Annotated in this window: 102 protein-coding genes and 2 pseudogenes (1 of these 104 cut by a window edge); 68 read left to right on the forward strand and 36 right to left on the reverse strand. The window is 69.6% G+C overall.

Going from position 1 to position 113,331, the window contains the following annotated elements; genetic code table 11:
- Positions 1–55: 55 nt before the first annotated feature.
- Complete coding sequence (locus tag FFK22_RS01330) at positions 56–3,445, forward strand: calcium-binding protein (protein ID WP_186002246.1); 3,390 nt, start codon at positions 56–58, stop codon at positions 3,443–3,445.
- Here the strand turns inward: FFK22_RS01330 and FFK22_RS01335 are convergent.
- Together FFK22_RS01335 and FFK22_RS01340 are read right to left on the reverse strand one after the other, a co-directional pair.
- Positions 3,442–4,218, reverse strand: coding sequence for a helix-turn-helix transcriptional regulator (locus FFK22_RS01335; RefSeq protein WP_186002247.1), 777 nt, complete (start codon positions 4,216–4,218; stop codon positions 3,442–3,444). The genes FFK22_RS01330 and FFK22_RS01335 overlap by 4 nt on opposite strands.
- A gap of 59 nt (positions 4,219–4,277) precedes the next feature.
- On the reverse strand, positions 4,278–5,228 hold the full coding sequence (locus FFK22_RS01340; RefSeq protein ID WP_138886494.1) for an MBL fold metallo-hydrolase: 951 nt from the start codon (positions 5,226–5,228) through the stop codon (positions 4,278–4,280).
- A gap of 128 nt (positions 5,229–5,356) precedes the next feature.
- Here FFK22_RS01340 and FFK22_RS01345 point away from each other — a divergent pair, with 128 nt between their 5' ends.
- The 9 genes from FFK22_RS01345 (at position 5,357) to FFK22_RS01385 (ending at position 15,411) form a co-directional block, all read left to right on the forward strand.
- A complete protein-coding gene (locus tag FFK22_RS01345) occupies positions 5,357–6,931 on the forward strand; it encodes an FAD-dependent oxidoreductase (protein WP_138886493.1) in 1,575 nt (524 codons plus the stop codon).
- The gene (locus FFK22_RS01350) at positions 6,928–7,131 is read left to right on the forward strand and encodes a DUF2783 domain-containing protein (protein WP_138886492.1); all 204 of its coding nucleotides are present in this window, start codon (positions 6,928–6,930) and stop codon (positions 7,129–7,131) included. Before FFK22_RS01345 ends, FFK22_RS01350 begins: the two co-directional genes overlap by 4 nt.
- A 26-nt stretch (positions 7,132–7,157) precedes the next feature.
- Positions 7,158–8,456: an MFS transporter gene (locus FFK22_RS01355; RefSeq protein WP_138886491.1), complete on the forward strand. Its 1,299-nt coding sequence runs from the start codon at positions 7,158–7,160 to the stop codon at positions 8,454–8,456.
- A gap of 214 nt (positions 8,457–8,670) precedes the next feature.
- Positions 8,671–10,263 carry an ABC transporter substrate-binding protein gene (locus tag FFK22_RS01360; RefSeq protein ID WP_186002248.1) on the forward strand — a complete coding sequence of 531 codons (1,593 nt, stop codon included), beginning with the start codon at positions 8,671–8,673 and terminating at the stop codon, positions 10,261–10,263.
- A gap of 2 nt (positions 10,264–10,265) precedes the next feature.
- A complete protein-coding gene (locus tag FFK22_RS01365) occupies positions 10,266–11,243 on the forward strand; it encodes an ABC transporter permease (protein WP_138886490.1) in 978 nt (325 codons plus the stop codon).
- On the forward strand, positions 11,243–12,070 hold the full coding sequence (locus FFK22_RS01370) for an ABC transporter permease (RefSeq protein WP_138886489.1): 828 nt from the start codon (positions 11,243–11,245) through the stop codon (positions 12,068–12,070). Before FFK22_RS01365 ends, FFK22_RS01370 begins: the two co-directional genes overlap by 1 nt.
- Positions 12,067–13,680 (forward strand): ABC transporter ATP-binding protein, encoded by a 1,614-nt coding sequence (locus FFK22_RS01375; protein WP_138886488.1) that lies wholly within the window; start codon positions 12,067–12,069, stop codon positions 13,678–13,680. Before FFK22_RS01370 ends, FFK22_RS01375 begins: the two co-directional genes overlap by 4 nt.
- Complete coding sequence (locus FFK22_RS01380; protein ID WP_221938308.1) at positions 13,677–14,609, forward strand: glyoxylate/hydroxypyruvate reductase A; 933 nt, start codon at positions 13,677–13,679, stop codon at positions 14,607–14,609. The genes FFK22_RS01375 and FFK22_RS01380 overlap by 4 nt, the downstream gene beginning before the upstream one ends.
- Positions 14,610–14,622: 13 nt before the next feature.
- The gene (locus FFK22_RS01385; RefSeq protein WP_138886487.1) at positions 14,623–15,411 is read left to right on the forward strand and encodes a class II aldolase/adducin family protein; all 789 of its coding nucleotides are present in this window, start codon (positions 14,623–14,625) and stop codon (positions 15,409–15,411) included.
- Here FFK22_RS01385 and FFK22_RS01390 read toward each other — a convergent pair.
- On the reverse strand, positions 15,399–16,121 hold the full coding sequence (locus tag FFK22_RS01390; protein ID WP_138886486.1) for a GntR family transcriptional regulator: 723 nt from the start codon (positions 16,119–16,121) through the stop codon (positions 15,399–15,401). The two genes, FFK22_RS01385 and FFK22_RS01390, sit on opposite strands and share 13 nt — an antisense overlap.
- A 103-nt stretch (positions 16,122–16,224) precedes the next feature.
- On the opposite strand from FFK22_RS01390, the gene FFK22_RS01395 reads away from it, so the two are divergent.
- Genes FFK22_RS01395 through FFK22_RS01405 form a run of 3 tightly spaced genes read left to right on the forward strand, consistent with a single transcriptional unit; the run spans position 16,225 to position 19,560 of the window.
- Positions 16,225–17,256 carry a histone deacetylase family protein gene (locus FFK22_RS01395; RefSeq protein WP_138886485.1) on the forward strand — a complete coding sequence of 344 codons (1,032 nt, stop codon included), beginning with the start codon at positions 16,225–16,227 and terminating at the stop codon, positions 17,254–17,256.
- Positions 17,256–18,287 (forward strand): phosphotransferase, encoded by a 1,032-nt coding sequence (locus FFK22_RS01400; protein ID WP_138886484.1) that lies wholly within the window; start codon positions 17,256–17,258, stop codon positions 18,285–18,287. The genes FFK22_RS01395 and FFK22_RS01400 overlap by 1 nt, the downstream gene beginning before the upstream one ends.
- Positions 18,280–19,560 (forward strand): aspartate aminotransferase family protein, encoded by a 1,281-nt coding sequence (locus tag FFK22_RS01405; protein WP_138886483.1) that lies wholly within the window; start codon positions 18,280–18,282, stop codon positions 19,558–19,560. Before FFK22_RS01400 ends, FFK22_RS01405 begins: the two co-directional genes overlap by 8 nt.
- Before the next feature lie 3 nt (positions 19,561–19,563).
- Here the strand turns inward: FFK22_RS01405 and FFK22_RS01410 are convergent, their stop codons facing one another.
- Entirely contained in the window at positions 19,564–20,505 is a 942-nt protein-coding gene (locus tag FFK22_RS01410) for a LysR family transcriptional regulator (RefSeq protein WP_138886482.1), read from the reverse strand.
- A 188-nt stretch (positions 20,506–20,693) separates the two neighbouring features.
- On the opposite strand from FFK22_RS01410, the gene FFK22_RS01415 reads away from it, so the two are divergent.
- Genes FFK22_RS01415 through FFK22_RS01445 form a run of 7 tightly spaced genes read left to right on the forward strand, consistent with a single transcriptional unit; the run spans position 20,694 to position 28,358 of the window.
- Entirely contained in the window at positions 20,694–21,779 is a 1,086-nt protein-coding gene (locus tag FFK22_RS01415) for an ABC transporter ATP-binding protein (protein WP_138886481.1), read from the forward strand.
- A 45-nt stretch (positions 21,780–21,824) separates the two neighbouring features.
- A complete protein-coding gene (locus FFK22_RS01420) occupies positions 21,825–22,538 on the forward strand; it encodes an HAD-IA family hydrolase (RefSeq protein ID WP_138886480.1) in 714 nt (237 codons plus the stop codon).
- Between the two features lie 14 nt (positions 22,539–22,552).
- The gene (locus FFK22_RS01425) at positions 22,553–23,860 is read left to right on the forward strand and encodes an FAD-binding oxidoreductase (protein WP_221938309.1); all 1,308 of its coding nucleotides are present in this window, start codon (positions 22,553–22,555) and stop codon (positions 23,858–23,860) included.
- 41 nt (positions 23,861–23,901) lie between these two features.
- Complete coding sequence (locus FFK22_RS01430; protein WP_138886479.1) at positions 23,902–24,942, forward strand: ABC transporter substrate-binding protein; 1,041 nt, start codon at positions 23,902–23,904, stop codon at positions 24,940–24,942.
- Between the two features lie 27 nt (positions 24,943–24,969).
- The gene (locus FFK22_RS01435; protein WP_221938310.1) at positions 24,970–25,860 is read left to right on the forward strand and encodes an ABC transporter permease; all 891 of its coding nucleotides are present in this window, start codon (positions 24,970–24,972) and stop codon (positions 25,858–25,860) included.
- A 3-nt stretch (positions 25,861–25,863) separates the two neighbouring features.
- A complete protein-coding gene (locus FFK22_RS01440) occupies positions 25,864–26,661 on the forward strand; it encodes an ABC transporter permease (protein ID WP_138886477.1) in 798 nt (265 codons plus the stop codon).
- Complete coding sequence (locus FFK22_RS01445) at positions 26,658–28,358, forward strand: GMC family oxidoreductase (protein ID WP_138886476.1); 1,701 nt, start codon at positions 26,658–26,660, stop codon at positions 28,356–28,358. Before FFK22_RS01440 ends, FFK22_RS01445 begins: the two co-directional genes overlap by 4 nt.
- Positions 28,359–28,375: 17 nt before the next feature.
- Here the strand turns inward: FFK22_RS01445 and FFK22_RS01450 are convergent, their stop codons facing one another.
- Entirely contained in the window at positions 28,376–29,404 is a 1,029-nt protein-coding gene (locus tag FFK22_RS01450) for a LacI family DNA-binding transcriptional regulator (RefSeq protein ID WP_221938311.1), read from the reverse strand.
- A gap of 145 nt (positions 29,405–29,549) precedes the next feature.
- Here FFK22_RS01450 and FFK22_RS01455 point away from each other — a divergent pair, with 145 nt between their 5' ends.
- Genes FFK22_RS01455 through FFK22_RS01490 form a run of 8 tightly spaced genes read left to right on the forward strand, consistent with a single transcriptional unit; the run spans position 29,550 to position 39,168 of the window.
- Positions 29,550–31,466, forward strand: a complete 1,917-nt coding sequence (locus FFK22_RS01455; protein ID WP_138886475.1) for an ABC transporter substrate-binding protein — start codon at positions 29,550–29,552, stop codon at positions 31,464–31,466.
- Positions 31,467–31,488: 22 nt separating this feature from the next.
- Positions 31,489–32,475, forward strand: coding sequence for an ABC transporter permease (locus FFK22_RS01460; RefSeq protein ID WP_138886474.1), 987 nt, complete (start codon positions 31,489–31,491; stop codon positions 32,473–32,475).
- 10 nt (positions 32,476–32,485) lie between these two features.
- Complete coding sequence (locus FFK22_RS01465; protein WP_138886473.1) at positions 32,486–33,616, forward strand: ABC transporter permease; 1,131 nt, start codon at positions 32,486–32,488, stop codon at positions 33,614–33,616.
- The gene (locus FFK22_RS01470) at positions 33,594–34,658 is read left to right on the forward strand and encodes an ABC transporter ATP-binding protein (RefSeq protein ID WP_221938312.1); all 1,065 of its coding nucleotides are present in this window, start codon (positions 33,594–33,596) and stop codon (positions 34,656–34,658) included. Before FFK22_RS01465 ends, FFK22_RS01470 begins: the two co-directional genes overlap by 23 nt.
- Positions 34,651–35,706, forward strand: a complete 1,056-nt coding sequence (locus tag FFK22_RS01475) for an ABC transporter ATP-binding protein (RefSeq protein ID WP_138886471.1) — start codon at positions 34,651–34,653, stop codon at positions 35,704–35,706. The genes FFK22_RS01470 and FFK22_RS01475 overlap by 8 nt, the downstream gene beginning before the upstream one ends.
- Positions 35,699–36,547 carry a 5-deoxy-glucuronate isomerase gene (locus FFK22_RS01480; protein WP_138886470.1) on the forward strand — a complete coding sequence of 283 codons (849 nt, stop codon included), beginning with the start codon at positions 35,699–35,701 and terminating at the stop codon, positions 36,545–36,547. The genes FFK22_RS01475 and FFK22_RS01480 overlap by 8 nt, the downstream gene beginning before the upstream one ends.
- The gene (locus FFK22_RS01485; RefSeq protein WP_138886469.1) at positions 36,544–37,305 is read left to right on the forward strand and encodes an SDR family oxidoreductase; all 762 of its coding nucleotides are present in this window, start codon (positions 36,544–36,546) and stop codon (positions 37,303–37,305) included. Before FFK22_RS01480 ends, FFK22_RS01485 begins: the two co-directional genes overlap by 4 nt.
- Positions 37,306–37,320: 15 nt before the next feature.
- Entirely contained in the window at positions 37,321–39,168 is a 1,848-nt protein-coding gene (locus tag FFK22_RS01490) for a glycosyl hydrolase (protein ID WP_138886468.1), read from the forward strand.
- 10 nt (positions 39,169–39,178) lie between these two features.
- Here the strand turns inward: FFK22_RS01490 and FFK22_RS01495 are convergent, their stop codons facing one another.
- The 3 genes from FFK22_RS01495 to FFK22_RS01505 form a co-directional block, all read right to left on the reverse strand.
- Positions 39,179–40,042 (reverse strand): hypothetical protein, encoded by an 864-nt coding sequence (locus FFK22_RS01495; protein WP_138886467.1) that lies wholly within the window; start codon positions 40,040–40,042, stop codon positions 39,179–39,181.
- 175 nt (positions 40,043–40,217) lie between these two features.
- A complete protein-coding gene (locus tag FFK22_RS01500; protein WP_138886466.1) occupies positions 40,218–40,610 on the reverse strand; it encodes a GFA family protein in 393 nt (130 codons plus the stop codon).
- A 92-nt stretch (positions 40,611–40,702) separates the two neighbouring features.
- Positions 40,703–41,083, reverse strand: a complete 381-nt coding sequence (locus FFK22_RS01505; protein ID WP_138886465.1) for a nuclear transport factor 2 family protein — start codon at positions 41,081–41,083, stop codon at positions 40,703–40,705.
- Positions 41,084–41,192: 109 nt separating this feature from the next.
- Here FFK22_RS01505 and FFK22_RS01510 point away from each other — a divergent pair, with 109 nt between their 5' ends.
- The 4 genes from FFK22_RS01510 to FFK22_RS01525 all read left to right on the forward strand — a co-directional run bounded on the left by FFK22_RS01510 (position 41,193) and on the right by FFK22_RS01525 (position 45,335).
- Positions 41,193–42,365 (forward strand): HlyD family secretion protein, encoded by a 1,173-nt coding sequence (locus FFK22_RS01510; protein WP_186002249.1) that lies wholly within the window; start codon positions 41,193–41,195, stop codon positions 42,363–42,365.
- On the forward strand, positions 42,362–43,978 hold the full coding sequence (locus FFK22_RS01515; protein ID WP_138886464.1) for an MFS transporter: 1,617 nt from the start codon (positions 42,362–42,364) through the stop codon (positions 43,976–43,978). Before FFK22_RS01510 ends, FFK22_RS01515 begins: the two co-directional genes overlap by 4 nt.
- A 7-nt stretch (positions 43,979–43,985) precedes the next feature.
- Entirely contained in the window at positions 43,986–44,540 is a 555-nt protein-coding gene (gene mug, locus FFK22_RS01520) for a G/U mismatch-specific DNA glycosylase (RefSeq protein ID WP_138886463.1), read from the forward strand.
- A 102-nt stretch (positions 44,541–44,642) separates the two neighbouring features.
- Entirely contained in the window at positions 44,643–45,335 is a 693-nt protein-coding gene (locus FFK22_RS01525; protein ID WP_138886462.1) for a glutathione S-transferase family protein, read from the forward strand.
- A 346-nt stretch (positions 45,336–45,681) separates the two neighbouring features.
- Here FFK22_RS01525 and FFK22_RS01535 read toward each other — a convergent pair whose 3' ends face one another.
- From FFK22_RS01535 to FFK22_RS01555, 5 genes are all read right to left on the reverse strand, one after another.
- Positions 45,682–45,909 (reverse strand): DUF2171 domain-containing protein, encoded by a 228-nt coding sequence (locus FFK22_RS01535; protein WP_138886461.1) that lies wholly within the window; start codon positions 45,907–45,909, stop codon positions 45,682–45,684.
- A gap of 87 nt (positions 45,910–45,996) precedes the next feature.
- Positions 45,997–46,620 (reverse strand): hypothetical protein, encoded by a 624-nt coding sequence (locus FFK22_RS01540; protein WP_138886460.1) that lies wholly within the window; start codon positions 46,618–46,620, stop codon positions 45,997–45,999.
- Positions 46,621–46,653: 33 nt separating this feature from the next.
- A complete protein-coding gene (locus FFK22_RS01545) occupies positions 46,654–46,941 on the reverse strand; it encodes a hypothetical protein (protein WP_221938313.1) in 288 nt (95 codons plus the stop codon).
- A gap of 196 nt (positions 46,942–47,137) precedes the next feature.
- The gene (locus FFK22_RS01550) at positions 47,138–47,473 is read right to left on the reverse strand and encodes a hypothetical protein (RefSeq protein ID WP_138886458.1); all 336 of its coding nucleotides are present in this window, start codon (positions 47,471–47,473) and stop codon (positions 47,138–47,140) included.
- Between the two features lie 66 nt (positions 47,474–47,539).
- Positions 47,540–47,899 (reverse strand): hypothetical protein, encoded by a 360-nt coding sequence (locus FFK22_RS01555; RefSeq protein WP_138886457.1) that lies wholly within the window; start codon positions 47,897–47,899, stop codon positions 47,540–47,542.
- 171 nt (positions 47,900–48,070) lie between these two features.
- Here FFK22_RS01555 and FFK22_RS01560 point away from each other — a divergent pair, with 171 nt between their 5' ends.
- The 5 genes from FFK22_RS01560 (at position 48,071) to FFK22_RS01580 (ending at position 53,155) form a co-directional block, all read left to right on the forward strand.
- Positions 48,071–48,445, forward strand: coding sequence for a response regulator (locus tag FFK22_RS01560; RefSeq protein ID WP_138886456.1), 375 nt, complete (start codon positions 48,071–48,073; stop codon positions 48,443–48,445).
- Positions 48,446–48,683: 238 nt separating this feature from the next.
- A complete protein-coding gene (locus tag FFK22_RS01565) occupies positions 48,684–49,736 on the forward strand; it encodes an ABC transporter substrate-binding protein (RefSeq protein WP_221938314.1) in 1,053 nt (350 codons plus the stop codon).
- A 28-nt stretch (positions 49,737–49,764) separates the two neighbouring features.
- Positions 49,765–51,267 (forward strand): sugar ABC transporter ATP-binding protein, encoded by a 1,503-nt coding sequence (locus tag FFK22_RS01570; protein WP_138886454.1) that lies wholly within the window; start codon positions 49,765–49,767, stop codon positions 51,265–51,267.
- Positions 51,264–52,205, forward strand: a complete 942-nt coding sequence (locus tag FFK22_RS01575; protein WP_138886453.1) for an ABC transporter permease — start codon at positions 51,264–51,266, stop codon at positions 52,203–52,205. Before FFK22_RS01570 ends, FFK22_RS01575 begins: the two co-directional genes overlap by 4 nt.
- Positions 52,202–53,155 (forward strand): ABC transporter permease, encoded by a 954-nt coding sequence (locus tag FFK22_RS01580; RefSeq protein ID WP_138886452.1) that lies wholly within the window; start codon positions 52,202–52,204, stop codon positions 53,153–53,155. Before FFK22_RS01575 ends, FFK22_RS01580 begins: the two co-directional genes overlap by 4 nt.
- Here FFK22_RS01580 and FFK22_RS01585 read toward each other — a convergent pair.
- Positions 53,152–54,060: an amidohydrolase gene (locus FFK22_RS01585; RefSeq protein WP_138886451.1), complete on the reverse strand. Its 909-nt coding sequence runs from the start codon at positions 54,058–54,060 to the stop codon at positions 53,152–53,154. The genes FFK22_RS01580 and FFK22_RS01585 overlap by 4 nt on opposite strands.
- Positions 54,061–54,175: 115 nt before the next feature.
- On the opposite strand from FFK22_RS01585, the gene FFK22_RS01590 reads away from it, so the two are divergent.
- From FFK22_RS01590 to FFK22_RS01600, 3 genes are read left to right on the forward strand one after another with little or no spacing between them, the layout of a single operon-like run.
- On the forward strand, positions 54,176–55,489 hold the full coding sequence (locus FFK22_RS01590; RefSeq protein ID WP_221938315.1) for an amino acid deaminase: 1,314 nt from the start codon (positions 54,176–54,178) through the stop codon (positions 55,487–55,489).
- A gap of 1 nt (position 55,490) precedes the next feature.
- Positions 55,491–56,504 (forward strand): succinylglutamate desuccinylase/aspartoacylase family protein, encoded by a 1,014-nt coding sequence (locus FFK22_RS01595; protein WP_138886450.1) that lies wholly within the window; start codon positions 55,491–55,493, stop codon positions 56,502–56,504.
- Between the two features lie 25 nt (positions 56,505–56,529).
- Positions 56,530–57,564 (forward strand): LacI family DNA-binding transcriptional regulator, encoded by a 1,035-nt coding sequence (locus FFK22_RS01600; protein WP_138886449.1) that lies wholly within the window; start codon positions 56,530–56,532, stop codon positions 57,562–57,564.
- A gap of 41 nt (positions 57,565–57,605) precedes the next feature.
- Here the strand turns inward: FFK22_RS01600 and FFK22_RS01605 are convergent, their stop codons facing one another.
- Positions 57,606–58,163, reverse strand: coding sequence for a hypothetical protein (locus FFK22_RS01605; RefSeq protein WP_138886448.1), 558 nt, complete (start codon positions 58,161–58,163; stop codon positions 57,606–57,608).
- Between the two features lie 77 nt (positions 58,164–58,240).
- On the opposite strand from FFK22_RS01605, the gene FFK22_RS01610 reads away from it, so the two are divergent.
- Together FFK22_RS01610 and FFK22_RS01615 are read left to right on the forward strand one after the other, a co-directional pair.
- The gene (locus tag FFK22_RS01610; protein WP_186002250.1) at positions 58,241–58,714 is read left to right on the forward strand and encodes an AP2 domain-containing protein; all 474 of its coding nucleotides are present in this window, start codon (positions 58,241–58,243) and stop codon (positions 58,712–58,714) included.
- 316 nt (positions 58,715–59,030) lie between these two features.
- Positions 59,031–60,149, forward strand: coding sequence for an SEL1-like repeat protein (locus FFK22_RS01615; protein ID WP_138886446.1), 1,119 nt, complete (start codon positions 59,031–59,033; stop codon positions 60,147–60,149).
- A gap of 34 nt (positions 60,150–60,183) precedes the next feature.
- Here the strand turns inward: FFK22_RS01615 and FFK22_RS01620 are convergent, their stop codons facing one another.
- Genes FFK22_RS01620 through FFK22_RS01640 form a run of 5 tightly spaced genes read right to left on the reverse strand, consistent with a single transcriptional unit; the run spans position 60,184 to position 65,983 of the window.
- Positions 60,184–61,797, reverse strand: a complete 1,614-nt coding sequence (locus tag FFK22_RS01620) for an ABC transporter ATP-binding protein (protein WP_138886445.1) — start codon at positions 61,795–61,797, stop codon at positions 60,184–60,186.
- Positions 61,794–62,606, reverse strand: coding sequence for a creatininase family protein (locus FFK22_RS01625; RefSeq protein WP_221938316.1), 813 nt, complete (start codon positions 62,604–62,606; stop codon positions 61,794–61,796). Before FFK22_RS01625 ends, FFK22_RS01620 begins: the two co-directional genes overlap by 4 nt.
- A 5-nt stretch (positions 62,607–62,611) precedes the next feature.
- Positions 62,612–64,189 carry an ABC transporter substrate-binding protein gene (locus tag FFK22_RS01630; protein ID WP_138886444.1) on the reverse strand — a complete coding sequence of 526 codons (1,578 nt, stop codon included), beginning with the start codon at positions 64,187–64,189 and terminating at the stop codon, positions 62,612–62,614.
- 26 nt (positions 64,190–64,215) lie between these two features.
- Complete coding sequence (locus FFK22_RS01635; RefSeq protein ID WP_138886443.1) at positions 64,216–65,052, reverse strand: ABC transporter permease; 837 nt, start codon at positions 65,050–65,052, stop codon at positions 64,216–64,218.
- 10 nt (positions 65,053–65,062) lie between these two features.
- Positions 65,063–65,983, reverse strand: a complete 921-nt coding sequence (locus FFK22_RS01640; protein WP_138886442.1) for an ABC transporter permease — start codon at positions 65,981–65,983, stop codon at positions 65,063–65,065.
- Positions 65,984–66,144: 161 nt separating this feature from the next.
- Here FFK22_RS01640 and FFK22_RS01645 point away from each other — a divergent pair, with 161 nt between their 5' ends.
- A complete protein-coding gene (locus tag FFK22_RS01645; protein ID WP_138886441.1) occupies positions 66,145–67,053 on the forward strand; it encodes a LysR substrate-binding domain-containing protein in 909 nt (302 codons plus the stop codon).
- Between the two features lie 77 nt (positions 67,054–67,130).
- Here the strand turns inward: FFK22_RS01645 and FFK22_RS01650 are convergent, their stop codons facing one another.
- Positions 67,131–67,946, reverse strand: a complete 816-nt coding sequence (locus FFK22_RS01650; protein ID WP_138886440.1) for an oxidoreductase — start codon at positions 67,944–67,946, stop codon at positions 67,131–67,133.
- Here FFK22_RS01650 and FFK22_RS01655 point away from each other — a divergent pair.
- From FFK22_RS01655 to FFK22_RS01665, 3 genes are all read left to right on the forward strand, one after another.
- The gene (locus FFK22_RS01655; RefSeq protein ID WP_186002251.1) at positions 67,894–68,520 is read left to right on the forward strand and encodes a MarR family winged helix-turn-helix transcriptional regulator; all 627 of its coding nucleotides are present in this window, start codon (positions 67,894–67,896) and stop codon (positions 68,518–68,520) included. The genes FFK22_RS01650 and FFK22_RS01655 overlap by 53 nt on opposite strands.
- Before the next feature lie 83 nt (positions 68,521–68,603).
- A complete protein-coding gene (locus FFK22_RS01660; RefSeq protein ID WP_138886438.1) occupies positions 68,604–69,719 on the forward strand; it encodes an efflux RND transporter periplasmic adaptor subunit in 1,116 nt (371 codons plus the stop codon).
- Positions 69,716–72,829 carry an efflux RND transporter permease subunit gene (locus tag FFK22_RS01665; protein WP_138886437.1) on the forward strand — a complete coding sequence of 1,038 codons (3,114 nt, stop codon included), beginning with the start codon at positions 69,716–69,718 and terminating at the stop codon, positions 72,827–72,829. The genes FFK22_RS01660 and FFK22_RS01665 overlap by 4 nt, the downstream gene beginning before the upstream one ends.
- Positions 72,830–72,848: 19 nt before the next feature.
- Here FFK22_RS01665 and FFK22_RS01670 read toward each other — a convergent pair whose 3' ends face one another.
- From FFK22_RS01670 to FFK22_RS44305, 5 genes and pseudogenes are all read right to left on the reverse strand, one after another.
- Positions 72,849–74,078, reverse strand: coding sequence for an MFS transporter (locus FFK22_RS01670; protein WP_138886436.1), 1,230 nt, complete (start codon positions 74,076–74,078; stop codon positions 72,849–72,851).
- On the reverse strand, positions 74,075–74,719 hold the full coding sequence (locus tag FFK22_RS01675) for a transcriptional regulator (protein WP_138886435.1): 645 nt from the start codon (positions 74,717–74,719) through the stop codon (positions 74,075–74,077). The genes FFK22_RS01670 and FFK22_RS01675 overlap by 4 nt, the downstream gene beginning before the upstream one ends.
- 330 nt (positions 74,720–75,049) lie before the next feature.
- A complete protein-coding gene (locus FFK22_RS01680; protein WP_138886434.1) occupies positions 75,050–78,235 on the reverse strand; it encodes an MASE1 domain-containing protein in 3,186 nt (1,061 codons plus the stop codon).
- 243 nt (positions 78,236–78,478) lie between these two features.
- Positions 78,479–78,767 (reverse strand): annotated as a pseudogene (locus tag FFK22_RS44300) (transposase); the annotation flags it as partial.
- Between the two features lie 172 nt (positions 78,768–78,939).
- A pseudogene (locus FFK22_RS44305) lies at positions 78,940–79,101 on the reverse strand (IS66 family transposase zinc-finger binding domain-containing protein); the annotation flags it as partial.
- 373 nt (positions 79,102–79,474) lie between these two features.
- Here FFK22_RS44305 and FFK22_RS01690 point away from each other — a divergent pair.
- The 9 genes from FFK22_RS01690 to FFK22_RS01730 all read left to right on the forward strand — a co-directional run bounded on the left by FFK22_RS01690 (position 79,475) and on the right by FFK22_RS01730 (position 88,194).
- Entirely contained in the window at positions 79,475–80,452 is a 978-nt protein-coding gene (locus FFK22_RS01690; protein WP_221938318.1) for a LacI family DNA-binding transcriptional regulator, read from the forward strand.
- Positions 80,449–81,474, forward strand: a complete 1,026-nt coding sequence (locus FFK22_RS01695) for a polyamine ABC transporter substrate-binding protein (protein WP_138886431.1) — start codon at positions 80,449–80,451, stop codon at positions 81,472–81,474. Before FFK22_RS01690 ends, FFK22_RS01695 begins: the two co-directional genes overlap by 4 nt.
- 7 nt (positions 81,475–81,481) lie before the next feature.
- Positions 81,482–82,312 carry an ABC transporter permease gene (locus FFK22_RS01700; protein WP_138886430.1) on the forward strand — a complete coding sequence of 277 codons (831 nt, stop codon included), beginning with the start codon at positions 81,482–81,484 and terminating at the stop codon, positions 82,310–82,312.
- A complete protein-coding gene (locus FFK22_RS01705) occupies positions 82,312–83,085 on the forward strand; it encodes an ABC transporter permease (RefSeq protein WP_138886429.1) in 774 nt (257 codons plus the stop codon). The genes FFK22_RS01700 and FFK22_RS01705 overlap by 1 nt, the downstream gene beginning before the upstream one ends.
- Complete coding sequence (locus FFK22_RS01710; protein ID WP_138886428.1) at positions 83,078–84,100, forward strand: ABC transporter ATP-binding protein; 1,023 nt, start codon at positions 83,078–83,080, stop codon at positions 84,098–84,100. Before FFK22_RS01705 ends, FFK22_RS01710 begins: the two co-directional genes overlap by 8 nt.
- Positions 84,097–85,026, forward strand: coding sequence for a nucleoside hydrolase (locus FFK22_RS01715; RefSeq protein WP_221938319.1), 930 nt, complete (start codon positions 84,097–84,099; stop codon positions 85,024–85,026). The genes FFK22_RS01710 and FFK22_RS01715 overlap by 4 nt, the downstream gene beginning before the upstream one ends.
- Before the next feature lie 382 nt (positions 85,027–85,408).
- On the forward strand, positions 85,409–87,181 hold the full coding sequence (locus FFK22_RS01720) for an adenine deaminase (protein ID WP_138888351.1): 1,773 nt from the start codon (positions 85,409–85,411) through the stop codon (positions 87,179–87,181).
- Positions 87,182–87,245: 64 nt separating this feature from the next.
- Complete coding sequence (locus FFK22_RS01725) at positions 87,246–87,743, forward strand: DUF1801 domain-containing protein (protein ID WP_138888350.1); 498 nt, start codon at positions 87,246–87,248, stop codon at positions 87,741–87,743.
- 31 nt (positions 87,744–87,774) lie between these two features.
- Complete coding sequence (locus FFK22_RS01730; protein WP_138888349.1) at positions 87,775–88,194, forward strand: DUF1801 domain-containing protein; 420 nt, start codon at positions 87,775–87,777, stop codon at positions 88,192–88,194.
- 283 nt (positions 88,195–88,477) lie between these two features.
- Here FFK22_RS01730 and FFK22_RS01735 read toward each other — a convergent pair whose 3' ends face one another.
- From FFK22_RS01735 to FFK22_RS01775, 9 genes are all read right to left on the reverse strand, one after another.
- The gene (locus FFK22_RS01735) at positions 88,478–88,849 is read right to left on the reverse strand and encodes a nuclear transport factor 2 family protein (protein ID WP_138888348.1); all 372 of its coding nucleotides are present in this window, start codon (positions 88,847–88,849) and stop codon (positions 88,478–88,480) included.
- Positions 88,850–88,879: 30 nt separating this feature from the next.
- Positions 88,880–89,938, reverse strand: coding sequence for a trans-aconitate 2-methyltransferase (locus FFK22_RS01740; protein ID WP_138888347.1), 1,059 nt, complete (start codon positions 89,936–89,938; stop codon positions 88,880–88,882).
- A gap of 186 nt (positions 89,939–90,124) precedes the next feature.
- On the reverse strand, positions 90,125–90,874 hold the full coding sequence (locus tag FFK22_RS01745; RefSeq protein ID WP_221938323.1) for a DUF899 domain-containing protein: 750 nt from the start codon (positions 90,872–90,874) through the stop codon (positions 90,125–90,127).
- Positions 90,875–91,131: 257 nt separating this feature from the next.
- Positions 91,132–91,830, reverse strand: coding sequence for a GntR family transcriptional regulator (locus tag FFK22_RS01750; RefSeq protein ID WP_138888345.1), 699 nt, complete (start codon positions 91,828–91,830; stop codon positions 91,132–91,134).
- Between the two features lie 9 nt (positions 91,831–91,839).
- Positions 91,840–92,631 (reverse strand): ABC transporter permease, encoded by a 792-nt coding sequence (locus FFK22_RS01755; RefSeq protein ID WP_138888344.1) that lies wholly within the window; start codon positions 92,629–92,631, stop codon positions 91,840–91,842.
- Positions 92,628–93,485: an ABC transporter permease gene (locus FFK22_RS01760; RefSeq protein ID WP_138888343.1), complete on the reverse strand. Its 858-nt coding sequence runs from the start codon at positions 93,483–93,485 to the stop codon at positions 92,628–92,630. The genes FFK22_RS01755 and FFK22_RS01760 overlap by 4 nt, the downstream gene beginning before the upstream one ends.
- Positions 93,482–94,543, reverse strand: a complete 1,062-nt coding sequence (locus tag FFK22_RS01765; RefSeq protein WP_138888342.1) for an ABC transporter ATP-binding protein — start codon at positions 94,541–94,543, stop codon at positions 93,482–93,484. The genes FFK22_RS01760 and FFK22_RS01765 overlap by 4 nt, the downstream gene beginning before the upstream one ends.
- The gene (locus FFK22_RS44310) at positions 94,540–95,550 is read right to left on the reverse strand and encodes a PotD/PotF family extracellular solute-binding protein (RefSeq protein ID WP_306770060.1); all 1,011 of its coding nucleotides are present in this window, start codon (positions 95,548–95,550) and stop codon (positions 94,540–94,542) included. Before FFK22_RS44310 ends, FFK22_RS01765 begins: the two co-directional genes overlap by 4 nt.
- A 98-nt stretch (positions 95,551–95,648) precedes the next feature.
- Positions 95,649–96,626, reverse strand: a complete 978-nt coding sequence (locus FFK22_RS01775; protein ID WP_138888340.1) for an isopenicillin N synthase family oxygenase — start codon at positions 96,624–96,626, stop codon at positions 95,649–95,651.
- A 104-nt stretch (positions 96,627–96,730) separates the two neighbouring features.
- On the opposite strand from FFK22_RS01775, the gene FFK22_RS01780 reads away from it, so the two are divergent.
- A complete protein-coding gene (locus FFK22_RS01780; protein WP_138888339.1) occupies positions 96,731–97,669 on the forward strand; it encodes a nucleoside hydrolase in 939 nt (312 codons plus the stop codon).
- A gap of 2 nt (positions 97,670–97,671) precedes the next feature.
- Here FFK22_RS01780 and FFK22_RS01785 read toward each other — a convergent pair whose 3' ends face one another.
- The gene (locus FFK22_RS01785) at positions 97,672–98,574 is read right to left on the reverse strand and encodes a LysR family transcriptional regulator (protein WP_186002252.1); all 903 of its coding nucleotides are present in this window, start codon (positions 98,572–98,574) and stop codon (positions 97,672–97,674) included.
- A gap of 208 nt (positions 98,575–98,782) precedes the next feature.
- On the opposite strand from FFK22_RS01785, the gene FFK22_RS01790 reads away from it, so the two are divergent.
- The 12 genes from FFK22_RS01790 to FFK22_RS01845 all read left to right on the forward strand — a co-directional run.
- A complete protein-coding gene (locus FFK22_RS01790) occupies positions 98,783–100,834 on the forward strand; it encodes a hydantoinase/oxoprolinase family protein (protein WP_138888337.1) in 2,052 nt (683 codons plus the stop codon).
- The gene (locus FFK22_RS01795; RefSeq protein WP_138888336.1) at positions 100,831–102,486 is read left to right on the forward strand and encodes a hydantoinase B/oxoprolinase family protein; all 1,656 of its coding nucleotides are present in this window, start codon (positions 100,831–100,833) and stop codon (positions 102,484–102,486) included. The genes FFK22_RS01790 and FFK22_RS01795 overlap by 4 nt, the downstream gene beginning before the upstream one ends.
- Before the next feature lie 28 nt (positions 102,487–102,514).
- Positions 102,515–104,047 carry an ABC transporter substrate-binding protein gene (locus tag FFK22_RS01800; RefSeq protein ID WP_138888335.1) on the forward strand — a complete coding sequence of 511 codons (1,533 nt, stop codon included), beginning with the start codon at positions 102,515–102,517 and terminating at the stop codon, positions 104,045–104,047.
- A 255-nt stretch (positions 104,048–104,302) separates the two neighbouring features.
- The gene (locus FFK22_RS01805; RefSeq protein ID WP_138888334.1) at positions 104,303–105,619 is read left to right on the forward strand and encodes an FAD-binding oxidoreductase; all 1,317 of its coding nucleotides are present in this window, start codon (positions 104,303–104,305) and stop codon (positions 105,617–105,619) included.
- Positions 105,620–105,667: 48 nt separating this feature from the next.
- Entirely contained in the window at positions 105,668–106,198 is a 531-nt protein-coding gene (locus FFK22_RS01810) for a MarR family winged helix-turn-helix transcriptional regulator (RefSeq protein ID WP_138888333.1), read from the forward strand.
- A gap of 24 nt (positions 106,199–106,222) precedes the next feature.
- Positions 106,223–106,915, forward strand: coding sequence for an SDR family NAD(P)-dependent oxidoreductase (locus FFK22_RS01815; RefSeq protein ID WP_138888332.1), 693 nt, complete (start codon positions 106,223–106,225; stop codon positions 106,913–106,915).
- A gap of 37 nt (positions 106,916–106,952) precedes the next feature.
- Entirely contained in the window at positions 106,953–108,281 is a 1,329-nt protein-coding gene (locus FFK22_RS01820) for an FAD-binding oxidoreductase (RefSeq protein ID WP_138888331.1), read from the forward strand.
- Between the two features lie 73 nt (positions 108,282–108,354).
- Positions 108,355–110,034: a peptide ABC transporter substrate-binding protein gene (locus FFK22_RS01825; protein WP_138888330.1), complete on the forward strand. Its 1,680-nt coding sequence runs from the start codon at positions 108,355–108,357 to the stop codon at positions 110,032–110,034.
- Between the two features lie 30 nt (positions 110,035–110,064).
- On the forward strand, positions 110,065–111,015 hold the full coding sequence (locus FFK22_RS01830; protein ID WP_138888329.1) for an ABC transporter permease: 951 nt from the start codon (positions 110,065–110,067) through the stop codon (positions 111,013–111,015).
- 12 nt (positions 111,016–111,027) lie between these two features.
- Positions 111,028–111,909 (forward strand): ABC transporter permease, encoded by an 882-nt coding sequence (locus FFK22_RS01835; RefSeq protein WP_138888328.1) that lies wholly within the window; start codon positions 111,028–111,030, stop codon positions 111,907–111,909.
- Positions 111,909–112,925 carry an ABC transporter ATP-binding protein gene (locus FFK22_RS01840; RefSeq protein ID WP_138888327.1) on the forward strand — a complete coding sequence of 339 codons (1,017 nt, stop codon included), beginning with the start codon at positions 111,909–111,911 and terminating at the stop codon, positions 112,923–112,925. Before FFK22_RS01835 ends, FFK22_RS01840 begins: the two co-directional genes overlap by 1 nt.
- 157 nt (positions 112,926–113,082) lie before the next feature.
- Positions 113,083–113,331, forward strand: the beginning of a protein-coding gene (locus FFK22_RS01845) for an ABC transporter ATP-binding protein (RefSeq protein ID WP_138888326.1). 771 nt of this gene lie beyond the right edge of the window; the window shows 249 of its 1,020 coding nt (coding positions 1–249); the start codon lies at positions 113,083–113,085; its stop codon lies beyond the right edge, outside the window.

The raw sequence follows: 113,331 nt of genomic DNA on the forward strand, positions 1-113,331 counted from the left end.
GCTCATTCGGACGCTCCCCAGGAAGGGCGGCGCCGACGACAGTGGAGGATGTTCCGTGACCCAGACCCTGAACGGCACCGCCGGCCCCGACATCCTCACCGGGACCGATCCGGGCAACCCGGCCAATCCCGACGGCATCGACATCATCAATGGCGGCGACGGCAACGACACGCTCTCGGGCCTGGGCGGCAACGACACGATTTCCGGCGGCCTGGGCGCCGACATCCTGGACGGCGGCGCGGGCTTCGACACGCTCAGCTTCGCCAACGCCACCGCCGGCGTGTGGGTGAACCTCAACGGCGCCGGCATCGGCGGCGAAGCCGTGGGCGACACCACGACCGGCTTCGAGGCCATGATCGGGTCCGCCTTCAACGACATCTTCGGCGGCGATGGCGGGAACAACACCATCGACGGCGGTGCCGGCACCGACATCATCGCGATCAGCGGCGGCACCGACTTCCTGGACGGCGGCGCCAATGGCGACTTCCTCGACTGCCGCGGCGCCGGCTCGGCCGTGATCATCAACGTGGGCACCGGCATCGCCGGCGGCGGGGCCGCGGGCACCACCTTCGCCAACTTCGAAAGCATCATCGCCACCGGTTTCAACGACATCCTGACCGCCGCCGCGACCGGCTCGACCCTGGGCGGGCTGGGCGGCGACGACACGATCACGGGCGGCAACGGCAACGACGTGCTGTTGGGGGACGACTTCCTCAACATCGTCGGCACCACCGGCAACGACTCGCTCAGCGGCGGCGCCGGCAACGACTTTCTCCAGGGCGGCGCGCTGGGCGATGTCATGGACGGCGGCACCGGCAGCGACACCGCCTCCTACGAGAATTCCAATGCCGGGGTCATCGTCAATGTCGACACCGGCGCCGCGTCCGGCGGCCATGCCCAGGGCGACACGCTGACCAGCATCGAGAACGTGCTCGGCTCGGTCTTCGACGATTTCTTCGGCGCCAGCGCCGCGGCCAATTTCTTCGACGGCCGCGCCGGCGTCGACGGGGTGACCTATGTCGGGTCCGCCGCCGCGGTCCTGGTCAACTTGAACGGCGGCATCGGCCAGGGCGGCTGGGCCGAGGGCGACACCTTCGCCAATATGGAGAACGTGGTCGGCTCGAACTTCGCCGACACCCTGTACGGCAACGGCCAGGCCAACAGCCTCGACGGCGGCGCCGGCAACGACGTGCTCGAAGGCCTGGTCGGCGCCGACACCCTGCAGGGCGGCACCGGCAGCGACACTGCGGCCTATGCCTTCTCCGCCGCCGGGGTCACCGTCGACCTGAAGGCCGGCTTCTATGCCGGCGGCGACGCCCAGGGCGACGTGCTGATCAGCATCGAGAACCTGACGGGCTCGGGCTTCGCCGACACGCTGCGCGGCGATGACGGGGCCAATGTCATCGACGGCGGCGGCGGCGACGACGCCATCGCTAGCTATGGCGGTGCCGACGCCATCAATGGCGGCGCCGGCATCGACACTGTCTATTACGACGTCGTGGCGGTGACCGTGAACCTGACCACCGGGCAGGGCTCCGGCGGCGACGCCCAGGGCGACACGTATCAGAATGTCGAGAACGTCGTCGGCACGGCCTTCAACGACACCCTGATCGGCAATGCCGGCAGCAACCGGCTCGATGGCGGTGCCGGCGATGACACCATCGCCGGAGAGGCCGGTGCGGACACCTTGATCGGCGGCGCCGGCATCGACACGGCCTGGTACAACAATTCGGCCGTCGGCGTCCTGGTCGATCTGCGGAGCGGCACCGGCGCCGGCGGATATGCCCAGGGCGATACCTTGAGCGGGATCGAGAATCTCGCCGGCTCGAATTTCAACGACACCTTGATCAGTGATGCCGGCAGCAACCGGCTCGATGGCGGTGCCGGCGACGATACCATCGCCGCGGAAGCCGGTGCGGACACCCTGATCGGCGGCGCCGGCATCGATGCGGCCTGGTACAACAACTCGGCCGTCGGCGTCCTGGTCAACCTGACCACCGGCACCGGCGCGGGCGGCGACGCCCAGGGCGACACGCTGACGGCGATCGAGAACCTGATCGGCTCGTCCTTCAACGACACGCTGATCGGGAATGCCGGGGCCAACGACCTGCGCGGCGATGTCGGCAACGATGTGATCCGCGGCGGCGCCAGGGCCGACCGGATCGGCGGCGGCGACGGGGTGGATACGGCGGATTACAGCACATCCGCGGCCGGGGTGACGATCGACCTCGCCGCCGGCACGGGCACGGGCGGCGATGCCCAGGGCGACACGCTGTTCGCCATCGAGAACGTCACCGGCTCCGCCTTGGTCGACAAGCTGATCGGCGATGGCTTCGCCAATGCGCTGAACGGCGGCGCCGGGGACGACGTGCTGCGCGGCGGGGCCGGGGCCGATGTCCTGACCGGCGGCGCCGGCCTCGACCAGGCCAACTACCAGGGCTCAACGGCGGCGGTGTCGGTCAATCTGCTGACCGGCGCGACCTCGGGCGGCGATGCCGGGGGCGACACGCTGAGCGGGATCGAGAATTTGTACGGGTCGAGCAACGCCGACCAGCTGACCGGCGACAATGCCCGCAACGTCATCGGCGGCGAGCTCGGCAACGACACGCTCGTCGGCAATGGCGGTGACGACTCCCTCTCGGGCGAGGGCGGCAACGACAATCTCAGCGGTGGCGATGGCGCCGACCGGCTGGTCGGCGGGGCAGGGATCGACACGATCCATGGCGGCATTGGCAACGACAGCGTCGACGCCGGCAGCGAGGCCGATCAGGTCTTCGGCGAGGCTGGCCATGACAACCTCTATGGCGGCACCGGGAACGACAGCCTCGACGGCGGCGACGGCAACGACACGCTCGAAGGGGCCGCCGGGGCCGACACGCTGACCGGCGGGGCCGGCATCGATACGGCGAGCTATGCCGGCTCGGCGGCCGCGGTGTCGGTGAATCTCGCCACCGGCGCGATGTCGGGCGGCGACGCGGCGGGTGACACGCTGAGCGGCATCGAGCAAGTGCTGGGCTCGGGCTTCGCCGACACCCTGACCGGCGACGCCAATGCCAACACGCTATGGGGCATGGCCGGAAACGATGTGCTCAGGGGCGGCGGGGGTGGCGATGCGCTGAAGGGCGGCGCCGGCAATGACCGCTTCGTCTACACCGCCCTGTCCGACAGCGCGGTCTCCGGCATCGGCAAGGACGGCATCACCGACTTCTCCACCGGCGACAAGATTGACCTGTCGGCGATCGATGCCGACGGCAATTCCGCCAATGGCGACACCGCCTTCACCTTCGGCACCGGCGACTACACCCGCCATGCCGGTGAGCTGCGGGTGGTGATCTCAGGGGCGATCCAGGTGGCCTATGTCGACGTCAACGGCGACAAGGTCTCGGACTTCGCCATCAACGTCACCTCCGACCATGCCCTGACGGCCAGCGACTTCGTTCTCTAATGGAACAGCCGGGCGGCGAGCTGCAGGGCGGTGCTGATGCCCAGGCGCTCATAGGCCCGGCGACGATAGGTCAACACGCTGGTCGGCCGGATGCCGAGGTCGAGGCCGATGCCCTCGGCGGTCATGCCGATCACCGTGCGGGCGCAGACCGCGCGCTCGCGGTCGGTCAGCGCCGGGCACAGGCTGCGCAGCCGCGCCTCCACCGCCGCGGCCGAACCGGGCGGTGGCCGGTTGGCGCCGAAGACCCGGCCATGGGCCTCGATCAGCGGCAGCAGCAGCCGGCCGAAGGCGCGGAGATCCCGCACCTCGCCGTCGGAGAACGCGCCGCTGCCGCCATGGCGGAACAGGCTCAGCGTGGTCCAGCCGCCGCGGCCGGGGCGCAGGATCGACAGCTTCTCGACGAAGCCCGGCCGGGCATAGCAGTCGCGCCGGTAGTCGCGGTCGCCGATGTCGTCCGGCCGCACCCGCAGGCACAGGCCCAAATCGCCGCCGGCATGGAACACGCGGTTCAGCGGATCGAAGCGGAAATAGTGGCGGCGATAGGCCTCGGCCCGGCCGCCGGCCTCCGACCCGGCGCCGGCGGACAGGATCACCGCAGGCAGGACGCCGTCATCGGTCCGGCGGAAGGCGAAGATCTCCTCCACCCCGGCCATGGCGCCGAGGGCATGCAGCACCGCGGGCCCGAACTCCGGCGTGCCCAGCGCATCGACGAGGCCGGCCTGCACATCGGCATCCATCGCCCATGGCGCGTCCGGCGCTTCGATCCGCTCCATCGCTCCTCCCTCGCGGGGACCTGTCCCCGCGTTTGGCGCGGAGCCTAGCATAGCGCCGGTTAGCCTTGCAGGGCGGCCCACATCTCCCGATCCCGCGCGGCGGTCCAGATCCGCGGCGTGTCGATGCCCAGCGCCTCATCATAGGCGCGGGCGACGTTGAAGGGCAGGCAGTGCTCGTAGATGGCGTAGCTCGCGAATTTCGCATCGCAGGCGGCGCGGCAGGCATCCCAGGCCTCCTTCAGCGAGCCGCCGCGCGCCGCGACCCGGGCGACCGGCCGGTAGGTGCTGGCCAGGAAGTCGCGGGTCAGCTCGATCGCCTCGGCCACCTTGGCGGCGCCGACCAGGGCGTCGCCGCGCCCGGGCGACAGCGCCTCCGGCCGCAGCGCGGCGATGGCGTCCAGCGTCCCCGGCCAGTCGCCGAAATGCGCGTCGCCGCAATAGCAGGCGGAGCGATACTCGACGATGTCGCCGGAGAACATCACCCCGGCATCCGGCACCCAGGCGACGATGTCGCCGGCGGTGTGGGCGCGGCCGAGATGCAGCAGGTCGACCCGGCGGCGGCCGAGATGGAGCGTCATGCGGTCCTTGAAGGTCACCGTCGGCCAGGTCAGCCCGGGGATCGACTCCGCCGCCTGGAACAGCCGGGGGAAGCGGCCGAACTCCGAATCCCAGTCCTCCTGCCCGCGCTCATGGATCATTGCCCGGCAGGTCTCCGACGCGATGATCTCGCTGGCGCCATAGGCCGAGGCGCCAAGCACCCGCACCGCGTGGTAGTGGCTGAGGACGACGTATTTGATCGGCTTGTCGGTGACACCGCGGATCCGCTCGATCACCTTCCGCGCCATCACCGGCGTGGCCTGGGCGTCGATCACCACGACGCTGTCGTCGCCGATGATCACGCCGGTGTTCGGGTCGCCCTCGGCGGTGAAGGCGTAGAGCCCGTCGCCCAGCGGGGTGAAGGAGATCGACTTCTCGGCCAGGTCGCCGGCCGAGGCGAAGGTCTTGGTCATGGGCGGTCCTCCCCCGTTGTTCCGGCCAGCATAGGCCGGCGGCGCCGTCTCCGCTGTCCTCAGATCTGAGGACAGACTCGGGGCCTCCGGCTCATCATCCTGGGCAAACGGCCAAGCAGGGGAGGGCCATGGCCCGATATGTCACGCAGCGCTTCGAGGTGCGCACTCCGCCGGAGCTGGGCGGCGGCGTCAGGCGGCGATATCCCGTCGCCATCGTCGGCGCCGGCCCGGTCGGGCTGGCGGCGACGATCGACCTGGCGCTGCACGGCGTGCCGAGCGTGGTGCTGGACGACAACGACGTGGTCTCGGTCGGCTCCCGCGCCATCTGCTGGTCCAAGCGCACGCTGGAGATCTTCGACCGGCTCGGAATCGGCGACCGCATGCTGGCCAAGGGCGTGACCTGGCAGGTCGGCCGGCTGTTCCACCGCGACCGCGAGGTCTATGCCTTCGACCTGCAGCCCGAGCCCGGCCACAAGATGCCGGCCTTCATCAATCTGCAGCAATATTACGTCGAGCAGCATCTGGTGGAGCGCTGTGCCGACTTTCCGGAGCTGATCGACCTCCGTTGGAAGAACCGCGTGACCGGGCTCGAGTCGGGCAGCGACGGCGTGCGGGTCCAGGTCGAAACTCCGGAAGGCGGCTACGCGATCGAGGCCGACTATCTGCTGGCCTGCGACGGGGTGCGCTCGACCCTCCGCCGCGCCCTGGGGCTCGACTTCATCGGCCAGGCCTTCGAGGAGCGCTTCCTGATCGCCGATGTCGAGATGAAGGCGGGGTTCCCATCCGAGCGCTGGTTCTGGTTCGAGCCACCTTTCCATCCCGGCCAGTCGGCGCTGCTGCACAAGCAGCCAGACGACATCTACCGCATCGACCTGCAGCTCGGCCCCGACGCCGACCCCGAGGTGGAGCGCAGACCCGAGCGGGTGATCCCGCGCATCCGGGCGATGGTTGGCGACCGGCCGTTCGAGCTCGACTGGGTGTCGGTCTACAGCTTCCAGTGCCGGCGGCTGGAGCGCTTCGTGCACGGCCGGGTGATTTTCCTGGGCGACGCCGCCCATGTGGTCTCGCCCTTCGGCGCCCGCGGCGGCAATGGCGGCATCCAGGACGCCGACAACCTGGCCTGGAAGCTGGCACTGGTGCTGCAGGGCGAGGCGCCGCCGGCGCTGCTGGCCAGCTATGACGAGGAGCGGGTGCGGGCGGCGGATGAGAACATCCTGCACTCGGCGCGCGCCACCCGTTTCATGACCCCGAAGAGCGAGATCGAGCGGGTGTTCCGCGCCGCGGTGCTGGACCTCGCCGCCGACCACGCCTTCGCCCGCCGGCTGGTCAATTCAGGGCGGCTGTCGCTGCCCTGCGCCCTGGGCGGTTTGTCGCTGCAGACGCCGGCCGAGGCCGCCGAGGGGCTGCTGGCGCCGGGGGCGCTATGCCCGGATGCCCAACTGGAGGGCGACAGCTTCCTCCTCAACCAACTCGGCGGCGGCTTCAGCCTGCTGGCGGTCGGCGGTGTCGTGGTGCCGGAGGGCACGGGCCTGCCGGTGCTGCGGCTCGGCGCCGATTGCGACCCGCACGGCTTCGCCGCCGCTCGCTACGGCGAGGCCTTGTACCTGATCCGGCCGGACCAGCATGTCGCGGCCCGGCTGACCGGCGCCTCGGCAGCGGAAGTTCAGGCGGCGCTGGCGCGGGCAAAGGGAGAGCGCTCATGACCGACCATGATCTCGGCCGTGACCGGCTGGCGGGCCGCGGCGACGATATCTACGCCGCGCTGCTGCGGGCGCATGACGGGCTGGATTTCGCCGCCAGCGCGGCGCTGAACGCGCGGCTGGTGCTGATCCTGGCCAATCTGGCCGGCGATCCGGATGCGGTGATCGCCGCCATCGACCGCGCCCGCAGGCCGCCGGCCTGAGAACCAACGACAACAGGGAGGGGCAGATGACGGTGCAATCGGGTGTGCAGGGGCGGGCCACGGCACTGCCGCAGGCGGGCACGATCAACTGGCGGGTGGTGGTCCTGGCCAGCCTCGGCGCCGGCCTGGAATTCTACGACTTCATCATCTACGGCATCTTCGCCCAGTACATCGCCGCGACCTTCTTCCCCTCGGATGACCGACTGGTCTCGCTGATCAGCGCCTTCGCCGTCTTCGCCATCGGCTACCTGTCCCGCCCCCTCGGCGGGCTGGTGTTCAGCCATGTCGGCGACCGCGCCGGCCGGCGGCGGTCGTTCATGGCGTCGCTGCTGATCATGACCGGCGTCACCCTCGCCATGGCGGCCGTGCCCGGCTACGCCGCGATCGGCCTCGCGGCGCCGGTGATCTTCACCGCCCTGCGCTTCGTCCAGGGGCTGTGCGTCGGCGGCGAGATGCCCGGCGCGCTGACCTATGTGGTCGAGACCGCGCCGCGCCGGGCCGGGCTGGCCTGCGGCATCGTCATCTTCTGCGCCAACACCGGCGTCTTCCTCGGTACCTCGATCAGCGCGCTGCTGCATGGGGTGCTGGCGCCAGCGGCGATGGAGGATTACGGCTGGCGGATCGCCTTCGCCGTCGGCGGCCTGCTCGGCGCCATCAGCGTGCTGCTGCGCCGGGCGCTGGCGGAAACGCCGGCCTTCCGTGCCATGCAGCAAAGGCCGGCCCGCCTGCCGGCGCTGGAGATCTTCCGCCGCTTCCCCGGACCGCTTCTAGTCGGCATCGGCATGGCCGCCCTGGTCCAGGCCTATAACGGCCTGGTGATGGTGGCGCTGACCCCCTACCTGTCCAGGGTCGCGGGCTATGATCCGGCGACCGCGTCCTTCGCCGTGAACGTCGCGGTCGGCCTGCTCTCCATCGCCATCCTGGCCATCGGCTGGGCCGGCGATGCGGTGCCGCGGCGCTGGCTGCACCGCATCGGCGCGGCCGCCATTGCGCTCGGCGCCTATCCCGCCTATCAGGCGATGATCGGGCACAGCGTCGACATCATGCTGCTGCTGGCCGCGGTCGGGCTGGTCGGCGCCTTCGCCAACGGCACCTTCGGCGCGCTGCTGACGGACCTGTTCCCGACCGAGGTCCGGTTCAGCGGCGTCGCCCTGGCCTACAACATCGCCGCCGCGATCTTCGCCGGGCTTTCGGCGCTGGTCACCACCTGGCTGCTGTCGGCGAGCGGCGACCAGGCCTCGCCCGGGCTGTATCTCGCCGCCGTCGCCGCCTTCGCCTTTCTCGCCGGGCTGTTCCACCGGCGCTACGCCGTGCGGCTGGCGTAACCCGCACCCATCCCCGCCGGGGTCGGCCTGATCAAATCCTGGGCAAACCGCCCAGGATCGATCCAGCCGGCCCCGGTCCCGTCCGCTCTCCACGGCACTTGACCGTCCAATTATGATGCATCAAACATGATGCGCCAAATGGCACGGGATTTGCAGAAGCCGGATCGTGGACGGCGGAGACGGTCCGGCCGGCAGCAAGGGAGGCGATCGAAGAATGGACATGCATGGCCTGACGCGGCGGCATCTGCTCGCCACCGCCGGGGCGGTCACGCTCCTGAGCCTCGCCGAGGCCCGCGCCCAGGGCGTGGCGCCCAAGGCCGGCGGCACGCTGACGACGGTGATCACGCCGGAGCCGCCGCTGCTGGTGCCCGGCGTGAACAACCAGGGGCCGACCCTGATCGTCTCCAGCAAGATCTATCAGGGGCTGATCAGCTACGCCCCGGACCTGACTCCCGTGCCGGCCCTGGCGAAGAGCTGGGAGCTGTCGGACGACAAGCTGACCTACACCTTCCATCTGCAGCCAAACGTGAAATTCCACGACGGCCAGCCGATGACGGCGGACGACGTGATCTTCTCGATCATGAAGTTCCACATGGAGCTGGCGCCCCGTGCCCGCGGCGTGTTCTCGAAGATCAAGGCGGCGGAGGCGCCGGACCCGCAGACCGTCAAGCTGACGCTGGATTCGCCGTTCGAGCCGTTCCTGCTGATGTTCGACGTCACCACCTGCGCCATCGTGCCGAAGCACCTCTATGACGGTACCGATTACCGCAACAACCCGGCGAACCAGCACCCGGTCGGCACCGGCCCCTTCGCCTTCGACGCCTGGCAGCGCGGCAGCTTCATCCGGCTGAAGAAGTTCGCCGATTACTGGAAGCCGCGGCAGCCCTATCTCGACCAGCTGATCTACCGGATCGTGCCGGACAGCCAGAGCCGGGCCCTGGCGCTGGAGACCGGCCAGGTCCAGATGACCCAGTTCAACGACATCGAGCCGTTCGACGTGCCGCGGTTCCAGCAGCTGCCGACCGTGATGGTCGAGACTACAGGCTGGGAATACTTCGCGCCGCTGATGTGGCTCGACCTCAACAACCGGGTGAAGCCGCTCGACGACGTCCGCGTGCGCCAGGCCATCAGCCACGCGCTCGACCGCGACTTCATCGTCAAGCGGCTGTGGTTCGGCGTCGGCAAGCCGGCGACCAGCCCGATCGCCTCGGCCACGCGCTACCACGACCCGGACGCGAAGCTGCAGGCCTATGACCTGGAGGCGGCGGCGAAGCTGCTGGACGACGCCGGGCTGAAGCCCGACGCCAACGGCGTGCGCTTCACCATCAAGCACCTGGCCATCCCCTATGGCGAGATCTGGTCGCGCCTGTCGGAATACATCCGCGCCTCGCTCGGCAAGGTCGGCATCCAGGTGGTGCTGGAGACGACCGACGCCGGCAGCTGGGCCAAGCGCGTCGGCGACTGGGACTACGAGAGCGCGATCAACTTCGTCTACCAGTATGGCGACCCGACCCTGGGGGTGGAGCGCACCTATGTCAGCAGCAACATCAAGAAGGTGACTTTCGCCAACACCGAAGGCTATTCGAACCCGGCGGTCGACACGCTGTTCGAGACGGCGCGCCTGTCCGGCGACCCCGAGGAGCGCAAGCAGGCGTTCTTCGAGGTGCAGAAGCTCCTGACCGACGAGGTGCCGGTGGTCTGGCTGATGGAGATGAGCTTCCCGACCATCCATGACCGCCGGGTGACCAACCTGATCACCACCGGAACCGGCGTGCACGCCTGTTTCGACGACGTCTTCATCGCCTGACCATGGCGCGGCTCCTGCTCCTGCTCGGCCGGCGCCTGGTCAAGATGGTGCTGGTCGTGCTGGCGGTCGCGGTGGTCAGCTTCCTGCTGATCCACGCCGCCCCCGGCGACCCGGCCAGCGTCATCGCCGGCCAGTCCGGCGCGGCCGATCAGCAGCTGGTGGACCAGCTGCGCCAGCAATTCGGCCTCGACAAGCCGCTGATCACCCAGCTCGGCATCTATCTCGGCCATGTGGCGCAGCTCGATCTCGGCTTCTCCTACCCGCAGCAGCGCAGCGTCGCCTCGCTGATCCTGGAGCGGCTGCCGGCGACGCTGCTGCTGACCGGCACCGCCTTCCTGCTGGCGCTGCTGGCCGGGGTGGTCGCGGGCGTGGTGGCGGCGCGCCATGCCGGGCGCTGGCTCGATAGCGTGGTCACGGTCGTCGCCCTGTGCTTCTACGCCACGCCCATTTTCTGGGTCGGGCTGATGCTGGTGCTGGTGTTCAGCGTCTGGCTGAACTGGCTGCCCAGCTTCGGCAGCGAGACCGTCGGCGCCGACCTGACCGGCCTCGCCGCGGTGCTCGACACGCTGTGGTACCTGACCCTGCCGGCGGTGACGCTGGGCCTGTTCTACATGGCGGTCTACGCCCGCATGACCCGTGCCTCGATGCTGGAGGTGGCGGACCAGGACCATATCCGCACCGCTCGGGCCAAAGGCGTGCCGGAGGGGCGGATCCTGCGCCGGCACGTGCTGCGCAACGCGCTGCTGCCGATCGTCACCCTGGCCGGCATCCAGGCCGGGCAGCTGGTCGGCGGCGCCGTGCTGGTCGAGACCGTCTTCGCCTGGCCCGGCATCGGCCGGCTGGCCTTCGACGCGCTGCTGGCGCGCGACTACCAGTTGCTGCTCGGCGTCTTCCTCTGCACCTCGGTGCTGGTGGTGCTGTTCAACCTGGTGACCGATCTCCTGTACCTGGTGATCGACCCGCGGGTGGAGGCGGTGTGATGGCCCGGGCTTTCCTGCGCCACAAGGGCGCCGTCATCGGCCTCCTGTTCCTGGTCGCGCTCGGCCTCATCGCCGCGCTGGCGCCGGTGCTGTTCCCGTTCTCGCCCTGGGACATGCAGGGCGCGCCCTTCACCCCGCCGGGCGAGGACCATTTCGTCCTCGGCACCGACTCGCTGGGGCGCGACGTCGCCGCCGGCATCGCCTATGGCGCCTCGGTCTCGATGCTGATCGGCGTGGTCTCGACCCTCGCGGCCGTCGGCATCGGTGTGCTGCTCGGCGCGCTGGCCGGCTATGCCGGCGGGCGGGTGGACGACCTGATCATGCGCTTCACCGAGATCTTCCAGACCGTGCCCGGCTTCGTCCTGGCCATCGTCGTGGTCGCGATCCTGACGCCCAGCCTGGGGTCGATCGTGGCGGCGATCGCCGTGGTCTCCTGGCCGCCGGTGGCGCGGGTGGTGCGGGCCGAATGCCTGTCGCTGCGCAGCCGCGAATTCGTCCAGGCGGCGGAGGTGCTGGGCCGGTCGCACGCCGCCATCATCTGCCGCGAGATCCTGCCCAACGTCGCCTCCTCGGTGGTGGTGCTGGCCAGCCTGATGGTGGCGACCGCGATCCTGCTGGAATCCTCGCTGTCCTTTCTCGGCCTCGGCGACCCCAACCTGATGTCCTGGGGTTTCATGATCGGCAGCGGCCGCAGCGTCATCCGCCTGGCCTGGTGGATGAGCGTCTTCCCCGGCGTCGCCATCTTCCTGACCGTGCTGTCGCTCAACCTGGTGGGGGAGGGGCTCAGCGACGCCCTGAACCCGCGCCTGGCGAGGAGGCGGGGATGAGCCTGCTCGAGATCACCAACTTGACTGTCGCCTTGCCGCCGGGCGGCGATCGGCCGGACGCCGTGTCCGACATCTCGCTGACCCTGGCGGCCGGCGAGATCCTGTGCATCGTCGGCGAGAGCGGGTCGGGCAAGTCGGTCTCGACCGCCGCGGTCACCGGCCTGCTGCCGAAGCCGCTGCCGGTCCGGTCCGGCCGCATCCTGTTCGAGGGCCGCGACCTGCTGGCGCTGAAGCCGGAGCAACTGCGCGCCCTGCGCGGCGCCCGCATCGGCATGATCTTCCAGGAGCCGATGACGGCGTTGAACCCGCTGATGCGGGTCGCCGACCAGATCGCCGAGGTGCTGCAGGTCCACGGGCAGCGCCCCGGCAACCGGGTGGCCGAGCTGATCGCGGCGGTCGGCCTGCCCGACCCGGCGCGGATCGCCCGGTCCTACCCGCACCAGCTGTCCGGCGGGCAGCGCCAGCGGGTGATGATCGCCATCGCCCTGGCGCTGGAGCCGGCGATGCTGGTCGCGGACGAACCCACGACCGCGCTGGACGTCACCACCCAGATGCAGATCCTGCGGCTGATCAAGTCGATCCAGCGCCGGCGCGGCATGGGGGTGATCTTCATCACCCACGACTTCGGCGTGGTGGCCGAGATCGCCGACCGGGTCGCGGTGATGCAGCATGGCCGCATCGTCGAGACCGGGACGGCGCAGGAGGTGCTGAACGCGCCCGCCCACCCCTACACCCGTGCCCTGATCCGCGCCGTGCCCCGCTTCGAGGGGCAGGCGCCGGGCGGCACGGCCGTCGGATCGGACGTCCTGGTCGCGGCGCGCGGCATCCGCAAGACCTACCGCTCGCACGGCCTGTTCCGGCGGCCGGCGACCACGGCGATCGACGGCGCCACCATCGAGATCCGGCGCGGCGAGACGCTCGGCCTGGTCGGCGAGAGCGGCTCGGGCAAGTCGACCCTGGCCCGGACGCTGGTGCGGCTGGTGCGTCCCGATGACGGCAGCATCGTGTTCGACGGCGCCGACCTGCGGCCCTTGTCGCGATCCGGCTGGCAGTCCTATCGCAAGCGCATCCAGATGGTGTTCCAGGACCCCTTCGCCTCGCTCAACCCGCGGCGGCGGGTGGGGGAGATCATCAGCGAAGGGCCGATCGCCCATGGCGTGCCGCGGGCCCAGGCCGAGGCGGAGGCACTGGCGCTGCTCGACCTGGTGCGGCTGGACCGCGCCGCCGCCGGCCGCTACCCGCACGAATTCTCCGGTGGCCAGCGCCAGCGCATCGGCATCGCCCGGGCCCTGGCGATGAAGCCGGAACTGCTGGTCGCGGACGAGCCGGTTTCGGCGCTCGACGTCTCGGTCCAGGCCCAGGTGCTGGACCTGCTGCGCGACCTGCGCCGGCGCCTCGACCTGTCGATGCTGTTCATCACCCATGACCTGCGCGTCGCGGCCCAGATCTGCGACCGGATCGCGGTGATGCGCCGCGGCGAGATCGTCGAGCAGGGCGAGACCGCCGCGGTCTTCGCCACCCCGGCGCATGACTACACGCGGGAGCTGCTGGACAGCATCCCGGGCCGGCACTGGACCCCGCCGGCCCTGGCGATGGAGCCGGCGGCATGAGCGCCCCCACGGTCCTGCTGCTCTCCACCACCCTCGACCTCGGCTATCTGGTCGAGCCGATGCAGGCCGCCCTGCCGGGCGCCGATGTCCGGCTGTGGCCGGATGTCGATCCAGATTCGGTGGAGATGGCGATCTGCTGGCGGCCGCCGGCGGGCGTGCTGGCCGCGATGCCGCGCCTCAGGCTGATCCATTCGATCGGCGCCGGAATCGACCACATCACTGCCGACCCCGACCTGCCCGACCGGCCGCTGTGCCGGATGATCGACGGCGCCATGGCGGCGGGGATCCGGGAATATGTCCTGTGGTCGGTGCTGTATTTCCACCGCGACTTCGACGTCGCCGCCCGCGAGCGCGAGCAGCGGCTGTGGCAGGCGCGGGCGCCGGTCCCGGCCGCCGACTGGACGGTCGGGGTGCTGGGGCTCGGTGCGATCGGCCTCGGCGTCGCCGCCGCCCTGCGCGGCCTCGGCTATAGGGTGCGGGGCTGGTCGCGCAGCCTGAAGCGGGTCGAGGGCGTGGAGTGCTTCGCCGGGCCGGAGGGGCTGCGGCCCTGCATTGAAGCCTGCGACGTGGTGGTGTCGATCCTGCCGCTGACGGCGGACACGCGGCGCCTGTTCGACCGGGCGGTGCTGTCGTGGCTGAAGCCCGGCGCCGCCTTCGTCAATGTCGGCCGCGGCGAGCAGCTGGTGCTGGACGACCTGCTGGCTCTGCTGGACGAAGGGCATCTGCGCGGTGCCGTGCTCGACGTCTTCGAGGTCGAGCCGCTGCCGCCGGACCACCCTGCCTGGCGGCACCCGGCGGTGGTGGTGACGCCGCATATGGCGTCGCGCACCGACCGCCGCGACATCGCCCGCCAGGCGGCGGAGAATTATCGCCGCGCCGTCGACCGGCAACCGCTGATCGGGCTGGTCGAACGCGAACGAGGCTATTGAGGAGGAAGCCCGGATGGACGGACAGATGACAGCAGTGCCGCCCGGCATGAGCGAGGCGGAGTGGCAGACCCGCTGCGACCTGGCGGCGCTGTACCGGCTGGTCGCGCATTTCCGGATGACCGACCTTATCTACACCCATATCAGCGCGCGGGTGCCGGGGCCGGAGGACCATTTCCTGATCAACCGCTACGGCGTGCTGTTCGACCGCATGCGCGCCAGCGACCTGGTCAAGATCGACCTCGACGGCCGGGTGGTGGGCCAAGGGGCGGGGGGCACCGACGCGGCGATGGACCAGGAGGTGAACGCCGCCGGCTTCACCATCCATTCGGCCATCCACGCCACCCGCCACGACCTGGTCTGCGTCATCCACACCCACACTGCCGCCGGCATCGCCGTCTCGGCCCAGAAGCAGGGCTTGCTGCCGATCAGCCAGCACGCGCTCAAGTTCTACGGCCGGCTGGCCTATCACGGCTATGAAGGCATCGCCCTCGACCTCGACGAGCGCGACCGGCTGGTGCGCGACCTCGGCGACCGCCAGGCGATGATCCTGCGCAACCACGGCCTGCTGGTGGGCGGGCGCACGATCCCGGAGGCGTTCAACCAGATCTACTATCTGGAGCGGGCCTGCCAGGCACAGATCCAGGCCCTGGCCGGCGGGGCCGAGCTGGTGCTGCCGCCGGAGGAGGTGCGGCTGCACACCGCCGAGCAGTTCCGCCGCGGCGCCACGCTGGAGCATTGCGAGAAGGGATGGAAGGCCGCGCTGGTCTTGGTCGAGGACGGGAAACCGCCCTACTGGTCATGAGCCGGCTCTTCCGCCTCCAGCAGCTTGTGCCGCAGGATGACTTCGCCGCCCTTCAGGATGTCCTGCGCGATCCCGCGCCGCGCTGCCGGGCCGTCGCCGGCGCGGATCGCCTCCAGCACCGGATAGTGATGCTCGATCATCGACCGGCCGCCGGCCTCGTAGAGCTCGGAGATCAGCGGCCCCATCCGCATCCACAGCGGCTTCAGGATGCCGGCCAGGGTCGGCAGCCCGGCGATCGCCGGCAACGCCAGGTGGAACTGCTCGTTCAGGGCGATGGCGGCGGCGGTGTCGCCACGGCGGATCGCGGTCTCGTTCTGGCGGATCAGCCGTTCCAGCAGCTTCAGCTCCTTCGGCGTCGCCCGCGCCGCGGCGCGCTCCGCCGCCAACCCCTCCAGCTCGATCCGGATGTCGCGGATCTCGAGATACTGCGCCAACGTCAGGGACGGCACGCGGATGTCGCGCAGGCTGCGCAGGATCAGCACCTGCTCCTGCACCAGCCGCAGGATGGCGTCGCGCACCGGCGTGACGCTGGTGCCCATCTGCTGCGCCAGGTCGCGGATCCGCAGCCTTTCTCCCGGCCGAAGCGCGCCTTCCATCAGCGCCGCGCCGAGCTTGGCGTAAACGATGTCGCCCAGATTCTCGTGGTCGATCGCGTCGAGGCCGGGCACCGGGCGGGGTTTATCGATCGTCGGGGGCGTCGTGCTGTCCATGCGGCGGGATGGTGCGAAGGGCTTCGATGATGCATCATACATCACTGACGCGGCGGCGGTCGAGGCCGGCGGCCCGGCGCCTTTCGACGAATGGGATGATCCGATGAAGGTCTTCTGGAACGACATCCAGCGCAGCCACGCGCCGCAGTTCTTCCTGCAGCGCGGCCAACTGCGCCGCAACTTCGAGGTGCCGGCCCGGGCCGAGGCGCTGCTGGCCGCGGTGCATGACATGAAGCTCGAGGTGATCGAGCCGCCGGCGGTCGACCGCGCCGCGCTGCAGTCGGTGCATGCGCCGGACTATCTCGACTTCCTGGAACAGGCCTGGGCGGAGTGGTCGGCGCTGCCCGATCACGGGCCCGAGCTGGTGCCGAACATCCATCCGAGCCCGGAGATGCTGGCCCAGGGCGCCCGGCCGTCCGGCACCATCGTCGGCAAGCTCGGCTGGTACACCGCCGACACCTCCTGTCCGATCGGGCCGCAGACCTGGGCGGCCTCGATCGCCGCCGCGTCCTGCGCCGTCGCCGCGGCCGACGAGGCGGCGGCCGGCTGCGCCGCCTATGCGCTGGCCCGCCCGCCGGGGCATCACACCTATGCCGCAAGGGCCGGCGGCCACTGCTACGTCAACAACGCGGCGCTGGCGGCGCAGCGGCTGCGCGACCGCGGTGCGGGGCGTGTCGCCGTGCTCGACATCGACGCCCATCACGGCAACGGCACCCAGGGCATCTTCTGGGACCGGGCGGATGTCTTCGTCGCCTCGGTGCATGGCGACCCGAACCGCTATTACCCCTGGTATGTCGGCCATGCCGGCGAGACCGGCGGCGGGGCGGGGGAGGGAGCCAACCTCAACCTGCCGCTGGCGCTGGGCACCGGCGACGAGGGCTGGCTCGCCGCGGTCGACCAGGCGGTGGCAGCGACCGAACGGGCCGGGGTCGATGCGGTGGTGGTCAGCCTCGGCTTCGACGCCTCGAAGGACGAGCCGCTGGCGGCGCTGCAGGTGACCGAGGACGGCTTCGCCCGCGCCGGCGAGAAGATCCGGGCGCTGGGCAAGCCGGCCGCGATCATCCAGGAGGGCGGCTATGCCGTCGATGTCCTCGGCCGGCTGCTGACGCGCTTCTTCGACGGCTTCTCCGGCTGATGACCGGGACCGACGACAGGCGGCTCTCGCCGGAGGATGCCGAGCGGCTGGTCCGTGCCCGCTGGGGGATCGCGGGGCGCGCCGAGGCCTTGAGCAGCGAGCGCGACCAGAACTTCCGGATCGAGACCGCTTCCGGGCGGAGGGTGCTGCTCAAGATCGCCGATCCGGCCGAGGCGCGGCAGGTCACCAATTTCCAGACCGAGCTGCTGCTGCATCTGGAGCGGACGGATCCGCAGCTGCCGGCGCCGCGCATCCTGCGCACGCCCGAGGGGGCGGCGGAGATCGAGATCAGCGCCGGCGCTCCGCTGGTGGCCCGGATGCTGTCCTTCCTGGACGGGACGCCGCTGGCGACGGTCGCCGCGCGCTCGCCGCGCCAGCGCCGGCGGATCGGCGAGCGGCTTGGCCGCCTCGGCACGGCCCTCGCCGGCTTCCGCCATCCGGCCGACGAGCATGAGCTGATCTGGGACATGGCCGGCGCGGCCCGGTTGCGCGACCTGCTGGGCGAGATCGAGGATGCGGACCGCCGGGCCCTGGCCGCGGCCGGCCTCGACCGGTTCGACCGGGTGGTGGCGCCGGCCCTGCCGGGGCTGCGCCGGCAGGTGATCCATGCCGACGCCAATCCCAGCAACATCCTGGTCGATCCGGCCGACCCCGACACGATCACCGGCCTGATCGATTTCGGCGACGCGGTGCGGACCGTGCTGGCCACCGATGTCGCCGTCGCAGCCGCCTATCACCTCTCCGACGGGGACGACCCGCTCGGCCCGGCGGGAGAACTGATCGCCGGCTACCACGACGCGCTGCCGCTGCAGCCGCAGGAGATCGATCTGCTCTGCGACCTGATGGCGACCCGGCTGGTGATGATCGTGGTCATCGGCGCCTGGCGCGCCCGGCGCCATCCGGAGAACCGGGACTACATCCTGCGCAACAACCAGACGGCCTGGGCGCGGCTGCGGCGGCTTGCCGATCTCGACCGGCAGGAAGCCGCCGGCCGCCTGCACAGGATCTGCCGGGAGGAAATCCATGGCTGACGACCGCACCGCCGCCCTGCGCGCCCGCCGAGACCGGCTGCTGGGCCCGGCGTATCGCCTGTTCTACGACGAGCCGCTGCATGTCGTGCGCGGCGAGAGCGTCTGGCTGACCGGCGCCGATGGCGAGCGCTATCTCGACGCCTACAACAACGTCGCCTCGGTCGGGCATTGCCACCCGCATGTCGTCGGCGCGCTGGCACGACAGGCGGCGGTGCTGAACACCCACACCCGCTACCTCTCGGAGGGCGTGCTCGACTATGCCGAGCGGCTGCTGGCGACCTTCCCGCTCGAGATCGGCCATGTGATGTTCACCTGCACCGGCAGCGAGGCCAACGACCTGGCCCTGCGGGTGGCGCGCACCGTCACCGGCGGCACCGGCGTGGTCGTCACCGACTGGGCCTATCACGGCGTGACCGTGGCGCTGGCGGAGATGTCGCCCTCGCTCGGCAGCGCGGTCCGGATCGGCGACCATGTCCGGCTGGTCGCGCCGCCGGACGCCTATCGCGAGCCGGGCGATGTCGGCCAGGCCTTCGCTGCGCGGGTGACCGCCGCCATCGAGGATATGCGCCGGCACGGCATCACGCCGGCGGCGCTGCTGGTCGATACCATCTTCTCCAGCGACGGCGTCTTCGCCGATCCCGCCGGCTTTCTGGCCCCGGCCGCGGCGGCGATGCGGGCGGCGGGCGGGCTGGTCATCGCCGACGAGGTGCAGCCCGGCTTCGGCCGCACCGGCGGCATGTGGGGCTTCGCCCGGCACGGCTTCGTCCCCGACATGATCACCATGGGCAAGCCGATGGGCGATGGCCACCCGATCGCCGGCATGGCGGCGCGGCCAGAAGTGCTGGCCGAGTTCGGCCGTCGGACCCGCTATTTCAACACCTTCGGCGGCAACCCGGTCTCGGCCGCGGTCGGCATGGCGGTGCTGGACGTGATCGAAGGCGAGGGCCTGGTCGCGAATGCCCGCGACACCGGCGCGGTCCTGCGCCAGGCGCTGCAGGATCTGGCGGTCCGCCACCCCGCCATCGGCGATGTCCGAGGCGCGGGACTGTTCCTCGGGGTCGAGCTGGTGCGCAACCGGGCGACGCGCGAGCCGGACGGCGTGTTGGCCGCCCACGTGGTCAACGGCCTGCGCCGGCGGCGGGTGCTGGTCAGCAGCTGCGGCCGGCATGGCAACGTGCTGAAGCTGCGCCCGCCGCTGGTCTTCGGGCGCGAGCACGCCGAGATCCTGGTCGACGCGCTCGACCGCACCCTGGCCGACACGGACGGGGCGTAGCTCTCAGAACGCCGCGGCGCCGACCCCGAGCTCGGGATAGAGCCCGTCGAGCACACCGATATCCGACCGGGTCTGGGCGATGATCCAGTCGCGGATCTCGGCGACGGCGGTGCGCATCGGCCGGGCCCGCGAATGCACCAGCTGGCACAGCCGCCCGGTGCGCATCAGGCTGCTTGCGGCGGGCACCAGTGCCCCGGTGCCGAGCCAGTGCGAGGACACCGTCACCCAGCCCAGCGCGATGCCCTGGCCCAGCAGCGCCGCCTGCACCACGATAGCGTAGTCGGAGAAGCTCAGCGTGCTCCGCGGCCCGGCGCGGTCGTCGCGGAGGTCCTCGAACCCGTCTGGCCAGCCGGGGTCGGAGCCGGCGAGGTTGATGATGGTGTTGCCGTCGCTCGCCGCCTTCTGGCGCTCGAGATAGGCCGGGCTGCAGATCGGCAGCATGATCTCGCGCATCACCAGCGAGGTCTCGTGGCCGGCATCGCCGCCGTCGACGAAGCGCATGCCGAGATCGACATCGTCGACCGGCCCCTGCAGCGGCCCGGCGATCAGCTGGAAGCGCAGGTCGACCGACGGGAACTCCTTCTGCAGCCGGTTGATCCGCGGCATCAGCCAATGGGTGGTGAAGGCGGTCGACAGCGACAGCGTCACCGTCTCGGTGCCGGTGCGCTTTGCCTCGATCTCGCGGATCGCGGCCTCGATGCTGCGGAACCCCTCGGCGATGCGGCGGTACAGCGTCCGGCCGTCCTCGGTCAGCACGATGCCGGCGGCGGACCGGTCGAACAGCCGCACGCCGAGATGGCTCTCCAGCCGGCCGAGCATCCGGCTGACCGCCGGCTGGGTGACGTTCAGCTCCGCCGCCGCCCGGGTGAAGCTGCCGCAGCGCGCCGCGGCCTCGAACACGAAGAGGGCATTCGACGAGGGCAGCATCCGGCGCAGCTGGGTCATGATCTGAGTTTATGGGCCGGCCAACCTTTTCGCAATTGCCTCGCCCCGGGTCGTTTGCTGTGATCTATCCACGACACAAGGATCCCGGCACGCGATCGCCCGCCTGGCGGAGAACGATGCGACGGATCCGGTGACGGCCGCTCATGCCGCCATGGCATGCGCGGCGCTCAGGGACAAGGCTCACGACCATGACGCAGCACGGCAGCACGGGCGTCTCGATCCGTTCCGTCAGCAAGCATTACGATGCCTTCCGCGCCCTCGACGATGTCAGCCTGACGATCGCGCCGGGCGAGTTCGTCTCGCTGCTCGGCCCCTCCGGCTCGGGCAAGACCACGCTGCTCAGCATCCTCGGCGGCTTCATCCAGCCAACGGCCGGGTCGGTCCGGTTCGGCGAGCGCGACGTCACCTTCACCCCGCCGCACAAGCGCGACATCGGCATCGTGTTCCAGAGCTACGCCCTGTTCCCGCATCTGACGGTGGGCGAGAACGTCGCCTTCCCGCTGCGGGCGCGGCGCCTGCCGAAATCGGGCTGGGCCGGCAAGGTGGCCGGGGCGCTGGCGATGGTCGATCTGTCCGGCTACGAGAACCGCCGGATCTCCCAGCTGTCCGGCGGCCAGCGCCAGCGTGTCGCCCTGGCCCGCGCCATCGTGTTCGAGCCGCGGCTGATCCTGATGGACGAGCCGCTGTCGGCCCTCGACAAGCAGCTGCGCGACACGATGCAGATCGAGCTGCGGCACCTGCACCGGCGACTGGGCGCGACCATCGTCTACGTCACCCATGACCAGCGCGAAGCGCTGACGATGAGCGACCGGGTCGCCATCCTGCGCGACGGCCGGCTGGTGCAGATCGACACGCCGGAGCGGCTGCACGACCATCCGGCCGACAGCTTCGTCGCCAGCTTCATCGGCGAGGCGGCGCTGCTGCCGGTCACCCGCGCCGGGCCCGACCGGGTGGCTCTGGGCGGCGCCGTGCTGCGCTCCGGCCGGCCGATCCCGCAGGGCGACGAACTGCTGCTGGCGGTGCAAACCGAGAAGCTGCTGATCGACGCCGGCGATGCCGGCGACGGCGCCAACCGGCTGTCCGGCCAGGTGTCGGAGATCATCTACCAGGGCGAGAGCCTGAAGGTGTTCCTGACCCTCGACGACGGCACCGTGCTCAGCCTGCGCCAGCCCAGCCATCACGCCGCGCGCAGCAGCGTCCCGCCGGTCGGCGGCCGGATCGCCGTCACCCTGCATCCCGAAGACACCATCGTCGTCCCGCGCGCGGCCGCCTGAGCCGGCGCCATTCCTCCCGATCCACAATCCGAGAAGCAGATATCCATGCCGTTCAGCGCCTTCAAAGTCCTCACCTTCGACGTCGTCGGCACCCTGATCGACTTCGAGACCGGAATCCTCGACTCCGTCCGGCGGATCGGCGGCCGCGCCGCGCAGGGGCTGAGCGACGACCGGATCTTCGAGGTCTACAAGCGTGGCCGCGACGCCCACCCGTACCGGTCCAGCGAGGCGATGTTCCATGTCTACAAATCGCTGGCGCAGGAGCTGGAGTTGCCGGCCGACGACCTGGCGGCCGGGGCCTTCCAGCTCGACGTGCTGCGCTGGCCGGCCTTCGCCGATTCCGCCGAGGCGCTGCGCCGCTTGCGCCGCCGCTTCCGGCTGGTGGCGATGACCAATGCCGACCGCACCGCCTTCTCCAGCTATGCCAACACGCTGGGCCAGCCCTTCGACGACAGCGTCACCGCCGACGAGACCGGCACGGCCAAGCCCGACCCGAACTTCTTCTCCTTCAACCGCGGCCGGCAATCGGCCTTCGGCTACAAATTCGGCGAGATCCTGCATGTGGCGCAGAGCCAGCACCACGACATCGGCGTCGCGCGCAAGCTCGGCTACAAGACCTGCTGGATCGAGCGCCGACAGGGGCAGCAGGGCTTCGGCGGCACCCCGGCGGTGCCGACGCTGACCACGCCCGACTTCCATTTCGCGACGCTGCAGCAGCTCGCCGACGCCGTCGAGGCGGCCGAGGCACGGGCCGCCTGACCGGACGCATACCGATGATGGCCCTTCCTTCCCCCAGGCTCGGCGTCAACTCGCTCTGGGCCGCGACCGCAGGCCCGGCGCCGTGCCTGCCGGCGCTGGACGGCGATGCCGCGGCGGATGTGGTCATCATCGGCGCCGGCTACACCGGCCTGTCGGCGGCGCACCACATCGCCGCCGGCGGGCTCGACCCTCTGGTGCTCGACGCCAATGCGGTCGGGTGGGGGGCCAGCGGCCGCAACGGCGGCTTCGTCTCCCCCAAGTTCCGCCTGTCGCTGCCGGCCATCGCCGCAACCCATGGCCGGGACATGGCGCGGCGAATGTACGAGCTGGGCCACGAGGCGGTCGACGCCGTCGAGGCACTGGTCGAGGAGTTCGGCATCGACAGCGCCGGCTTCGCCCGGGTCGGGCTGGTCAAGGCGGCGCACACCGAGCGGGCGCTGGTCGCCGTCGCCGCCGAGGCCGAATGGATGAAGGCCGAGATGGGCGACGGCCATATCAGCCTGCTGTCGCGCGACGAGGTCCGGGCGGAGCTCGGCTCCGACGGCTTCGTCGGCGGCGCGCTGACCCGCGGCCCCGGCTGCATCCACCCGCTGAACTATGCGCGCGGGCTGGCCGCCGGCCTGTCGGCGCGCGGCATCCGCATCCATGAGGACAGCCCGGCGCTCGCGATCCGGCGCGAGCGGGGGGCGGTGGTGGTGGAGACGCCGCGGGGCCGGGTGCGCGCCGCCCAGGCGATCATCGCCACCAATGCCTATTCCGACCTGACCGGCGCGACGCGGGAGATGCAGCGGACTCTGGTGCCGTTCCGCAGCGCCGTCCTGGCGACCGCGCCGCTGCCGCCGGACCTCGCCGCCAGCCTGCTGCCGACCCGCCGGATCTGCAGCGAGACCCGGCGGATGATGCGCTGGTTCCGGATCGTCGATGGCCGCTTCGTCTTCGGCGGCCGCGGCGCCTTCGGCAAGGCGGATTCGCCGGCCGCCTTCGCGGCGCTGCGGCGCGCCATGGTGGCGCTGTTCCCGATGCTGGCCGACATCCCGGTCGAATACAGCTGGTCCGGCCTTGTCGCCATGACGCTGGACTCCGTCCCGCATGTCGGGCGGCGCGACGACCGGCTGCTGTTCGCCCTCGGCTACAACGGCGCCGGCGTTGCCATGGCCAGCCTGATGGGCCGCTACCTCGCCGCCTTCGTGCGCGGCGAGACGCCGGATGTCGGGCTGCTCGACGCCAGGCGGCTGGCACCGGTGCCGTTCTATCCGCTGCGCGAGCCGGCGGTCCGCGCCGTCGCCGGCTGGTACCAGATGCTCGACGCCGTCGGGCTGTGAAAATGCCGGAGAGCCGGCCAACGAAACAGGGAGACAGGACCATGAGATCCAGGCTTCACCTCTTCGCCGCCGGCCTTGCCCTCGGCGCGCTGGCCTCGGGCGCCGCCGGCGCCGAGCAGATCACCTTCGTGTCGCAGGGCGGCGCCTATCAGGAGGCGCAGACCAAGGCCATCCTCGACCCGGCCGCCGAGTTGCTCGGCATCACCATCAACCAGGACAGCGCGCCCGACGCCTGGCCGGTGATCAAGACCCAGACCACCACCGGAAAGCCGATCTGGGACGTTGTCGACACCCCGACCAAGGACTGCGTCCGCGGCGGCGAGCAGGGCATGATCGAGAAGCTCGACTTCGCCAGGATCCCGAACGCCGCCGGCCTGCCGGACACCTACAAGACGCCGTATTCGGTGGCCTATGAGTTCTATTCCAGCGTCCTGGCCTACAACACCGAGAAATACGGCGACAACCCGCCCAAGAGCTGGGCCGATTTCTGGGACGTCAAGAAATTCCCCGGCACCCGGGCGCTGCGCAACCACCCGCTGGCGACGCTCGAGGCGGCGCTGCTGGCCGACGGCGTGGCGCCGGACAAGCTCTACCCGCTGGATGTCGATCGCGCCTTCCGCAAGCTGGAGGAGATCAAGCCGAACATCGCGGTGTGGTGGACCTCGGGCGCCCAGTCCGCCCAGCTGCTGGCCGATGGCGAGGCCGACATGATCATGGCCTGGAACGGCCGCGTCTCGGCCGTGGCCAAGGAAGGCGCCCCGGTCGGCTTCACCTACAACCAGGGCATGCTGCAGAACACCTCGCTGTGCATCCTGAAGGGCGCCCCGAACGCCGATACGGCGGTCAAGTTCCTCAACGCGGCGATCGCGCCGGACATCCAGGCCAACTTCCCGGCCTATATCGACTACGGCCCGGCCAATCCGGAGGCCTACAAGACCGGCAAGATCTCGCCCGAGCGCGCGGCGGAGATGCCGAGCTCGCCCGACAACGCCGCGAAGCAGGTGCTGGTCTCCACCGAGTGGTGGAGCTCCCCCGCCGGCGAGGAGGTGCTGAAGCGCTGGGCCTCCTTCATCCAGCAATAGCCCCGAGCGGTTGAAGCAGGCATGTCCGTGACCATCAGTCCTTCGGTGTCGCAGCCGACCATCGGTCCGTCGGTGTCGCAGGAGCGTCGCGAGCAGCGGCTGACGCTCCTGCTGCTGGCGCCCGCTTTGGCGGTGATCGTCTGCCTGCTGATCGTGCCGCTCGGCTGGCTGGCCTGGCAGTCGATCCGCCAGGACGGCGGCTTCACCCTCACCAACTACCAGCGCTTCGTCACCGACGATGCCACCTGGATGTCCTTCCTGACGACCTTCCGCATCGCCTTCACCGTCACCCTGGCGACGCTGCTGCTCGGCTATCCGGTCGCCTATGTCGCGGCGGCCGTGTCGCCGGGCTGGCGGATGGTGATCCTGGCTTTGGTGGTGCTGCCGTTCTGGACCAGCGTGCTGGTGCGATCCTACGCCTGGCTGATCCTGCTGCAGCGCCGCGGCATCATCAATTCGGCGCTGACCGATCTCGGCCTGATCGACAGCCCCCTGCTGCTCGTCAATAACGAGCTCGGCACCGTGATCGCGACGATCCACATCCTGCTGCCCTTCATGGTGCTGCCGCTCTATGCGGCGATGCAGAAGATCCCGCGCGAGCTGACCATGGCGGGGGCCAGCCTGGGCGGGTCGCCCGCCTTCGTCTTCCTGCGCGTGTTCCTGCCCTTGTCTCTGCCGGGCGTGATCGCGGGGGCGGTGCTGGTCTTCGCCCTGACGCTCGGCTTCTACATCACGCCGGAGCTGCTCGGTGGCGGCCGCACCTACATGGTGTCGATGCTCGTCTCCCGGAACATCGAGGTCTACAACGAGTGGGGCGCGGCCTCGTCGATCAGCGTCGTCCTGCTGGCCTGCGTGTTCCTGATCTTCCGGGTCGCCAGCCTTTTCATCCCGTTCGAACGGATCATGGGCGCGAGGTGAGCCATGAAGATCACCCACTTCTTCCTGTACGGCTTCGTCGCGCTGGTCCTGGTCTGGATGATCATCCCGATCGTCATCGTCGTGCCGATGTCCTTCTCCGGCGCCCGGTTCCTGTCCTTCCCGCCGCCGTCCTGGTCGCTGCGCTGGTACGACTCCTATCTCGGCAACCCGGCCTGGATGCAGGCGACGAAGATCAGCCTGATCGTGGCGGCGTCGAGCGCCGTCCTCGCCACCATCATGGGAACCGCGGCGGCCTATGCGCTGAACCTCACCCAATCCAAGCTGCTGCGCGGCCTGCAGGTGGTGCTGCTGCTGCCGCTGGTGGTGCCGATCGTGATCACGGCGGTCGGCATCTTCCTGGTCTATGCCCAGGTCGGGCTCCTGGCGACCATGACCGGGCTGGTCCTGGCCAATGTCATGCTCGGGCTGCCCTATGTGGTGACCTCGGTGCTGGTCAGCCTGCGCAAATTCGACCCGGCGCAGGAAATGGCGGCGCTCAGCCTCGGCATGAACCGGTTCCGCACCTTCTTCGCCGTGACCCTGCCGCAGATCCGCTCCGGCGTGGTCTCCGGCCTGCTGTTCGCGTTCATCTCGGCGCTGGATGAGACGGTCGTCGCCCTGTTCGTCTCCGGCGGCCAGTACCAGACCCTGACCAAGCGCATGTTCACCTCGCTGCGCGACGAGATCGACCCGACCATCGCCGCCATCAGCACGCTGCTGACCGCGGTCTCCCTGGTCATCGTCGTGCTGGCCTCCCTCAGCGCCCGGAACGCGGAGCGACGGCGGGCCGTCGCCGGATGAGGGCCCACTGCCTGATCCTGGGCGGCGGCTCGGCCGGCTGCGTCCTGGCCGCGCGGCTGTCGGAAGATCTCGGCCGCTCGGTCATCCTGGTGGAGGCGGGGCGGGACATCGCCGCCGGCAACGCCCCGCCCGACATCCTCAGCCGCTATCCCGGCCGGGCCTATCTCGATTCCTCGAACATCTGGGGCGGGCTGACGGCCCTGATGGGCCACGGCCGGTCGAATGCGGCGCCGCGCAGCAGCCGCCGCTACGAGCAGGCGAAGCTGCTCGGGGGCGGCTCCGCCATCAACGCACTGATGGCCAATCGCGGCTCGCCCGGGGATTACGCCGAGTGGGAGGCGCTGGGCGCCGCCGGCTGGGGCTGGGACGACTGCCTGCCGGTGTTCCGCCGGATCGAGGCCGACCGCGACTTCACCGGCCCGCTGCATGGGACGGACGGGCCGCTCAGCATCCGGCGCATCGGCGGCGACCGGATCTCGCCCTTCGTGCACCGGGTGATGCAGACGCTGGAGCGGCGCGGCCACCCGATCCGGGCCGACCAGAACGGAGCCTGGGAGGACGGCGCCTATCGCGGCGCCATCGCCGTCAGCGACCACGGCGAACGCCTGCCGACCTCGATCGCCTGGCTGACGCCCGAGGTCCGCCGCCGGCCCAATCTGACGATCCTGACCGGGTGCCGCGCCGACCGGCTGCTGTTCGACGGCCGCCGCGTGATCGGGGCGGGGATCATGGGCGTGGACGGCCGGCCGCAGGCGATCGACGCCGGCGAGGTCATCGTCGCGGCCGGTGCCATCCACAGCCCGGCGCTGCTGCTGCGCTCCGGCATCGGCCCGGCCGCCGAGCTGCAGCCGCTCGGCATCCCGGTGGTCGCGAACCTCCCCGGCGTCGGCCGCAACTTGATGGAGCATCCCTCGATCGCCATCGCCGCCACTTTGCCGCCGGCGATGCGGGTGCGGGATCGCGGCGAGCATCACGAGCAGGCGATCTGGCGCTTCTCCTCGGGGCTGGACGGCCTGCCGCAAGGCGACATGCACGCCGCCATCCTGTCGCGCTCGGGCTGGCATTCGGTCGGCCTGCGCATGGGCAGCCTGTTCTTCTGGGTGAACAAATCGCTCTCACGAGGCATGCTGACCCTGGCTTCGGCCGATCCCGCGGCCGAGCCGCATGTCGATTTCCGCATGCTCAGCGACCGCCGCGACCTCGACCGGCTGAAGCTGGCGCTGCGGCTGGGGGCGGCGGTGCTGCTGGACCCGCATATGGACGGGCATCGCGGCCCGGTCTTCCCGTCCAGCTACTCGCCCCGCGTCGCGCGGATCGCCGGCCCCGGCGCCTGGAACGCGCTGCAGCGGGGCGCGCTGTCCGCGCTGCTCGATCTCGCCGGGCCGCTACGCGCCACGCTGGTCCATGCCGCCGTCACCCTGGGGACGACGCTGGACGGTCTGCTGCGCGACGACGACGCGCTGACCGATTTCGTCCGGCGCCATGTCGGCGGCACCTGGCACCCATCGGGCACCTGCCGGATGGGGGCGGAGCGAGACCCCGCGGCCGTCACCTCGTCGACCGGCAAGGTCCATGGCGTCGACGGCCTGCGCGTCGCCGATGCCTCGCTGATGCCGTCGATCCCCTGCGCCAACACCAACATCCCGACCATCATGATCGCCGAGCGCATCGCCGACTTCATCCGGGCCGGCCGATAGGCGTCAGAGACGGTCTCTCACGTCGTCGCGCGCTCGACCAGCTCCGGCTCGATCACGATCGAATGCTGCAGGTTGCGGCCCTCGATCCGGTCGATCAGCATGCGCATGGCGGCGTCGCCGAGGTCCTGCTTGGCGACGTGCAGGGTCGACAGGGGCGGGTTCACCAGCCGCGCGGGCAGGATGTCGTCGCAGCCCAGCACGGCGATGTCGCCGGGCACCGCCAGCCCGGCCTCGCGGATCACCGACAGGGCGCCGATCGCGATCAGGTCGTTGTAGCAGATCACCGCGTCGATCTCGGTGCCGGGCTCCGCCAGGCGCCGGGCGGCGGCGGTGCCGCCCTCCAGGTCGGGCGTGGACGTCTCCTCCGCCACCAGATCCAGCCCATGCTCCGTCAGCGCGTCGAGGATGCCGGCGCGTCGCATCCGGCCGCTGTAGGAGGTCGCCGGGCCGCCGATATAGGCGATGCGCCGGCGGCCACGGGCGATCAGCAGCCGGGTGGCGGCGGCCAGGCCGGTGCGGAAGTCGATCTCGATCGTACCGGCGACGCGGCGCGGCATCGGCCGGTTGATCAGCACCGCCGCGCGGTGCGGCTCGATCGCCTGCTGCAGCCGCTTGTCCTCCAGCCGGGCGCTGCAGACGATGACGCCGTCGACCCGGCGGTCCAGCAACGTCGCCAGCACCTCGGCCTCGCGCTCCGGGTCCTCGACCACGTTGCAGGTCAACAGGGTGAAGCCGCGGGCCCGCGCCGCCAGCTCGGCGCCCTTGATGATCTCCGGGAAGAATGGGTTGCCGATGTCCGGCACCACGATGCCGACGGTGTAGGAGCGATCGCCCTTCAGCCCCTTGGCGAAGCTGTTCGGCCGGTACGCCAGACTGGCCGCCGCCGCCAGCACCCGGGCCCGCGTCTCCTCGCTGGCCCCGCCGCGGCCGTTCATCACCCGCGACGCCGTCATGGTCGAGACGCCGGCCGCCGCCGCCACATCCGTCAACGTGGCGCCGCGGGGCAGGGGCTTCGGGCCGTTCTGAAAGTTATCGTTAACTGTCACGCTCGCTGGACTCTGGCGAGGTTGGGCACTCAGTCAAAGGAATACGGAGAACTTCATCAGGGCGCAAGCGGTATTGACGCACGTTAACGTTAACGATATTGAGTCGGACATAAGGTCGAAGACCAACCAGAGGGAGGACTCCAGGATGGGCGCCGAAACACGCGCGCTGTGGGGCGCGGCTTTGATCCCGATGCTTCTCTTCGCCACCGCGGCCGCGGCCGCCGACTATAAAGAGGCGCCGGCCCTGGCCGCCGAGGTGACGGCCGGCAAGCTGCCGCCGCTGGCGCAGCGGCTGCCGGAGCATCCGCTGGTGGTGACGCCGCTGGAGAAGGTCGGCAAATACGGCGGCACCTGGCGGCAGGGGCTGGTCGGCGGCGGCGAGAGCCTGATGGACCGCACCATCGGCTACACCCGCCTGGTGCGCTGGAACCCGGCCTGGACCGATGTGATCCCCGACGCCGCCGAATCCGTCGACGTCAACGACGACGCCACCGTCTTCACCTTCCATCTGCGGAAGGGGATGAAATGGTCGGACGGCGCGCCCTTCACCGCCGACGACATCATGTTCTGGTACCAGGACGTGCTGATGGACAAGGAGCTGACGCCGTCGGTGCCGCGCTGGCTCCGCGCCGGCGGCAAGCCGGTGACGGTGGAGAAGGTCGACGCCGAGACCGTCCGCTTCAGCTTCGCCGCGCCGAACGGCCTGTTCCTGCCGGCCATGGCGACGCAGCTCGGCTCAGAGATCCTGGCGGCGTCGCCGCGCCACTACCTCGAGAAGTTCCACAAGAAGTACAACCCGGACGGCATCGACGCGCTGGTCAAGGCGGCCGGCGTGCCGAACTGGACGACGCTGTTCCAGAACCGCACCGTCTATCAGAACGGCAGCCGCTGGCGCGATGTCGGCCGGCCGGTGCTCGACCCCTGGGTGCTGACCGTGGGTTACAGCGGCACCAGCCAGGTGGTGGCCGAGCGCAATCCGTATTTCTACAAGGTCGATCCCGAGGGCAACCAGCTGCCCTATATCGACCGCGTCACCTACGACGTGGTCGGCGACACCCAGGGGCTGGTGCTGAAGGCGATCAACGGCGACCTCGACATGCAGTCCTATGGGCTGGACGGCATCGAAAACCAGGCGGTGCTGGCGCAGCACCGGGAGCAGGGCGGCTACCGCCTGTTCCGCGCCCGGCCGGCCTATTCCAACTCGATGCTGATCTGCCTGAACGAGACGGTGAAGGACGAGAACCTGCAGAAGGTGTTCCAGAACCGCGACTTCCGCATCGCCCTGTCCTATGCCATCAACCGCGACGAGCTGAACGAGCTGATCTATGCCGGGCTGTCGCGGCCTTACCAGGCGGCGCCGCGGCCGGACACCGGGCTGTATGACGAGGTCATGGCCACCCAGTACACCGAATACGACCCGGCCAAGGCCAACCAGCTGCTCGACGCCGCCGGCTTCGACAAGAAGGACGGCGACGGCTTCCGCCTCGGCCCTGACGGCAAGCGCATCTCCTTCGCCATCGATGCCCTGGCCTCGCGCAAGTATCACGTCGACGCGCTGGAGCTGATCCGCAAATACTGGCGCGATGTCGGCATCGACATGCAGGTCAAGGCGATCGAATCCTCCTTCGCCTTCGCCCGGCAACTGGCCAACGACCAGCAGGGCCTGGTCTGGCTCGGTGGCGGCGGCTACGACTTCCTCGGGCTGCTCGACCCGAAATGGTACTTCCCCTACGAGAACCAGTCGGCCTTCGCCTCGGCCTGGGGCATCTGGTACCAGAGCCCGAAGGACCCGAACGCGGTCGAGCCGACCGGCCCGGCGCGCGAGCAGCAGGAGCTGTACGAGCAGCTCAAGGCCCAGCCGACCACGGCCCGCCAGATCGAGGTGATGAAGAAGCTGCTGGCCATCACCCGCGACCAGTTCTGGGTGATCGGCACGATGATGGCGCCGGACAATGTCGGCGTGGTGAAGACCAACATGAAGAACGTGCCGGAGCAGCTGCCGGACACGGTCTTCTACATGACGCCGGGGCCGACCAACCCGGAAACCTACTTCTACGAATAGCCGCCACGACACCGAGGCCGCGATGCTTCGCTTCCTGTTGCGCCGCCTGACCTACATGGCCGTGACCCTGGCCGCGGTCTCGGTGGTCGTGTTCATCGTCATCCAGCTGCCGCCGGGCGACTTCCTGACCAGCTACGTCGCCCGCTATTCCGAGCAGGGCGGGTCGGTCGACACGGCGATGCTGGAGTCGATGCGGGCGCAATACGGCCTCGGCCAGCCCTGGTACGTGCAGTACTGGCGCTGGATCTCGAACATCGTCACCGAGGGCGATTTCGGCCAGTCCTTCGACTGGAACCGGCCGGTCGCCTCGCTGCTGTGGGACCGCATGGGCATGACCCTGCTCTTGTCCTTCATCACTTTGGTCGTCACCTGGACGGTGTCGCTGCCGATCGGCATCTACAGCGCGGTGCGGCGCTATTCGTCGCTCGACTACGTCGTCACCTTCCTCAGCTTCCTCGGCCTCGCCATCCCCAGCTTCCTCTTGGCCCTGGTGCTGATGTTCGTGCTGTCACGCAGCTTCGGCGCCGATGTCGGCGGCTTCTTCTCGGCCGAATACATCAACGCGCCATGGAGCTGGGGCAAGGTCGCCGACCTGGCGGCGCATCTGTACCTGCCGGTCTTCGTCCTGGCCGTTCACGGCACCGCCTCGCTGGTCCGGATCATGCGGGCCAACCTGCTGGACGAGTTGAACAAGCCCTATGTCACCACCGCCCGCGCCGCCGGGTTGCCGGAGCGGATTGTGCTGCTGCGCTATCCGGTGCGGGTGGCGCTGAACCCCTTCGTCTCCACCATCGGCTGGATCCTGCCGGAGCTGGTGTCGGGCACCGTCATCGTCGGCGTCGTGCTCAGCCTGCCGACCGCGGGCCCGCTGCTGCTCGGCGCGCTGCTGACCCAGGACATGTACCTGGCCGGGTCCTTCATCCTGCTGCTCAGCGCGTTGACGATCCTCGGCAGCTTCATCTCCGACCTGCTGCTGGCCTGGCTCGACCCGCGCGTGCGGCACGGCTGAGGGGAGAATCATGACCGTCGCCGATCCAGCCGCGATCCCCGCCCCGCGCCGCGCCACGACGGCGGAGAAGGGGCAGTGGGCGCTGATCTACCGCCGCTTCCGCCGCCATCGCCTGGCGTGGTGGAGCGGTGTGGTGGTGATCGCGATCTATATCGTCGCCGCCTTCGCCGAGTTCGTCGCACCCACCGGGCCGGAGACCTACAGCTCGCGCTACACCTACGCGCCGCCGCAGATGCTGAAATTCGGCGGCCGCGACGCCCAGGGCAATTTCGTCCTGGCCTATGTCAACGGCATCAAGAGCACGGTCGACCCGCTGACGGTGCAGCGCACCTATGTCAGCGACCCGAAGGCGGTGATCCCGGTCGGGCTGTTCGTGAAGGGCGAGCCGTACCATCTGCTCGGCCTGATCCCCTGGGACCGGCATTTGATCGGCCCGGTCGATCCGAAGGCGCCGTTCTACCTGTGGGGCGCCGACCGGCTGGGCCGTGACGTGCTGTCCCTGACCATCCACGGCGCCCGGGTGTCGATGTCGATCGGCCTGGTCGGGGTGGCGATCAGCCTGTTCCTCGGCATCCTGTTCGGCGGCATCTCGGGCTATTACGGCGGCTGGGTCGACGAGGTGGTGCAGCGGAGCATCGACTTCCTGAAGTCGATCCCGACCATCCCGCTGTGGATGGGCTTCGCCGCCGCGATCCCGACCAACATCGACCCGCTGATGGTCTATTTCTGGATCACGGTGATCCTGTCGCTCTTGGGCTGGACCGAGCTGGCGCGCGTCGTCCGTGGCCGCTTCCTGTCGCTGCGCACCGAGGATTTCGTGCTGGCCGCGCGGCTGGACGGCTGTTCCCAGCAGCGGGTGATCTGGCGGCACATGGTGCCGTCCTTCACCAGCCACATCATCGCCTCGGTGACGCTTGCGATCCCGTCGATGATCCTGGCCGAGACCGCGCTCAGCTTCCTCGGCATCGGGCTGAAGCCGCCGGTGATCAGCTGGGGCGTGCTGCTGAAGGACGCCCAGAACCTCCTGGCCGTCACCACCGCGCCCTGGCTGTTCATCCCGGGCATCGCCGTCGTCGTCGCCGTGCTGGCGCTGAACTTCCTGGGGGATGGGATCCGCGATGCCGCCGACCCCTACAACTGAGCCGCGCCGCGCCGGCGAGCCGCTTCTGCAGGTCGAGGACCTGCGGGTGCAGATCGGCACCGATGACGGGCTGATCAGCCCGGTCGACGGCGTCAGCTTCGAGATGGAAGCGGGCAAGGCGCTGTGCATCGTCGGCGAATCCGGCTCGGGCAAGAGCATGACCGGCCGGGCACTGATGAACCTGATGCCGGAGCGGATGAAGATCGCCGGCGGCCGCATCGCCTACCGCACGGCGGCCGGCCCGGTGGTCGACATCGCCGGCCTGCCGCCGCGCGGCCCCGCCATCCGCGCCATCCGCGGGGCGGAGATCGGGCTGGTGTCGCAGGAGCCGATGGCGGCGCTGTCGCCGGTGCACACCATCGGCCAGCAGCTCGGCGCCGTGATCCGCCAGCATATGGGGCTGGGCCGCAAGGCGGCGCGCGAGCGGGCGCTGGAATGCCTGGCCGATGTCGGCATCCCGAAGCCGGCCGAGCGGCTGGACAGCTATCCCTTCGAGTTCTCCGGCGGCATGCGCCAGCGCGTCTGCATCGCGCTCGCCCTGTCCTGCGGCCCGCGGCTGATCATCGCCGACGAGCCGACCACCGCGCTGGACGTGACCACCCAGGCCAACATCCTCGACCTGTTCAAGAAGCTGCAGGCGGAGCATGGCCTGTCGATCCTGTTCATCACCCATGACCTCGGCGTGGTCGCCGACGTCGCCGACCAGGTGGCGGTGATGTATCTCGGCCGGGTGGTCGAGCGCGGGCCGGTCGAGGAGATCTTCTACCAGCCGCAGCACCCCTACACCCGGGCGCTGCTGCGGTCGGTGCCGACCCTGTCGCGGCAGCGCGTGCACCGGCTGGCGGCGATCCGCGGCCTGGTGCCGTCGGCCTTCAACCGCCCCACGGGCTGCCCCTTCCATCCGCGCTGCGACCAGGCGGTGGCCGGTCTGTGCGACCGGCGGGATCCGCCGGAGACGGCGCTAGGCCCCGGCCGCGGCGCCCGTTGCGTGCTGGTGGAGCAGCCGGCGGCCGTGCAGCCGAGGAGCATGCAGCATGCCTGAGCTCGCGCCCGAGAACCTGGTCGAGCTGCGCGACCTGCGCATGGTCTTCGCGCCGCGCAAGCGTCTGTTCCGCTCCGGCCTGGCCAACCCGGTCCGCGCCGTCGACGGCGTGTCCTTCGACATCCGCCGCGGCGAGACGCTGGGGCTGGTCGGCGAATCCGGCTGCGGCAAGTCGACCGTCACTCGCTGCATCCTCGGCGCCCACCAGCCGACCGGCGGCACCATCGCCTATCGCGACCCGCAGGGGCGGGTGGTCGACCTGGCGGCGCTGACCGAGGCGCAGCGCCGGCCCTACTGCACCGATCTGCGCTTCGTGTTCCAGGACCCGCAGGCTTCGCTGGACCCGCGCATGACCGTGGTCGAGCTGGTGGGCGAGGTGCTGCGCGTCAACGGCCTCGCCACCGGCCGCGAGATCCCCGGCATCGTCGCCGGGCTGATGGAGCGGGTCGGCCTTAGGCCGGAATACGCCCATCGCTACCCGCACGCCTTCTCCGGCGGCGAGCGCCAGCGTATCGGCATCGCCCGGGCGCTGGCCACGCGGCCGCGGCTGGTGATCCTGGACGAGGCGGTGTCGGCGCTCGATGTCAGCGTCCGGGCCCAGACCCTGAACCTGCTGAAAGACCTGCAGGAGGAGTTCGGGCTGACCTATCTTTTCGTCAGCCACGACCTCAGCGTCATCCAGTACATCTGCGACCGCGTGGTGGTGATGTATGTCGGCCAGATCGTCGAGAGCGCGCCGATCGACGCGCTCTACGCCCGGCCGCGCCACCCCTACACCGAGGCGCTGCTGTCGGCCCTGCCGGTGCCGGACCCGCGGCGCCAGCGGCAGCGCCGGCGCATCCAGCTGAAGGGCGAGGTGGCGGACCCCGCCAACCGCCCCTCCGGCTGCGCCTTCCATCCGCGCTGCCGCTTCGCCACCGACCTGTGCCGCACCACGGCGCCGCCGCTCAAGGATCTCGGCGGCCATGCAGCCGCCTGCCACTACGCCGAGGAGCTCGACCTCCGCGGCGTCCTCTCCGACCCGAACCCGCAGCGTGCCCATGCCTGACATCATCCGCCGCCACGACAACGGCAACCGGCCGATCCTGCACCACGACGCCCGCATGGCCAGCGTGCATTTCAACCTGGTCAGGCTCGGGCCGGGCGAGAGCTTCGAGACCCGGCTGCCGGAGCATGAGGCGATCCTCGCCGTGCTGTCCGGCACGGTCGACATCACGGTCGACGGCGAGGCCTTCGCCGCGGTCGGCCGGCGCGCCGACATCTGGTCCGGCCCGGCGGATTCGGTCTATGCCCCGGTCGGCAGCGCCATCCGCATCACGGCGGGGCAGGGGCCGGCCGAGGTCGCGATCGGCGGCGCGCTGAGCACCGAGCGCCACGCCGCCTTCCGTATCCCGCCGGAGGAGGTGGTGATGGTCGAGGTCGGGTCGCCGGAGACCCACAGCCGGCGCCGGATCTTCCACATCCTCGGCCAGAACGGGCAGGGGCGGGCGGGGCGCCTGCTGGTCAGCGAGCTCTACGCCGATGACGGCTGCTGGAACGGCTATCCGCCGCACAAGCACGATACCGACGTGCCCGGCCATGGCGGCCCGCGGGAGACCGCGCATGACGAGCTGTACCATTTCCGCTACGACCCGCCCTCCGGCTTCGGCGCCCAGCTGATCTACCAGGACAGCGGCGAGCCGCAGGCCTTCCTGACCCGCGACGGCGACACCTTCACGGTCGACCGCGGCTACCACCCGACCGTGACCTCGCCGGGCCACCGCGCCTACATCTTCACCGTCATGGCGGGGAAGACGCAGCGCGGCCTGGTGCAGTATTTCGATCCCGCGCACGCCCATCTGATGGACCGGATCCCCGGCATCCAGGCGATGCGGGAGAAGTTCCGATGACCCTGTTCGACCTGACCGGCAAGCGCGCCCTTGTCACCGGCTCCTCGCGCGGCCTTGGCTTCTCGGTCGCCGCCGCGCTCGGCCGCCACGGCGCCACGGTGATCCTGAACGGCCGCGACGACGGGCCTTTGAACCAGGCGGTCGTCAAGCTGCGCGATGAGGGCATCGATGCCCATCCGGCCCGCTTCGACCTGACCGACGCCGAGGCCGCGGCCGCCGCCATCGGCCAGGCGGTGCAGACGGTCGGCGCGATCGACATCCTGGTCAACAACGCAGGCGTGCAGCTGCGCAAGCCGTTCCTGGACTTCGCGATCGAGGACTGGCGGATGATCCTCGACGTGCACCTGATCGGCAGCGTCGTCGCCGCCAAGGCGGTGCTGCCCGGCATGGTCGAGCGCCAGGCCGGCAAGATCATCAACATCTGCTCGCTGATGAGCGAGCTGGGCCGGCCGACCATCGCCCCCTACGCCTCGGCCAAGGGGGCTCTCAGGATGCTGACCCGCAACCTCGCGGTCGAGTTCGCGCGGCACAACATCCAGGTCAACGGCATCGGCCCCGGCTATTTCGCCACCGAGCTGAACCGCGCGCTGATGGACGACCCGGAGTTCGACGCCTTCGTCAAGCGCCGCACCCCCGCGGCCCGCTGGGGCCAGCCGGACGAGCTGGGCGGCGCCGCCGTGTTCCTGGCCTCCGCCGCGTCCGACTTCGTCAACGGCCAGATCATCTATGTCGATGGCGGCCTGCTCGCCTCCGTCTAGGGAGAAACACCCGTCGTGACCGCCACCCCGATCCGGGTCGACCTCGCCGGCCCCGCCCGCCCGTGGAAGCGCTTCTGGCGCAGCACCGGCTTCTCGCCGGCGGAGCTGCTGCTGGAGCCGGAGATGCAGCAGGCGCTGGCCCATCTCGGCGCCGTGCCGAACCGCGGCATCGAGTATCTGCGGGTCCACTACATGCTCGACCTGGTGAAGGCGGACCGGCTGGGCGCCTATGACTGGACCCTGCTGGACCAGGCGCTGGACGCGATCGTAAGCCACCGGCTGAAGCCGTTCTTCGAGCTGATGGGCAACCCCGGCAAGCTCTACACCGACCTTAACCAGGACACGCAGGTGCGGCACTGGCGCGACCTGGTCGAGGCCCTGGCCCGGCGCTGCGTCGAGCGCTACGGCGCCGAGGAGGTCCGCAGCTGGTACTTCGAGACCTGGAACGAGCCGGACATCTGGTGGAAGCTGGGTGGCGAGACCGGCTTCAACAACTACTACGACGCCTGCTCGGAAGGGCTGAAGGCGGTCGACCCGGCGCTGCGCCTGGGCGGGCCGGGCGTGGCGCGGCGGGTGCCGCCGATCTTCCGCAGCTTCCTGGCCCATTGCGACGCCGGCACCAACTATTTCACCGGCGAGACCGGGGTGCGGCTCGACTTCATCTCGGTACATGAGAAGGGGGCGGTGAAGCATCCGGAGGACCTGACCCCGAACACGGTCGGCATCTGCCGCCACGAGATGGAGGCAGTGAGCTACATCCGCGAGCACCATCCGCGCTTCGCCGTCCTGCCCTTCATCAACGACGAATGCGACCCGCAGATCGGCTGGGAGCACTATCACAGCTGGCACGCGATGCCGTATTTCGCCGGGCTGATTGCCAAGGTGATCGACCAGCACCAGCGGCTGCTGGTGGAGGCCGAGGGCGTCGACTACGACATCCTCAGCAACGACAACGGCTTCCTCGGCCGCTGGGGCCAACGCACCCACCTGGCGTTCTTCGGCGCCCGCCAGTTCGACGCGGCGCAGCGCGACTGGGTCACCGACCTCGCGGCGCTGGCGGATCGGCGCGCCAATCCGGAGCCCTTCGACTACGTCAAGAAGCCGGGGCTGACGGTGATGGAGCTGCTGGCCCTGCTCGGCGACCGCCGGGTCGATGCGCCGGGCGCGCTGGACCCCGACCGCACCGGGCTCGGCGTCATGGCCACGCCGACGGCCGACGGCGGCACGGTGCTGCTGTACAACAGCGTCGACCGGCTCTGGCGGTCGGGCGTCAGCCCGGTGGCGCTGGAGGTGGCGGGCCTCGCCCCCGGCCGCTATGCGCTGGGGATCTTCGAGATCGCCCAGGACAAGGGCGACCCGTTCTCGGTCTGGGAAGCCCAGGCCGCTGCCACCCAGACGCATGCGGACCAGCTGGCGGCGCTGAGCACGCCGAACGCAGCGCAGCTCGCGGCGATGCGCCAGGCGCAGGAGCCGGCGCTGACCGTGCGCGAGGTCGAGATCGGCGCCGATGGCCGCCTGAGGCTGGACCTCGAGCTGCTGCTGCCCTCGGTGGCGCTGGTGGTGCTGGCGCGGGACGACGCCGGGCGCGAAGCGGCGCCGGCCACCAACATCCGGGTGCAGCGTGACCGCGGCCTGAACGGCCCCAACCAGTTGCTGTTCTGGGATCCGCCGGCCGGAGAGGGCGTGCGCCTGTTCGACGTGCTGTGGAGCGCGGCCGAGACGGGGCCGTTCGAGGCGGTCAACCCCGTCCGGCTGCTGTCCAGCGCCTATCTCCACGCCGCCGACCGCGGCTTCTACCGCATCCGCACCACCGATCTTGCCGGCCGCGAGCTGTCGGTATCGCAGACCGTGGCGGCGGGCTGACCGGCGGGGCTCAACTGCTGTCCGGTGTAACCTCGGGGCCGTTCTCGAAACAGATGTCGGAGTGGAGGTCGATGCCCAGGGAGCGGCAGAGGCGGACCGTGGCCTTCTCGGTGCTCGCGGTGTCGAGCAGCGCGTCGATGTCGCGCTCCTGCAGCCGGACGGCCAGCCCGGCCTTGAGGTCGGCGATCCGGGCGGGATCGCCGACCTCGGCGATGAACTGTTCGGTCATGGCGACGACCGCGGCCCGGCGGCGGGCGCGCTCGGCCCGGATCTCGGCCGGGCTGCCGGCCGGCAGGCCCGGGCGGCCGTTCGCGTAGCGCGGCTGCCGGCGGCGCCAGTGCCGGGCGAGGCCGAGGCCGCAGACGAGGCCGGCCACGACCGACGGGACCGTGCGGTCCTCGACCGGGTCATCCTTGTCGCCATAGAGCTCGACCAACGCCGCGTCGAGCTGCATCCTGATATCGGCAAAGCGGTCGCGGTCGGTGTTACCGTCGGCCCCGATCAGGCGGATGATGACGTCCTCGACCTCCTCCCGGTGCCGGGCGCGGCGGGCTTCGCGGCCGCCGTCGCGGGCGCAGAGATCCTTCACGGCGCGGGCGCGCTGGGCCAGGGTCTGGCGCACCAGATGGGCGTAGCGGGCGAAGGCGAGGCCGGAATCCGCAGCCGGCGCGGCCGCAGGCTGAGGCTCAGCGGGCTGGGCTTCAGCCTGAGCCGAAGCTCGAGTCTCCGGGGCCTGTGCGGCGAGGGCGCGAGCGCCGGCGGCCTCGGCAAGTTGCATGCCGATCTCGGCCAGCCGCGAGAGCATCTCGCATTGCTGCAGGGTGCAGCCGCGGCCATAGGCCTGAACGTCGAAATCGGGTGGTATCTCCTTCATGGAACATATCATGAACGAGTCGCGCGGACTCGCGCAATGAACATTATGTTTACGGGTGAGCGGCATCGGCCCGGCTGTGCTTTTGGGCCGACGGGAGGATGCTCGGCCGACCAGGACGCCGCCGCTATCCATCCACCTTGAGCGGTCCCTTGCGCCCTCGAACCGTTCGCGCGGCCTATTCCTCGAAGCGGCCCGTGGCGTCGCGGTCGCGGTCGTATCGGCGCTTGAGCGGGAACGGCGGCAACCAGGATTCGCGCCGGATGATCCAGCTTTCATAGGTCGGCATCAGCTGGTCGGGGGCGTCCAGGGATCCCAGGTTCACCTCGATCTCGTCGGCCGTGCGTCCGAAGACGGAAGAGCCGCAGCGGGGACAGAAAAACCGCCCGGCGTAGTCGCGGGTTTCGCCGTCGATCGTCACGGCATCCTGAGGGAAGATCGCGGAGGCGTGAAACAGGGCCCCGTGATGCTTGCGGCAGTCGAGACAGTGACAAAGGCCGACCCGATAGGGGAGTCCCGACGCCACGATCCGGACGTTGCCGCACAGGCAACCGCCGGTGAATCGGTCCATGCTGCGTCTCCTCCAGACTCAAGCGGTCGGAATGCTTACAACGAACCCCGTCGAGCGTCGATGAAGGATGCGCCGGCCCCGGGACGGCCACGTCACCCGATTTTCTCAACCCACTGCGCACGCGACGGGCCGGGCTCGAACGGGTCGGCGAAGTACTGGGTCTCGCGGGCCACCTTGCCCTCCACGAACTCCATGACGCTCACCGAAAAGGACGGCCGGCCGTCATAGGCGAGAGTGAATTCCGTGACCCACAGGTCGCCGGCGCCGACGATGCGGCGCACCGTGAAGCGCTTCGCGTTCGGCTGCGCGGCGCGGGAGGCCTGGATGGCGTGCCGGCCCCGGATGCGCTCGCCCGATTGCGGGTATTCGAGCACGGCATCCTCGCGGTAGATGGCGTGCTCGGCATCGAAATCATTGGCATCCGAGGCGACCCAGTGGCGATCGAGCGCCTCCCGAACCTCAATCTCGTCCATCCCTGGTGCTCCCGTTCCTGGTGGTGCCGGCGGGCCGGACCTAACCATAGGCATAGTCGACAACGCGACAAGCCGCCGACTACGCTTCCCTGTGTATCGGAAGATCGTGATGGACCAGCAGCCAGCCTCCACAGCCCTCGACCCGCCAGGACCGCCATCACCCGCTCCCGGACCGCCGCCCGCCGCTGCCGACCGGACCGTCGGCACCAGGCCGGCCGCGCCGCCGCGCCTGCTGGGCGCCTGGCTGCTGCGGCTGGTGATCCTGGTCATCGCGGGCGGCGTCGTCGCCCTGTTCGTCACCCGCTGGGATGCCTGGGTCGGGCAGGCGAGCCGCCAGACCACCGACAACGCCACCGTGCGCGGCGACATCACCCCCCTCAGCGCCCAGGTCGACGGCTATGTCGACCGCGTGGCCGTCACCGACTTCCAGCTGGTCAAGGCCGGGGACCTGCTGGTCGAGATCGACGACCAGGACTATCGGGCGCGGGTGGAACAGGCCGCCGCGGATGTCCTGGGCGCCGATGCCGCGATCCAGAACCTGAAGGCGCGCAAGGACCTGCAGCACGCCGAGATCGACCAGGCCCAGAGCGTCATCGCCGCGACCCAGGCCGATGTCGACCGCACCAAGCTGGAGCTGAGCCGCCAGCAGACCTTGCTGGGCACCACCTTCGGCACGGCGCAGAGGGTGGAGCAGGCCGTCGCCGACGAGAAGCGCTTCGAGGCCACCCTGACGCGCAATCAGGCCGAGCTCGAGGCCGCGCGCCGGCAGATGGGCGTGCTCGACACCCAGGAGCTGCAGCTGCGCGCCGACGCCAAGGCCAAGGACGCGGCGCTCGCGCTGGCCAGGACCAATCTCGGCTACACCCGGATCACGGCGCCGGTGGACGGCATGGTGGGCGAGCGCGGGGTGCGCGCGGGACAGTATCTGCGGCCAGGCACCCAGGTCATCTCCGTGGTCCCGCTGGACAATGTCTGGGTGATCGCGAACTACAAGGAGACCCAGCTGACCCGCGTGGCGATCGGCCAGAAGGCCGAGGTCACCTTCGACACCTTTCCCGGAACCGTGGTGACCGGCCGGGTCGACAGCATCGCGCCGGCCAGCGGATCGCAGTTCAGCCTGCTGCCGCCGGACAACGCGACCGGCAATTTCACCAAGGTGGTGCAGCGCATCCCGGTCAAGATCCGGCTCGATCCCGGCAGCCCGCTGGCCGGCCGGTTGCGTCCCGGCATGTCGGCGGTGGTGACCATCCTGACCGACGACAGCGCGCCGGCGAAGTCGTGACCGCCGCCGTCGAGGCCGCCGGCGCCCCCGTCCCGAGACCCGCGGCTGCGGCGGCGCCCTGCCTTCGCCCCCTGGCCGGCGTCGCGGCGGTGCTGCTGGGGGCCGTCATCTCGACGCTGAACACGCGGGTCACCGGCTTCGGCCTCGCCGACATCCGCGGCGGGCTCGGCCTCGGCTTCGACGAGGGCTCCTGGCTGGCCACGGCCTTCTCCGCCGGCCAGATGGTGGTGGCGCCGAGCGCGGCCTGGTTCAGCATGGTCATCGGCGTCCGGCGCTTCCTGCTCTGGGCCAGCGCGATCTTCATCCTGTCGTCGCTGCTGCTGCCGTTGATGGCCGATTACGATCTCATCATCGCCCTGCAGACCGTCCGCGGCCTCGCGGTCGGCACCTTCATTCCCGCCTCGCTCGGCTTCATCCTGCGCGGCCTGGCGCCACGCTGGTGGATCTGGGGCATCGCCGCCTATGCCTTCCGCTTCACCTTCTCCCAGAACGTCGCCGCCTCGCTCGAGGCCTGGTATTCGGAAACCGGCCACTGGCAATGGATCTTCTGGCAGAACGTCGTGCTGACGGGAGCCATGGCCCTGATCATCCTGTGGGCGGTGCCGCGCGACGGCATCAATCGCGACCTGCTGCGCCGCACCGATTGGGGCGCCATCGTCTTCGCCGGCCTGGGCTTCGGGCTGGTCTATGTCGGGCTGGACCAGGGCAACCGCCTCGACTGGCTGAATTCCGGCATCGTCGTCGGCTGCCTGGCGGGGGGCCTGCTGCTGATCGCCGCCTTCGTGGTCAACGAGGCGACCGTCGAGCATCCGCTGATCCACCTGCCGGTGCTGCGCCAGGTCAATGTCGCGATTCCGGCGCTGCTGATCTGCGCCTACGGCTTCGGCTCACAGGCCACCGCCTATGTGCTGCCGGATTATCTGACGCGCATCCAGGGGCTGCGGGCGCTGCAGATCGGCGATGTGCTGAACTGGATCGCCGTGCCGCAATTCCTGCTCATCCCGCTGGTGGTGCTGGCGCTGCGCCGGATCGATGCGCGCCTCCTCCTCAGCATCGGCTTCGCCCTGATCGCGATCGGCAGCTGGATGGACACCGGCCTGACCCATGACTGGGCCGGCGGCGACTTCCTGCCCTCGCAGATCGTCGAGGCGGCGGGCCTGGCCATCGGCCTGACCTCGCTGGTCACCTTCGCCGTTTCGAACATCACGCCGCCCCAGGCCGCCGCCATCGCCGCGACGATCCAGATCTCGCGGTTGTTCGGCATCGAGTTGGGCACCGCCTTCATCCAGACCTTCGTGCGGGTGCGCGAGCAGGTCTATTCGAACCTGATCGGCCAGCATCTGAGCTCGGGCTCGGACGTCGTCGACCGCGTCGTGACCGCGCTGTCGACCGTCTTCAGCCAGCACGCCAACAATATCGGGCTGGAGACCAGCCAGGGGATCGCCGCGGCCGGACGGTTCGTGCAGCGCGAGGCCTATGTGCTGGCCTATATCGACGGGTTCTGGATCGTCGCCTGGGTGCTGGCGCTGGCGCCGTTCCTGGTGCTGCTGCTGCGCCGCCCGCCGCCCAATCCGATGACGCCGCCGCGCAACGACATCCCGGCGCGCGGGTGATCGCCCGGTGGAGCTGTCCAATTTCGACATCCTTGCGCCGGGCCTCCCGGTGGTCTTCTGCGGCATCAACCCGAGCACACAGGCAGCGGCCTCCGGCCACAATTTCGGGTCGGCGTCCAATCGCTTCTGGCCTGTCCTGCACCTGTCCGGCTTCACGCCTGTGAGGCTCTCGGCGCAGGACGATCGCCGCCTGCTCGCATTCGGCTGCGGCATCACCGCCGCTGTCCCGCGGGCCACGCGCGGCACCGGCGAGCTGCGCGGTCACGAGCTCCGGGCCTCCGGGGCGGGGCTCCGTGCGAAGCTCGAGCATTTCCGGCCCGAGACCATCGCCTTCCTGGGCAAGGCGGCCTATGAAGCGATCGCGGGCGGCAGGGTCCATTGGGGGCCGCAATCCACCCGGTTGTGCGATGCCGAGGTGTGGATCCTGCCGAATCCGAGCGGGCTCAATCGCGGCTTCAGCCTTGCCGAACTTGTCGAGGCCTACTCCGCTCTCAGACTGGCGCGTTCATCCTCTTTGACGCGTTGGATGGCTCAGAGGCCTCGCGAAGGGACGCCCCGATGAAGCGGTGTTCGGCGCCCGTTGCCGACATCGTCGTCTGTGAAGCGGACATCCGGTGACCGGCTGCACGGCATCGGCTACACTCGGCCGGTTCCGGGAGGCGCAATGCTCACCCTGTACTCATATCCCGAGCTCTTTGGTGTCGCCGACAACAACGGCTACGGCTTGAAAGTCTATGCCTTTCTCAGATTGACCGGCCTGCCCTTCGCTCATCAGCACATCTTCGACGCCTCGACAGCACCGCGCGGACAACTTCCCTATGTCGTCGATGATGGAGAGGCGATCGGCGACAGCGACACGATCATTGCACACCTGATCCGCAGATATGGCCTGACCATCGACGACCGGCTGACCCCCGCACAGTGCGACACCAGTCATCTGATCTCGCGAATGCTCGACGATCTCTACTGGGTGATGTCCTATTCACGCTGGAAGGACGAGCGCTATTGGCCCGCTTTCCGTGACGCGCTGCTGCGAGAGCATTCGAGCGTGACCGAGGAGGGGCTGGCCAAGGCGCGGGACTTCAATTTCCAGCGCTACCATTACCAGGGCATCGGCCGCTTCGCTCCGGACGCCGCCTATGCCCGCGGCGTCGCGGACCTGCGGGTGCTGGCGAACCGTCTCGCGGAGAGCGACTACCTGCACGGAGCCGAGCCGACCAGTGCCGATGCGGGCATCTACGGCTTCATCGCGAACATTCTATTCTATCCGATCGACACCCCGCTGAGGGTTTTCGTCACCTCGCAGGCCGATCTTGTCCGCCACTGCACCGCGATCCACGCCGCCATCCGCGGGTGACCGATTTCGGATCCGAACAATCTCTCGATGATCCGGCTGGACGGAGAGGACGATGGACATTGATCGACGCTGACGGAGCTGTGCGAGGCCTTCACGCGCATGATCTCGATCGTATCATGGCGTTCTTTTCCGACGATTGCGTCCTGGAGATGCCGAGGGGAAGCAAGCCCTGGGGGGGCCGTCTCGAGGGCGGACAGAGCGTGCGAGAAGCGTTGGCGACACGCTTGGGGCCTGCTTGATGTGAACTACGGCAACTCGGAAGCATTAGTGAGGGGCTGGTGTCGGCCCAGTCGGCTGGTCGTGAGAGGCCGCCCCGAGGGGCGGCCTTCCGGCATGCCTGAACGGCTCAATGCCATTTCGCTTTGGCGTCCTTGGCCGTCATGCTGAGATGAACCCGGTCGTCGACATGATCGACCCAGCCGACCGGAATGTAGTGATGCTGCGAGCCGGCATCCTGGTCCGATCGGGTGAGCTTGATGCGGTCCTGGCCTTCCATATGGTCGACCGTTCCGACATGCATGCCGTCGGAGCCGACGACGTTCATATGGTCCTTGATCTGAGACATCGGCGTCATGAGACATCCTCCTGATTGCCTTGACTGGTCAATGCAGGCATCTGCGCCGGGGTTCCCCGGGCCGGCGGTGCCGTCGCGAGGATGCGGCTAGACTCGGGTGTCGCCGCGGCCGTAGAGGTCGCGCTCGCGGGCGATCTCGTCCGGCGTGTAGACGGGCGCGCGCGGATCGTATCGGGTCCAGCCCGACGAGCGGTACGCCTCGCCGCGAGCGGCGGCGTCGATCGCCCCGTTTTCCAGGAGGATCTCCTGGACCTGGGCGGCCTGGTCCTGTTCGACCTGGACGGTCAGCAGCGTGCCACCGCGGCGGACGCCTTCGGCATAGACATGGGCGGAATCCTCGTCGACGCCTGAATCCGTCATGGCTCCGATCAGCCCCCCGGTGGCGCCGCCGGCCACGGCTCCGGCCGCCGCACCGGCCAGCGTGGCGGCAAGCCAGCCGGCGGCGACGATCGGGCCGACGCCGGGAATGGCCATCACGCCGAGCCCCGTCAGCAGACCGGCGCCGCCACCCAGGACCGTGCCGATGCCGGCGCCGGTTCCGGCCCCGGATGCGGCGTCGGAGCCGTCGTCGTCGTCCCGGACGACGTGCTCCGAATCGTGGGCGAGCAGACCGATGTCATTCCGTGAAATTCCGAAGGCTTCGATGTCGCGGCGCGCATCCGCGGCATCCGCCGGATTGTCGAACAGTCCGGTGATCGTGACCCGGGTCATGGCTGATCTCCTGATGATGCGATGGAAAGGCCGTCACTGCGTGGCGACGTTGCCCTGATAGTCGAGCCCAACCTTGACGCTCTTGCCGCCCTTGGACGCCGTCGCCCACCAGATGCCTGCATCGTCCTTGGTCAGGCCGGTGACGCCGGTGAAGCCGTGGTCCTCCAGGCGGGATGTGGCCTGCGCCTCGGTGAAGCTGTTTGCGCCCTTCTGCAGCTCCGCGGGCGAGGTCAGGACGACGCCCTGCTTGGTGTCCGCAGTGGCGGCGGGATCGTTCGAGGGGGTGGTGGTCGAGGGGGCGGTGGTCTGAGCCGCTGCCATCGATCCGCCAACACCGACGGCAAGCAAGGCAGCGAGAAGTGCTGTGCGGAGCATTGTCATTCTCCGGAAGTGGGGTCTCTCCCGGGTGGGGGAGACAACGCCCAGGCAACAGGCGCCGCAGCCGCACCGTTCCGTACGGCATTGAAAATAAATGAAAAATATCAAATGCTAAAATGCCGTCGAATGAGGGACGTCTTCAGGTGCCGCCGAGATAGGCGAACTTCTTCCGCAGCTGCAGCAGATCGCGCTCGAACTGCTCGACCGGGTAGTCGATCTCGGGTGCGGCGGTGGCGTCGGGCTGGTTGGGCAGGTCCGGGTCGATCCGCCGGATCGGGTCGATCATGGTGTCCGCCTTGGTCACCACGGTCGGGTCCTGCCTCGCCCCCTCGTCGGCCTGGAGCTGCCGGACCGCGAAGTGGAGGTTCCAGCGCTCGCGCGAGGTCATCCTGTGGCCGGCCTGCCAGCGCTGCAGCCATTGCTCGAGCTGGCCCAGCACATAGCGCAGCTCGGCGTCTCGGTCGGTGCCGGGCATCGCCTCTCTCCCCTTCGGTCGTCGAAAGGACATGGCCGTGGGAATGCACTCCGGCAAGCCGGGGCGTCAGGCATGCCCGACGGGCCGCCCTCCGAGCCAGCTCAGATACTGGTATTTCGGCCGCAGCAGCTCCATGTCGCGCTCGAACTCCGGCAGGGTGTAGTCGACGGCGGCGGCATCGCCCGCCTCGGCCAGGGGCGAATGGTCCGGGTCCGCCGCGGCCAGCAGGTTGGCGATCTCCTGATGCGCCGACGGCCCGGCATCGTCGTGGATTTCGCCCTCGTCGATATGCAGCTCGCCGACCGCCCGCCTGATCGCGGCCAGTTGGATCCCGTTCGGGGCCTGGCCCGCGAGCCATCGCGTCAGCCAGGCTTCCAGCTGATTCATGGCGTAGCGCAGCTCGTCGTCGCGTTCGGTGGCGGGCATCGTCATGTCCTTCGGCCGTGGCAGTTCCTGATGGACGCCTTCAAGGCGGGCGGCAAGGGCTTGATTCCCGGAAGTAGGTCGCACGCCGGTGGAGATAGGCAATAAAATTACCCGCACTCCCGTGCCGCAGCGGCTGTTGTCATAGAAACGCAATATCCGGAGGACCCGCCCATGGTGATCGAGCGACAGCCTTGCGTCCTCGTCGTCGAGGACGAATTCCTGACCGCCCTCCTGGTGGAGGAGGCGCTGGCCGAGGCCGGCATCCGCGTCCTGGGGCCGGCCGCGAAGCTGGACCAGGCGGTCGAGCTGGCCGGAGCCGACGGCGTGGACGCCGCACTGCTCGACGTCGAGCTGGCCGGCGGCGACGAGGTGTTCCCGGCGGCGGAAGTCCTGGCCGAGCGCAACATTCCGTTCGCCTTCGTGTCGTCCTGCCCGCGCGACCGCGTCGAAGACAGATGCGGCGCCCGGCCGATGCTGTCGAAGCCGTTCCGGGACCGCGAGGTGCAGGCTCTCACGGCGAAGCTGCTCCGGCCCAGGCGGCGGTAAGGCCCGCCAGCGCGCGTCCTGAGGCTCGAACATCCCTTGATGACAACGTTGTCTTGACAGATTCCTGCAGGCCCGTCTCTCTATGAGCGGGGATGATGTCGTCCTGCCGGCGGCCCGCAGCAGAAGATTGCGGCCGGCGCGGGCGACGTCGCACCCTCCGGGCTCCGCCCTTGCGGGCTTCGCCGGACGAATCGACAACGCACCGGTCGCCACGGCCGGGTCAGACAGGGAGAGGATGATGACGAAGGATCTGGCGCGCCGCGCCGTCTGCGGAGCCGCTGTGGCGGTCGCCGCCCTGGTCGCCGCCACCGGCGCGGCCGATGCCGCCGCCAATTGCATCAAGGGCGACCGCAAGCCACCCTTCACCGTCGGCTGGGCCAACATCTACTCCGTGCCGACCTGGATGAAGCAGACCGAGGGCACCATCAGCAAGGAGGTCGACGAGCTGAAGGCCAAGGGGCTGGTCGACAAGCTGGTCATCACCGACGCCCAGGGCAACGCCAACACCCAGATCCAGCAGGTCCAGTCGATGATCGACGCCGATGTCGACGCGATCATCCTGATCGCCGGCTCGGCCACGGCGCTGGACCGCGTGGTCGCCGACGCCTGCGCCAAGGGCATCGCGGTGATCAATTTCGACAGCCTGGTGCAGACCGACAAGGTGACGGCCAAGCTCAACACCGACTCGGCGGACTGGGGCAAGCAGGCCGCCGAGTGGCTGGTCAAGCAGATCGGCGGCAAGGGCAAGATCATCGTCCTGAACGGCCCGGCCGGCATCTCGGTCAGCGACGACCGGCGCAAGGGCGCGACGCCGGTGCTGCAGGCCAATCCGGGGGTCGAGGTGCTGGCCGAGACCAACACCGACTACAACGTCGCCCCGGCGCAGGAGGCGGTGACCAGCCTGCTGTTCGCCAATCCGGAGATCGACGGCATCCTGTCGCTGGGCGGCGCGCTGTCGGCCGGCGCGATCCTGGCGATGGACCGGCAGGGCCGCGCCTTCGTGCCGACCACCGGCGAGAACTACCGCCAGTTCCTCGAGCTGTGGAAGCAGCACGATATGAAGGGCTGGGCGACGATGCAGCCGAACTGGCTCGGCGCGCTGGCGGTCTACACCGCGGTGCAGGCGCTGTCGGGCAAGGACGTGCCGGCCTTCGTCAAGGTGCCGCTGCCGGTGATCGACGACGCCAGCATCGACGGCTACCTGGCGCGGGCCGACAAGTTCCCGGCCGACGGCTACATCTTCTCGGAATACGACACGGCGCTGTTCGACAAGCTGCTGGCGGCGAAGTGAGAATGATCTCCAAGGCGGGGGCGGCGCCGTGACGGCGTCGCCCATCCTCGCTGCGGAGGGCGTCTCCAAGGCCTTCTTCGGCAATCCGGTGCTGCGCGACGTCTCGATCGCGCTGCATCCCGGCCGCGTCCACGCCCTCCTGGGCGAGAACGGGGCCGGCAAGTCGACCCTGATCAACATCCTGTCCGGGGCGCTGCGGCCCGATGGCGGGTCGTTGACGGTCGACGGCCGCAGCACCGGCCACCTGACCCCGCGCGAGGCCCAGCGCGCCGGCATCGCCGTGGTGCAGCAGGAGCTGAGCCTGGCGCCGCATCTGTCGATCGCCGAGAATATCGGCCTCGGCGCCTACCCGCGGCGGCTCGGGCTGATCGACTACGGCACCCTGGCGGCGCGGGCCCGGGCGGCCTGCGACCTGGTCGGGCTGGACGAGCCGCTGGACCTGCCGGTCGACGCCCTGTCGCTGGGCCGCCGGCAGATGGTCGAGATCGCCAAGGCCCTCTACCGCAAGCCCCGCGTCCTGATCCTGGACGAGCCGACCTCCTCGCTGTCGGCGCATGAGGCGCAGACCCTGGCCCGGCTGGTGCGGCGGCTGCGCGACGAGGGCACGGCCATCCTCTACATCTCGCACCGGCTGAACGAGGTGCTGGACCTCTGCGATTACGCCACCGTGCTGAAGGACGGCAGCCGCACCGCCGACCGGCCGCTGGAAGGCGTCGATCCGGAAGGGCTGGTGCGGCTGATGGTCGGGCGCGATCCCGGCGACCTGTTCCCCGCCTGGCAGCCTTCCGCCCAGCCGGAGACCGCGATCGAGATTCGCGGCTTCCGGGCAGGGGCCGCGCGCGAGGTCGATCTCACGGTCCGCTACGGCGAGGTGGTCGGGATCGGCGGGCTGGTGGGGCAGGGGCAGGAGGATCTACTGCTCGGGCTCGTCGGCGCCCTGCCGGCGGCAGCCGACGCAGCCCGCATCGCCGGGGCCGACCGGCCCTTCGGCAAGGTGACGGAGGCGACGGCGGCCGGCCTGGCCTATATCCCGGCCGACCGCAAGAAGGAGGGGCTGCTGCTGCCGCACAGCATCGCCTTCAACCTGCTGCTGCCGACCCTGGCGCGGCCGGCGCGCGGCCTGCGTGACCGGGCCGGAGAGGCGGCGACGGTGGCCGAGCTCGCCAGGCGCCTGACCATCAAGGGCGATACGGCGCGGCCGGTGCAGGCGCTGTCTGGCGGCAACCAGCAGAAGGTGGCGCTGGCCAAATGGCTGCCGCTGGCGCCTCGCATCCTGCTGCTGAACGACCCCACGCGGGGCGTCGATGTGGAGACCAAGCGGGAGATCTACGTCATGCTGCGGGCGCTGGCGGCGCAGGGGAAGGCGATCGTGCTGCTCAGCTCCGACACGCCCGAGCTGGTCCATCTCTGCGACCGGGTGGCGGTGATGTTCGCCGGCCGCACGGTGGCGAATCTGGAGCGGCCGGGGATTAGCGAGGAAGCGATCGTCGGCGCCGCCATGGGCGTCGCCGCGCCGGGGCTGGCGGCATGAGCGCGGTGCTGTATCGGGCGATCCAGGGCCGCCGGCACCAGGGGCTGCGCGGGCTGTACCTGATCGTGGCGCTGTTCCTGGCGCTGTATGTTGCGCTGTTCCCGGGGCTGGTCAGCGTCGAGGGCGTCGCCAAATTCACCCAGAACTGGTTCCCGCTGGCGCTGGTGGCCATGGCCCAGGCGATGATCATGCTGACCGGCGGCATCAACCTGGCCGTCGGCGCCATGGTCAGCCTCGGCGCCGTGGTCGCGGCCACCAGCTTCGACGGGATGCTCGGCGTGCCCGGCGGCGTGCTGGCCGTGGCCGCGATCGGGCTTGCGGTCGGGGCCGGGGCGGGGGCGATCGTGGCGCTGTTCCGGCTGCCGGCGATCATCGTCACTTTGGCCGGGTCCTTCATCCTCGGCGGCGCGGCCCTTTTGGTGCTGCCGCGGCCGGGCGGCGACGTGCCGGACTGGCTGTCCGAGCTCCTGGCCGGGCACCAGCCGGTGGCGGCGCTGTTGCTGGTGCTGCTGGCGGTCGCCTGGAAGCTGTATCTGGCGACGCCGATCGGCCTCGGCCTCTATGCTGCCGGCGACAACCCGGTCGGCGCCTACCGCTCCGGCGTGCCGGTCGACCTGGCCAAGGTCGTGGCCTATGCGATCAGCTTCATGCTGGCGGCGCTGGCTGGGCTGTTCGTGGCGGCGCAGACCGGGTCGGGCGACCCGGTGATCGGCACGCCCTTCACCCTGAACTCGATCGCCGCGGCGGTGCTGGGCGGGGTCGGCTTCCTCGGCGGGGCCGGCACCATGCGTGGCGCCATCGCCGGCAGCCTGCTGCTCAGCGTCATGATCAACGTCATGTTCTTCCTGGGCTTTCCGCCCGTGGCGCAATACATCGCCCAGGGGCTGATCATCGTCGGCGCCGTGGCGCTGCCGCAGATCCGCTGGAGGCGGGCATGAGCGCGATCGCGACGAAGGTGCCGGCGATCCTGCGGCACAAGGTGGTGCTGGCCTGGCTGGTGGTGGCCGCGGTCTGGATCGCCGCCAGCCTGCTGACCCGCGGCTTCGGCGCCTATGGCCATCTGCGCTACCTGCTGGAGCTCGCGGCGGTGATCGGACTGGTGGCCGCCGGCCAGACGCTGGTGGTGATCGGCGGCGGCATCGACCTCGCCGTCGGCGCGGTGATCACGGTGACGGCGATCCTGCTGCCGCTGCTGTCGGTGGCCTGGGACCCGACCGGGCTGGTCGGGGTGGCGGCGACGCTGCTGGTGGCCGCGGGCATCGGCTTCCTCAACGGAATCGGCATCGCCGCGCTCAGGGTGCATCCGCTGATCATGACCCTGGCCATGGCGACGCTGCTGCAGGGCCTCTTGGTGATCGTCGCCGGCGGCAGCGCCATCACTGTGCGCAACCCGGTGGTGGAATGGCTCGGCTCGGCCCGCCCCGCCGGGGTGCCGGTCGGCATCCTGCTGTGGCTCGTGGTCTCGGCCGGGGTGCTGGTGCTGCTGCACCGCACCGCGGTCGGCGCCCGGATCTTCGCCTTCGGCACCAGCCCGCTGGCGGCGCGCCTCTCCGGCGTCGATATCGGCCGGACGACGGTGCTGCTGTACACGCTCAGCGGGCTGATGGCGGGCATCGCCGGGGTGCTGGTGCTGGGTATGAACCGGCAGGGCTATGTCGGCATCGGCGACCCGTACCTCTTGACCTCGATCGCCGCGGTGGTGCTGGGCGGCACCTCGATCCTCGGTGGGCGCGGCACCTATGCCGGCACCATCCCGGGGGCGATCCTGCTGGTCACCATCACCGCGCTGATCACCGTGGTGAATGCCTCGCCCGGCTGGCGCAGCATCCTGTTCGGCGGGCTGATCCTGGGGCTGCTGCTGCTGTCGGGGCGGGAGGCACGGCGCTAGTCGACCCGGTAGAGCCGCCGGGCGTTGTCGTGGAACAGCGCCCGCTGCTCGGCCGGGGTCAGGTCGGCGGTGATCGCCTTGAAACCGTCCCAGACCTGGTCGAAGGAGGCGTGCAGCCCCGCCACCGGGAAGTCGCTGGCGAACAGCGACCGGGCAGGGCCGAAGGCGTCGAGGCACGCCAGCACCACGTCGCGCAGGCTGCCCGGCGTCCAGTGGTGGTCATAGGCCACGAGGTCGGAGATCTTGAGATGGACATTCGGCTCGCGGCCCAGCGCTGCCAGGCCGGCGCGCCAGCGGGCCATGCCCTCCGGGTCGCGGTCGGCCGGGCTGCCGCAATGGTTCAGGATGAAGGTCTGGCCGGGAAAGTCGCGGACCAGCCGCAGCGCATCCGCCATCTGTCCCGGATAGAGCATCAGGTCGAAGGACAGGCCGTGCCCGGCCAGCCGGGCCAGGCCGCGGCGCCATGCCGGGTCGTCCATCCGGTCCGGACGGGCGACGAAGCTGCGCGCCGGGTCGGGGTGCCAGCTCAGGATGTCGCGGATGCCGACGACGCGCGGGAAGGCCGCCTGCCGCTCCAGCAGTGCCGCTGCGTCCGGGGAATCGAGCGGCACATGCGCGACCAGGCGTTCGGCGATGCCGTCGTGGTCCTCCAGAGTCTCCAGCCAGGCGGTCTCCGCCACCGGGTCGGCGGGGTCCCAGCCGGCCTCGACATGCACCGTCGCGACCACCGGCTGGTTGCGCGCATCGGCGCGATAATCCGCCGGCAGGTAGTCGCGGCGCAACGGCGCGTTGTCGCCGAACACCATCTCGCCCCGCGCCGGGCGCAGCCAGGGGTGCCGGTCCATCGACAGATCCCAGAGATGATGGTGCGCGTCGACGATCGGGCCGTCATAGGGCTGGGTCACGAGGCCTCTCCTGCAGGATATCCGTCCTGCGCCTGATCGATGACAACGTTGTCTTGACAGATAGCCTGCCGCTGCCGTCTAAGGAAGTCCATAGCAGGGGCGGGGAGCGGCAATCGTGGCCGACGGGATCATCATGCGGGACGCAGACATGCTGCATGACGGCATCCGGGGCGTGCCCCCGGGCGCCGGGCCGATCGCGCTGGACGAAGTGGCGGCGCAGGGCTGGCACCCGGCCGAGGGCGCGATGTCGCTGCCGGTGCTGACCCTGGACGAGGACGCCTTCGCCGGCAACCGCGCGCTGATGCTGCGCTATGCGGCGGAGCAGGGGGCGGCGATCGCCCCGCATGCCAAGACGCCGATGGCGCCGGCGCTGGCGGCCTCGCTGGTCGCGGCCGGGGCCTGGGGCACCACGGTGGCCGATATCCGCCAAGCCGCGGTGATGCTGCGCGCCGGGCTGAACCGGCTGATCCTGGCCAACCAGGTCGGCGGCGGGGGCGGCGCCCGCCGGCTGGCCCGGCTGCACGAGGCCTATCCCCGGGCCGGGATCTACGCCTTTACCGATTCCCCCGAGGCCGCCGCGGCGCTCGACGATGCCTGGCGCGAGGCCCGGCTGGCGCCGCTGCCGGTGCTGGTCGAGGTCGGGGCCGGCCGCGCCGGCGCCCGCGACCTGGCGGCGGCGGAGCGGGTGATCGCCGCGGTCCAGGCCAGCGAGGGCCGGCTGCGGCTGGCGGGCGTCGGCGCCTATGAGGGCGCGGCGGCGACCGCCGATGCGGAGCGGACCCACGCGGCCATCGCCGAGCTCGCGGCGCTGGCGGCGGAGGCGTTCGGCAAGGTCCGTGCCGCCGCCGGGCCGCAGGCGCCGTTGATCCTGACCGCCGGCGGCTCGGCCTATTTCGACCTGATCGTGCAACATCTCGGCCCGGTGGCCGCCGCCGACGGCCGCGCCCGGCTGGTGCTGCGCAGCGGCGCGATCTTCTTCCACGACCACGGCATCTACACGCGCGGCCTGGCGGCACTCGACGCCCGGCAAGGCTTCCGCCTCGGCGGCGAGGTCGCCAGCGCGTCGGAGAGCTTCCGCCCGGCGCTGCGGCTCTGGGCCGAGGTGCTGTCGCGCCCGGCGCCGGGCCTGGCCATCTGCGGCATGGGCATGCGCGACGTCTCCTTCGACCAGGACCTGCCGACGCCGCTGCGCCTGCACCGCGCCGGCCACCCGCTGGCCAGCTTCGCCCGGCCGGAGGAGGCGCGGGTGATGAAGTTGAACGACCAGCATGCCTTCCTGGCGCTGGGCCCCGACACCTCGGTCGCGGTCGGCGACGTGATCGAGTTCGGCATCTCCCACCCCTGCACCTGCCTCGACCGCTGGCGGGTGATCTGGGGCGTCGACGGCCAGGGCCGCGTCCGGGCCGCCTATCCCACCTGCTTCGGCTGAGATGCATACGGGTCTGTTCCACACCATCGATTTCGACGCCGACGGCCGCGTCCTCGACCATCTGGGCGTGCCCTTCTCGGTCGACCGGTCGCCCTATTTCCACGTCAAGGTCCCGATCGCGCGGATCCGGAACGGCGACGGGCCGCGGGTGCTGCTGATGGCCGGCAACCATGGCGACGAATATGAGGGCGAGTTCGCCCTGGCCCGGCTGATCCGCCGGCTGGACCCGGCCCGTATGAAGGGCACCGTCACCATCCTGCCGATGGCCAATGCGCCGGCGGTGCGGGCGTCGAAGCGCTGCTCGCCGCTGGACGGCGGCAACCTCAACCGCGCCTTTCCGGGCGATCCCGACGGCACCCCGACCCAGCGCATCGCCCATTTCCTCGAGCATGAGCTGTTCCCGCGCCACGACGTGGTGTTCGACCTGCATTCCGGCGGCACCTCGATGGCGCATCTGCCCTGCGCCCTGATCGAGCGCCACGCCGACCCCGAGAGGCAGGAGCGGGCGCTGGCGCTGATGCGGGCGCTGGGCCTGCCCTGGGGCTTCGTCGCCGACAACGGCCCGGCGGCGCCGACCTCGATGGGCGCCGCGGCGCGGGCCGGCATCATCGGGCTGTCCGGCGAGTTCGGCGGCGGCGGCACGGTGACGCCGGCGACGATGCGCGGCGCCTCGGCCGCGATCGACGGGCTGCTGCTGGCGCTCGGCGTGATCGACGCGCCGCTGCTGGGCCCGGCGCCGGCGGCGGGGCCGATGCGCCTGCTGTCCCTGGCCCGGCACGCCCAGGCGATCTATGCCACTGCCCCCGGCTGGTTCGAGCCGGCGGTCGAGGTCGGCGCCGAGGTCGCGGCCGGGGACCTGGCCGGCTGGGTGCACGACCTGGACCGGCTGGAGGTGGTGGAGGCGCCGCGGCACTTCGCCGAATCCGGGGTGGTGATCTCGCACCGGTTGCACAGCCGGTGCGAACCGGGCGACTGTCTGATCCAGGTGGCCGAGGTGCTGGGCGCCGGCCGGTGAGCCGCGGGTCGACAAAGGGGATCGGATGACGGATTCGGAGAAGCGGCCGGCCCGCATCGACGAGGTCGCGCGCATTGCCGGGGTGTCGCCGATCACCGTCTCCCGGGCGCTGCGCCAGCCGGAGAAGGTGGCGGAGGACAAGCGCCGCCGCATCCAGGCGGCGATCGAACAGACCGGCTATGCGCCCAACCAGGACGCCATCCGCCTGCGCTCCGGCGGCCGGCCGGCGGCGACGGCTGCGGCCGCGTCGACTCTGGTCGCCGCCTTCGTCTCCAACATCGCCAACCCGCAATTCTCGCGCGCCGTGCGGGCCTGCGCCGAGGTGCTGGAGCCGGCGGGCTACCGGCTGATGACGGGCGAGACCGCCTATTCCTATGCGCGCGAGACGGCGATGATCCAGTCGCTGCGCGACCTCAGGCCCGCCGCGGTGCTGTTCACCGGCGTGATCGAGCTGGAGGAGAACCGTGAGGCGCTGCGCTCGCTCGGCGTGCCGGTGATGGAGACCTGGGCCTATCCGCAGGACCCGATCGACATGCTGGTCGGCTTCTCCAATTTCGACGGCGGGCGGCTGGTCGGCGAGCATTTCGGCGAGCGCGGCCATCGCCGCATCGCCTATGTCGGCCGCGGCGGCGGCCGCGGCGTGCTGCGGCTGCAGGGCTTCAAGGAGGGCCTGGCCAAACACGGGCTGCGCCCGGCGGCGGAGCTGTCGGTCGAGGGCCCGGCCGGCTTGGCCGAGGGTCGCCGGGCGATGATTGCGCTGCTGGAGCAGGGCGGCGAGCCGTTCGATGCGGCGTTCTTCGGCAACGACCTGCTGGCGATCGGCGCGTTGTTCGAGGCGCGGCGCCGCGGGCTCGCCGTGCCGGGCGACCTGGCGGTGGCCGGCTTCGGCGACATCGAGCTGGCGGAGGCGCTGGAGCCGGGCCTGACCACGGTGCGCATCGACAGCGACGACATCGGCCGCCGCGCCGGCCGCATGCTCCTGACCCGCCTCGCCGGGGGGACGCCGGAGCGGGGGATCGAGCTGGTGGAGCTGAGCCTGGTTGTGCGGGCGAGCGGGTAGGGGAAGGAGGAGGCTCCCGAGGGAGCCTCCCGAGATGTCGGCTACGGGGCGAACTGCAGGGCGCGCCCGTCCGTGTCGGTCGTGGGCCGCCCCGGCTTGACGCGCAAGGCGCCGGAGCCGTCCAGCCAGATGTGGACCTCGCGGGTCATGCCGTTGCCGAACACGATGTGCGAGCCGTTCCAGGTCATGTCGCCGGTGGAGCGAAGATGGCCGATATCGACCGGGTTCTTGCCCGCATGCACGCGCAGGCGCCCGATGCGGATGCGGCAGTTGTCGTCATCCTTGTAGTCGAGAGCCGACGGGGAGAACACCAGGTTCATCGCAATCGGCTTGTAGAAGCCTGCCACCGGGGAGAAGGGGATGGTGTGCCGGTCCCAGCTCTCATAGCCCTTGTAGGTGCGCTGCCAGTGGACCTCGCCCCCGGCGCCCTGCAGGGTCACCGTGACGGCGTCGATCTTGTCGGCGTCCGCCTCGCGGATATCGAAGCTGATGAAGGCCGACTGGCCTTGCCGCAGCGCCGGGATGGTCACCGGGTAGTTGACCGAAGAGCCCGAGGTGGCGAAGAAGATCTCGGATGCGGGGCCGGCAGCATGTCTCATCCGGAAGCGGTATTCCGTCGATCCTGCAAATCGGCGGGACAATATGCGAGACTTCGCGGGTCGGTTTGGAGGCTCCGATGCGCGTCAGTCGAATTGACGACAAGGCGAAACGGATGCTCGGTTGGGTCGGCCAGTACTCGGTTGCTGGAAGACACACGCGCAAATTCTTCTCCGACCGGGCGTTCGGCACCTCCGCGCGGGCCAAGGCCGCGGCCGAGGCGTTTGCCACGAAGGATCTCGCAGAGCACCGCGAGGTCAGCTCGCTGCGCCGCATGCTGGTGCCGCGCAAGAACACCCCGCATGGCATCCCGGGGGTCGCGCGCTATGCCCGCCCGGGGGGCTCGTCCGCCTTCTGGGTCGCCTACTGGACCCAGGACGGGGTACGGCACCAGAAGAAGTATTCGATCCTGCGCCATGGCGAGAGCGAAGCGCGGGATCTGGCCTTTGCCACGCGTGCCGACATGACCGCCGGCAACCTGGAGCGGCTGGCCGAGCTGCTCAAGGTCCACGCGCCCGGCCGGTCGGCAGCGACACGGGGCCGGCGGCCGTGAGTACCGCGAAGGGCGTATGACCATGCTGTACCATTAGGTCAGTCGCGATCGCCCGGGCCCTGAGTCATGGTCCAATGGTCCGCCGCGTGAAATTCTCCTGCCGAAGATGGTATCGGGCGGGGCAGAAAGGATGCCATCGGGCGTCCAGACTATGCGCCGATGCACGCAATATTGAAGATGAATTGATCTGAGCCGTCGGGTCGCCGCTCTGGATCAAGACCACGCATTGTCGTCGAGTCAGGCCGGTCGGAACCGGCTGGTCGCAGAAGTGACGAACTCGTCTTGCAGCGCGTCCGGCAACGGGCGAGGAGGTGGGGTGAAACGATCGGTCGAGCATGGGACCAGGTTCGAGCGTGAGCCGAACCATGGGCGCGGGGCGGCCACCCGTCACGCGGTGGCGGTCCTGCTCGCCTGCACTGTGGTCGGCTGCTCCACGCTGAACGACCTGGGGCTCGGCTGGGGCGACGCCGCTTCGGCCGAAGCTCAGCAAGCATCCGCTGCCGCAGCCCCTGCCACAGTTCCTGCGCCGCAGGCCGCGCCCGCAGGTCCGGCGCCCGTTCTCAGGACGACCGCGGCATCACCCCGCGAAACCGCTCCTCCCGGCGCTCCGGACGGTGATCCGGCAGCCGAATTACCGCTGCCGGACAACGCCTCCGCCGAGCTGCGCGATCTGGCGCGCAAGGCCATCGCCGGCGACGCGAACGCCGAGTATCAGATCGGCACCGTCTTCGCACGCGGCATCGACGTGCCGCAGAACTATGAGCACGCCGCCTACTGGTACCGCCGCGCCGCCGACCGAGGCAAAGCCGATGCCGCCTATGCATTCGGCTTTCTGTGGGAGCAAGGTCTCGGCGTGCCACGCGACCCGAGAGAGGCGATGAACTGGTTTCGCAAGGCCAGTGTCACCGGCAACCCGCGCGGCGCGTATGAGGTGGGCCGCCTCTATGAAACCGGTGAGCTCGGGCCGGCCAATCCGCTGATGGCCGCCGGCTGGTACAGGATCGCAGCCAGGGCCGGCGACGAGCAGGGGAAACAGGCGCTGGCTAGGCTGCAAGCGGCCTTGGAAGCCGGGCGTATGGCACCGGCCCAGACCACTGCGGCCACGGCGAGCCCGGAACGAGTTCCGGACAACAACCGAGCGGTCCAGATGCCGGCGCCGGCCGGTCCCAGCCAGACGGCAGCCGTGCCTCCGTCGGCCGCGCCACCGGCAATCGCGCCGGAACGGCCGGCCACCAGCGCCCAGGTCCGGGAAATCCAGCAGCTGCTGGCGAAGCTGAACCTGGATGCGGGGCGGGCGAATGGTCGGCTGGGGCGCAGGACCCGGGCCGCCATCGCCTCCTTCCAGCAGAGCCAGGGCCTGCCGGTCACGGGTCAGCCGTCGGCGGCGCTGCTGGAGGCGCTTCGCACCGCCGCCGAGCCGCCTCGCTTCGAGTGACGAGGGCGGTCGGCGTGGGGCGGCGAAGCGGAGATCAGCCCTGGTTGCCGTCCTGGCCCCAATCCCGGCCGGGGACGGCCGACAGCAGTTCGCGGGTATAGGCCTCCCGCGGGGCGCCGAAGAGGGTCTCGGGCTCGCCCTCCTCGACGATGCGACCCTGGCGCATCACGGCGATGCGGTCGCAGATCCGGCTGGCCACGCGCAGGTCGTGGGTGATGAACAGCATGGCGAAGCCCAGCCGCTGCTGCATCTCGGCCAGCAGGTCCAGGATCTGGGCCTGGACCGAGACGTCGAGGGCCGAGACGGATTCGTCGGCGATCAGCAGGTCCGGCTCGATCGCCAGCGCCCGGGCGATGCAGATGCGCTGGCGCTGGCCGCCGGAGAATTCATGCGGGAACCGGCCGGCCGCCTCGGCGTCGAGGCCGACGGCCTGCAGCAGCTTGAGCGCGCGCTGCCGCGCCTCGCCTCGGTCGACGCCATGGATCACCGGTCCCTCGGCGATGGCGACGCCGACGCTCTGCCGCGGGTCGAGCGCGCTGTAGGGATCCTGGAACACGATCTGCACCCGCCGGCGGGCCGCCCGCAGCGCCTTGCCCTTGAGGGCGGAGAAGGATCCGCCCGGCAGGGTGATGTCGCCGCGCTCGGGCTCGATCAGCCGGATGACGCATTGCGCCAAAGTGGATTTGCCGGAGCCGGATTCACCGACCAGCCCCAGCGTCTCGCCGCGGCGGATCTCGACATCGACCCCGTCCACCGCCCTGACGCTGCGGCCGCCGCCGAACAGCCCGGATTTGCGGAAGGTCTTGGCGATGCCTTTGGCCGAGACGGCGACCGAGCCCAGCCCCGGCCGGGCGCGCCGCGGCTCCAGCTTCGGCACCGCGGCCAGCAGGTCGCGCGTGTAGGCCGCCTCCGGCTGGCGCAGCACGCGGTCGCGCGGTCCTTCCTCGACCAGCCGGCCGTTCTGCATCACCGCGACCCGGTCGGCGATCTCGGCGACCACGCCGAAATCATGGGTGATGAACAGGATGCCGGTGCCGTGCCGCTGCCGCAGGTCCAGCATCAGCCGCAGGATCTGCGCCTGGGTGGTGACGTCGAGCGCGGTGGTCGGCTCGTCGGCGATCAGGATGGCGGGGTCCAGCGCCAGCGCCGTCGCGATCATCACGCGCTGGCACTGCCCGCCGGACAGCTGGTGCGGATAGCTGTGATACAGCTGTTCGGGGTCGGGCAGGCGGACCTCGCGGAACAGCGCCAGCACCCGCTCGCGGATCTCGGCGGCCGACAGCTTCGTGTGCAGCCGGAAGGTCTCGGCCACCTGGTCGCCGACCCGGTAGATCGGGTTCAAGGCGGCGCCCGGCTCCTGGAAGATCATGGCGATGCGGCGGCCGGCCAGGTCGCGCCGCTCGCGCTCGGCCAGGGCCAGCAGGTCGCGGCCCTCGAAGAACACGCGGCCGCTCGGCGCCGGCAGGTTGGCCGGCAGCAGCCCCATCACCGCCAGCGCCGTCATCGACTTGCCGGAGCCGGATTCGCCTACGACGCAGAGGATCTCGCCGCGGCCGAGCGCTAGCGACAGGCCGGAGACGGCATCCGGCCGTTCCGCCGCCGGCGGCAGCTTCACCCGCAGATCCTCGATGGCGAGCAGCGGATTCATGCCGGCGCCGCCTCGACCCGGCGCGGGTCGCAGCGGCGGAAATGGGCGATGAAGCGCGCGGTGAAGCCGGTGATGTGCTCGACCATCCGGGCGCCGATCGCGGCATCCGCCAGGGTCGGGTCGCCGCCCAGCATGCCGTCCGGATTGACCTCGGTGACGTCGAGCGGCATCTGCACCGGCAGCCCCTCGAAGCTGACCGCGGCGACGCCGTCGGTCGGCAGGCCGAAGGCCCGGGAGGGCGTGGCCGGGCGCACCAGATCGGGCCGCATCAGCTCCGGGAACAGATGCAGGTAGACCGAGGTCAGCGGATCGCCGCCATGGCCGCGGGCCCGGGCGGCCTTGTCGCCGTGCAGCTCGCGCCACAGCTCCGGCGGGATCAGGCGCCAGACGTTCAGCGCCGCGACCGCCACGCCGCGCTCGCGCCGCAGGCGGCGCAGCGTCTGCTCGATCAGCGGCGCATTCGAGCTGTGGCCGTTGAACACGACCAGATGCTCGACGCCGTGGTCGAGGAAGGCGGTCACCGTGTCCTCCAGCACGGCCGAGAAGGTCTCGGCGCGCAGCTGGATGCCGCCCGGCACGGTGCGGAAGAAATCGGCATAGCCGAAGGGAACGGTGGGGGCGGCGATCGCATCCGCCGCCTCCGCCGCCAGCACCGACAGCCGCTCGGTCAGCATGAAGTCGCCCATCGGGGCGTGCGGGCCCTGCTCCTCCTGGCTGCCGAAGGGCAGCAGGATCACCGGGCGCTCGGCCAGACGCTCGCGGAACTCCACGAAGGTCATGTCCTTCAGGGCGTGCTTGCGCAGCGGCATCGGTCTCAGCCCAGCTTCAGATAGCCGCCATACATGCGCATGTCGCTGTCGCCGATCGGCGTCCATGCGATGTCGCCGCGATGCGCCCAGTTGTAGACGCTCTTCCACAGATAGAAGCCGGGCGTGACCCGTTGCCATTCCTCCGACAAGGCGAGATAGGCCGCCTTGCGCTTGTCGAACTCGATCTCCTTCTCGAAGGCGCGGCCGAGCTCGACGAATTTCTCGGTCGGCGTCCAGGTCTTCCAGCTCGCGGTGGAGCGGGTCGCGGTCGGGCCCCAGTCCAGCCACAGCGGCTGGTACGGGTCGCCCGGGATGAAGTCCGAGCTCATCGACATGTTCATCAGGTGATAGGGGCGGCGGTAGACCAGCTCGAAATTGTCCAGCACCTGCGCCTCGACATTGACGCCGATCTCGCGCCACTGCTCGACCATCACCTCGGCCGCGGCCTCGTAGTTCGGATAGAACTGGCGGGTGATGTGCCACAGCAGCTTCTGGCCGTCATAGCTGGTCTCCTTGACCAGGGCCTTGGCCCGCTCCGGGTCGTAGGGCAGCTTCGGCTTCGCCTCCGGGTCGTAGAACTTGCCGTATTCCGTGAAGTTGAACGGCACCGCCGGATGGAAGGTGGCATCGCCGAACAGGGCCGTGACGATCTCGTCCATGTTGATGCCCTGGACCATGGCGTAACGCAGCTTCGGGTCGACCAGCGGATTGTCCGGCGGGTCGGGCAGGGTGTTGAAGGCGAAGGCCGGGTAGTTCTCGACCTGGCGCCGGACCAGCTTGACCTCGGGATAGCCCTGCAGCGTCGGCTCCTGGTCGGTCGGGATGTTGACGATGAAGTCGAACTCCTTCGACACCAGCCCGGCCAGGCGCGCCGCGAATTCCGGCACGATCTTCCACACCAGCTGCCGTGCCGGCGGCGGGTCACCCCAATAGCCGTCGAAGGCGTCCAGCACCATCACTTCGCCGGAGCGGAAGGTGGTGACCTTGTAGGGTCCGGTGCCGATCGGCGCCTGGCCGAAGCGGTCGACGCCGACCTCGAGATAGTATTTCTTCGGCACCACCAGGCCGATATTGCCGGTCAGCTTGCCCGGGACGTTCGGGTCGGGCGTGGCGGTCTCGATCTCGATGGTGTGGGGGCCGGTGGCCTCCACCCGCTTGAAGCCGGCGGTGAAGGTCTTGCCGCGCGGCTCGAACGGCTTCGGCCCCCACAGCCGGTCGGCGCCGAGGGTGAAGGCGACGTCCTCGGCCGTCATGTCCGTGCCGTCGTGGAACTTCACGCCCTGGCGCAGCTCGATGGTCCAGACCGTGCCGTTCCGCTCCCACTTCGTCGCCAGCTTCGGCTGCAGCGCCAGGCCGTTCGGGTCGGAGAGGTAGTCGCGCTCGATCAGCGCCTCGTAGAAGTTCGGAAAGATCCGGTTCGAGGTGGTGCTGAGGCCGTTGATCGGCGACATCGTCTGCCACAGATTGTCGACCGCGATGGTCAGCACCGGCCGGTCCGCCGCCCGCCCGTATCGCAGCGGCGTCGCCAGCGAAACGGCACCGGCGCCGAGCGCCAGCTTGCCGAAACCGCGTCTTGTGAACATCGAAGCCTCCTTTGCTTGTTTGGTTGTCAGGCGGTGCGGTGGCGCAGCATCGGGTCCAGCCGGTCGCGCAGCCAGTCGCCGACGATGCTCATCGACAGGGTGATGGCAAAGATAACGAGGCCGGGCCACACCGCGATCCACCAGGCGCTGGACAGGTATTCGCGGCCGTCGCCGAGGATCTGGCCCAGGCTGGTCAGCGGCGGCTGGATGCCGAGGCCGAGGAAGCTCAGCGAGGTCTCGAGCAGGATGATCTGCGGGAAGTTCAGCGTGATCTGGACGATCAGCGCGCTCGCCACATTCGGCAGGATATGCCGCAGGTACAGGCGCATCGGCGCGGCGCCCAGCGCCACCACCGCCTTGGCATAGGGCTGGCTGGCGGCGGACAGGACGACGCCGCGCGCCAGCCGGGCGTAGGATTCCCAGCCATGCAGCCCCATCAGGATGACGAACAGCGTCAGGCTGTTGCCGAAGAAGGCCAGGAGGGTCAGGGCGATCAGGATGAAGGGCAGGGACGCCTGGAAGTCGACCAGCATCATCAGCGACTCCTCGACCCAGCCGCGGAAATGCGCGGCGATGAAGCCGATGGTGCAGCCGACGACGGCCCCGATCACCGTGCCGGCGACGGCGACCGACAGCGACATCTGCAGCCCGCCGACCAGCCGGGCCACCATGTCGCGGCCGAGCCGGTCGGTGCCGAGCAGGTGGCGCGGGTCGCCGCCCAGGAAGGATGGCGGCTTGAGCCGGGCCAGCAGGTTCTGCTGGGTCACGCCGTAGGGCGTCAGCCAGCCGCCGAACAGGGCGGCCAGCAGCGCCGCCGCCAGGATCGCGAAGGCCGCTGCCAGGAGCCAGGGGAAGCGCCGCATCGCCAGGCCCTCAGCGCGCCGTGCGGATGCGCGGGTCGAGCAGCCCGTACAGCAGGTCGACCGCGAGATTGGCCGCGACCATGGTGACGGCGACCAGCAGCACCAGCGCCTGCACCACGGCGAGGTCGCGCGAGGTCACGGCGGTGACTAGCAGCCGGCCGATGCCGGGCCAGGCGAACACCGTCTCCACCACCACCGCGCCGCCGACCAGCGCGCCGAGATTGAGGCCGATGACGGTGACGATCGGGATGGCGGCGTTGGGCAGGGCGTGACGCAGCACCCGGTACAGGGGCGGCGCGCCCTTCGCCGCGGCGGCGCGCATATAGGGCTTACTCAAGACCTCCAGCATCGCCGAGCGGGTGAAGCGCGCCAGCGTGCCGGCGGTATAGACGCCGAGCGTCGCCGCCGGCATCAGGAGGTGCAGGATCGAGCCGGTGCCCGAGCTCGGCAGCCATTGCAGGGTCAGCGAGAACAGCAGGATCAGCAGGATGCCGAGGAAGAAGTTCGGCAAGGCGAAGCCGAACACGGCGAAGCCCATCACCAGCCGGTCGAGGGCGGAGCCGCGGCGCAGCGCCGCGACGATGCCGGCCGGCACCCCGACCAGGATGGCGACGGCATAGGCGGACAGGCCCAGCAGCACGGTCCAGGGCACGCGCTCGGCGATGATCTCGGTCACCGATCTTCCGTCGCGATAGGAGGTGCCGAACTCGCCCGACGCCATCTGCACGACGTAGCGCAGATACTGCTCGGGCAGCGGCCGGTCGAGGCCCCAGGCCTCCCGGAACTGCGCGATCTCCTCGACCGTGGCGTCGGGGCCCAGCAGCGACTGCACCGGGTCGCCCGAAATTCGCAGGACGATGAAGGCGAAGGTCACGACGAACCACAGCGTCAGGAGGGTCCGCGCGGCTTTCACCGACCAGAAGCGCACCATGCAGCAGCCTTCTCCGTTGTCGGGGGCGGGCAGGCCGGTATCGGGAGGGGGCCCGCGATCGGCAAGACAGCGGCCGGTCCGGGACGTCGAAGCCGCTAGCGAACCACAGCGATCCCATGGGATCTATCACAAAAATACAAAGGCATTTATATGTCGGAGATATGAATAGGGGCATCGAGCTGCGGCATCTGAGCTATTTCGCCTGCCTGGCGGAGGAGCTGCATTTCGGCCGCGCCGCCGACCGACTCGGCATGGCCCAGGCGCCGCTCAGCCAGCAGATCCGCCAGCTGGAGGAGCGGCTGGGCGTCCGCCTGTTCGACCGCACCACCCGGCGGGTCAAGCTGACCGCGGCGGGCGAGATCCTGCTGCGCCACGCGCGCGACGTGCTCAGCGGCCTGGACCGCGCCATCTCCCACACCAGGGCGATCTCGGGCGAGCATGTCGGCCATCTCGTCGTCGGCGGCGTGCAAATGGCGCTGTCGCAGTTCCTGCCCGCCATCATCCGCGTGTTCCGCCAGGACTACCCCGCGGTCACGGTCGACGTCGTGCCCTTCACCACGGCCGAGCAGCTGAAGACGCTGGAGGCCGGCGGCATCAACGTCGCCTTCATCCGGCCCACCGCCGCGGCCGGCTTCATGCAGATGGAGCGGTTGTCGAGCGAGGGCTTCGTCGCGGTGCTGCCGAAGACGCATCCGCTGGCCGCCAAGCCCGACCTGTCGCTGCGCGACTTCTCCGGCCAGCCCTTCATCGGCTATGCGCCGATCCTCGGCGCCAGCTACAGCAACCTGGTGCTGGACGCGTTCCGCCAGGCCGGGGTGCGGCCGATGGTGGTGCAGGACGCCTCGCACACCTTGTCGATCGTCACCCTGGCCGCCGCCGGGGTCGGCCTCGGCATCGTGCCGTCCTGGGTGTCGCACATGCCGCTGCCGGAGCTGGCCTACCGGCCGCTCGACGACCTGCCGCAGGCGGTCGAGCTGGCCATCGCCTGGCCGGCCGGCGAGACCTCGCCGGCCGTGCTCGACTTCGTCCGCATCTCCCGCCTCATCGCGGCCCAGCGCCGGGCGCACTGAAGTGAGTTCTGATCAGGTGTTCCGGCGAGAACCTGACCCCGGATAGCGAGCTCTTCGAGCCTCGGCACTCGGATTGGTCAGGCCGGCAGCCGCATCTGCTTGCGCAGGCTCTTGTCGAATGCCTCCGCTGGCACGAACCGTCGCAACAGGCTGACTTGCCGCGCCCTCTTTCCGGCGGTGTAGCGCCGCCGCGGGCGGGCGTCGGTCACGGCCCTGAGCACTACGTCGGCCACCACCTGCGGGTCGTCGCCCGCGCTCACCATGTCCCTCATCACCCCGACGGCATCGCTCCGAGCCCGGTCATACTCCGCCAGCGCGGCATCCGGCTCGAGGGAGTTCTGCTCGAAGCCGCTGCGCGTGTTGCCCGGTTCGATCAGCGAGACGCGGATGCCGAAGGCGCGGACTTCGTGGTCGAGCGATTCCGAGTAGCCTTCGAGCGCGTGCTTGGTCGCCGAGTAGTGGGTCGAGTACGGCGCGGGGATCAGCCCCAGGATCGAGCCGATATTGATGATGCGCCCCTGGCCGCGCCGCCGCATCGACGGCAGCACCGCGTTGGTCATGCGCAGGATGCCGAACAGGTTGACGTCGAACAGGGCCTGCACCTGGGCGATGGAGGATTCCTCGGCACCGCCGATCAGGCCGATGCCGGCGTTGTTGACCAGGACGTCGATCCGGCCGGTCTGCGAGAGCACGTCCGCGACCAAGGCCTCGACCGACTCGTCGTCGGTCACGTCGCAGGTCAGCATGGAAACCTGGGCCGGGCCGTTGGCGGTCGCTCGCCGACTTGTGCCGAAGACGGTGAAGCCCGCCCGTGCCAGCGCCTCGGCGATGACGCGGCCGATGCCCGAGGAGGCTCCGGTCACGATCGCGGTCTTCCCTGAATGTACGTTCATCGATCCTCCAAATCCACGAGGCCAAGCCTCTGCCGGCCAATTGAATTTCGACCATCATATAATCAAAGCTGCGCCTCTTGACGATAGGTTCATATGCACCTATTTTAGCGGCATGTCACCTCCACAAGCCCTCGACGACGCAACCGCCGACCTCATCGCCCGTACCTGCCTGTGCCAACGCATCCAGCGGGCAGGGCGGATCGTCGGCCGCCGTTTCGACGAAGCGTTCCGGTCGCTTGGGATCAACAACTGGCAGTTCTCCATCCTCGTCGCGCTCCGGCAGCTTCGGTCGCCGATGATCGGGGAGGTGGCCGAGGTGCTCGGGATGGACCGCACGACCCTGACCAAGAACCTGAAGCCGCTGGCACGGCGCGGGCTGCTGCGCGTGGCCGCCGACGAGCACGACGCGCGGGCGCGGCGCATCACCCTGACCGCAGCCGGCGAGGAGATCCTCGCCAACGCCGGAGAGGGCTGGCAACGGGCCCAGCGGGCGGTCACGCGCGACTTTCCTCCGGAAGAGCTGGCGCGGCTGACGTCCTCGCTGGAGCGTTTCGGGTCTGTAGGCCGGGGCTGAAAGATGGCCACGAGATCCACAGCTTCGGCAAATACGTGCATATACACCGATTCCCGCCTGCCCCAGTCGTCGGAACCCCGCTCATGACCAAGACGCGTCTCCTGCTCTTCGTGGCTCTGCCGCTGCTGGCGATCGGCGCGGCGGGCGTCGTCGTGGTCTCGGGAGCGGCCGAGGAGCGGGGGAGGGTGCAGGACGATCCGCGCAGCGCTCCGCCGGTGATCGCGATCGCCGAAGCCAGGACGCTCGGGCATGTCGAGCGCGCCTTCACCGGCTCGATCTCGGCGCGGGTGCAGAGCAATCTCGGCTTCCGTGTGCCCGGCAAGATCATCGAGCGCCTGGTCGATGTCGGTGAGCGCGTCGCCGCCGGCCAGCCGCTGATGCGCATCGACGAGACCGATCTGAACCTCGCTTTGACGGCCAGGCAGAACGCGGTGGCGGCCGCCCGCGCCGTCGCGGTGCAGGCCCGCGCGGACGACAGGCGATATGCCGATCTCGTCGCCAAGGGATGGGCGACGAAGCAGCGCCATGAGCAGGCCAAGGCGGCGCTGGATTCCGCCGAGGCGCAGCTGGCCGCCGCCGAAGCCGAGGCCAGGGTGGCGGCGAACGAGGCCGGATATTCCACCCTCCAGGCCGATGCGGACGGCATCGTCGTCGAAACGCTGGGCGAGCCCGGCCAGGTCGTAACGGCCGGGCAGGTGGTGGTGCGGCTGGCCCATGCCGGGCCGCGCGAGGCCATCGTGGCGCTTCCCGAGGCGGTCAGGCCGGCCCTGGGGTCGCAGGCGGAGGCGAGCGTCTACGGCCCCGACCAGCAGCGCTGGCCCGCCCGCCTGCGGCAATTGTCGGATTCGGCCGACCCGCAGACCCGGACCTACGAGGCGCGCTACGTGCTGGACGGCGATGCTGCATCGGCGCCGCTGGGCGCGACGGTGACGCTGTGGCTCGCGGATGCCGATGCCGCGGAGGCCGTCGAGGTCCCGATCGGCGCCGTTCTGGACGATGGCCGCAAGACCGGCGTGTGGGTGATCGACCAGGCCAAATCCACGGTCCGCTTCCGGCCGGTGACGATCCGCCGGCTCGGCGGCGAGACCGCGATCGTGTCGGGCCTCGAGCCCGGCACGTGGATCGCGGCGCTGGGCGCCCATCTGCTCCATGACGGCGAGACGGTGCGCACACTGGTTGCGAAGGCGGATGCGCCATGAGCTTCAACCTCTCCGCGCTCGCCGTCCGCGAGCGCCCGGTGACGCTGTTCTTCATCATCGCGATCGCGATCGCCGGCGCCTTCGCCTTCCTCAAGCTCGGCCGTGCCGAGGATCCCGCCTTCACCGTGAAGACGCTGACCGTCACCACCGCCTGGCCGGGCGCGACGGCGCAGGAGATGCAGGACCTCGTCGCCGAGCCGCTCGAGAAGCGCCTGCAGGAGCTGCAATGGTACGACCGGGTCGAGACCATGGTGCGGCCCGGGCTCGCCTTCATGACGCTGACCCTGAAGGACAGCACCCCGCCGGCCGCGGTGCAGGAGCAGTTCTACCAGGCCCGCAAGAAGCTGGGCGACGAGGCCCGGATGCTGCCCGCCGGGGTCATGGGCCCGTTCGTCAACGACGAGTATTCGGACGTCAGCTTCGCGCTCTACGCGCTGAAGGCCAAGGGCATGCCGATGCGCGCGCTGGTCCGGCAGGCCGAGGCGATCCGCCAGCAGCTGCTCCAGGTGCCCGGCGTCAAGAAGATCGACATTCTCGGCGAGCGGCCGGAACGGATCTTCGTCGAGTTCTCCTATGCCAAGCTGGTCACGCTCGGCGTGTCGGCGCAGGACATCTTCGTCGCCCTGCAGCGGCAGAACGCGGTGACGCCGGCGGGGTCGATCGACACCGAGGGACCGCAGGTCTTCATCCGGCTCGACGGCGCCTATGACGACCTTCAAAAGATCGCCGACACGCCGATCGCCGCCGGCGGCCGCACCCTCAAGCTCTCCGATATCGCCGATGTCCGGCGCGGCTACGAAGACCCGGCGACCTTCATCATCCGCCATCAGGGCGAGCCGGCGCTGATGCTGTCCGCGGTGATGCAGGACGGCTGGAACGGCCTCGATCTCGGCCGCGCGCTGGAGGCGGAGACGGCGAAGATCGCAGGCTCCCTGCCGCTCGGGCTCAGCCTGACCAAGGTGACCGACCAGGCCGTGAACATCACGGAGTCGGTCGACGAGTTCATGCTGAAGTTCTTCATGGCGCTCGGGGTCGTGCTGCTGGTCAGCCTGCTCAGCCTCGGCTGGCGCGTCGGCATCGTCGTCGCGGCCGCGGTTCCTCTGACGCTTGCGGTCGTCTTCCTCATCATGCTGGAGACCGGCCGCTTCTTCGACCGCATCACCCTCGGCGCCCTGATCCTCGCGCTCGGGCTGCTGGTCGACGACGCCATCATCGCCATCGAGGTGATGGTGGTGAAGATGGAGGAGGGCATGGACCGGCTGGCAGCCGCGGCCTATGCCTGGAGCCACACCGCGGCGCCGATGCTGTCGGGGACGCTGGTGACGGTGGTCGGGCTGATGCCGGTCGGCTTCGCGCGCTCGACCGCCGGCGAATATGCCGGCAACATCTTCTGGATCGTCGGCTTCGCCCTGATCGCCTCCTGGGTCGTCGCGGTCGTCTTCACGCCCTATCTGGGCGTGAAGCTGCTGCCCGCGATCAAGCCGGTCGAAGGCGGGCACCATGCCATCTACGACACGCCGAACTACCGGCGCCTGCGCCGGGTCATCGGCTTCGCCGTCCGTCACAAATTCCTGACCTCCGGCGCGGTGGGCGTGCTCTTCATGCTCTCCATCATCGGCATGGGCGCGGTGAAGCAGCAATTCTTCCCGACCTCCGATCGTCCCGAGGTCCTGGTCGAGGTGCGCATGCCGGAGGGCACGAGCATCGAGACGACGGAGCGGACGGTCGAGAAAGTCGAGCGCTGGCTGGCGGACCAGCCGGAGGCGAAGATCGTCACCAGCTATGTCGGCCAGGGTGCGCCGCGCTTCTTCCTGGCCATGTCCCCGGAATTGCCCGACCCCGCCTTCGCCAAGATCGTCATCCTGACCCCCGACGCGGAGGCCCGCGAAGCGCTGAAGCGTCGGCTGCGCACGGCCGTGGCCGAAGGGCTCGCGCCCGAAGCCTATCTGCGCATCACCCAGCTGGTGTTCGGCCCCTACACGCCGTTCCCGGTCGAGTTCCGGGTCATTGGGCCGGATGCCGGCGAGCTGCGCCGGATCTCCGAGCGGGCCCTCGCCATCATGCGGGGCGTTCCCGACGTGCAGCAGGCCAATCGCGACTGGGGCAATCGCGCGCCGACCCTGCGCTATGTCCTCGACCAGGACCGGCTGCGCCTGATCGGCCTGTCGCCGGCGGAAGCGGCGCAGCAGCTGCAATTCCTGCTCACCGGCGTCACGGTCACGCAGTTCCGCGAGAACATCCGCACCGTCGACGTGGTGGCCCGCAGCGCCGGTGGCGAGCGGCTCGATCCCGCCCGCCTTGCCGATTTCTCGCTCACCAGCCGCGACGGGCGCCTGATCCCGCTCGACCAGATCGGCCATGCCGAGGTGCGCATGGAAGATCCGATCATGAAGCGGCGCGACCGCACCCCGACCATCGCCGTCCGCTCCGACATCGGCGAGGCCACCCAGCCGCCCGAAGTCTCGATGCAGGTCATGCAGGCCCTGCAGCCGCTGATCGCCTCGCTGCCGGACGGCTACCGCATCGAGATGGGCGGCTCGATCGAGGAGGCGGGCAAGGCGAATGTCGCGCTCGCCGCCGTGTTCCCGATCATGATCGCCCTGATGCTGGTCTTCATCATGCTGCAGGTCCGCTCCTTCTCGGCGACCGCGATGGTGATGCTGACCGCCCCGCTCGGCCTCGTCGGCGCTGTGCCGATTCTGCTCGCCTTCAACCAGCCCTTCGGCTTCAACGCCATCCTGGGGCTGATCGGGCTCGCCGGCATCCTGATGCGCAACACGCTGATCCTGATCGGGCAGATCAAGGAGAACCGGGATGCCGGGCTCGACGACTACCACGCCGTGGTCGAGGCGACCGTGCAGCGCGCCCGCCCGGTGATCCTGACGGCGCTGGCCGCCGTGATGGCCTTCGTCCCGCTCACCCATTCGGTGTTCTGGGGATCGATGGCCTACACGCTGATCGGCGGCACCGCGATCGGCACCGTGCTGATCCTGCTGTTCCTGCCGGCGCTCTACGCCACCTGGTTCCGGGTGAAGCCGGCCGTCTCGCCGGACGTCGCTCTGGGTCGCGGAGACCGGGAGGCGATCCCCGTGCCGGCCGGCGCCGAGTGACGGCGCGTATCGCGACTGCTCACGACGCGCCGGCGTCTGCGATCCGTCTCTTCTCGAAGCCACGGAAGCTCTTGCGGGCCAGCGGCAGCAGCGTCGCCGCCAGATAGGCCAGGCCGGTCAGCAGCAGCGCTGCGGCAAGGCCGATGCCGCTGATCAGCGCGCCGCCGAATAGCCCGCCGAAGGGGATCAGGGTCCAGCAGAGTGCGGTGCTCATCGATGTGACGCGGCCGGTCAGGGACTTGGGGATCCGCTCGAACATCACGGCCGACAGGATCGGATTGAGGAAGCCCGAGGCGAACCCGCCGATCGCCAGGACGGCGAAGATAAGGGCGAGCGGCGCGTCCACCGCGAGGACCAGGAAGCGCGGCAATCCAGTCAGCAGGAACGCGACCGTATAGACGGCGAGGCGCGGCATCCGCTCGCCGATGGCAGCGGCAATGGCCGCGCCGATCATGGAGGTGCCGGAGAATACGGCCAGCATCGCTCCCAGCAATTCCGGGCCATGCCCGGCATCCCGCGTCCACACCGGCAGCAGGACGGCGTGAAAGGCCTGGTCCAGGAGATTGGTGGTGGCCACCATGATGACGATGCCCATCAGCACCGCATCCCGGTGCAGGAAGGTCCAGCCTTCCAGCAGCTCCCGGCCATAGGACGCCGTCGCCGCGGCCGGGGCGTGGCGCAGCGCGGGAATGCTCGCCCCGACGATCAGGGCGGCGACGGCGAAGGTGACGGCATTGAAGATCAGGGCCTGGGCCGGGCCGGTCATGGCGATCAGCGCGCCGGCGCCGGCCGCACCCACCGTCGATGCCAGCCTTTCGATGGTTCCGACGACGCCGGTCGCCCGCTCCAGCGGCACCGCCGCCAGCTCGGCAATGTCCGGCACCATCGATTGCTTGGCCGCGTCGGACGGACCTCGCAGGATGCCGATGACGAAGACGATCGGCAGCAGGACCGGGATGGTGAGCAGGCCCAGGAGGTGCAGCAGGGGCAGCAGCCCCACCGCGACCATCGAGGCCGCATCGCAGAGGATGGCGATCCGCTTGGGGCCGGCGCGGTCGATCAGCGGGCCGGCCAGCGCCTTGGCGACGACATAAGGCAGCATTTCTGCCATCGCCACCATCCCGGTCGATACGGGGCTGCCCGTCGTGCTCAGCACCAGCCAGGGAATGGCGATCGTCGACAGCCTCGTGCCGGAAATCGAGAAGATTTCGGCGATGGCCAGGGCGAGAAAAGGCGCCCGTGCGCTCAGGGCCCGGCATCCTCGTCACGGTGCGGGAGGCGGCCCGGATACGGGAAGGCGTGCAGCATGATCGTGAAGGGCGCCATGCCCGGAGGCAGCGGTTCCCCAAGGGGCGGGGCGGCCTGCATCGCCTCCAGCATGACGTCGGTCAGCCGCCGGGTCAGGGTCTCGGCCTGATCCGCCGTCAGCGGGATGATCACGTCGCTGGTCGTGCTGGCCTTGCGCCACGGGGCCGGCAGCTCGGGATATTCCTCGACGGCCCGCTGCATCTGGCCGACCTGCAGGGACAGCGCCGCCTGGGTGAAGGCGACGCCCGCATCCAATTCCGCGCCCTCGGCGTCCGTCTCGAGCACGGACGTCAATTCGTGGCTGGCGCGCCACCAGCGGTCGCGGCGCGAGGGGCCGGGCGCGTCCTCGATGAAGCCATACTGGGCGAGCTGGCGGAGGTGATAGCTCGTCGCGCCGCTATTGAGGCCCAGCCGCGCCGCCAGCTGCGTGGCGGTGGCTGGACCGTCGACCCTGAGCATGCCCAGCATCCGCAACCGAACCGGATGCGCCAGCGCCTTCAGGGCCGTCGGATCGGGAACGACTTGGCTGACGGCGCGAGGCGCTGTCGCAGCGGCCGTCTGACCAAAGCGAGGTGATTTCATCCACCGAGATTAACTTTGCAAAGGCATGTTTGCAAATATTTCTTTGTAAATGCATGAAGGGATGCCCGCTTGCCGCCCGACGACGACAGCCGGTGTGGGCAGGAAGCGGACCTGGGAAGCAGGTGCGGGCCGTGGGTCATCCTGACCGCAACGGGTGAGGAGCGGCCCCGCCGACGGAGCTGCGAGACGTCCGGATAGGGCGCTTATCGGCCATTGCGGCCGCTGCCCGGAACCGGGCGTCGGCGAACTCGGCGGGATCTGGCCCGTCCCGCCCGGTTCGGATCCGCGAAGTGCCCGAAAGCGGTCATCGCTTTGGCGCCTGGAACCCGTTCATGCCGCGACTTTCGCTTCGGCAGGAAACGTGAACATGAACGTCGCTCCATGGGGTTCGTTCTTCTCTGCCCACAACCGTCCGCCGTGGGACTCGACGATCGACCGGCAGATCGCCAGTCCCATGCCCATGCCATGCTCTTTCGTCGTGAAAAACGGCTCAAATATTTTGTCGGGAAACTCGACGCCCTGGCCGCGATCACTGATCTCGGTCTGGACCACATCCCCCATATGGCGCGCCCGTATCTCAAGAACTCTATCGCCGGCAACGGAATCCATCGCCTCCAGGCCATTGCGAATGAGGTTCACCAGGACCTGCTGTATCTGGATGCGATCCAACGTGATGAGCGGAAGGTCGCCTTCGACATCGATGACCATTCGAACGCGACGCCGCACCGCTTCCTCGGCCATGAGGCTACGCGCTTCGGCAATGATGCTGGAGAGCGCCGTGCAGTCCCTCGGCCCCGCGGATCGTCTGAACAAGGCGCGGATGCGGCTGATGACATCCGCCGTCGAGTTGGCGTCCCGGATGATGCGCTCAGCCGTGATCTTCGCGCGCTCGATGTTCGGGGGATCGGCCGACAGCCAACGGTGACATGCATGGGAATTGGCGACGATTGCCCCCAGTGGCTGGTTCACCTCATGCGCGATGGATGCGGAGAGTTCCGCAAGGCTCGCCGCCTGACTCGCGCGTGCAAGTCTATCTTGTGCGAGGCGCAGCTCTTCCTGCACCCGAACCTCACTGTCGATATCCAGGCAGATGACGTTCCACTGCACAATGGTACCTTCACTATTGCGCATTGGGGCGGCGCGCGTCTCGACCCAGCGATACTCGCCATCGAAGCGCCGCAGACGGTGCCTCCGCGCATACGGCTCGCCCGTGGACAACGAATGGGCATATTTCTCTTTGACACCCGCCACCTCGTCGGGATGAACACCGGCATCGAGTGTGCCTGCCAACCGGGACTTTCCGGTTCCGTCCAATTCTTCAAGGTTGTACCCGAGGAACTCGCGAAGCTGTTGGCTGCGATATATCGGTTCGCCGTCAGGCGCGGCGCAATCGATCATCGCGGGCAGCGTTTCAACGAGCTGCCACAGAAAGCGCTCTCTCTCGATCAGCGCTTCCTGGGAAATCACATGATCGTGGACGTCGACGTTGGCGCCATACCAGCGGATGATGCGACCACTCTCGTCGTGAAGAGGATCCGCACGACCTTCTGTCCAGCGATATGCACCATCCCACCGTCGGTTGCGGAATTTCAGCTCGAACCGCTCGCCGGTTTCGAAGGAGTGGGTCAGGGCCTGCAGTAAATCGGCCCTATCATCCGGGTGAACGATGGTCTGAATTGCGCTGGACAATCCTCCCTCATCATCGAAATCTTCCAGCTTCAGGCCAATGTAGTCGATCATGGTCTTGTTGATGTATGCTGGATCGCCGGCGGGCGTGACGCACCAGAGCTGTGCAGGAACCGTATCAATGAGTTGTACAAGCTCACGTTCCCGGTCGCGCAATGCCGCTTCCGCACGCTTGCGTTCGGTCAAATCGAGAATGTAGGCGACGCCCTGCCTAGACTGCCCCTCGAAGCAGGCAGCCCCAATCAATACAGGCACCCGGCTGCCATCCTTCCTGAAAAACTCCTTCTCGCGGGCTTGCATCTTGCCCGTCGTCTTGAGCTCTTCAACCTCCTCGCGGGAATGCACGTCTTGCCATTCCGGAGGCGTCATGTCGAACCATCGAAGTCCGGCCTGCAAATCCTGGCGCTCGTACTGGACCATGCTGAGAAACGCGTTATTGGCGTCGATAAGGCGCCCATCCAAGTCCCAGATAACGATCCCGATAATATCTGAATCGACCAGCCGCCGAATCTTGGCTTCCCGTTCCTCAATGTCGCTGTAGTGGCGGATCTGATCGTCGATGTCGTGACAAAGGCCGAACCACTGGACAATACGTCCGCTGTCGTCCCGCATTGGCTCGGCGCGGCCCGACATCCATCGGTAAATGCCGTCGGCGCGGCGTAGCCGATATCGCATGGCGAAGCTTTCGCCAGTGGCAAGGCTATGATGAAGGGTCTTTTTGAACTGCTGCGCGTCGTCCGGATGGACGGTCTCGACGACGGCCTGTAGCCGGCTCATGCCCGGACTGTCCGTATCTGCGACCTTCATGCCGAGGAAATCGACCATCTGCTTGTTAAAGAATACGGGCTCGCCGTCCGGGCTCAGCCGCCAAACGTGACTTGGAATCATGTCCACGAGCCGCGAGAGCTCCCGCTCTCGGCTGCGCGATGTGGCCAGCGCCAGCTGGTGCTGCCGGGATATGGCGGCCACGGTGAGCGCCGAAAATGCCGAGATCGCCAGAAAAAGCTGCAGCATGACCTGCCTTTGCCTCTGGGACTCGGGATCGCCGAGAAACTGGCTGTCGCCGGATATCGTGAGTGCTGCCGTGATCAGAGCGAGAAGTGTCAAGGCGACGGCAACGCCTCTGAACTCAAAACGCACCGCGACCCAGAGAAGGGGCGGCATGATGATGTAGGGGGAGGGCAGATAATTGTCGCTCAACGAAAGTGCGGCGACGCCCAAAAAGATCAGACCCAGGATGCCGGCTTCCGTCCACTGCGCGGCAGAGAGCTGGGTCTTGCTGCGCCAATACTGAATCACGACCAGTGCCAGTGGCGCCACGAGCAAGATTCCGGTGGCGTCTCCAATCCAAAACAACGGCCAGACAGCTGTGAAGGTTTGCGATTCTACGCCGAACCACGCGAGAGTCGCACTTCCGATCGTCGCGCTTGCGAGCGGCGCAACTCCAGCGCCCAGAACGACGAATGCGAGAACCTCCTGAAACGTTTCCAGGCGAACCGGAGTGCCACATTTCCGTTTCACGAGCGTTGCGCCGACAGCCGCGCAAAGGGCGTTGCCGGCATAGATCAGAAAGCCTGCAGGCAGGGGACTGTGGAACCAAACGAGCTGCGCGAACATCTCAGCCAGACAGCCCGCGAACATCCACCACGGCCAACTGTAAGGAGAGGTGAGGATGAGGGTCGCGATGAAGACCCCGCCCGGAGGCCAAATGGAAACAGATATTCCAGGGACGATCGCGAGCACCTCGGCGAACCCGCAGCCTAAGACATATGCCGCAAAGAAAAGCCCCAGGTGCAAGAATTGAGGGCGGTGCGACCAGACGGAGACCATCGGCTTCTCCTGCCGGACAAAGAAGGCTCTGGGACTGTCAGTGTGGCTCGGTGGCATCCCTCACATCCAAGCCAAGCGGTACAGCAACCGGGCCGAAGGCTCGCAGCATGTCCCGGTTCGCCGACGCGAGCGCAAGCTGCAACGGTTCGAATCCGCCGCCTTGGCGCAGTGGCACTTGTCGATCCATGCCGCGACCCGCAACAGCTTCAACCTCCGCCGTCATCTTAGAGTCCTTTTGGAACGTCAGTGATGGGCAAATCTGCGAAGGATGATACCGCCCATGGCGAGGAAGACCATGGCTTCGGAGACGTCGATGCGCTACTTGGAGTCGCACACGAGGCTTCGCCATCGGGTCACCATCCGAAGCTCCGCTCGACCACCCAGCGCCGCGGCAGAACCTTCAAGCCGGGCTCGGCGTCGGTGTGGCGGACCACCTCGACGACGAAGTTGAGGAAAGCGGCCTGTCCATCAGTTTGAGCCGGTCATAAGCGCCGTCGGCGAACGGATGTTTGACCCAAGGCCGCAGCCTGCGTGTGAATCGGCGCCACGTCGTAACCGCTCAGTATCGCGCGGTATCCGGCCCTTGCCGTGCAGATCGGTGCCGAGCCCCTGGCCGATTTGCACGCGGCTACGACCGGGCGTGCCATGTCGCCGCGGCGACGGCAGCGCTCAACCAGCGGGTGTCGCCGCAAACGCTTCGGCGAGGCATATCTGGGTCGGCGGACGATCGGTACCAGGAACTGAGCCGGCTCGATGTCGAGCGGCTCGGCGACGTCCTCGCCAATCCGATGCAGCGGGCCGGAGCAGCGCGGGCAGATCGGATGCTCCAGGTCGACCATGGTCTCGATCTGCGGCAGACGGGCCGGCTGCGACAGCGGTTATTTGTATTTGGGTTTAAAATTGCTGTATTCGCCGCCGCTGAAACTGGTTTGGATGATAACCCCGGATACAGAATGACTGTTGGTCATCGAAATCACCTCAAATGCTTTGGTTGCATGGGGCTTATAAGATAAGCTCACGCGACGAGCCGAATCCGGGCCGACCAGGGGGAGCGCGGCGCCTCTGACCGCTTTGGGGTCGTCTCCCGCCAATCCCCGCGGGTGCCAAGCGTCAGATTTGCACCACTGGTACCGCCAGCCGAAACAGCGCGCGGTTTCGGCTTGCGCCGCGGCCGCCCTGCATGGTTAATCGTGCAACCTGCTTAATCGTGATACCAGGATGTCCGGCAAGCCGCCCTCCATGCTCGATCTCGCGCGCGCTCTCGGCGTGTCGCGGGCGACCGTGTCGAATGCGCTGCGCGGCAAGGGGCGGCTGTCGCCCGAGCTGGCGGGGCGGATCCGCGCTCTGGCAACGGAGCTGCGCTACATCCCTGCCCATGCCGGCCGCGCCTTGCGCACCGGCCGCAGCGCCACCATCGGCCTGATCGTGCCGGATTTCGGCCAGCCGCTGTTCCCGATCTTTGCCCAGGCGATCGAGCGCGCCGCCAAGAGCCGCGGCGTCGCCGTGCTGGTCGGCGACAGCCTGGGCACAGCGGCGGGGCAGGCGGCTGAGATCGCCAATCTGGTCGGCCGCGGCATCGATGCGCTGGTGATCATCCCGACCCGCGGCACCATGATCGACGCCGCCGCCATCCCGGTGCCGGTGGCGGTGATCGACAGCGCCGCCACCCGCGGCAACACGGCGGCCAGCAACCATCGCGACGGCGGCCGCCAGGTCGCCGGCCACCTGATCGGGCTCGGCCACCGCGACATCCTGCTGCTGGCCGGGCCCAAGGATTCCAAAGTATCGCGCGAGCGCACCGACGGCATGCGCGAGGTCTTCGCCCGGGCCGGCATCACCTCGCGCATCCGATATTCCGTCACCAGCTTCGAGATGGGAGCGGAGATCGGCGCCGAGGTCGACCTCGCCGGCGTCACCGCCTGCGCCGCGGCCTATGACGCGCTGGCCGTCGGCTTCGTCACCGGCCTGGCCGCGCGCGGCGTGCGGGTGCCGCAGGACGTCTCGGTCACCGGTTTCGACGACCTGATGTGGTCGCGCATCGTCTCGCCGCCCCTGACCACGGTGCGGCAGGACCTCGCCGCCATCGCCGACCACGCTTTGGCCGTCGCCACCGGCGAGCGCCAGGGGGCACGGGTGTTTCCGGTCGAGCTGGTGCTGCGGGCCTCGACCGCCGCGCCACGACACGTCAACGACAACCGAAGAGGGGGTGCTTCATGATCTCGACCCGGATGGCCGCCGGCGCCGCGCTGGCCGTTCTCGGCTTCTCGCCCGCCTTCGCCGAGACGCCGACCCTGACCATCTCGGTCTACGGCATCGCGCAGGACGCCTATAAGAAGGACCTGTACGACCCGTTCGAGGCGAGCTGCGGCTGCAAGCTGGTGGTCGAGACCGGCAACAGCAGCGAGCGGCTGGCGAAGCTCGAGGCCAACAAGGCGTCGCCGGTGATCGACGTCGCCGCGATCGCCGACTTCAACGCGCTGGAGGCGGCGAAGAAGGACCTGATCCAGCCGATCGACGTGTCGAAGCTGTCCAACTACGGCGCGCTCTACGACCTCGCCCAGGACCCGCTCGGCGGCCATCTGGCGGTCGGCTACACCTTCTACTCGACCAGCATCGTCTACCGCTCGGACAAGGTCGCGATCGCCAGCTGGAAGGACCTGTTCAAGCCCGAGCTGGCCGGCCGCATCGCCCTGCCGAACATCACCACCACCCAGGGGCCGCTGGCGATCTACATGATCGACAAGGCCGAGGGCGGCACCACGCCCGACCTCGCGGCCGGCATCGACGCCATCGCCGCGCATCGCGAGGACGTGGTCACCTTCTACGAGCGCGGCTCGCAGATCCCGCAGCTGTTCGAGCAGGAGGAGATCCTGGCGGCGGTGGTCGGCCGCTTCGGCTGGGCCAACATCAAGAAGCTCGACCTGCCGATCAAATGGGCCACCCCGAGCGAGGGCCAGACCGGCGGCATGAACGTGCTGACCCTGGTCAAGGGCACGAAGAACGAGGCGCTGGCGCTGAAGTTTATCGACTATTGGCTGTCCCAGGAGGTGCAGACCAGGCTGGCCATGGACCTGGTCGACAGCCCGGCGAACAAGTCGGTCGAGGTGCCGGCCGAGACGGCGGAGGCGCTGACCTACGGCGCCGAGACCGCGGCCAGCCTGAGCTTCATCAAGCCCGCGGCGATGCTGGAGAACCGCGAGGCCTGGGTCGCTGGCTGGAACGCCAAGGTCGCGCAGTAGGCGTCCCATGTTCGAGAAGCGAGGCATCGGCCTGGCGCTGATGGCGCCCGCAGCGCTGTTCGTCGCGGTCGGCTTGCTGCTGCCGGTGGCGATCCTGCTGGCCGGCAGCTTCCACTCCGCCGCCGGCTGGGGGCTGGAGAACTTCACCGAGTTCTTCGCCAAGCCGCTGAACCGCGACGTGTTCTTCCGCACCTTCCGTCTGGCCCTCACAGTCACGGTGGTGGCGGCGGTGGTCGGCTACGCCGTGGCGCTGGTGATCGTCGACGCCTCGCCGGGCGTGAAGGGCAAGCTGGTCGGCCTCTTGGTGCTGCCGCTGATGATCTCGCCGGTGGCGCGGACCTATGCCTGGCTGGTGATCCTCGGCCGCACCGGCATCGTCAATGCGGCGCTGACCGGGCTCGGCCTGTCGGACGAGCCGATCCGCTTCCTGTTCAGCGAGACCGCGATCTTCATCGGCCTGATCCAGCTGTTCTTCCCGCTGATGGTGCTGCCGCTGGTCAGCGCGCTGGAGAACCTGCCGGCCGATGTGGTGCCGGCGGCCAGGGTGCTCGGCGCCTCCTGGTGGACGGTGTTCCGGCGCATCCTGCTGCCGCTGACCCGCGAGGGGCTGGTGGTCGGCGGCACGCTGGTCTTCGTCGGCTCGCTCACCGCCTATGTCACCCCGGCGATCCTCGGCGGGTCCAAGGTGCTGATGCTGGAGACGCTGATGTACCAGCGCGTCTCGGTCGCCAACGACTACGCCGCCGCCGGGGTCATCGCCGTGATCCTGATCGGCATGAGCATCGTGACCCATAGCGGGCTGAAGCGGCTGGCCACGGCGCGGCGGAGGGCCGGCTGATGCGCCTCGCCGGCCACACCTTGCTCGCCGCCGTGATGGTATTCCTGATCGGTCCGTTCCTCTTGATCTGCATCGCCGGACTGTCCGCCGGCGAGACCCTGGCCTTCCCGCCAGAGGCCCTGTCGCTGCGCTGGGTCGAGAAGGTGTTCGAGGTCGAGAGCTTCCGCTCCAGCTTCGCCCTGTCGATGGCGCTCGGCCTCGGCGCCACCGGGGCGGCGCTGCTGCTCGGCATCCCCGCGGCCTATGCGCTGGAGCGCTACGACCTGCCGGGGCGCGAGGCGGTGCGCGGCGTGGTGACGGCGCCGATCATCGTGCCCGGCATCATCGTCGGCCTGGCGCTGCTGCGGCACCTGGTGATCCCGGCCGGCATCCCGGTGATCGCCGCCCTGTTCGTCGCGCACACGGCGCTCTTGGTGCCCTATGCCGTGCGCATCACCTCGGCCAGCCTGAAGAACCTGCGGGTCGACATGGAGGAGGCGGCGGTGCTGCTCGGCGCCAGCCGGGCCGGGGCCTTCTTCCGGGTGGTGCTGCCGAACATCCGGAACGGCATCATGGCCGCCTTCGTCATCGGCTTCGTCACCTCCTTCAACCAGGTGCCGGTGTCGCTGTTCCTGTCCGGCCCCGGGGTCTCGACCCTGCCGATCGACATGATGTTCTACATGGAATTCAACTACGACCCGTCGGTGGCCGCGCTGTCGGGCCTGCTGGCGCTGATATCGCTCGCCATCGTGCTGGTCGCCGAACGCCTGCTGGGGCTGTCCCGCTATGTCTGACGCCTTCCTCCAACTCGACGGGCTGACGCTCGCCTATCACGGCCAGGTCGCGGTCGACCGGCTGACCGTGTCGATCCGGCGGGGTGAGCTGGTGGCGCTGCTCGGCCCCTCCGGCTGCGGCAAGACCACGACGATGCGCGCCATCGCCGGGCTGATGGCGCCGGCCGGGGGGCGGATCACCCTGGCCGGGCGCGACATCACCCGGGTGCCGGCCAACAGGCGCGGCGTCGGGCTGGTGTTCCAGTCCTACGCCCTGTTCCCGCATCTGACCGTGGCCGAGAACGTCGCCTTCGGCCTACGCCTGAAGAAGCTGCCGGAGAAGGAGATCGCCGGCCGGGTCGGTGCGGCGCTGGCAAATGTCGGCCTTTCCGGCTTCGCCGAGCGCCTGCCCAAGGCCCTGTCCGGCGGCCAGCAGCAGCGCGTCGCCCTGGCCCGGTCGATCGTGGTCGAGCCGCAGCTGCTGCTCCTGGACGAGCCGCTGTCCAACCTCGACGCCCGGCTGCGGTTGGAGATGCGCAGCGAGCTGAGCCGGCTGCAGCGCGAGCTCGGCATCACCATGATCTACGTCACCCACGACCAGGCCGAGGCGCTGGCCCTGGCCGACCGGATCATCGTCATGCGCGCCGGCCAGATCGAGCAGATGGGCCGGCCGGACGAGATCTACGAGGCGCCGCGCTCGCCCTTCGTCGCCCGCTTCATGGGCTTCGAGAACACCTTCGCGGTGGAGCAGGGGCGGTTGGCCACGACGGGGGGCAGCCTGGCACCGGGCTTCGCCCTGCCGGCTTCGGCCAAGGCGCTGGGCTGGCGGCCGCAGGCGGTGGCGCTGGGCTCCGGCCCGCATCGCGGCCGGGTGCGCGGCGTCTCCTATCTCGGCCAGACCGTCGAATACCTGCTGGAGACGCCGGCCGGGCCGGTCAAGGCCGAGGTGCCGGCAGCGGTGCCGCGACACGAGGCGGGGGCCGAGATCGCCTTCGACCTGCCGCTGGCGACGGCGGCGGTGATGGAGCGGGCATGATGCGCCGGGTCTGGATCGACACCGATATGGGCTTCGACGATGTCGTCGCCATCGCCATGGTGGCGGAGGCGGTGGACGTCGCCATCGCCGGCCTGTCGCTGGTCGCCGGCAATGCCCCGCTCGACCAGGTGGCGCAGAACGCCCGCGACGCGGCGGCGTTCTTCGGCTGGGACGCGCCGATCCATGCCGGCCGCGACCGGCCGCTGCTCGGCGACCTCGTCACCGCGGCCTATGCCCTCGGCGACGGCGCCATGCCGACGGTCGGGCGCACCCTGCCCGCAGCCGATACGCCGCTGTCCGCAGAGCCGGCGCTGCCGGCCCTGATCCGGTACCTCGTCGAGGGCGGCTCCGAAATCCTGGCGCTGGGGCCGCTGACCAACATCGCGGCGCTGGTGATCGCCCGGCCGGACCTAGCCGTGCGGATCCGGCTGGTCTGGATGGGCGGCAGCGCCGGCCCCGGCAACCATACAGCCGTCGCCGAGTTCAACGCCGCGGTCGACCCGGAGGCGATCCAGGCGGTGATCGATGCCGGGGTGCGCATCGGCATGGTCGGGCTCGACGCCTGCCGGCCGGTGACGGTCTCGGTCGCCGATGCCGACCGGCTGCGGGCGATCGGCGGCGACCGTGCCGCGGTGCTGGCCGACCTGCTGGAGGGCTATGCCTGCATCGGCCAGGCCGCGCATCCACTCTACGATCCGGTGGCGGCCGCCGCCTGGATCGATCCGGCGACAGTCGGCTTCCGCCCGGCCCGGCTGGATGCCGAGCTGTCCGGCCGGCTGACCCGCGGCATGACCGTCATCGAATGGCGGGTGCCGCGCAAGGCCGCCGCCAATGCCGACATCGCCACCGTGCCGGACGCCGAGCGCATCCGGACGATGGCTCTCGGCGCGCTCGAACGCGCCGCCCGATCTGGAGGGGCCGGATGAACGGAGAAGCCGCCCGGCGCCCTTCTCCTCGGGACGAAGGCACTGACACATCTCCTGGCTCCGCTCCCATTGCCTCTCCCGCTTGCGGGAGAGGTCGGGCTCGCGCAGCGAGACCGGGTGAGGGCGGCTCGGCCGCGACACCAGGATCAGCGTTTCAGGATGGGGTGGATCATGCACTCGCTCGTGGCAAAGCTGTGCTCTCGGTGAGGCCGCTATCCCCTCACCCGGACATCCTTCGGATGTCCGACCTCTCCCGCAAGCGGGAGAGGCAATCTGTTCGCATACCTGCGGTCGGTCTCACTGATCGACGCATGAATCCCCCGCCTCCTCGGCGGGAGGGTGAGGGGGATTCGAGCAGAGCCAACCCATCGAAGGTCCAGCCATGACCCGCGAACCGCACGACCTGGACGATCCCGGCCTGCGCGACCGCGCCGTGCGCGCCGCCCGCGGGCTGGCGCCCTTCGACGTGCTGATCACCGGCGCCCAACTGGTCGACGTCGCGACCTCGGAGATCCGGGCGGCCGATATCGGGCTGGTCGGGCCGTTGGTCGCCAGCGTCCACGCCCCCGGCAGCCGCGGCGATGCAGGCCGGGTGGTCGACGCCGCCGGCCGCTTCGTCGCGCCCGGGCTGATCGACACCCATCTGCACATCGAAAGCTCGATGGTGACGCCGCGGCGCTATGCCGAGGTGGTGGTGCCGCAGGGCACGACCACGATCTGCTGGGACCCGCACGAGGTCGGCAACGTCGCCGGCCTGGCGGGGGTGCGCTGGGCGGTCGAGGCCGGGCAGGGGCTGCCGCTGCGGATCCTGACCCTGGCGCCCTCCTGCGTGCCCTCGGCGCCGGGGCTGGAGGTGGCGGGGGCCGAGTTCGGCGGCGGCGAGATGGCCGAGATGCTGCGCTGGCCGGAGATCGCCGGCGTCGCCGAGGTGATGAACATGCGCGGCGTGCTGGACCGCAGCGAGCCGATGCAGGGCGTGGTCGCCGCCGGCCTCGCCAGCGGCAAGCTGGTCTGCGGCCATGCCCGCGGGCTGGAGGGCGCGTCGCTGCAGGGCTTCGCCGCTGCCGGCATCCAGTCCGACCACGAGATCACCTCGGGAGACGACCTGCTGGCCAAGCTGCGCGCCGGCTTCACCGTCGAGCTGCGGGGGGCGCACGACTATGTCCTGCCCGGCGCGGTCCAGGCGCTGGCCACCCTGCCGCATCTGCCGCAGACCCTGACCCTCTGCACCGACGACATCTTCCCGGACGACCTCGTCGCCGTCGGCGGCATCGCCGACGTGCTGCGGCGGCTGATCCGCTACGGCCTGCGCCCGGTCGACGCGATCCGGGCGGCGACGCTGAACGCGGCGATGCGGCTCGGCCGGCGCGACCTCGGCCTGGTCGCGCCGGGCCGCCGCGCCGACCTGATCGTGCTCGACGGGCTGGAGACGCTGGGCGTCGAGCGGGTCTTCGCCTCCGGCCGCGAGGTCGCGGCGGCGGGGCGCCTGACCGCGGGACAACTCGGCCGCGCGGCCGATGCCTTCCGCGACACGGTGAAGGTGCCGCCGCTGACCGCCGACGACTTCGTCCTCCGCCTGCCGGGGCGCAGCACGGCCGTGGTCAACTCGATCTTCCGGCCGCGCTTCACCGAATGGCGCGACCTCGCGGTCGAGGTGCGGGACGGCGCGGTGGTGTTGCCGGCTGACCGCATCCTGATGGCGGTGATCCACCGCCACGGCCGGCGTCCGGCGGTGCCGCAGATCGGCATCCTGGATGATTGGGGTCCCTGGCGCGGCGCGCTGGCCACCACGATCTCTCACGACAGCCACAACCTGACCGTGTTCGGCCGCGACCCGGCCGACATGGCGGCGGCGGCCAATGCGGTGATCGCGGCCGGCGGCGGCATGGCGGTGGCCGAGCGTGGCGCCGTGACTGCCCTTGTGGCGCTGCCGGTCTGCGGCCTGCTGTCGGACGCGCCGGCGGCGGAGGTGGCGGCGGATTTCGCCGCGGTCAAGGCGGCGGCGGACCGGATCGTCGACTGGCAGCCGCCCTACCGCACTTTCAAGGCGGTGGTCGGCGCCAGCCTGGCCTGCAACCCGGGGCCGCATGTCACCGATCTCGGCCTGACCGACGGCACCACCGGCGAGATCCGGCCGCTCGCGGCCGCGGGCTGAGCCGGTCGACATCGCCAAGAATCGAAGTATCCTCGCTGCCTCGTCCGTCAGCGAGGGGAGCGCAATGACCGACAAGACGCCCGCCACCTCGAAGGCCGCAAAGACGGCTGTCGCCAAGCCGCGCAAGCCGGCGCAGGGCCCCGCGCCGGCCGCGACGCCGGTCCTGCTTTCGGGCGGCAACCCGCAGATCGCGAAGGGCTATGGCGACGAGCCCGTGCAGGCCTATATCGCCGCCATGCCGGGCTGGAAAAGCGAGGTCGGCCGCCGCCTGGATGCGCTGATCGAGCGAACCGTCCCCGGCGTGCGCAAGGCGGTCAAATGGAACTCGCCCCTGTACGGGGCGGGGGCGGAGAACCAGACCTGGTTCCTCAGCCTCCATTGCTTCACGAAATACATCAAGGTGGCCTTCTTCCGCGGCGCGTCGCTGCAGCCTCTCCCGCCCGGCACGTCCAAGCACAAGGATGTGCGCTACTTCGACATCCGCGAAGACGAGCCGCTCGACGAAGCCCAGCTCGCCGCCTGGGTGAAGCAGGCCAGCGAATTGCCCGGCGAAAAGATGTGACCGAGCAAATCTCGAGGGAGCGACGACAGCCATGAAGACCAGCGGCGCGACGGACGGAGGCGACTCTCCCTCCCGGCTGATCGATGCGAGGATCGAGGAACTGGGCGATTGGCGGGGCCAGACGCTCGCCCGGATCCGGGCTCTGATCAAGCAGGCCGACCCCGAGGTGGTCGAGGAGTGGAAGTGGCGAGGAGTTCCGGTGTGGTCGCATGCCGGCATCCTCTGCACCGGCGAGACCTACAAGGCCGTGGTGAAGCTGACCTTCGCCAAGGGCGCCGCGCTGGCCGACCCGTCAGGCCTGTTCAACTCCAGCCTCGACGGCAACACCCGGCGCGCCATCGACATCCGCGAGGGCGAGGCGATCGATGAGCCGGCGCTGCAGGCGCTGATCCGCGCCGCCGCGGCCCTGAACCTGTCGGTGCGGCCCCGCTCCCGGAAGAAAAGCGCTTGAGAGGGCGGCGCAACGGACTCTCATGCCAGCGGCCGTTGAGTTCGCGTCTTCGGTCCCTCCCGTCATGGCGAGGAGGCGAAGCCGCCCCTCTGAGTCAAAGATGGGCCATCCAGGGGGCCGGTGCGAGCGGCCCTGGATGGCCACGCCCCTTCGGGGCTCGCCATGATGGGTCGATATTTCGCGCCGTCTGTATCAGGGATCGCGCAGAGATCCCGTGTCTGCGCCGCGGCACTTCGCGCCGCAGCGCGCACGGGATGACGAGCAATATTTTCGATCGTCGGTATCACTCCACGATTTTCCAGTAGGAATCCTTGCGGACCACCTTGCCGTCGCGAAAGGTGTAGAAGTCGCACCCTCGGACCTCCACTCTCGTCATCTCGCGGGTGGTGCCTGTGAGGGTCCATTTCGAGATGCCGGTATTGGCCGCCGCATCCACGAAATGCTCCGCGTTGCCGTAATGGACATCCGGCAAGCGTTCAAAGCGGGTCGACAGCGCGTCCCGCACGTTCCGCTTGCCCTCGAAACGGGACCCCCAAGGCTCGCTTCCCCGCGGCATCTCCAGGACGCAATCGTCGGAAAAACACGCCATGATCCGATCGAGATCATGGGCGTTGAAAGCCGCACAGAGCTCCGTCAGTGTCGATCGAATGTCCATCGCCCCATCTCCGTCCCGTCGGATCGTGGGTCACGGGCGGGCTTCGTAGACCAGGTTGAACGGCGTCTCCGCGACGCGGCGGAACCGGGTGAAGCCGGCCTCGTCCGCCACCCGGCGCATGCGCGCCTCGCCGGCCTGGGCGCCGAGCGCAAGCCCGACCTCCTGGGACAGCGATGCCGGCGTGCAGATCAGCGTCGAGGCCGCGTAATAGATACGGCCGACCGGATTGAGGTTGTCCTCCAGCCGGTCGTTGGCGAAGGGCTCGACGATCATGCAGGTGCCGTCCGGCGCCATCGCCGAGCGCACGTGGCGCAGCGCGCCGGCCGGGTCGCCCATGTCGTGCAGGCAGTCGAAGAAGGCGACGAGGTCGTAGTTGCCGGCCGGGACCGCCTTGGCCTGGCAGGTCTCGAAGGCGACGCGGCCGGCAAGCTCGGTTCCGGCGATCGACTGCCGCGCCGCGGCGATCGACGGCTCATGGTAGTCGAAGCCGAAGCAGCGCGCCTGCGGGTGGGCCTGCGCCATCAGGACGGTGGAGACGCCGTGCCCGCAGCCGATATCGGCGATGCTGCCGCCCTGCGCCAGCTTGGCCGCCACGCCGTCCAGCGCCGGCAGCCACTCCTGCACCAGATGATGCTTGTAGGTGGTGCGGAAGAACCGGGCGGTACCGCAGAACAGGCAGGGGTTCTGGCGGTCCCAGCCGACGCCGTGGCCGGTCCGGAAGGCCTCGGCGACCTTCGGGCCGACATCGACCATCGCCGCGATCAGGTCGCCGACGCCGGCGAGGAACACCGGGCTGTCCTCATCCGCGAACACCGCCGCCTGTTCCGGCGGCAGGGTGAAGCGTCCGGCCGCGGCGTCGTATTCGACATAGCCGGACGCCGCCTGCGCGGCGAGCCATTCGCGGACGTAGCGCTCGGTCGTGCCGGTGCGCTGCGCCAGCTCGGACGACGTCATCGGCCCGCCGGCCGCCATCGCCTTGTAGAGGCCGAGGCTGTCGCCCAGTCGGATCAGCGGCGCGTTCACCGCCGCGCCGAGATCGCCGAGCATCTTGCCCATGAAGGCGTTCAGCTTGTCCGGATCGATCTGCATGGGACCTCCCTCCGGCGGCGGAGCCCAGGCCCTGCCGCCATGGTTTGTTGTGTCCCGATTGTCGCGCCGGCCGGCGCAGCTGTCGTCTCTCATTTGGGGGGCATGCGGGACCTTTTCAGAGTTCCCAACACCGTCATTGCAATGACGGTGATGTTTTGAAAGGTCCCGCTTTCGGGAGGGCCCGGCTTACGGTTTCGTGCTTGCGCCCTTGTCCCGGAAGGCCGCCTCTCCGGCGTCCGACACCTCGACCCATTTCTTGTCGGGTGCTGCGTCCGCGACGTAGCTGTCGTGCCAGTTCCACCATTTGTAGGTCGGGGTCTGGGGATAGCCCTCGGGCGAATCCTCCCAGACCTCCTGCCGGCCCAGCGGCGTGATGTCGAGGTAGTTCCAGGTCCCTCCCATCTGCTCGTCGCCGCGGTTGTTGACGAAGTAGGTGCGGAAGACGCGGTCGCCGTCACGGTAGAACACGTTGGTGCCGTGCCACTCGTCCACGCCGAAATCGAGGTCGAAGCTGTCGGTGACGGTGAACCACGGGATCTCCCAGCCCATCCGCGCCTTCAGCCGCGCGATGTCCGCCTGGGGCGCCCGCGAGACGAAGACCAGGGTGGTGTCGCGGGCGTTCAGATGGGCGACATGGGCGACCTGGTCGGCCACCATCGAGCAGCCCCGGCAGGCGTGGTCGGGCCAGCCGAACACGCCCGGCTCGAAGAAGGCGCGGTAGACGATCAGCTGGCGCCGGCCGTCGAACAGGTCGAGCAGGCTGGCCTTGCCCGCGGGCCCCTCGAACGCATAGTCCGACTTCACGGCCATCCACGGCATCCGCCGGCGCTCGGCGGCCAGGGCGTCGCGGGCGCGGCTGTGGGCCTTTTCCTTCACGAGCAGCTGCGCGTGGGCCGCCTTCCATGCCTGCGGCGACACCACCGGCGGCGTGTGCATGGCGGGCTGTCCGGTCTCTGTGGTCATGGCGTTTGACTCCTTCGGATGCGGGCGACCTCCCGCGCCTCATGGGCGCGGGTCCCTTCGCTGTTCATCGTTCGTTGTCGGTCGTGAAGTAGATTGGCGCCGGGCCCCGGACAGTGGGAGTGACATGTGTGGCGCGAGTCCGATCGACCCGCCGATGGCGCATTAAACGCAATGTGCATTGCCTTATTCGGAGGTGTTTGCCGTCCCGCCTCGCGCACAGGACGGATCCGTCACCGCCTGCCGATCGTCGTGGACAGCGCCGTGCGGACGATCTGCCAGGCGGCCTCGACCAGCCCGGCGGTGACCCGGCCGGCGGCCGGGGCGTCGGCACGGCGGATGGCGTCGATCATCTGCTGGTTGGCCTCGATCGCGATCGCGGTCATCTCCGCCGACACGCCATAGGCCAGATGGCGGTAGCGCAGCGCCGGCTTCTGCACGATGGCCAGCAGGCGCTGCAGCACCGCGTTGCCCGAGGCCTCGTGCAGCGCCTCGGTCAGAGCGACATTGGCGTCGAAGCAGCGCTCGACCTCGCCGGCCTCCAGCGCCGACCGCATCGCCGCGAGGGCCACCGACAGCTCGCCGGCGACCGCGACCGGATTGGCCGACCGGGCGGCGCCTTCGGCCGCCAGCGCCTCCAGCTTCACCCGGCAGGAATAGATCTGGTCGAGATCGGCCAGCGACATCGGCGCCACCCGAACGCCCTGGCGCGGCCGCCGGATCACCAGCCCGGTGCCCTCCAGCAGCCGCAGCGCCTCGCGCACCGGCGACCGGCTGATGCCGTAGCGCTCGCACAGCTCCTCCTCCACCAGCTTGGCGCCGGGGGGCAGCTCGCGCAGGATGATCTTGCGCTCGAGGAAGGCGAGCACCGTCTGCGACAGCACCGGCCGGCGCGGGGTGCCGCTGTCTTCATCCGGGATGGCGGTCTCCATGGTCGCGGGTCAGAACCTCTGGATCTTGAGGCCGAGGACCTTCTCGGTCACCACCACGACCAGCAGCGTCATGACGATGCTGATGGTGGAGACGGCCGCGGCCTCCGGCGTGAAGTTCAGGCGAAGATAATCGAACAGCTGGATCGGCAGGGTCGAAGTTCCGACGTCCTTCAGCAGGAACGAGATCGCGAAGGTGTCGAAGGAGATGATGAAGGCGAACAGGCAGCCGCCGATCAGCCCCGGCTTGATCAGCGGCAGGGTGATCCGGACGAAGACCCGCCACGGCCGGGCGCCGAGGCTGCGCGCCGCCAGCTCCCACGACCGGTCGAAGCCCTGCAGCGAGGCCGAGACGTTCATGAACACGAAGGGCAGGGTGATCAGCACATGGCCGGTGACCAGCGCCACCAGGTTCCTTGTGCCGATGCCGATGGCGTAGAAGAAGAAGAGGAGGGCGATCGCCGTCAGCACCTCGGGCAGCAAGAGCGGCGCCAGCACGGCGATGCGGATCGCCTCCTTCGCCCGGCCGGCATGGCGGGCGTGGTACAGCGCGGCGGCGGTGCCGATGACGGCGGAGACCAGGGTCGCGACGGTCGCGACCTGCAGCGAGGTCCAGATCGCGGTGACGAACACCTCGTTGCCGAAGAACGCCTCGTACCAGCGCAGCGACAGCCCTTGCGGCGGGAATGCCAGGAAGGCGCCGGCGCTGAAGGAGGCGCCGACGACGACCAGGATCGGCGCCAGCAGGAAGGCGTAGACCAGCCCGCAGAACACCGGGAACAGGATCGGGCGTCGTTGCTTCATGCTGCCCACCGCATCCGCGTGGCCCGGGCGAACAGGACGACGCACAGTCCGCCGGCGACGCTGAGCATCAGGGCCAGGGCCGAGCCCAGCGGCCATTGGAACGCGTCGGTCAGCGTGTCGACCACGGTCAGGGTCATGGTCTTCACCCGCATGCCGCCGATCAGCACCGGGGTGACATAGGCGCTGAGCGCCAGCACGAAGACCAGGATGCAGCCCGACTGGATCCCCGGCAGCGCCAGCGGCAGCACGATGCGCCGGAACGCCACCCGCCTGGTGGCGCCGAGCGACCGTCCCGCCGCCTCCAGCGCCGGGTCGATGGTCTGCAGCGCCGCCATGATCGGCAGGATCATGAAGGGCAGGAAGACATGGGTCAGGGCGATGACGATGCCGAGCGTGTTGTACATCAGCGGCAGCGGCGCCAGGGTCAGACCGAGCGACCTTGCCGCCTTGTTGAGGACGCCGTTGTTGCCGAGCAGGATGGTCCAGCCGAAGCTGCGGACCACGATCCCGACCAGCAGCGGCGACAGCACGATGCCGTACAGCACCGGGCGCCAGCGCGACCGGCTGCGGGCCAGCTGCCAAGCGACCGGGAAGCCGACCAGAAGCGTCGTCCCTGTGGTCAGCAGCGCGATCCACAGCGTGCTGCCCAGCTGGCCCAGATAATAGCCGTCGGTCAGGGTGCGCTGGTAGTTGTCCAGCGTCAGCCCCGGCCCGTAGGGCGCGCCGGTGGCCGGCGGCCGGAAGCTCATCAGCACGATGTTGAGATAGGGCACCAGCAGGAACACGCCGAGCAGCACCGCCGCCGGCGCGATCATCAGCCAGGTCCAGGGCAGCCTCTTGCGCCGGGCGGTCATGACGCCTCCGGGACGACCCAGAGCGGGGCGGCCGGCGGCCGCACCGCCACGCGCTGCCCCTCGGCGAAGCGGGTCTGGGTCAGGCTGTGGGCCTCGACATCGCTGCCGTCGGGCAGCCGGATGCGGTAGTTCACCATGTTGCCGAGATAGTAGCGGCCCTCGACCACGCCTTCTGTCGCCGTGGTGCCGATGCCGGCGGGGGCCAGAGTGATCGCCTCGGGCCGCAGCAGCGCCCGGACCGAGGCACCCGGCGCGGTGCCGTTCAGCCCGTCCGCCGCGCAGTCGCCGAACACGGTGCGGATCTTCGCGTCGGCGCCGTCGGCCACGACGATGCCGGGCAGCAGGTTGGCCTGGCCGACGAAGCTCGCCACCCTGGCATCGGCCGGCCGCTCGTAGATCGCCTCGGGCGCGCCGGCCTGGACGATGCGGCCGCCGAACATCACCACGACGCGGTCGGACATCGTCATCGCCTCGGCCTGGTCATGGGTGACGTAGATGGTGGTGATGCCGACCCGCCGCTGCAGGTCGCGGATGAACACCCGCATCTCGTCGCGCAGCCGGGCGTCGAGATTGGCCAGCGGCTCGTCGAGCAGCAGGATGCTGGGCTCGATCACCAGCGCCCGGGCCAGGGCGACGCGCTGCTGCTGGCCGCCGCTCAGCTCGCGCGGGTAGCGCTCCTCCATCCCGCGCAGCTGCACCATCTCCAGCACCTGGGCGACACGGGTTGCGATCCCGGCCCGGCCGACCTTGCGCATCTCCAGCCCGAAGGCCAGGTTCCGCGCCACGGTCATGTGCGGGAACAGGGCGTAGGACTGGAACACCATGCCGATGTCCCGCCGCTCCGGCGGCAGGGCCGACACGTCGCGGCCGTCGAAGGCGATGCTTCCGTGCTCCGCCTCCTCGAAGCCGGCGATCAGCTTCAGCGTGGTGGTCTTGCCGCAGCCCGACGGGCCCAGCAGCGAGACGAACTCGCCGCTCGCGATCGACAGCGACAGCCGGTCGACGGCGCGGGCGGCGCCGAAGCTGCGGGTCAGCTCTGAAATGACGACTTCGGTCACTGGAAGGTCCGGTTCCAGCGTTCCGTCATCTCGGTGGCATTGGCGTTCACCCAATCCCAGTCCCAGGCGAGGATCCTGCTCATCTGGTCGCCATAGACCGGCACGTCGGCGCGCAGGTCCTCCGGCACCTCGACCGTGCGGTTGACCGGGGAGACGAAGAACTCCCGCGCCAGCATCAGCTGCGTCTCCGGCGACAGGATGAAGTCGATGTATTTGTAGGCCAGCTCCCGCGCCGGGGCGTTGGTGCAGATGCTGAAGGTCTGGTCCCACATCAACAGGCCTTCCTCCGGCACGATGCACTCGACCGGCAGTCCCTGGTGCTTCAGCCGGGCGATCTCGCCGAAATCATAGGGCGCGACCACGATCTCGCCGGTCGACATCAGGGTCGACATGTTGAAGTCGGTCTGCAGCACGGGGGCCAGCTTGCCCAGCATCTCATAGGCCTTGTCCAGGTCCTGCGGGCCGCTGCCATACAGCTTGCCGGTCAGCATGACCATCGCCTTCCCAGCCGAGTTGACGATGTTGTAGAGGCCGATGCGGCCCTGGAACTCCGGGTTGTCCCACAGGTCCTTCCAGGATTTCGGCGGGGTCTGCACCAGGTCGGTGCGGTAGCCTAGGCCGAGCGGCGAGATCATGCCGACCGCGGCCCAGCCGTCGCCGGTCTGGGCGATCGGGTACAGGTCCTTGTAGTGCGGCACCAGCGACAGGTCGAACTTCTCGAAATACCCCTCCTTGCGCAGCAACGAGGCGAAGATCTCGTTCATCATCACCATGGAATAGGGCGGCTGGTCCTTGCCGGCCGCCCGCAGGGTCGAGGTGAAGGTGCGGCCGAAGCCGATGTCGAGCTTCGTCTTGGCACCGGTCGCGGTCTCGAAGGCGGGCACCAGGCTCTTGCGCCAGAACGCCTCCCAGACCCCGCCATAGGTGGTGATCACCAGCTCCTGCGCCGCGGCCGCCAGGGCCGGGAAACGCAGCATGGCCGGGCCCATCAGGGCCGCGCATGCCATGACAACCTGCCGTCGAGTGGGCTGCATGTCCTTGTCTCCGCTGTTTGTGGACCGCCGACCTGGGCGGCGCCTCCCCGGGGACCTGTCCCCTGGCGTTCTCAGGACGCCTTCTTGCGGTACTCGTAGTTCTTGTTGAGCCGATCCAGGAGATAGTCGCCGTAGCGCACCGGCGGCTGGCGCGGCGCCTCGCCCGGCGCCAGCAGCGCGGCGGGGCAGTCGACCACCGAATCCATCGACGGGTCGTAGAAGAAGGGCTGCGAATAGCGCTCGCGGCCGCTCAGGTTCAGCACCCGGTGCGGGGTCGAGGCGAAGCGGTCATTCGACCAGCGCGCCAGGATGTCGCCGACATTCATCACGAAGGTGTTGGGGATCGGCGGCGCTGGGATCCACTCGCCGGCGCGGTTGCGGACCTCGAGCCCGCCGACCGAATCCTGCGCCAGCAGGGTGATGAAGCCGTAATCGGTGTGCGGGGCCGATCCGAACAGCCCTTCCTCGCGCCGCTGCTCGGGATAGTGCAGCAGGCGCAGGAACAGCGTCGGACGGTCGAAATGCGGGAGAAAGTAGGTCGGCGGCAGGTCCAGCGCCTCGGCGATTGCCACGGCCATGTCCCGGCCCAGGGCCGACATCGCCCGCATGTAGTCGAGCGCCGCCTGCCGCAGTTCCGGGATCTCCGCTGGCCACTGGTTCGGGCCCTGCAACGGCTCGCCCAGCGCCGGGTCGTCCTCCGCCAGGTCGTGCATCGCCATCAGGGATTCGCTCTGGTTCGGCTTGGTGACCGCGGCGACGGAGGAGGTGACGATGGTCGAGGTGCTGAACGGCATATAGCCGCGATGCGCGTCGTTCATGCGGAGGCGCAGCTTGGTCTCGGCCGGCAGGTCGTGGAACTGCACCGACAGGCGGTGCAGCCGCTCGCCCAGCTCCGGCGGCACGCCGTGATCGGCCAGATAGACGAAGCCGATGGTCTCCAGCGTCCGGCGCAGCTCGGCCACCGTGCCGGCGCGGTCTTCCGGCCCGGCACCGCCGCGCAGCGGCGAGACGTCGAGCACCGGGATGTTCGAGAAGTCTCCCCGACCCATTCGCAAGCTCCCCTGTTTTTTCTATCTGTATACAGAAACTCATTTCTGTATACATTTTTCTGACGAACAGGACCGGCCGCTTCCAGGCCGGCAGGGAGGCGCGTTTGACCGAAGCCATCATCATCGACACCGATCCGGGGCAGGACGACGCCTTCGCCATCCTGCTGGCGCTGGCGTCGCCGGAGCTCGAGGTCCTCGGCCTCACCACCGTCGCCGGCAACGTCCCGGTCGCGGTCACGGCCGCGAACGCAAGGCGGGTGGTGGAGCTGGCGGGCCGGCCGGAGGTCCCGGTGCGGGCCGGCTGCGAACGGCCGCTGCTGCGGCCGGCCCGCTTCGCCGAGGAGGTGCACGGCAAGACCGGCCTGGACGGCTGGGACTTCCCGGCCCCGGCGCGGCCGCCGGAGCCCGGCCATGCGGTCGACTGGATGGTCGAGACGCTGCTCGCCCGGCCCGACGGCGCGACCACCCTGGTACCGGTCGGACCGCTGACCAATGTCGCGATGGCGCTGCGCCGCTGCCCGGCGATCGCCCGCAAGATCCGCCGCATCGTGTTGATGGGCGGCGGCTTCTTCCAGGGCGGCAACATGTCCCCGGCGGCGGAGTTCAACATCCTGGTCGACCCGGACGCCGCCGCCATCGTGTTCGGCGCCGGCATCGACCTCGTCGCTGTGCCGATCGACTGCACCTATGCGGCGCCGACCCCGGACAGCTGGATCGCCGATCTGGAGGCGCTTGGCACCCGCGTCGGCGCCGCCGGGGCCGGGATGATGCGGTTCTTCCAGCGCTTCGGGAACGAGAAATATGGCACCGCCACCCGGCCGCTGCACGACGCGCTGGCGGTCGGCTATCTGCTGTGGCCGGAGCTGTTCACCGGGCGGCGCTGCAATGTCGAGATCGAGACGGCGTCGCCGCTGACCCTCGGCATGACCGTGGTCGACTGGTGGGGCATCTCCGGCCGCCCGGCCAACGCGCTGTGGCTGACCGGATGCGACGCGCCCGCCTTCTACGGGCGGATGCTGCAGCGTCTGGCCAAGCTCGACTGAGGCTACAGCGGCGGCGCGGCCAGCGCGTCCTGCAGCGCCGCGAGGAAGGCCTGCGCCGCCAGCGACAGCGGCCGCCGCTTCGGCACGATCTGGCCGATCGAGACCGGGATGCGCGGCGCGAAGGGCCGGATCGCGAGGCCGGGCGCCGCCGCCGCGTCCCACACCGAGAACTCGTCGACGAGGGCCAGGCCGCGGCCGCGCTCGACCAGCTTGCGCACCACATGGCTGTGATTGGCCGATAGCGGGTTGCGGATCTGGACGCCTTCATCCGCCAGCGTCTTGGCGATCGCTGCGCCGAAGGGCAGGGTCTTCGGATAGGTGATCAGCGGCAGGCCGGCCAGGTCGGCCGCCTCGATCTCGGCTTGGCGCGCCAGCGGATGGGCGGCCGGCAGGATGCAGACCATCGACCCGGTGCGCAGCGTCTGCGCCATCAGGTCCATCTCCTGGCTCGGATGATGGACCAGCCCGAGGTCGTAATTGCCGCGGCTGACGAAGGAATGGATCTTGTCGGAATCCAGGATGTCGATCTGGACGAACACGTCCGGGTGACGGGCGTTGAAGGCTTCGACCACCAGCGGCAGCAGCGCTACGCCGAAGGTGGCCAGCGTCGCGATCTGGACGAAGCCGCTCTTCAGCCGCGCCAGGTCGACCGACAGGGTCTCGAAGAAGGCCAGCTCCTCCATCAGCCGCGCCGCATGGGTGAACAGGATCTCGGCCTCCGGCGTCGGCTGCAGCCGGCCGCCGCTGCGCTGGAACAGCGCGATGCCGATCGAATCCTCCAGCTGCTTCAGCGATTTGCTCGCGTTCGGCTGGGTCGTGCCCAGGATCTCCGCCGCCTCGGTGACTGACCCGGTCTTCATGAACACCATCAGGGTCTCGAGGTGCCGGATCTTGATCTTGTGCATATGCCCGCGCCTTCGCCGGAGCCCATTCCAATCCGGCATGGAAAGCTCGAATAAATGAATTGTCCATGACCATGCGAGGCTGCCTAGCATCGTTTCGGGATCACCGGGCGGGCCAGGCGCCGCCGGACCAAGAATTCGAACGCGGGTCCAGGAATTCGTGCCGGAAAACGGCACGCAGCGGGACCTGCGGACATGGGAAGGCTTCACGATGGCTTGGCGCATTGGCGTGGATTCCGGCGGGACGTTCACCGACGTCTGCCTGTTCGACGATGAGAGCGGGCGGCTCGACGTCTGGAAGGTCTCATCGACCCCCGACGACCCGTCACGCGGCATCGTCCAGGGGGTGGAGGAGGGGACGGCAAGGGTCGGCGCCGAGCCGGGGGAGATCGGCTATTTCGGCCACGGCACCACGGTCGGCACCAATGCCCTGATCCAGCATCGCGGCGTCCGCACCGGCCTCTTGACCACCGACGGCTTCCGCGACCTGCTGGAGATCGGCCGGCAGAAGCGCCCGGACCTCTACGACCTGCAGGCCGACAAGCCGGAGACGCTGGTCAGCCGCGACCTGCGCATCGACATCCCGGAGCGCATCCGCCACGACGGCTCGGTCGAGACCCCGCTGGACGAGGCGGTGCTGCGCAAGGCGGTGCGCGAGCTGCGCGCGGCCGGGGTCGAAGCGGTGGCGGTCAGCTTCCTCTATGGCTTCGTCCGCAGCGAGCATGAGGAGACGGCGCTGCGCATCCTGGCCGAGGAGTTCCCGGAGGCCTTCGCCTGCGCCTCGCACGGCGTGGCGCCGGAGTTCCGCGAGTATGAGCGGGTCTCGACCACCGTGGTGAACGCCTATCTCGGCCCGGTGATGCGCGGCTATATCGAGCGGCTGGGCCAGCGGCTGTCCGAGATCGGGGTCAAGGCGGCGCCGCGGCTGACCCAGTCGAATGGCGGCGTCATCAGCTTCGAGACGGCGGCGCGGCTGCCGGTCCGCACCGTCCTGTCCGGCCCCAGCACCGGCGTGGTCGCGGCCCAGGCGATCGGGGCGGTCGCCGGCTTCCCCGACCTGATCACCTTCGACATGGGCGGCACCAGCACCGATGTCGCGCTGTTGGCCGGCGGCCAATGCCGCCTGGCCGGCGAGGCGGTGGTGCATGGCTACCCGATCAAGGCCCCGATGCTCGACATTCACACGGTCGGGGCGGGCGGGGGCTCGATCGCCACTGTCGACAGCGGCGGGCTGCTGAAGGTCGGACCGCGCAGCGCTGGCGCCTGGCCCGGGCCGGTCTGCTACGGCCACGGCAATGGGGAGCCAACGGTGACCGACGCCAATGTCGTGCTGCAGACACTGAACCCGGTGTCGCTGCTGGGCGGCCGCATGGCCGTTCGGCGCGACCTGGCCGAGGCCGCGATCGGCCGGCTGGCGCAGCAGCTGGGCCTCGGGCTGATGGAGACGGCGCAGGGTATTCTCACCGTCGTCACCGCCAACATGGCCAAGGCGATCCGCGTCATCAGCGTGCAGCGCGGCCACGACCCGCGCGACTACACGCTGATGGCCTTCGGCGGCGCCGGCCCGCTGCACGCCGCCCGCCTGGCCAAGGAGCTCGACATCAGCCGCATCCTGGTGCCGCAGAATCCGGGCATCCTCTGCGCCATGGGCCTGCTGCTGACCGACCTGCGCGCCGATTTCGCCGCCACCCGGCTGACCGCGCTGGACCTGGCGGCGCTGCCCGCGGTCGAGGCCGCCTTCGACGGGCTGCTGGTCCGGGCCGAGGAATGGTTCGCGCAGGAGGAGGTGCCGCAGGGCGCGCGGCGCGTCACCCGTACCGTCGACATGCGCTATGCCGGTCAGAACTACGAGCTGCCGGTGGCGCTGCCGGACGGGCCGGTGACGCCGGCGACGCTGGAGGCGCTGGCCGCCGGATTCGCCCGGGCGCATGAGCGGCAATATGGCTTCGTCGCCGCCGGCGAGCCGGTGCAGTTGGTTACCTTCCGGGTCGAGGCCGCGGGCGTTGTCACCAAGGCCAGCTTCCGGCCGCAGCCCGATGCCGGGCCGGAGGCTGGGCACGCCGTCACCGGTTCGCGCGAGGTCTGGCTGCCGGAGGCGGGGGGCTGGGTCTCCTGCCCGGTCTATGACCGCGCCCAACTCAAGCCCGGCAACCGCATCGCCGGCCCGGCCGTGGTCGAGCAGATGGACAGCACCACCGTTATCCTCCCCGGCATGACGGCCCATGTCGAACCCTATCTCAACCTGGTCCTGGATGTCCGATGAGCGTCGCCGTCCCGCAGCGCCGCGAGGCCGCGCTCGACCCGATCACGGTCGAGGTGATCGGCAGCGCCTTCGCCTCGATCGCGGAGGAGATGGGGGAGGCGCTGGTCCGGGCCAGCTACTCGACCAACATCAAGGAGCGGCGCGACTGCTCCACCGCGCTGTTCGACATGGCCGGCAACACCCTGTGCCAGGCCGAGCACATCCCGATGCATCTCGGCAGCTTCATCGGCATCATCCCGCATATCATGAGGCGCCATCCGCTGGACCGGATGCGGCCGGGCGACGTGTTCATCGGCAACGACGCCTATGAGGGCGGCGGCACGCATCTGCCCGACATCGTGCTGGCGGAGCCGATCTTCGTCGACGGGCGGATGGTGGCCTGGGCGGTCAACACCGCCCACCACGCCGACTTCGCCGACCGCGGCCACGCCCATATCTACCAGGAGGGGATCCGGATCCCGCCGATCCGGCTGTACCGCGCCGGCGAGCTGCAGGCCGATGTGCAGGAGCTGGTACTGCTGAACTGCCAGGTCCCGCGGGAGCGGCTGTCCGATCTCCGTGCCCAGATGGCGGCCAACCGCCTGGGCGTGCAGCGGATGACGGCGCTGTGCGCCAAATACGGCGCCGACGTCGTGCTCGCGGCCGGCGCCGCGCTGCAGGATTATGCCGAGCGCAAGATGCGCGCCGGCATCGCCGCGATCCCGGACGGCACCTACCGTTTCAACGATCGTTTCGACAATCCGGAGCTGGACGGCGAGCTCGACTTCGCTGTCGAGATCACCGTGGCCGGCGACGAGATGCGGCTGCATTTCGACAGCCCGCCGCAGGTCCGGGGTGGCCTCAATGTCGTCTACACGGCGCTGCTGTCGACGGTCTATTACGCGGTGAAGACGGTGGTCGACCCGACCATCCTGCCCAATGCCGGGCTGGCGCGGCCGCTGACGGTCACGGCGCCGGAGGGCACGGTGCTGAACTGCATCCATCCGGCGGCGGTCAACGGCCGGGTGGCGACCTGCCAGCGCATCGCCGACCTGATCCACGGCGCCCTGGCCCAGGCGGTGCCGGAGCGGTTGACCGCGGCCAGCAACGGCTCCTGCGCCTCCGCCACCTTCATGGGGCGCGACGCCAAGACCGGCGGCCTGTGGGTCTATCTCGAGACCATCGGCGGCGGCAGCGGCGCCCGCGCCGGCAAGGACGGGCTCGACGGCGTCCATGTCCACATGACCAACACCTCCAACCTGCCGGCCGAGGCGCTGGAGCTGGAATACCCGCTGACCCTGCTGCGCTACGAGCTGGTCGACGGCTCCGGCGGTCCTGGCGCGCAGCGGGGCGGCATGGGGCTGCGCCGGGTCTACCGGGCCGAGGCCGACTGCCGGGTGCATATCGACGGGTCGCGCCTGCGCTCCGCCCCGTGGGGGCTGGAGGGCGGGCTGGAGGGCGGCCGCGGCGGCTTCGTCTTCGGTCCCGGCGTCGCCCCGTTCGACCACGGCAATGGCGACCTGAAGCGCGGCGACGTGATCGAGATCGTGACGCCGGGCGCCGGCGGCTATGGCCCGCCATCCGGGCGCGCGGCCGACGCCGTGCAGCGCGATCTGGCGGAAGGACGGATCGACCGGGAGACGGCGCAGAGGGTCTACGGCGCCGTGCTCTGACCACGACAACAGACAGGGAGAGGTCATCATGCTCGTGTCCCGTCGCACATTGCTCGCCAGCGGGCTCGCCGCCGGCGCCGTGCTGCCGGCGCTGCGCCTGCCGGCCTGGGGCCAGGCGTCGGCGAACACGCTGCGCTTCGGCCTTTCCAGCTATCCGCCGAACCTGCAGCCTTGGGTGAATTCCGGCGGCGCGGCGGGCTCGGTCGCGGCGCTGCTGCATCGCGGCCTCTTGTCCTACGCCGCCGACGGCAGCCTGCAGGGCGAGCTGGCTGAAAGCTGGCAGCCGGAGGGCGACAAGGCCTGGGTCTTCCGCCTGCGCCAGGCCCTCTTCCACAACGGCGCCCCGGTCACCGCCGCCGACATCCAGTGGAACATCGAGCAGGTCGCCGGCGAGAAATCGACCGCCTATCTGCGCACCCAGCTGCAGGGGGTAGAGCGGGTCGAGACGCCGGACGACCGCACCGTGCGCCTGGTGATGAAGCAGCCGACCGTCTGCGTGCCGCACTGGTTCGCCAACTACTACATGCCGATCGTGGCGAAGGGGTCGACCGCCGACGACCCGCTGGGCATCGGCGCCGGGCCCTTCGTGCTGCAGGGGCAGGAGCGTGGCGTATCGCTCGACCTCGCCGCCTTCGACAAATACTACAAGCCCGGCCTGCCGAAGCTGAAGGCGGTCAAGGTCATCGCCTATCCGGACGAGACCCTGCGGGTGGCGGCGCTGCAGGCCGGCGATGTCGACCTGATCGACTATGTCCCCTGGCAATCGATGCCGTCGATCGAGGCCGACGGGAACCTGAAGCTGGACAACCAGCTCGGCCCGTTCATGTACCTGACCTTCAACGGCAAGACCGGCCCCTTCGCCGATCCGCGCATCCGCAGGGCGGTGGCGCTCGGCATCAAGCGCGACGAGATCGTGCAGGCCGCCTTCTTCGGACGCGGTGCGCCGCTGGAGGGGCTGCCCTTCCCGCCGCAGACGCCCTTCTACGACGAGGCCGCGGCGCATGGCTGGCGCCATGACCTCGACAAGGCCAAGGCGCTGCTGGCCGAGGCCGGCGTGGCCGACGGCTTTTCCTGCAAGCTCCTCTCCACCGCCCAGTACGGCATGCACAAGAGCACGGCCGAGGTGATCCAGCAGAACCTGGCCGAGCTCGGCATCCAGGTCGAGCTGAACATGCCGGACTGGCCGACCCGGGTCAGCCTGGGCAATCGCGGCCAGTACGAGTTCGCGGTGATGGGCACGGCGATGGAGAGCCCGGATCCGGAAAGCCTGTCCTCCTTCGTCGATTCCTCGCTGTCGCCGTCCTACATCCGCAGCACCGGCATCACCGTGCCCGGGCTGAACGAGCTGCTGGCGGCGGGGCGAGGGGAGTTCGACGCTGCGAAGCGCAAGGACATCTACGCCAAGGCCGGCCAGCTGGTGCTGGATCAGGCGCCGATGGTGACGCTGGCCTACCGGGCGCAGGGTTTCGCCATGCGCAAGGCCCTGCAGGGCTTCCGCAACCTGCCGGGCGGCCTCAGCTTCTACTCCGCGACCACGCTGGACCAGTCCTCCTTCGCCTGAAGGGGGCGATCCTGCTCAGCGCCGCTGGCCGCAAATTCGTCACATGTCACTTGACTCCGTCCATAGTGGACGATCACAATCATAATCTCAGTTGCCAAGAAGCGATCTGCCTTGAGACCGGTCTCAAAACCGGGCTTGTCTGATCGCGTGCTACCGCACCAAGTTCTGGTGAAAAAGAAAGCATGACGTGCCTGCGATGGGCATTCTGCGTTCTTTTGATCGGAATTGTGTCAGTTCTTCCGGAACAGGAAGGAAATGATACACAAGACATCGCTCGAACCGTCGCTGTGGTACGCCACGGCGGCCCCCGCGCCGGAGACGACGGCGCTGGACGGCACGATAGACGCGCCGGTCTGCGTGATCGGCGCCGGCTACACCGGCCTGTCCACCGCGCTGCATCTCGGCGAGCGCGGTGTCGGCACGGTGGTGCTGGAGGCGGAGCAGATCGGTCATGGCGGCTCCGGCCGCAATGCCGGCCATTGCACCCCGACCTTCCATGTCCACGAGATCGCGACCGTCCGGCGCATCCTGGGCGAGCCTTTCGCCACGCGGCTGATCGAGCGCCAGACCAACGCCGCCAACCTGGTCTTCGACATCATCCGCCGCTACGGCATCGACTGCGAGGCGGTGCAGACCGGCTACATCCACGCCGCCCACGCCACTGCCGCCCTGGCGAAGCTGGAGCGGCGCTGCCGGGAATATGCGGCTGTCGGCAAGGCCACGAGGATGCTCGACAGCGACGAGGCCCAGCGCCTGACCGGGTCGCCGCGCTTCTGCGGCGGCTGGATCCATCCGGAGGGCGGGCACCTCAACCCGCTCGGCTATGCCCGCGGCCTGGCCCGGGCGGCGATCTCGCGCGGCGCCCGGGTCTTCACCCGCTCGCCGGTCACCGCGATCCGGCCGCAGGGCGCGCGCTGGCGGGTGGAGACGCCGGCCGGCGCCGTCCTCGCCGACAAGGTGGTGTGCGGCACCGGCGCCTATACCGACGGCTACTGGCCGGGGCTGGAGCAGAGCTTCGCCCGCCTCGGCGTCGCCGTGCTGGCCACCCAGCCGCTCAGCGACAATGTCCGCCGGACGATCGCGCCAGACAACAACACCGTGGTCGACAGCCGGCGCGACATCTCGATCTGGAAATACGACAAGGACGGACGACTGGTGACCTCGCTGTTTGTCGAGGGACGGCGCGGCACGGACCCCGCCTACACCACGGCGCTGATGCGGCGGAAGCTGCAATGGCTGCTGCCGCAGCTCGGCGATGTCGAGTTCCAGTACAGCTGGACCGGCGCGATCGACATGCAGCCACGCACCTTCCCGCGGCTCTACGGCCTGGCGCCCGGCGTGGTCGCCTCGCTCGGCTATTCCGGCCGCGGCGTGCCGACCGGCACGATGATGGGCACGGTGCTGGCGGAATGGGCGACGGGAACACCGCCGCAGGACCTGGCGCTGCCGATCGAAAGGCTGCAGCGCACGCCCTTCTACATGAGCTTCATGCCGCGCGTCATGCTGGCCTGGTCGCGGATCCGCGACCAGCGCTCCGCCCGGCGCGACGGCCTCGACCCGCCGCCCTTCTGATCATGTGGAACCCTGGCTTGACCCACCTCACCGAACCCAAGGACGGCCATGCCCGCCACGAGCGATGGCCGCGCCGGCCCGCGGCGCAATCCGCAGGTCCCGAAGACGATCGACTTCTCGGAGATCGATTTCGATATCTTCACCGACCTGCTCAGCTTCTATGTCCGCACCGTCAACATGCTGGTCAGCCGCGACCTGGACGAGCAGATGGAAGCGCTGGAGGTCGCTGGCGGAACCGGCAAGATCTCGACGCTGCTGCTGGTCGAGCGCAATCCGGGCATCCGGCCCTCGGTGCTGGCGCACTTCATCCTCAAGGACCGCTCGGCCATGGGTCGGCTGCTCGAGCAGCTGCAGCAGGCTGGGCTGGTCGAGCAGAAGATCTCGCCGGAGGAGCGGCGGGCGCGCGAGCTGTATCTGACCGGCAAGGGCCGGCGCGTGGCCGAACAGGTGCGCGCCGTCGCCCGCCGGCAATCCGCCGAGTTCTTCTCGATCCTGAGCGGGGCGGAGCAGGCCGACCTGCTGCGCCTGCTGCGCAAGGTCTATGCCGGCTATGTCGAGCACGCGCCGGTGGTCGAGTGAGCGGGCGGGGTGGGAGGCATCGCCATGACTGACACCCGTGTCGCCATGATCTCCGGCGCCGGCCGGGGCATCGGCGCGGAGATCGCGACCGCATTGGCCCGCGCCGGCTGGCGGCTCAGCCTCGGCGTGCGCGACCCGGTACGGCTGACCCCGCCGGACGGCGCCCTGGTCCACCGCTTCGACGCCCGCGATCCGGACTCCGAACGCCTGTGGGTCGAGGCCACGGCCGAGCGGTTCGGCCGGATCGACGCGATCATCGCCAATGCCGGCATCATGATCCCGAAGACGGTGATCGCGGCCGACGACGCCGACCTCGACGACCTGATCCAGGTCAACGTCAAGTCGCCGTTGCGACTGGTGCGGGCGGCCTGGCCGCATCTCGTCGCCTCCGGCCATGGCCGCGTCGTCACCATCGCCTCGCTGTCGGGCAAGCGGGTGAAGTCGGCGACCTCCGGCCTCTATGCCGTCAGCAAGTTCGCGGCGCTGGCGATGACCCATGCCATCCGCCATGCCGGCTGGGACGAGGGCGTGCGCGCCACCGCGATCTGCCCCGGCTTCGTCGCCACCGACATGGCCGCGGGCCTCGCCAAGCGGCCGCCCGAAGCCATGACCCAGCCGCAGGACGTGGCGCAAATCGTCGCCTTCCTGCTCGACCTGCCCGACACGGCGAGCATCGCCGAGATCCCGATCAATTCGACCCTGGAGGACAGCTGGTGAGCCCGATGCGTTCGATCGTCATGCGGGGAGGGCGCTGATGGGCCTCCAGGTCGACAGCGTCGAGCCGGATGAAGTCCTGCCGCAGCAGGCCGATGTGGTCATCGTCGGCGGCGGGATCATCGGCACCAGCGCCGCCTTGGCCCTGGCGCAGCGCGGAGTCTCGGTGGCGCTGTGCGAGAAGGGCCACATCGCCGGCGAGCAGTCGAGCCGGAACTGGGGCTGGTGCCGCAAGACCCGGCGCGATCCGCGGGAGATCCCGCTGATCATCGAGAGCATGCGGCTGTGGGAGGGGATGAACCAGACGGTGGAGGCCGAGACCGGCTTCCGCCAGAGCGGCATCCTGTTCGCGGTCGAGACCGACCAGGAGATCGCGGAATACGAGGCCTGGCTGGAGCATGCCCGGCCCTACCAGCTCGACGCCCGGCTGATCAGCCCGGCCGAGTTCGACCGGCTGATGCCCGGCGCCGGCGCCCGCTGGAAGGCGGCGCTGTACTCCGCCTCCGACGGGCGGGCGGAGCCGCAGCGCGCCGCCCCCGCCATCGCCCGCGCCGCGCGCCGGGCCGGCGCCGCGATCCTGACCGACTGCGCCGTCCGCGGCGTCGACCGGGCCGGCGGGCGCATCGCCGGGGTGGTCACCGAACGCGGCCGCATCGCCTGCAACAGCGTGATCGTGGCCGGCGGCGCCTGGTCGCGCCGTTTCCTGAAGGATCTCGGCCTGACCCTGCCGCAGCTCAAGGTCCGGGCCAGCGTGCAGCGCACGGCGCCGCTGGAGGGCGCGCCGGAAACGGCGATGTGGTCGAAGGAATTCGCGCTGCGCAAGCGCCATGACGGCGGCTACACCATCGCCAACGGCAACTCCAACATCGCGCCGCTGGTGCCGGACAGCTTCCGCTTCTTCAGCGACTTCCTGCCGGCGCTGCGCATGGAATGGTCGGCGCTGAAGCTGCGGGTCGACGACCGGTTCCTCCAGGAATGGCGGGAGGCGGCGCTGGTGCCGCTGGACCAGGTCTCGCCCTATGAGAAGGCGCGGGTGCTGGATCCGGAGCCCGACCGCCAGGCCAACCGCCAGGCCATGGCCGACTTGGCCAAGCAGTTCCCGGCCTTCGCCGGCGCCAGGGTGGTGCAGGAATGGGCCGGGTTGATCGACGTCACGCCCGACGCCGTGCCGGTGATCTCGACGGTCGCGGAGGTGCCAGGCCTCGTCGTAGCGACCGGATTCTCCGGCCACGGCTTCGGCATCGGCCCCGGCGCCGGGCACCTGGCCGCCGATCTCGCCACGGGCGCCCGCCCGATTGTCGACCCGAAGGATTTCCGCTTCTCGCGCTTCAGTGACGGATCGAAGCCCAGGCCGATGGCCGGGGTGTGAACCGGCCGGGCGGGGAGATGGGCGCAGACCCGCCCCCGCCGGGCCTTGGAGGCAACGAAAAGGGAGCTTCACCATGACCGACGAGACCAGGGATCTTCCGTTCGCCCAGACCAGCCGCCGCCGCTTCCTGGCGGCAGGCCTCGCCGCCGGCACGGCGGTCTGGCTCGGCCCCGGCCAGGGCTGGGTCAAGGCCGCCCGCGCCGCAGGCCCACCATCGAAGGCGACCGGCCAGGCCGTGATCGGCCTGTCGCAGGAGCCGACGGTGTTCAACCCGCTGATGCTGCACATCGAGGTCGATGAGGGCGTCTATTTCAACCTGTTCAGCGCGCTGTGGCAGGTCGACCCCGAAGGCAAGTTCATCCCTGACCTGGCTGCGGAGGTGCCGAGCCTGGAGAATGGCGGCATCTCGGCCGACGGCCTGACCTGGCGCATCAAGCTGCGCGACAACGTCAAATGGCATGACGGCACGCCGTTCACCGCCGAGGACGTCAAGTATTCGATCGAGCTGATCAACAACCCGAAGTTCCGCGCCGCGCGCCGGGCCGGGCACGAGCTGGTGCGCGACCTGACCGTGGTCAGCCCGACCGAGCTGACCTGGAAGCTGGAGAAGCCCTACGCGCCCTATCCGTCGATCCTGTCCTGGACCTTCATCGTGCCGAAGCACCTGATGGAGAAGGAGGCCGACCCGAACGCCTCGACCTTCGCCACCAAGCCGGTCGGCACCGGGCCGTTCAAATGGGTCGAGCGCGTGCCGGGCGACCACATCACCCTGGCCGCGCATGACGGCTACCACCTGGACGGGCCGTATCTCGAGCGGCTGGTGATCAAGTACATCCCCGACCTGACCGTCCTGTTCACCCAGTTCACCACCGGCGACATCGACTATATCGGCCTGCAGGGCATCACCGCCGATCATTACGAGGAGGCCAAGGGACTGGCCGACCGTGACGTCTCGCCGGTGCCGCAGGCCTTCATCGAGAACATCGCGCTGAACCTCGGGATGCCGGTGTTCCAGGACCCGGCGGTGCGCGAGGCCCTCTACACCGCGATGGACAAGCAGAGCATCATCGACAGCATCTATTACGGCCTGCCGACACCGTCCGAATCCTTCCTGCCGAAGCAGTCCTGGGCCTTCAACCCGGACCTGCCGAAGCAGAGCTATGACGCCGAAAAGGCGAAGCAGATGCTGGACGCGGCCGGCTGGAAGCCGGGCGGCGACGGCATCCGCGAGAAGAACGGCGTGCGGCTGGAATTCGTCAACTCGACCACCGCCGGCAACCATGTGCGCGAGCAGGCGCAGCAGCTGCTGCAGCAGAACTGGCTCGACATCGGCGTCAAGATGAACATCAACAACCTGCCCCCGGCGGTGATGTGGGGCGACTACTGGATGCAGTCGAAGTTCGAGACGGCGATGGTCGGGATCTACTTCATGGTCGGGCCCGACCCGGACGCGACCGACTATTTCTCCAGCCGCTCGATCGGCGCCAAGGGCGGGGGCGGCCAGAACACGACGCAGTATGAGAGCGCCGACGTCGACAAGCTGCTGGCCGAGGGCGCGTCGACGGTCGACCCGGCCAAGCGCAAGGCGGCCTATTTCAAGATGCAGGAGTTCACGCGCAAGGACCTGCCCTACCTGCCGATCTTCCAATACGCCATGGTCCAGGGCGTGAAGAAGGGCCTGACCGGCTTCACCCCCAACGTCAACGTCCAGGAGAACTGCTGGAACGCGCACACCTGGTACTGGGCGAGCTGAGAAGGGGACGGCCCGGGGACGGAGGAAGCGATGGCGCCATTCCTGTTCGGCCGCGCGCTGCAGAGCCTGCTGCTGCTGTGGCTCGTGTCGATGATCGGCTTCGCCGTGCTGCACCTGACCCCGGGCGGCCCGCTGTCGCAATTCGCCCTGGTCCCGGGCATGACGCAGGCGCGGCTGGCCGAGATCGCCCATGAGATGGGCCTCGACCGCTCCCTGCCGGTGCAATATTGGGAATGGGCCAGCCGGCTTCTGACCGGCGACTGGGGGCGGTCCTACCGCGACCAGTCGCCGGTGCTGGACGTCATCGGCTCGCATCTCTTCGCCACGCTCGAGCTGATGGCGACGGCGATCCTGATCGCGGTGCTGCTGGGCGTCTGGATCGGCGTCATGGGGGCGGTCCGGCGCTATTCCTTCGCCGACATGCTGGCGACGGTCGGCGCCATGGTCGCCCTGTCGATCCCGACCTTCTGGTTCGGCCTGGTCGTGATCTACATCTTCTCGGTCCGGCTGCAATGGCTGCCGGCCGGCAACATGTACACGGTCGGCGACGGGTCGCTGCTCGACTTCCTGCACCATCTGATCGCGCCGGCCCTGGTGCTGGCGCTGGTCGAGGTGGCGGTCTGGAGCCGCTACATGCGCGCCTCGATGATCGACGTGATCAACCAGGACTATATCCGCACCGCCCGGGCCAAGGGCCTGCCGGAGAAGCGGGTGCTGATCCGCCACGCGCTGCGCAACGCGCTGTTGCCGATGATCACCCTGGCCGGGCTGGAACTGCCGACGCTGCTGGGCGGCGCCCTGGTGACCGAGACGGTGTTCACCTGGCCGGGCATGGGCCGGCTGTTCCTCGATTCCCTCGGCTACCGAGACTACCCGGTGGTGATGGGCATCCTGATGGTCTCGGCCCTGCTGGTGCTGCTCGGCAACCTCTTGGCCGACATCCTCTGCGCGGTGGCCGACCCGCGCATCCGGCTGGATTGAGGGGAGGGGGCGATGACAGCGACCGCCGCCGGCCCCACCGTCGAGACCGCCCGCCGCACCGGGAACCGCGGCTGGCGCCGTTTCCGCCGCCACCGGCTGGCGATGGTGGGCGTCGCCTGCATCCTGCTGCTGGTGCTGGCCTGCGTTGCCGGGCCGTGGCTGCTGCCCTTCGACGATCTGCGCATCGACATGCGCGCCCGCTTCGCACCGCCGCTGACCGGCTGGCACCTGTTCGGCACCGACCCGCTGGGCCGCGACCTCTGCGCCCGGCTGCTGATGGCCGGGCGCATCTCGCTCTCCGTCGCCTTCGCCGCGATGGTGATCAGCACGATCGTCGGTTCCGCCATCGGGGTGGTGGCAGGCTATTACGGCCGGGCGGTCGGCGCCGTGCTGATGCGCCTGGTCGACGCCATGCTGTGCTTCCCCGCCGTCTTCCTGCTGCTGACTCTCGCCGCCCTGCTGAAGCCCGATCCGATCATGATCACCCTGATCATCGCCGCGACCAGCTGGATGGAGGTGGCACGCGTGGTCGAAAGCCAGATCCGCACCCTGCGTGAGCGCGACTTCACTTTGGCGGCGGAGATGATGGGCGCGTCGGACGCCCGCATCATGGTCGACGAGCTGCTGCGCAACGCCATCGGGCCGATCGTCGTCGCCGCCACCTTGACCGTCGCCCGCGCCATCCTGATGGAGGCCTATATCAGCTTCCTCGGCTACGGCATTCAGCCGCCGACCGCGAGCTGGGGCAACATGCTGAACAACGCCCAGCAATACCTGACCTCGGCCCCCTGGCTGGCGCTGGTGCCGGGCATCGCCATCACCCTGGCGGTGACCAGCTTCAACTTCATCGGCGACGGGCTGCGCGACGCGCTCGACGCCCGGCTGGAATCGTGATGACCGACGCCCCGATCCTCGAGGTCCGCGACCTGGCCGTCACCTTCCGCGGCGAAGCCGGGGCGCTGACGGTGGTCAACGACGTCTCCTTCTCCGTGCGGCGCGGCGAGACGCTGGCGCTGGTCGGCGAATCCGGCTCGGGCAAGAGCGTCACCAGCTTGGCGGTGCTGCGGCTGCTGCCGCCGGCGCCGCGCTGCACCATCGCCGGCTCGGTCCGCTTCACCGGGCATGACGGCCGCAGCCGCGAGCTGCTGCAGCTCGACCCCGAGGCGATGCGGGCGGTGCGCGGCGACGAGATCTCGATGATCTTCCAGGAGCCGATGACCTCGCTGAACCCGGTACACCGGATCGGCGACCAGATCGCCGAGGCGGTCACCTACCATCGCGGCCTCGGCCGGAAGGCGGCGCTGGCCCGGGCGGAGGAGCTGCTGGAGCTGGTCGGCATCCCGGAGCCGCGGCGGCGCCTGGCCGCCTGGCCGCACCATCTGTCGGGCGGCATGCGCCAACGGGTGATGATCGCCATGGCGCTGGCCTGCGACCCCAGCCTGCTGATCGCCGACGAGCCGACCACGGCGCTGGACGTGACGGTCCAGGCCGGGATCATCGACCTCTTGAAGTCGCTGCAGGCGAAGACCGGCATGGCGATCATCTTCGTCACCCACAATCTCGGCGTGGTGGCCGAGATCGCGGACAGCGTCATGGTCATGTATGCCGGCCGCATCGTCGAGCGCGGCGACGCCGTCGGGCTGCTGCAGCGGCCGCGCATGCCCTACACCCAGGGGCTGCTGCGGTCGGTGCCGCGGATCGACCGGCTGGATTTCGGCGGCGGCGTGCTGCCGGCGATTCCCGGCAGCGTCCCGGACCCCGGCCGGCTGCCGCCCGGCTGCTCCTTCCATCCGCGCTGCGGCCACGCCCGGCCCGGCGCCTGCGACGCCGCGGTGCCGGCGCTGGAGGAGGCCGACGGCCGGGTGGTGCGCTGCCGCCGCTGGCGCGAGATCGAGGCGGGGGGCGCATGATGCAGGGTCGCTCGAAGGACGTTCGTCGCCAGCCCCAAAATCGTCATGGCGAGGAGCGCAGCGACGTGGCCATCCAGGGGCCAGTGCGAGCGGCCCCTGGATGGCCACACCCCTTCGGGGCTCGCCATGACGGTGAGGGGTGTGGGGACAGTGCGAAATGACGACACCACCCATCCTCGAGCTGCAGGAGCTCAGCAAGTCCTTCCCGGTCGGCGGCTCGCTGTTCAGGCGCGACCGGCTGCAGGTGCGGGCGGTCGATCGCGTCTCCTTCACCGTTCGGCAGGGCGAGGTGCTGGGCCTGGTCGGCGAATCCGGCTCGGGCAAGAGCACGCTGGGTCGCACCCTGCTGCGGCTGATGCGGCCGACCGGCGGACGCGTGCTGTTCGAGGGCACCGACATCACCGAT

It is taken from the genome of Mycobacterium sp. KBS0706, from assembly GCF_005938675.2.
In the GTDB taxonomy this organism is placed as follows: Bacteria; Pseudomonadota; Alphaproteobacteria; order DSM-16000; family Inquilinaceae; genus Inquilinus.

Excerpts from the sequence above, each read along its gene's own strand:
- FFK22_RS01335 (WP_186002247.1), bottom strand. The coding sequence starts at position 4,218 with ATGGAGCGGATCGAAGCGCCGGACGCGCCATGGGCGATGGATGCCGAT.
- FFK22_RS01340 (WP_138886494.1), bottom strand. The coding sequence starts at position 5,228 with ATGACCAAGACCTTCGCCTCGGCCGGCGACCTGGCCGAGAAGTCGATC.
- FFK22_RS01345 (WP_138886493.1), top strand. The coding sequence starts at position 5,357 with ATGGCCCGATATGTCACGCAGCGCTTCGAGGTGCGCACTCCGCCGGAG.
- FFK22_RS01350 (WP_138886492.1), top strand. The coding sequence starts at position 6,928 with ATGACCGACCATGATCTCGGCCGTGACCGGCTGGCGGGCCGCGGCGAC.
- FFK22_RS01355 (WP_138886491.1), top strand. The coding sequence starts at position 7,158 with ATGACGGTGCAATCGGGTGTGCAGGGGCGGGCCACGGCACTGCCGCAG.
- FFK22_RS01360 (WP_186002248.1), top strand. The coding sequence starts at position 8,671 with ATGGACATGCATGGCCTGACGCGGCGGCATCTGCTCGCCACCGCCGGG.
- FFK22_RS01365 (WP_138886490.1), top strand. The coding sequence starts at position 10,266 with ATGGCGCGGCTCCTGCTCCTGCTCGGCCGGCGCCTGGTCAAGATGGTG.
- FFK22_RS01370 (WP_138886489.1), top strand. The coding sequence starts at position 11,243 with ATGGCCCGGGCTTTCCTGCGCCACAAGGGCGCCGTCATCGGCCTCCTG.
- FFK22_RS01375 (WP_138886488.1), top strand. The coding sequence starts at position 12,067 with ATGAGCCTGCTCGAGATCACCAACTTGACTGTCGCCTTGCCGCCGGGC.
- FFK22_RS01380 (WP_221938308.1), top strand. The coding sequence starts at position 13,677 with ATGAGCGCCCCCACGGTCCTGCTGCTCTCCACCACCCTCGACCTCGGC.
- FFK22_RS01385 (WP_138886487.1), top strand. The coding sequence starts at position 14,623 with ATGGACGGACAGATGACAGCAGTGCCGCCCGGCATGAGCGAGGCGGAG.
- FFK22_RS01390 (WP_138886486.1), bottom strand. The coding sequence starts at position 16,121 with ATGGACAGCACGACGCCCCCGACGATCGATAAACCCCGCCCGGTGCCC.
- FFK22_RS01395 (WP_138886485.1), top strand. The coding sequence starts at position 16,225 with ATGAAGGTCTTCTGGAACGACATCCAGCGCAGCCACGCGCCGCAGTTC.
- FFK22_RS01400 (WP_138886484.1), top strand. The coding sequence starts at position 17,256 with ATGACCGGGACCGACGACAGGCGGCTCTCGCCGGAGGATGCCGAGCGG.
- FFK22_RS01405 (WP_138886483.1), top strand. The coding sequence starts at position 18,280 with ATGGCTGACGACCGCACCGCCGCCCTGCGCGCCCGCCGAGACCGGCTG.
- FFK22_RS01410 (WP_138886482.1), bottom strand. The coding sequence starts at position 20,505 with ATGACCCAGCTGCGCCGGATGCTGCCCTCGTCGAATGCCCTCTTCGTG.
- FFK22_RS01415 (WP_138886481.1), top strand. The coding sequence starts at position 20,694 with ATGACGCAGCACGGCAGCACGGGCGTCTCGATCCGTTCCGTCAGCAAG.
- FFK22_RS01420 (WP_138886480.1), top strand. The coding sequence starts at position 21,825 with ATGCCGTTCAGCGCCTTCAAAGTCCTCACCTTCGACGTCGTCGGCACC.
- FFK22_RS01425 (WP_221938309.1), top strand. The coding sequence starts at position 22,553 with ATGATGGCCCTTCCTTCCCCCAGGCTCGGCGTCAACTCGCTCTGGGCC.
- FFK22_RS01430 (WP_138886479.1), top strand. The coding sequence starts at position 23,902 with ATGAGATCCAGGCTTCACCTCTTCGCCGCCGGCCTTGCCCTCGGCGCG.
- FFK22_RS01440 (WP_138886477.1), top strand. The coding sequence starts at position 25,864 with ATGAAGATCACCCACTTCTTCCTGTACGGCTTCGTCGCGCTGGTCCTG.
- FFK22_RS01445 (WP_138886476.1), top strand. The coding sequence starts at position 26,658 with ATGAGGGCCCACTGCCTGATCCTGGGCGGCGGCTCGGCCGGCTGCGTC.
- FFK22_RS01455 (WP_138886475.1), top strand. The coding sequence starts at position 29,550 with ATGGGCGCCGAAACACGCGCGCTGTGGGGCGCGGCTTTGATCCCGATG.
- FFK22_RS01460 (WP_138886474.1), top strand. The coding sequence starts at position 31,489 with ATGCTTCGCTTCCTGTTGCGCCGCCTGACCTACATGGCCGTGACCCTG.
- FFK22_RS01465 (WP_138886473.1), top strand. The coding sequence starts at position 32,486 with ATGACCGTCGCCGATCCAGCCGCGATCCCCGCCCCGCGCCGCGCCACG.
- FFK22_RS01470 (WP_221938312.1), top strand. The coding sequence starts at position 33,594 with ATGCCGCCGACCCCTACAACTGAGCCGCGCCGCGCCGGCGAGCCGCTT.
- FFK22_RS01475 (WP_138886471.1), top strand. The coding sequence starts at position 34,651 with ATGCCTGAGCTCGCGCCCGAGAACCTGGTCGAGCTGCGCGACCTGCGC.
- FFK22_RS01480 (WP_138886470.1), top strand. The coding sequence starts at position 35,699 with ATGCCTGACATCATCCGCCGCCACGACAACGGCAACCGGCCGATCCTG.
- FFK22_RS01485 (WP_138886469.1), top strand. The coding sequence starts at position 36,544 with ATGACCCTGTTCGACCTGACCGGCAAGCGCGCCCTTGTCACCGGCTCC.
- FFK22_RS01495 (WP_138886467.1), bottom strand. The coding sequence starts at position 40,042 with ATGAAGGAGATACCACCCGATTTCGACGTTCAGGCCTATGGCCGCGGC.
- FFK22_RS01500 (WP_138886466.1), bottom strand. The coding sequence starts at position 40,610 with ATGGACCGATTCACCGGCGGTTGCCTGTGCGGCAACGTCCGGATCGTG.
- FFK22_RS01505 (WP_138886465.1), bottom strand. The coding sequence starts at position 41,083 with ATGGACGAGATTGAGGTTCGGGAGGCGCTCGATCGCCACTGGGTCGCC.
- FFK22_RS01510 (WP_186002249.1), top strand. The coding sequence starts at position 41,193 with ATGGACCAGCAGCCAGCCTCCACAGCCCTCGACCCGCCAGGACCGCCA.
- FFK22_RS01525 (WP_138886462.1), top strand. The coding sequence starts at position 44,643 with ATGCTCACCCTGTACTCATATCCCGAGCTCTTTGGTGTCGCCGACAAC.
- FFK22_RS01535 (WP_138886461.1), bottom strand. The coding sequence starts at position 45,909 with ATGACGCCGATGTCTCAGATCAAGGACCATATGAACGTCGTCGGCTCC.
- FFK22_RS01540 (WP_138886460.1), bottom strand. The coding sequence starts at position 46,620 with ATGACCCGGGTCACGATCACCGGACTGTTCGACAATCCGGCGGATGCC.
- FFK22_RS01545 (WP_221938313.1), bottom strand. The coding sequence starts at position 46,941 with ATGGCAGCGGCTCAGACCACCGCCCCCTCGACCACCACCCCCTCGAAC.
- FFK22_RS01550 (WP_138886458.1), bottom strand. The coding sequence starts at position 47,473 with ATGCCCGGCACCGACCGAGACGCCGAGCTGCGCTATGTGCTGGGCCAG.
- FFK22_RS01555 (WP_138886457.1), bottom strand. The coding sequence starts at position 47,899 with ATGCCCGCCACCGAACGCGACGACGAGCTGCGCTACGCCATGAATCAG.
- FFK22_RS01560 (WP_138886456.1), top strand. The coding sequence starts at position 48,071 with ATGGTGATCGAGCGACAGCCTTGCGTCCTCGTCGTCGAGGACGAATTC.
- FFK22_RS01565 (WP_221938314.1), top strand. The coding sequence starts at position 48,684 with ATGACGAAGGATCTGGCGCGCCGCGCCGTCTGCGGAGCCGCTGTGGCG.
- FFK22_RS01575 (WP_138886453.1), top strand. The coding sequence starts at position 51,264 with ATGAGCGCGGTGCTGTATCGGGCGATCCAGGGCCGCCGGCACCAGGGG.
- FFK22_RS01580 (WP_138886452.1), top strand. The coding sequence starts at position 52,202 with ATGAGCGCGATCGCGACGAAGGTGCCGGCGATCCTGCGGCACAAGGTG.
- FFK22_RS01595 (WP_138886450.1), top strand. The coding sequence starts at position 55,491 with ATGCATACGGGTCTGTTCCACACCATCGATTTCGACGCCGACGGCCGC.
- FFK22_RS01600 (WP_138886449.1), top strand. The coding sequence starts at position 56,530 with ATGACGGATTCGGAGAAGCGGCCGGCCCGCATCGACGAGGTCGCGCGC.
- FFK22_RS01605 (WP_138886448.1), bottom strand. The coding sequence starts at position 58,163 with ATGAGACATGCTGCCGGCCCCGCATCCGAGATCTTCTTCGCCACCTCG.
- FFK22_RS01610 (WP_186002250.1), top strand. The coding sequence starts at position 58,241 with ATGCGCGTCAGTCGAATTGACGACAAGGCGAAACGGATGCTCGGTTGG.
- FFK22_RS01620 (WP_138886445.1), bottom strand. The coding sequence starts at position 61,797 with ATGAATCCGCTGCTCGCCATCGAGGATCTGCGGGTGAAGCTGCCGCCG.
- FFK22_RS01625 (WP_221938316.1), bottom strand. The coding sequence starts at position 62,606 with ATGCCGCTGCGCAAGCACGCCCTGAAGGACATGACCTTCGTGGAGTTC.
- FFK22_RS01630 (WP_138886444.1), bottom strand. The coding sequence starts at position 64,189 with ATGTTCACAAGACGCGGTTTCGGCAAGCTGGCGCTCGGCGCCGGTGCC.
- FFK22_RS01635 (WP_138886443.1), bottom strand. The coding sequence starts at position 65,052 with ATGCGGCGCTTCCCCTGGCTCCTGGCAGCGGCCTTCGCGATCCTGGCG.
- FFK22_RS01640 (WP_138886442.1), bottom strand. The coding sequence starts at position 65,983 with ATGGTGCGCTTCTGGTCGGTGAAAGCCGCGCGGACCCTCCTGACGCTG.
- FFK22_RS01645 (WP_138886441.1), top strand. The coding sequence starts at position 66,145 with ATGAATAGGGGCATCGAGCTGCGGCATCTGAGCTATTTCGCCTGCCTG.
- FFK22_RS01655 (WP_186002251.1), top strand. The coding sequence starts at position 67,894 with ATGCCCGAGGAGGCTCCGGTCACGATCGCGGTCTTCCCTGAATGTACG.
- FFK22_RS01650 (WP_138886440.1), bottom strand. The coding sequence starts at position 67,946 with ATGAACGTACATTCAGGGAAGACCGCGATCGTGACCGGAGCCTCCTCG.
- FFK22_RS01660 (WP_138886438.1), top strand. The coding sequence starts at position 68,604 with ATGACCAAGACGCGTCTCCTGCTCTTCGTGGCTCTGCCGCTGCTGGCG.
- FFK22_RS01665 (WP_138886437.1), top strand. The coding sequence starts at position 69,716 with ATGAGCTTCAACCTCTCCGCGCTCGCCGTCCGCGAGCGCCCGGTGACG.
- FFK22_RS01675 (WP_138886435.1), bottom strand. The coding sequence starts at position 74,719 with ATGAAATCACCTCGCTTTGGTCAGACGGCCGCTGCGACAGCGCCTCGC.
- FFK22_RS01680 (WP_138886434.1), bottom strand. The coding sequence starts at position 78,235 with ATGGTCTCCGTCTGGTCGCACCGCCCTCAATTCTTGCACCTGGGGCTT.
- FFK22_RS01690 (WP_221938318.1), top strand. The coding sequence starts at position 79,475 with ATGCTCGATCTCGCGCGCGCTCTCGGCGTGTCGCGGGCGACCGTGTCG.
- FFK22_RS01695 (WP_138886431.1), top strand. The coding sequence starts at position 80,449 with ATGATCTCGACCCGGATGGCCGCCGGCGCCGCGCTGGCCGTTCTCGGC.
- FFK22_RS01700 (WP_138886430.1), top strand. The coding sequence starts at position 81,482 with ATGTTCGAGAAGCGAGGCATCGGCCTGGCGCTGATGGCGCCCGCAGCG.
- FFK22_RS01705 (WP_138886429.1), top strand. The coding sequence starts at position 82,312 with ATGCGCCTCGCCGGCCACACCTTGCTCGCCGCCGTGATGGTATTCCTG.
- FFK22_RS01710 (WP_138886428.1), top strand. The coding sequence starts at position 83,078 with ATGTCTGACGCCTTCCTCCAACTCGACGGGCTGACGCTCGCCTATCAC.
- FFK22_RS01715 (WP_221938319.1), top strand. The coding sequence starts at position 84,097 with ATGATGCGCCGGGTCTGGATCGACACCGATATGGGCTTCGACGATGTC.
- FFK22_RS01720 (WP_138888351.1), top strand. The coding sequence starts at position 85,409 with ATGACCCGCGAACCGCACGACCTGGACGATCCCGGCCTGCGCGACCGC.
- FFK22_RS01725 (WP_138888350.1), top strand. The coding sequence starts at position 87,246 with ATGACCGACAAGACGCCCGCCACCTCGAAGGCCGCAAAGACGGCTGTC.
- FFK22_RS01730 (WP_138888349.1), top strand. The coding sequence starts at position 87,775 with ATGAAGACCAGCGGCGCGACGGACGGAGGCGACTCTCCCTCCCGGCTG.
- FFK22_RS01735 (WP_138888348.1), bottom strand. The coding sequence starts at position 88,849 with ATGGACATTCGATCGACACTGACGGAGCTCTGTGCGGCTTTCAACGCC.
- FFK22_RS01740 (WP_138888347.1), bottom strand. The coding sequence starts at position 89,938 with ATGCAGATCGATCCGGACAAGCTGAACGCCTTCATGGGCAAGATGCTC.
- FFK22_RS01745 (WP_221938323.1), bottom strand. The coding sequence starts at position 90,874 with ATGCACACGCCGCCGGTGGTGTCGCCGCAGGCATGGAAGGCGGCCCAC.
- FFK22_RS01750 (WP_138888345.1), bottom strand. The coding sequence starts at position 91,830 with ATGGAGACCGCCATCCCGGATGAAGACAGCGGCACCCCGCGCCGGCCG.
- FFK22_RS01755 (WP_138888344.1), bottom strand. The coding sequence starts at position 92,631 with ATGAAGCAACGACGCCCGATCCTGTTCCCGGTGTTCTGCGGGCTGGTC.
- FFK22_RS01760 (WP_138888343.1), bottom strand. The coding sequence starts at position 93,485 with ATGACCGCCCGGCGCAAGAGGCTGCCCTGGACCTGGCTGATGATCGCG.
- FFK22_RS44310 (WP_306770060.1), bottom strand. The coding sequence starts at position 95,550 with ATGGCATGCGCGGCCCTGATGGGCCCGGCCATGCTGCGTTTCCCGGCC.
- FFK22_RS01775 (WP_138888340.1), bottom strand. The coding sequence starts at position 96,626 with ATGGGTCGGGGAGACTTCTCGAACATCCCGGTGCTCGACGTCTCGCCG.
- FFK22_RS01785 (WP_186002252.1), bottom strand. The coding sequence starts at position 98,574 with ATGCACAAGATCAAGATCCGGCACCTCGAGACCCTGATGGTGTTCATG.
- FFK22_RS01790 (WP_138888337.1), top strand. The coding sequence starts at position 98,783 with ATGGCTTGGCGCATTGGCGTGGATTCCGGCGGGACGTTCACCGACGTC.
- FFK22_RS01795 (WP_138888336.1), top strand. The coding sequence starts at position 100,831 with ATGAGCGTCGCCGTCCCGCAGCGCCGCGAGGCCGCGCTCGACCCGATC.
- FFK22_RS01800 (WP_138888335.1), top strand. The coding sequence starts at position 102,515 with ATGCTCGTGTCCCGTCGCACATTGCTCGCCAGCGGGCTCGCCGCCGGC.
- FFK22_RS01805 (WP_138888334.1), top strand. The coding sequence starts at position 104,303 with ATGATACACAAGACATCGCTCGAACCGTCGCTGTGGTACGCCACGGCG.
- FFK22_RS01810 (WP_138888333.1), top strand. The coding sequence starts at position 105,668 with ATGCCCGCCACGAGCGATGGCCGCGCCGGCCCGCGGCGCAATCCGCAG.
- FFK22_RS01815 (WP_138888332.1), top strand. The coding sequence starts at position 106,223 with ATGACTGACACCCGTGTCGCCATGATCTCCGGCGCCGGCCGGGGCATC.
- FFK22_RS01820 (WP_138888331.1), top strand. The coding sequence starts at position 106,953 with ATGGGCCTCCAGGTCGACAGCGTCGAGCCGGATGAAGTCCTGCCGCAG.
- FFK22_RS01825 (WP_138888330.1), top strand. The coding sequence starts at position 108,355 with ATGACCGACGAGACCAGGGATCTTCCGTTCGCCCAGACCAGCCGCCGC.
- FFK22_RS01830 (WP_138888329.1), top strand. The coding sequence starts at position 110,065 with ATGGCGCCATTCCTGTTCGGCCGCGCGCTGCAGAGCCTGCTGCTGCTG.
- FFK22_RS01835 (WP_138888328.1), top strand. The coding sequence starts at position 111,028 with ATGACAGCGACCGCCGCCGGCCCCACCGTCGAGACCGCCCGCCGCACC.
- FFK22_RS01840 (WP_138888327.1), top strand. The coding sequence starts at position 111,909 with ATGACCGACGCCCCGATCCTCGAGGTCCGCGACCTGGCCGTCACCTTC.